The 107,058-nt window shown below is 65.9% G+C and carries 124 protein-coding genes and 2 tRNA genes (1 of these 126 running past the window's edge); 73 read left to right on the forward strand and 53 right to left on the reverse strand.

The window, feature by feature from the left end; all coding sequences use genetic code 11:
• Positions 1-96 precede the first annotated feature (96 nt).
• From ACSQ3D_RS02320 to ACSQ3D_RS02405, 18 genes are all read right to left on the reverse strand, one after another.
• Positions 97-441, reverse strand: a complete 345-nt coding sequence (locus ACSQ3D_RS02320) for an HNH endonuclease (protein ID WP_436125797.1) — start codon at positions 439-441, stop codon at positions 97-99.
• Positions 442-550: 109 nt separating this feature from the next.
• Positions 551-841, reverse strand: a complete 291-nt coding sequence (locus ACSQ3D_RS02325; protein ID WP_436125798.1) for a hypothetical protein — start codon at positions 839-841, stop codon at positions 551-553.
• A gap of 418 nt (positions 842-1,259) precedes the next feature.
• Positions 1,260-1,637, reverse strand: coding sequence for a hypothetical protein (locus ACSQ3D_RS02330; protein WP_436125799.1), 378 nt, complete (start codon positions 1,635-1,637; stop codon positions 1,260-1,262).
• A gap of 138 nt (positions 1,638-1,775) precedes the next feature.
• Positions 1,776-2,273, reverse strand: coding sequence for a hypothetical protein (locus ACSQ3D_RS02335; protein ID WP_436125800.1), 498 nt, complete (start codon positions 2,271-2,273; stop codon positions 1,776-1,778).
• Positions 2,270-2,533, reverse strand: a complete 264-nt coding sequence (locus tag ACSQ3D_RS02340; protein ID WP_436125801.1) for a hypothetical protein — start codon at positions 2,531-2,533, stop codon at positions 2,270-2,272. Before ACSQ3D_RS02340 ends, ACSQ3D_RS02335 begins: the two co-directional genes overlap by 4 nt.
• Positions 2,527-2,868 (reverse strand): endonuclease, encoded by a 342-nt coding sequence (locus tag ACSQ3D_RS02345; protein WP_436125802.1) that lies wholly within the window; start codon positions 2,866-2,868, stop codon positions 2,527-2,529. Before ACSQ3D_RS02345 ends, ACSQ3D_RS02340 begins: the two co-directional genes overlap by 7 nt.
• A complete protein-coding gene (locus ACSQ3D_RS02350) occupies positions 2,865-3,278 on the reverse strand; it encodes a recombination protein NinB (protein WP_436125803.1) in 414 nt (137 codons plus the stop codon). Before ACSQ3D_RS02350 ends, ACSQ3D_RS02345 begins: the two co-directional genes overlap by 4 nt.
• Entirely contained in the window at positions 3,271-3,528 is a 258-nt protein-coding gene (locus tag ACSQ3D_RS02355) for a DUF3310 domain-containing protein (protein WP_436125804.1), read from the reverse strand. Before ACSQ3D_RS02355 ends, ACSQ3D_RS02350 begins: the two co-directional genes overlap by 8 nt.
• Positions 3,525-3,752 carry a hypothetical protein gene (locus ACSQ3D_RS02360; RefSeq protein WP_436125805.1) on the reverse strand — a complete coding sequence of 76 codons (228 nt, stop codon included), beginning with the start codon at positions 3,750-3,752 and terminating at the stop codon, positions 3,525-3,527. The genes ACSQ3D_RS02355 and ACSQ3D_RS02360 overlap by 4 nt, the downstream gene beginning before the upstream one ends.
• Positions 3,749-4,024 carry a hypothetical protein gene (locus ACSQ3D_RS02365; protein ID WP_436125806.1) on the reverse strand — a complete coding sequence of 92 codons (276 nt, stop codon included), beginning with the start codon at positions 4,022-4,024 and terminating at the stop codon, positions 3,749-3,751. Before ACSQ3D_RS02365 ends, ACSQ3D_RS02360 begins: the two co-directional genes overlap by 4 nt.
• A 204-nt stretch (positions 4,025-4,228) precedes the next feature.
• A complete protein-coding gene (locus ACSQ3D_RS02370; RefSeq protein WP_436125807.1) occupies positions 4,229-4,372 on the reverse strand; it encodes a hypothetical protein in 144 nt (47 codons plus the stop codon).
• Entirely contained in the window at positions 4,369-5,202 is an 834-nt protein-coding gene (locus ACSQ3D_RS02375; protein WP_436125808.1) for an ATP-binding protein, read from the reverse strand. Before ACSQ3D_RS02375 ends, ACSQ3D_RS02370 begins: the two co-directional genes overlap by 4 nt.
• A complete protein-coding gene (locus tag ACSQ3D_RS02380; protein WP_436126169.1) occupies positions 5,186-5,929 on the reverse strand; it encodes a helix-turn-helix domain-containing protein in 744 nt (247 codons plus the stop codon). Before ACSQ3D_RS02380 ends, ACSQ3D_RS02375 begins: the two co-directional genes overlap by 17 nt.
• An 11-nt stretch (positions 5,930-5,940) precedes the next feature.
• Positions 5,941-6,222: a hypothetical protein gene (locus ACSQ3D_RS02385; RefSeq protein ID WP_436125809.1), complete on the reverse strand. Its 282-nt coding sequence runs from the start codon at positions 6,220-6,222 to the stop codon at positions 5,941-5,943.
• Complete coding sequence (locus ACSQ3D_RS02390) at positions 6,222-6,476, reverse strand: hypothetical protein (RefSeq protein ID WP_436125810.1); 255 nt, start codon at positions 6,474-6,476, stop codon at positions 6,222-6,224. The genes ACSQ3D_RS02385 and ACSQ3D_RS02390 overlap by 1 nt, the downstream gene beginning before the upstream one ends.
• A 26-nt stretch (positions 6,477-6,502) precedes the next feature.
• Positions 6,503-6,709, reverse strand: coding sequence for a hypothetical protein (locus ACSQ3D_RS02395; RefSeq protein ID WP_436125811.1), 207 nt, complete (start codon positions 6,707-6,709; stop codon positions 6,503-6,505).
• A gap of 45 nt (positions 6,710-6,754) precedes the next feature.
• Positions 6,755-6,985: a hypothetical protein gene (locus tag ACSQ3D_RS02400; protein WP_436125812.1), complete on the reverse strand. Its 231-nt coding sequence runs from the start codon at positions 6,983-6,985 to the stop codon at positions 6,755-6,757.
• Between the two features lie 45 nt (positions 6,986-7,030).
• Positions 7,031-7,273, reverse strand: a complete 243-nt coding sequence (locus ACSQ3D_RS02405) for a hypothetical protein (protein ID WP_436125813.1) — start codon at positions 7,271-7,273, stop codon at positions 7,031-7,033.
• Positions 7,274-7,344: 71 nt separating this feature from the next.
• On the opposite strand from ACSQ3D_RS02405, the gene ACSQ3D_RS02410 reads away from it, so the two are divergent.
• The 35 genes from ACSQ3D_RS02410 (at position 7,345) to ACSQ3D_RS02580 (ending at position 24,985) form a co-directional block, all read left to right on the forward strand.
• Positions 7,345-8,046, forward strand: coding sequence for a S24 family peptidase (locus ACSQ3D_RS02410; protein ID WP_436125814.1), 702 nt, complete (start codon positions 7,345-7,347; stop codon positions 8,044-8,046).
• A 31-nt stretch (positions 8,047-8,077) separates the two neighbouring features.
• Entirely contained in the window at positions 8,078-8,680 is a 603-nt protein-coding gene (locus tag ACSQ3D_RS02415; RefSeq protein ID WP_436125815.1) for a hypothetical protein, read from the forward strand.
• A 45-nt stretch (positions 8,681-8,725) separates the two neighbouring features.
• The gene (locus tag ACSQ3D_RS02420; protein ID WP_436125816.1) at positions 8,726-9,298 is read left to right on the forward strand and encodes a hypothetical protein; all 573 of its coding nucleotides are present in this window, start codon (positions 8,726-8,728) and stop codon (positions 9,296-9,298) included.
• A gap of 61 nt (positions 9,299-9,359) precedes the next feature.
• Positions 9,360-9,827: a hypothetical protein gene (locus ACSQ3D_RS02425; protein WP_436125817.1), complete on the forward strand. Its 468-nt coding sequence runs from the start codon at positions 9,360-9,362 to the stop codon at positions 9,825-9,827.
• Positions 9,824-10,024: a hypothetical protein gene (locus tag ACSQ3D_RS02430; RefSeq protein ID WP_436125818.1), complete on the forward strand. Its 201-nt coding sequence runs from the start codon at positions 9,824-9,826 to the stop codon at positions 10,022-10,024. The genes ACSQ3D_RS02425 and ACSQ3D_RS02430 overlap by 4 nt, the downstream gene beginning before the upstream one ends.
• Positions 10,025-10,116: 92 nt before the next feature.
• Positions 10,117-10,341, forward strand: a complete 225-nt coding sequence (locus ACSQ3D_RS02435) for a hypothetical protein (RefSeq protein WP_436125819.1) — start codon at positions 10,117-10,119, stop codon at positions 10,339-10,341.
• A 13-nt stretch (positions 10,342-10,354) separates the two neighbouring features.
• Positions 10,355-10,921 (forward strand): hypothetical protein, encoded by a 567-nt coding sequence (locus ACSQ3D_RS02440; RefSeq protein WP_436125820.1) that lies wholly within the window; start codon positions 10,355-10,357, stop codon positions 10,919-10,921.
• A 3-nt stretch (positions 10,922-10,924) separates the two neighbouring features.
• Entirely contained in the window at positions 10,925-11,143 is a 219-nt protein-coding gene (locus ACSQ3D_RS02445) for a hypothetical protein (protein WP_436125821.1), read from the forward strand.
• A gap of 77 nt (positions 11,144-11,220) precedes the next feature.
• Positions 11,221-11,514 (forward strand): hypothetical protein, encoded by a 294-nt coding sequence (locus ACSQ3D_RS02450; RefSeq protein ID WP_436125822.1) that lies wholly within the window; start codon positions 11,221-11,223, stop codon positions 11,512-11,514.
• 15 nt (positions 11,515-11,529) lie between these two features.
• Entirely contained in the window at positions 11,530-11,766 is a 237-nt protein-coding gene (locus ACSQ3D_RS02455; RefSeq protein ID WP_436125823.1) for a hypothetical protein, read from the forward strand.
• A 471-nt stretch (positions 11,767-12,237) separates the two neighbouring features.
• Positions 12,238-12,456, forward strand: a complete 219-nt coding sequence (locus ACSQ3D_RS02460; protein ID WP_436125824.1) for a hypothetical protein — start codon at positions 12,238-12,240, stop codon at positions 12,454-12,456.
• The gene (locus ACSQ3D_RS02465; RefSeq protein WP_436125825.1) at positions 12,453-12,650 is read left to right on the forward strand and encodes a hypothetical protein; all 198 of its coding nucleotides are present in this window, start codon (positions 12,453-12,455) and stop codon (positions 12,648-12,650) included. Before ACSQ3D_RS02460 ends, ACSQ3D_RS02465 begins: the two co-directional genes overlap by 4 nt.
• A gap of 76 nt (positions 12,651-12,726) precedes the next feature.
• Complete coding sequence (locus ACSQ3D_RS02470) at positions 12,727-13,005, forward strand: hypothetical protein (protein WP_436125826.1); 279 nt, start codon at positions 12,727-12,729, stop codon at positions 13,003-13,005.
• A 501-nt stretch (positions 13,006-13,506) separates the two neighbouring features.
• Positions 13,507-13,692 (forward strand): hypothetical protein, encoded by a 186-nt coding sequence (locus ACSQ3D_RS02475; protein ID WP_436125827.1) that lies wholly within the window; start codon positions 13,507-13,509, stop codon positions 13,690-13,692.
• Between the two features lie 217 nt (positions 13,693-13,909).
• On the forward strand, positions 13,910-14,296 hold the full coding sequence (locus ACSQ3D_RS02480; RefSeq protein ID WP_436125828.1) for a hypothetical protein: 387 nt from the start codon (positions 13,910-13,912) through the stop codon (positions 14,294-14,296).
• An 8-nt stretch (positions 14,297-14,304) separates the two neighbouring features.
• Complete coding sequence (locus ACSQ3D_RS02485; protein WP_436125829.1) at positions 14,305-14,484, forward strand: hypothetical protein; 180 nt, start codon at positions 14,305-14,307, stop codon at positions 14,482-14,484.
• On the forward strand, positions 14,481-14,684 hold the full coding sequence (locus ACSQ3D_RS02490; protein WP_436125830.1) for a hypothetical protein: 204 nt from the start codon (positions 14,481-14,483) through the stop codon (positions 14,682-14,684). Before ACSQ3D_RS02485 ends, ACSQ3D_RS02490 begins: the two co-directional genes overlap by 4 nt.
• Positions 14,681-15,073 carry a hypothetical protein gene (locus tag ACSQ3D_RS02495; protein ID WP_436125831.1) on the forward strand — a complete coding sequence of 131 codons (393 nt, stop codon included), beginning with the start codon at positions 14,681-14,683 and terminating at the stop codon, positions 15,071-15,073. The genes ACSQ3D_RS02490 and ACSQ3D_RS02495 overlap by 4 nt, the downstream gene beginning before the upstream one ends.
• On the forward strand, positions 15,070-15,219 hold the full coding sequence (locus ACSQ3D_RS02500) for a hypothetical protein (RefSeq protein WP_436125832.1): 150 nt from the start codon (positions 15,070-15,072) through the stop codon (positions 15,217-15,219). The genes ACSQ3D_RS02495 and ACSQ3D_RS02500 overlap by 4 nt, the downstream gene beginning before the upstream one ends.
• Positions 15,216-15,338: a hypothetical protein gene (locus ACSQ3D_RS02505; protein ID WP_436125833.1), complete on the forward strand. Its 123-nt coding sequence runs from the start codon at positions 15,216-15,218 to the stop codon at positions 15,336-15,338. Before ACSQ3D_RS02500 ends, ACSQ3D_RS02505 begins: the two co-directional genes overlap by 4 nt.
• A 10-nt stretch (positions 15,339-15,348) precedes the next feature.
• Positions 15,349-16,416 carry a hypothetical protein gene (locus ACSQ3D_RS02510; protein WP_436125834.1) on the forward strand — a complete coding sequence of 356 codons (1,068 nt, stop codon included), beginning with the start codon at positions 15,349-15,351 and terminating at the stop codon, positions 16,414-16,416.
• A gap of 9 nt (positions 16,417-16,425) precedes the next feature.
• Positions 16,426-17,202 carry an ERF family protein gene (locus tag ACSQ3D_RS02515; protein ID WP_436125835.1) on the forward strand — a complete coding sequence of 259 codons (777 nt, stop codon included), beginning with the start codon at positions 16,426-16,428 and terminating at the stop codon, positions 17,200-17,202.
• Positions 17,199-17,846 carry a lambda exonuclease family protein gene (locus ACSQ3D_RS02520; RefSeq protein WP_436125836.1) on the forward strand — a complete coding sequence of 216 codons (648 nt, stop codon included), beginning with the start codon at positions 17,199-17,201 and terminating at the stop codon, positions 17,844-17,846. Before ACSQ3D_RS02515 ends, ACSQ3D_RS02520 begins: the two co-directional genes overlap by 4 nt.
• 8 nt (positions 17,847-17,854) lie before the next feature.
• On the forward strand, positions 17,855-18,331 hold the full coding sequence (locus tag ACSQ3D_RS02525) for a single-stranded DNA-binding protein (protein WP_436125837.1): 477 nt from the start codon (positions 17,855-17,857) through the stop codon (positions 18,329-18,331).
• Positions 18,332-18,380: 49 nt separating this feature from the next.
• Positions 18,381-19,280 (forward strand): DUF551 domain-containing protein, encoded by a 900-nt coding sequence (locus ACSQ3D_RS02530; protein WP_436125838.1) that lies wholly within the window; start codon positions 18,381-18,383, stop codon positions 19,278-19,280.
• Positions 19,277-19,768: a DUF1643 domain-containing protein gene (locus ACSQ3D_RS02535; protein WP_436125839.1), complete on the forward strand. Its 492-nt coding sequence runs from the start codon at positions 19,277-19,279 to the stop codon at positions 19,766-19,768. Before ACSQ3D_RS02530 ends, ACSQ3D_RS02535 begins: the two co-directional genes overlap by 4 nt.
• Positions 19,765-20,481 (forward strand): DUF4406 domain-containing protein, encoded by a 717-nt coding sequence (locus ACSQ3D_RS02540; protein WP_436125840.1) that lies wholly within the window; start codon positions 19,765-19,767, stop codon positions 20,479-20,481. Before ACSQ3D_RS02535 ends, ACSQ3D_RS02540 begins: the two co-directional genes overlap by 4 nt.
• Positions 20,482-20,694: 213 nt before the next feature.
• Entirely contained in the window at positions 20,695-21,018 is a 324-nt protein-coding gene (locus ACSQ3D_RS02545; protein ID WP_436125841.1) for a hypothetical protein, read from the forward strand.
• Positions 21,012-21,290: a hypothetical protein gene (locus ACSQ3D_RS02550; RefSeq protein ID WP_436125842.1), complete on the forward strand. Its 279-nt coding sequence runs from the start codon at positions 21,012-21,014 to the stop codon at positions 21,288-21,290. Before ACSQ3D_RS02545 ends, ACSQ3D_RS02550 begins: the two co-directional genes overlap by 7 nt.
• Positions 21,277-21,867: a hypothetical protein gene (locus ACSQ3D_RS02555; protein ID WP_436125843.1), complete on the forward strand. Its 591-nt coding sequence runs from the start codon at positions 21,277-21,279 to the stop codon at positions 21,865-21,867. The genes ACSQ3D_RS02550 and ACSQ3D_RS02555 overlap by 14 nt, the downstream gene beginning before the upstream one ends.
• A complete protein-coding gene (locus ACSQ3D_RS02560; protein WP_436125844.1) occupies positions 21,864-22,016 on the forward strand; it encodes a hypothetical protein in 153 nt (50 codons plus the stop codon). The genes ACSQ3D_RS02555 and ACSQ3D_RS02560 overlap by 4 nt, the downstream gene beginning before the upstream one ends.
• 2 nt (positions 22,017-22,018) lie before the next feature.
• Positions 22,019-22,528, forward strand: a complete 510-nt coding sequence (locus ACSQ3D_RS02565; protein ID WP_436125845.1) for an HNH endonuclease — start codon at positions 22,019-22,021, stop codon at positions 22,526-22,528.
• 36 nt (positions 22,529-22,564) lie between these two features.
• Entirely contained in the window at positions 22,565-23,632 is a 1,068-nt protein-coding gene (locus tag ACSQ3D_RS02570; RefSeq protein ID WP_436125846.1) for a DNA cytosine methyltransferase, read from the forward strand.
• A 43-nt stretch (positions 23,633-23,675) separates the two neighbouring features.
• The gene (locus tag ACSQ3D_RS02575) at positions 23,676-23,888 is read left to right on the forward strand and encodes a DUF4224 domain-containing protein (RefSeq protein ID WP_436125847.1); all 213 of its coding nucleotides are present in this window, start codon (positions 23,676-23,678) and stop codon (positions 23,886-23,888) included.
• Complete coding sequence (locus tag ACSQ3D_RS02580) at positions 23,888-24,985, forward strand: tyrosine-type recombinase/integrase (protein WP_436125848.1); 1,098 nt, start codon at positions 23,888-23,890, stop codon at positions 24,983-24,985. Before ACSQ3D_RS02575 ends, ACSQ3D_RS02580 begins: the two co-directional genes overlap by 1 nt.
• A 71-nt stretch (positions 24,986-25,056) precedes the next feature.
• On the opposite strand, the gene ACSQ3D_RS02585 is transcribed toward ACSQ3D_RS02580, so the two are convergent.
• A tRNA-Ile gene (locus ACSQ3D_RS02585) sits at positions 25,057-25,133 on the reverse strand.
• Positions 25,134-25,187: 54 nt separating this feature from the next.
• Positions 25,188-26,192 (reverse strand): heat-inducible transcriptional repressor HrcA, encoded by a 1,005-nt coding sequence (gene hrcA / locus ACSQ3D_RS02590; RefSeq protein ID WP_056415655.1) that lies wholly within the window; start codon positions 26,190-26,192, stop codon positions 25,188-25,190.
• A 28-nt stretch (positions 26,193-26,220) separates the two neighbouring features.
• Between hrcA and ACSQ3D_RS02595 the strand changes: the two genes are divergently transcribed.
• The 3 genes from ACSQ3D_RS02595 to rapZ are packed head-to-tail and all read left to right on the forward strand — an operon-like array spanning position 26,221 to position 29,659.
• Positions 26,221-27,117, forward strand: a complete 897-nt coding sequence (locus ACSQ3D_RS02595) for an NAD kinase (RefSeq protein WP_056415653.1) — start codon at positions 26,221-26,223, stop codon at positions 27,115-27,117.
• A gap of 2 nt (positions 27,118-27,119) precedes the next feature.
• Positions 27,120-28,796, forward strand: coding sequence for a DNA repair protein RecN (recN, locus tag ACSQ3D_RS02600; protein WP_436125849.1), 1,677 nt, complete (start codon positions 27,120-27,122; stop codon positions 28,794-28,796).
• On the forward strand, positions 28,796-29,659 hold the full coding sequence (gene rapZ, locus ACSQ3D_RS02605; protein ID WP_056415649.1) for an RNase adapter RapZ: 864 nt from the start codon (positions 28,796-28,798) through the stop codon (positions 29,657-29,659). Before recN ends, rapZ begins: the two co-directional genes overlap by 1 nt.
• A gap of 38 nt (positions 29,660-29,697) precedes the next feature.
• Here rapZ and mutY read toward each other — a convergent pair whose 3' ends face one another.
• The 3 genes from mutY to mutM form a co-directional block, all read right to left on the reverse strand.
• The gene (mutY, locus tag ACSQ3D_RS02610) at positions 29,698-30,768 is read right to left on the reverse strand and encodes an A/G-specific adenine glycosylase (RefSeq protein WP_436125850.1); all 1,071 of its coding nucleotides are present in this window, start codon (positions 30,766-30,768) and stop codon (positions 29,698-29,700) included.
• A complete protein-coding gene (locus ACSQ3D_RS02615) occupies positions 30,765-32,726 on the reverse strand; it encodes a dynamin family protein (RefSeq protein WP_436125851.1) in 1,962 nt (653 codons plus the stop codon). The genes mutY and ACSQ3D_RS02615 overlap by 4 nt, the downstream gene beginning before the upstream one ends.
• A gap of 108 nt (positions 32,727-32,834) precedes the next feature.
• Positions 32,835-33,650: a bifunctional DNA-formamidopyrimidine glycosylase/DNA-(apurinic or apyrimidinic site) lyase gene (gene mutM, locus ACSQ3D_RS02620; RefSeq protein ID WP_436125852.1), complete on the reverse strand. Its 816-nt coding sequence runs from the start codon at positions 33,648-33,650 to the stop codon at positions 32,835-32,837.
• A gap of 29 nt (positions 33,651-33,679) precedes the next feature.
• On the opposite strand from mutM, the gene ACSQ3D_RS02625 reads away from it, so the two are divergent.
• From ACSQ3D_RS02625 to pth, 7 genes are all read left to right on the forward strand, one after another.
• Entirely contained in the window at positions 33,680-35,458 is a 1,779-nt protein-coding gene (locus tag ACSQ3D_RS02625; RefSeq protein ID WP_436125853.1) for a tetratricopeptide repeat protein, read from the forward strand.
• Positions 35,459-35,592: 134 nt separating this feature from the next.
• A complete protein-coding gene (locus ACSQ3D_RS02630; RefSeq protein WP_436126170.1) occupies positions 35,593-36,000 on the forward strand; it encodes a lipoprotein insertase outer membrane protein LolB in 408 nt (135 codons plus the stop codon).
• Positions 36,001-36,045: 45 nt separating this feature from the next.
• Positions 36,046-36,906 (forward strand): 4-(cytidine 5'-diphospho)-2-C-methyl-D-erythritol kinase, encoded by an 861-nt coding sequence (ispE, locus tag ACSQ3D_RS02635; RefSeq protein ID WP_436125854.1) that lies wholly within the window; start codon positions 36,046-36,048, stop codon positions 36,904-36,906.
• Between the two features lie 30 nt (positions 36,907-36,936).
• Positions 36,937-37,013 (forward strand) — tRNA-Gln (locus ACSQ3D_RS02640).
• Positions 37,014-37,060: 47 nt separating this feature from the next.
• Complete coding sequence (locus ACSQ3D_RS02645) at positions 37,061-38,035, forward strand: ribose-phosphate pyrophosphokinase (protein ID WP_056161385.1); 975 nt, start codon at positions 37,061-37,063, stop codon at positions 38,033-38,035.
• 167 nt (positions 38,036-38,202) lie between these two features.
• A complete protein-coding gene (locus tag ACSQ3D_RS02650) occupies positions 38,203-38,835 on the forward strand; it encodes a 50S ribosomal protein L25/general stress protein Ctc (RefSeq protein ID WP_056161382.1) in 633 nt (210 codons plus the stop codon).
• Between the two features lie 388 nt (positions 38,836-39,223).
• Positions 39,224-39,829 (forward strand): aminoacyl-tRNA hydrolase, encoded by a 606-nt coding sequence (gene pth / locus ACSQ3D_RS02655; RefSeq protein ID WP_396503570.1) that lies wholly within the window; start codon positions 39,224-39,226, stop codon positions 39,827-39,829.
• A gap of 281 nt (positions 39,830-40,110) precedes the next feature.
• Here the strand turns inward: pth and ACSQ3D_RS02660 are convergent, their stop codons facing one another.
• Positions 40,111-40,368 carry a YfhL family 4Fe-4S dicluster ferredoxin gene (locus ACSQ3D_RS02660; protein WP_056415631.1) on the reverse strand — a complete coding sequence of 86 codons (258 nt, stop codon included), beginning with the start codon at positions 40,366-40,368 and terminating at the stop codon, positions 40,111-40,113.
• A gap of 220 nt (positions 40,369-40,588) precedes the next feature.
• On the opposite strand from ACSQ3D_RS02660, the gene ACSQ3D_RS02665 reads away from it, so the two are divergent.
• The 10 genes from ACSQ3D_RS02665 (at position 40,589) to ACSQ3D_RS02710 (ending at position 51,667) form a co-directional block, all read left to right on the forward strand.
• The gene (locus tag ACSQ3D_RS02665) at positions 40,589-41,551 is read left to right on the forward strand and encodes an ABC transporter permease (protein ID WP_436125855.1); all 963 of its coding nucleotides are present in this window, start codon (positions 40,589-40,591) and stop codon (positions 41,549-41,551) included.
• A gap of 6 nt (positions 41,552-41,557) precedes the next feature.
• Positions 41,558-42,433, forward strand: a complete 876-nt coding sequence (locus tag ACSQ3D_RS02670) for an ABC transporter permease (protein WP_436125856.1) — start codon at positions 41,558-41,560, stop codon at positions 42,431-42,433.
• Positions 42,434-42,621: 188 nt separating this feature from the next.
• Positions 42,622-43,659, forward strand: coding sequence for an ABC transporter ATP-binding protein (locus ACSQ3D_RS02675; RefSeq protein WP_396503567.1), 1,038 nt, complete (start codon positions 42,622-42,624; stop codon positions 43,657-43,659).
• Entirely contained in the window at positions 43,656-44,555 is a 900-nt protein-coding gene (locus ACSQ3D_RS02680) for an ATP-binding cassette domain-containing protein (protein WP_436125857.1), read from the forward strand. Before ACSQ3D_RS02675 ends, ACSQ3D_RS02680 begins: the two co-directional genes overlap by 4 nt.
• 108 nt (positions 44,556-44,663) lie before the next feature.
• Complete coding sequence (locus tag ACSQ3D_RS02685; RefSeq protein WP_436125858.1) at positions 44,664-46,154, forward strand: ABC transporter substrate-binding protein; 1,491 nt, start codon at positions 44,664-44,666, stop codon at positions 46,152-46,154.
• A gap of 260 nt (positions 46,155-46,414) precedes the next feature.
• Positions 46,415-47,827 carry an amidase gene (locus ACSQ3D_RS02690; RefSeq protein ID WP_436125859.1) on the forward strand — a complete coding sequence of 471 codons (1,413 nt, stop codon included), beginning with the start codon at positions 46,415-46,417 and terminating at the stop codon, positions 47,825-47,827.
• A 144-nt stretch (positions 47,828-47,971) separates the two neighbouring features.
• Positions 47,972-48,580 carry a hypothetical protein gene (locus ACSQ3D_RS02695; protein WP_056161365.1) on the forward strand — a complete coding sequence of 203 codons (609 nt, stop codon included), beginning with the start codon at positions 47,972-47,974 and terminating at the stop codon, positions 48,578-48,580.
• 28 nt (positions 48,581-48,608) lie between these two features.
• Entirely contained in the window at positions 48,609-49,955 is a 1,347-nt protein-coding gene (locus tag ACSQ3D_RS02700) for a tetratricopeptide repeat protein (RefSeq protein ID WP_436125860.1), read from the forward strand.
• A 139-nt stretch (positions 49,956-50,094) separates the two neighbouring features.
• Positions 50,095-51,210 carry a hypothetical protein gene (locus tag ACSQ3D_RS02705; RefSeq protein WP_436125861.1) on the forward strand — a complete coding sequence of 372 codons (1,116 nt, stop codon included), beginning with the start codon at positions 50,095-50,097 and terminating at the stop codon, positions 51,208-51,210.
• A 19-nt stretch (positions 51,211-51,229) separates the two neighbouring features.
• Positions 51,230-51,667: a hypothetical protein gene (locus tag ACSQ3D_RS02710; protein WP_436125862.1), complete on the forward strand. Its 438-nt coding sequence runs from the start codon at positions 51,230-51,232 to the stop codon at positions 51,665-51,667.
• 75 nt (positions 51,668-51,742) lie between these two features.
• Here the strand turns inward: ACSQ3D_RS02710 and ACSQ3D_RS02715 are convergent, their stop codons facing one another.
• Positions 51,743-52,414, reverse strand: coding sequence for a histidine phosphatase family protein (locus tag ACSQ3D_RS02715; RefSeq protein ID WP_056415599.1), 672 nt, complete (start codon positions 52,412-52,414; stop codon positions 51,743-51,745).
• 122 nt (positions 52,415-52,536) lie between these two features.
• Positions 52,537-52,770: a hypothetical protein gene (locus tag ACSQ3D_RS02720; protein WP_436125863.1), complete on the reverse strand. Its 234-nt coding sequence runs from the start codon at positions 52,768-52,770 to the stop codon at positions 52,537-52,539.
• 330 nt (positions 52,771-53,100) lie between these two features.
• Here ACSQ3D_RS02720 and ACSQ3D_RS02725 point away from each other — a divergent pair, with 330 nt between their 5' ends.
• From ACSQ3D_RS02725 to ACSQ3D_RS02740, 4 genes are read left to right on the forward strand one after another with little or no spacing between them, the layout of a single operon-like run.
• Positions 53,101-53,772 (forward strand): biliverdin-producing heme oxygenase, encoded by a 672-nt coding sequence (locus tag ACSQ3D_RS02725; protein ID WP_396503561.1) that lies wholly within the window; start codon positions 53,101-53,103, stop codon positions 53,770-53,772.
• Positions 53,769-56,018: an ATP-binding protein gene (locus ACSQ3D_RS02730; RefSeq protein ID WP_436125864.1), complete on the forward strand. Its 2,250-nt coding sequence runs from the start codon at positions 53,769-53,771 to the stop codon at positions 56,016-56,018. The genes ACSQ3D_RS02725 and ACSQ3D_RS02730 overlap by 4 nt, the downstream gene beginning before the upstream one ends.
• Positions 56,019-56,041: 23 nt before the next feature.
• Positions 56,042-56,434 (forward strand): response regulator, encoded by a 393-nt coding sequence (locus ACSQ3D_RS02735; RefSeq protein WP_056161351.1) that lies wholly within the window; start codon positions 56,042-56,044, stop codon positions 56,432-56,434.
• Between the two features lie 42 nt (positions 56,435-56,476).
• Positions 56,477-57,187, forward strand: a complete 711-nt coding sequence (locus tag ACSQ3D_RS02740; protein ID WP_436125865.1) for a hypothetical protein — start codon at positions 56,477-56,479, stop codon at positions 57,185-57,187.
• A gap of 45 nt (positions 57,188-57,232) precedes the next feature.
• Here ACSQ3D_RS02740 and ACSQ3D_RS02745 read toward each other — a convergent pair whose 3' ends face one another.
• The 6 genes from ACSQ3D_RS02745 to ACSQ3D_RS02770 all read right to left on the reverse strand — a co-directional run bounded on the left by ACSQ3D_RS02745 (position 57,233) and on the right by ACSQ3D_RS02770 (position 62,800).
• Complete coding sequence (locus ACSQ3D_RS02745; protein ID WP_436125866.1) at positions 57,233-58,132, reverse strand: DUF429 domain-containing protein; 900 nt, start codon at positions 58,130-58,132, stop codon at positions 57,233-57,235.
• A 4-nt stretch (positions 58,133-58,136) separates the two neighbouring features.
• The gene (locus tag ACSQ3D_RS02750) at positions 58,137-59,018 is read right to left on the reverse strand and encodes an EamA family transporter (RefSeq protein WP_436125867.1); all 882 of its coding nucleotides are present in this window, start codon (positions 59,016-59,018) and stop codon (positions 58,137-58,139) included.
• A gap of 247 nt (positions 59,019-59,265) precedes the next feature.
• Positions 59,266-59,688, reverse strand: a complete 423-nt coding sequence (locus ACSQ3D_RS02755; RefSeq protein ID WP_056161345.1) for a BLUF domain-containing protein — start codon at positions 59,686-59,688, stop codon at positions 59,266-59,268.
• Between the two features lie 3 nt (positions 59,689-59,691).
• Positions 59,692-60,417, reverse strand: a complete 726-nt coding sequence (gene folE / locus ACSQ3D_RS02760) for a GTP cyclohydrolase I (RefSeq protein WP_056415581.1) — start codon at positions 60,415-60,417, stop codon at positions 59,692-59,694.
• A 258-nt stretch (positions 60,418-60,675) separates the two neighbouring features.
• Positions 60,676-61,917 (reverse strand): cardiolipin synthase ClsB, encoded by a 1,242-nt coding sequence (gene clsB / locus ACSQ3D_RS02765; protein WP_436125868.1) that lies wholly within the window; start codon positions 61,915-61,917, stop codon positions 60,676-60,678.
• Positions 61,918-62,062: 145 nt separating this feature from the next.
• Positions 62,063-62,800 (reverse strand): endonuclease/exonuclease/phosphatase family protein, encoded by a 738-nt coding sequence (locus ACSQ3D_RS02770; protein ID WP_396503556.1) that lies wholly within the window; start codon positions 62,798-62,800, stop codon positions 62,063-62,065.
• Between the two features lie 115 nt (positions 62,801-62,915).
• On the opposite strand from ACSQ3D_RS02770, the gene ACSQ3D_RS02775 reads away from it, so the two are divergent.
• On the forward strand, positions 62,916-64,667 hold the full coding sequence (locus ACSQ3D_RS02775) for a response regulator (protein WP_056415579.1): 1,752 nt from the start codon (positions 62,916-62,918) through the stop codon (positions 64,665-64,667).
• A gap of 42 nt (positions 64,668-64,709) precedes the next feature.
• On the opposite strand, the gene nudB is transcribed toward ACSQ3D_RS02775, so the two are convergent.
• From nudB to serA, 19 genes are all read right to left on the reverse strand, one after another.
• Positions 64,710-65,189 (reverse strand): dihydroneopterin triphosphate diphosphatase, encoded by a 480-nt coding sequence (gene nudB / locus ACSQ3D_RS02780; protein WP_436125869.1) that lies wholly within the window; start codon positions 65,187-65,189, stop codon positions 64,710-64,712.
• Positions 65,189-67,876, reverse strand: coding sequence for a chemotaxis protein CheW (locus ACSQ3D_RS02785; RefSeq protein WP_436125870.1), 2,688 nt, complete (start codon positions 67,874-67,876; stop codon positions 65,189-65,191). Before ACSQ3D_RS02785 ends, nudB begins: the two co-directional genes overlap by 1 nt.
• Positions 67,877-68,035: 159 nt before the next feature.
• On the reverse strand, positions 68,036-68,845 hold the full coding sequence (locus ACSQ3D_RS02790; RefSeq protein WP_056416328.1) for a curli production assembly/transport component CsgG: 810 nt from the start codon (positions 68,843-68,845) through the stop codon (positions 68,036-68,038).
• A gap of 149 nt (positions 68,846-68,994) precedes the next feature.
• Positions 68,995-70,797, reverse strand: coding sequence for an aspartate--tRNA ligase (gene aspS / locus ACSQ3D_RS02795; protein WP_056415573.1), 1,803 nt, complete (start codon positions 70,795-70,797; stop codon positions 68,995-68,997).
• A gap of 41 nt (positions 70,798-70,838) precedes the next feature.
• Positions 70,839-71,462, reverse strand: a complete 624-nt coding sequence (locus ACSQ3D_RS02800) for a DUF502 domain-containing protein (RefSeq protein WP_056415570.1) — start codon at positions 71,460-71,462, stop codon at positions 70,839-70,841.
• A 12-nt stretch (positions 71,463-71,474) separates the two neighbouring features.
• A complete protein-coding gene (locus tag ACSQ3D_RS02805) occupies positions 71,475-71,825 on the reverse strand; it encodes an FmdB family zinc ribbon protein (protein WP_436125871.1) in 351 nt (116 codons plus the stop codon).
• A gap of 125 nt (positions 71,826-71,950) precedes the next feature.
• Entirely contained in the window at positions 71,951-73,396 is a 1,446-nt protein-coding gene (locus tag ACSQ3D_RS02810; RefSeq protein ID WP_436125872.1) for a sodium:solute symporter family protein, read from the reverse strand.
• An 83-nt stretch (positions 73,397-73,479) separates the two neighbouring features.
• A complete protein-coding gene (gene ubiB / locus ACSQ3D_RS02815) occupies positions 73,480-75,063 on the reverse strand; it encodes a ubiquinone biosynthesis regulatory protein kinase UbiB (RefSeq protein WP_436125873.1) in 1,584 nt (527 codons plus the stop codon).
• Positions 75,060-75,683 (reverse strand): ubiquinone biosynthesis accessory factor UbiJ, encoded by a 624-nt coding sequence (locus ACSQ3D_RS02820; protein WP_436125874.1) that lies wholly within the window; start codon positions 75,681-75,683, stop codon positions 75,060-75,062. Before ACSQ3D_RS02820 ends, ubiB begins: the two co-directional genes overlap by 4 nt.
• A gap of 55 nt (positions 75,684-75,738) precedes the next feature.
• Positions 75,739-76,785 (reverse strand): Tim44 domain-containing protein, encoded by a 1,047-nt coding sequence (locus ACSQ3D_RS02825; protein WP_056415555.1) that lies wholly within the window; start codon positions 76,783-76,785, stop codon positions 75,739-75,741.
• A gap of 36 nt (positions 76,786-76,821) precedes the next feature.
• Entirely contained in the window at positions 76,822-77,553 is a 732-nt protein-coding gene (ubiE, locus tag ACSQ3D_RS02830) for a bifunctional demethylmenaquinone methyltransferase/2-methoxy-6-polyprenyl-1,4-benzoquinol methylase UbiE (RefSeq protein WP_396503550.1), read from the reverse strand.
• Positions 77,554-77,734: 181 nt separating this feature from the next.
• Positions 77,735-78,157, reverse strand: coding sequence for a gamma-butyrobetaine hydroxylase-like domain-containing protein (locus ACSQ3D_RS02835; RefSeq protein WP_056415549.1), 423 nt, complete (start codon positions 78,155-78,157; stop codon positions 77,735-77,737).
• A gap of 88 nt (positions 78,158-78,245) precedes the next feature.
• A complete protein-coding gene (locus ACSQ3D_RS02840; protein WP_436125875.1) occupies positions 78,246-78,677 on the reverse strand; it encodes an HIT family protein in 432 nt (143 codons plus the stop codon).
• 166 nt (positions 78,678-78,843) lie between these two features.
• Entirely contained in the window at positions 78,844-82,782 is a 3,939-nt protein-coding gene (locus ACSQ3D_RS02845) for a DUF3683 domain-containing protein (protein WP_396503548.1), read from the reverse strand.
• Positions 82,783-82,858: 76 nt separating this feature from the next.
• Complete coding sequence (pgaD, locus tag ACSQ3D_RS02850) at positions 82,859-83,371, reverse strand: poly-beta-1,6-N-acetyl-D-glucosamine biosynthesis protein PgaD (protein ID WP_396503547.1); 513 nt, start codon at positions 83,369-83,371, stop codon at positions 82,859-82,861.
• On the reverse strand, positions 83,368-84,705 hold the full coding sequence (gene pgaC, locus ACSQ3D_RS02855; RefSeq protein ID WP_056161309.1) for a poly-beta-1,6-N-acetyl-D-glucosamine synthase: 1,338 nt from the start codon (positions 84,703-84,705) through the stop codon (positions 83,368-83,370). Before pgaC ends, pgaD begins: the two co-directional genes overlap by 4 nt.
• The gene (pgaB, locus tag ACSQ3D_RS02860) at positions 84,702-86,735 is read right to left on the reverse strand and encodes a poly-beta-1,6-N-acetyl-D-glucosamine N-deacetylase PgaB (RefSeq protein ID WP_436125876.1); all 2,034 of its coding nucleotides are present in this window, start codon (positions 86,733-86,735) and stop codon (positions 84,702-84,704) included. Before pgaB ends, pgaC begins: the two co-directional genes overlap by 4 nt.
• Positions 86,736-86,737: 2 nt before the next feature.
• Positions 86,738-89,203, reverse strand: coding sequence for a poly-beta-1,6 N-acetyl-D-glucosamine export porin PgaA (gene pgaA, locus ACSQ3D_RS02865; RefSeq protein ID WP_436125877.1), 2,466 nt, complete (start codon positions 89,201-89,203; stop codon positions 86,738-86,740).
• A gap of 430 nt (positions 89,204-89,633) precedes the next feature.
• Positions 89,634-90,863, reverse strand: coding sequence for a phosphoglycerate dehydrogenase (gene serA, locus ACSQ3D_RS02870; protein ID WP_056415535.1), 1,230 nt, complete (start codon positions 90,861-90,863; stop codon positions 89,634-89,636).
• Between the two features lie 300 nt (positions 90,864-91,163).
• On the opposite strand from serA, the gene ugpB reads away from it, so the two are divergent.
• The 6 genes from ugpB to ACSQ3D_RS02900 all read left to right on the forward strand — a co-directional run bounded on the left by ugpB (position 91,164) and on the right by ACSQ3D_RS02900 (position 99,226).
• Positions 91,164-92,483, forward strand: a complete 1,320-nt coding sequence (gene ugpB / locus ACSQ3D_RS02875) for a sn-glycerol-3-phosphate ABC transporter substrate-binding protein UgpB (RefSeq protein WP_056415532.1) — start codon at positions 91,164-91,166, stop codon at positions 92,481-92,483.
• Positions 92,484-92,691: 208 nt separating this feature from the next.
• Complete coding sequence (gene ugpA / locus ACSQ3D_RS02880) at positions 92,692-93,573, forward strand: sn-glycerol-3-phosphate ABC transporter permease UgpA (protein ID WP_056415529.1); 882 nt, start codon at positions 92,692-92,694, stop codon at positions 93,571-93,573.
• Position 93,574: 1 nt separating this feature from the next.
• Positions 93,575-94,426 carry a sn-glycerol-3-phosphate ABC transporter permease UgpE gene (ugpE, locus tag ACSQ3D_RS02885; RefSeq protein WP_436125878.1) on the forward strand — a complete coding sequence of 284 codons (852 nt, stop codon included), beginning with the start codon at positions 93,575-93,577 and terminating at the stop codon, positions 94,424-94,426.
• 61 nt (positions 94,427-94,487) lie between these two features.
• Complete coding sequence (locus ACSQ3D_RS02890; RefSeq protein ID WP_056415526.1) at positions 94,488-95,495, forward strand: sn-glycerol-3-phosphate import ATP-binding protein UgpC; 1,008 nt, start codon at positions 94,488-94,490, stop codon at positions 95,493-95,495.
• Positions 95,496-95,677: 182 nt separating this feature from the next.
• A complete protein-coding gene (ugpQ, locus tag ACSQ3D_RS02895) occupies positions 95,678-96,418 on the forward strand; it encodes a glycerophosphodiester phosphodiesterase (protein WP_056415524.1) in 741 nt (246 codons plus the stop codon).
• 312 nt (positions 96,419-96,730) lie between these two features.
• Positions 96,731-99,226: a DUF3772 domain-containing protein gene (locus ACSQ3D_RS02900; protein WP_436126171.1), complete on the forward strand. Its 2,496-nt coding sequence runs from the start codon at positions 96,731-96,733 to the stop codon at positions 99,224-99,226.
• A 340-nt stretch (positions 99,227-99,566) separates the two neighbouring features.
• On the opposite strand, the gene ACSQ3D_RS02905 is transcribed toward ACSQ3D_RS02900, so the two are convergent.
• Positions 99,567-100,535 carry a Bug family tripartite tricarboxylate transporter substrate binding protein gene (locus ACSQ3D_RS02905; RefSeq protein WP_056161293.1) on the reverse strand — a complete coding sequence of 323 codons (969 nt, stop codon included), beginning with the start codon at positions 100,533-100,535 and terminating at the stop codon, positions 99,567-99,569.
• A 158-nt stretch (positions 100,536-100,693) separates the two neighbouring features.
• Here ACSQ3D_RS02905 and ACSQ3D_RS02910 point away from each other — a divergent pair, with 158 nt between their 5' ends.
• A complete protein-coding gene (locus ACSQ3D_RS02910) occupies positions 100,694-101,332 on the forward strand; it encodes a LysE family translocator (protein ID WP_436125879.1) in 639 nt (212 codons plus the stop codon).
• 22 nt (positions 101,333-101,354) lie between these two features.
• On the opposite strand, the gene ACSQ3D_RS02915 is transcribed toward ACSQ3D_RS02910, so the two are convergent.
• Complete coding sequence (locus tag ACSQ3D_RS02915; RefSeq protein ID WP_436125880.1) at positions 101,355-101,630, reverse strand: hypothetical protein; 276 nt, start codon at positions 101,628-101,630, stop codon at positions 101,355-101,357.
• Positions 101,631-101,702: 72 nt separating this feature from the next.
• Here ACSQ3D_RS02915 and hemA point away from each other — a divergent pair, with 72 nt between their 5' ends.
• The 6 genes from hemA to ACSQ3D_RS02945 form a co-directional block, all read left to right on the forward strand.
• Positions 101,703-103,028 carry a glutamyl-tRNA reductase gene (hemA, locus tag ACSQ3D_RS02920; RefSeq protein ID WP_056415512.1) on the forward strand — a complete coding sequence of 442 codons (1,326 nt, stop codon included), beginning with the start codon at positions 101,703-101,705 and terminating at the stop codon, positions 103,026-103,028.
• Between the two features lie 117 nt (positions 103,029-103,145).
• The gene (prfA, locus tag ACSQ3D_RS02925; protein WP_396503539.1) at positions 103,146-104,231 is read left to right on the forward strand and encodes a peptide chain release factor 1; all 1,086 of its coding nucleotides are present in this window, start codon (positions 103,146-103,148) and stop codon (positions 104,229-104,231) included.
• A gap of 185 nt (positions 104,232-104,416) precedes the next feature.
• Complete coding sequence (gene prmC, locus ACSQ3D_RS02930; RefSeq protein ID WP_436125881.1) at positions 104,417-105,244, forward strand: peptide chain release factor N(5)-glutamine methyltransferase; 828 nt, start codon at positions 104,417-104,419, stop codon at positions 105,242-105,244.
• Positions 105,245-105,554: 310 nt separating this feature from the next.
• Positions 105,555-106,265: a DUF3053 family protein gene (locus ACSQ3D_RS02935; RefSeq protein WP_436125882.1), complete on the forward strand. Its 711-nt coding sequence runs from the start codon at positions 105,555-105,557 to the stop codon at positions 106,263-106,265.
• Between the two features lie 74 nt (positions 106,266-106,339).
• Complete coding sequence (gene grxD, locus ACSQ3D_RS02940) at positions 106,340-106,663, forward strand: Grx4 family monothiol glutaredoxin (RefSeq protein ID WP_056415501.1); 324 nt, start codon at positions 106,340-106,342, stop codon at positions 106,661-106,663.
• A gap of 273 nt (positions 106,664-106,936) precedes the next feature.
• A protein-coding gene (locus ACSQ3D_RS02945) for an AAA family ATPase (RefSeq protein WP_056415496.1) crosses the window boundary here: on the forward strand, positions 106,937-107,058 show its beginning. The gene runs 886 nt beyond the window's last position; the window shows 122 of its 1,008 coding nt (coding positions 1-122); it begins with the start codon at positions 106,937-106,939; the stop codon falls past the right edge of the window.

A 107,058-nucleotide genomic window follows, 5' to 3' on the forward strand; every position in this document is an offset into this window, starting at 1 on the left:
TATACTCTGCGTCAGCCATGATGACCTCTTGTACAGGTTGTTTGGTTAGAGCCCGCATCGGATTGCCGTCCGTTGTGGGCTCGCCTATTTTAGGCGTCACCAGGGCTTAGAGCCACCTCTTTCTTTCGCTTCCATCCTCGTCTTCTCAGCATGGCACCCTTGCTTTACCCCATGCTCATCCATCCAGGCGCATAGCAACTGCAGGTTGCTCAGGTCATCAGTTCCACCCTGCTCCAATGGCTTGATGTGATCGACCTCATGGTCAGCCCTGATCAGGCCGCAGCATGCGCATTTGCCATGGTCGCGTACTTGCACCTGGCGGCGTATAGCCATCCACCCGCTACCCCTGGTGCGCGGTGTACTACCCGCCTTGGCCTGCAGCGTGGGCAGGCGGTTGGTGGCGATGGATGCGAGCCTGTTGGGCAAGCGGTTGAGTGCCATGGTCAGCAGCGAGTGCCGCCGCCGTTGATGTCGCTCGACCCGCCACCAATGATGTAGCCGTCGCCCTCGATGCCAAGGCCGTAGCCTTCAATGCGTGCGTTGCTCATGGTCAGGCCTCGCCTTCCGCCTTCATTGGCATGACCTCTGCGAGCAGTTCCTTCATCAGGTCGATGTCACCACCCACTACTTCCAACTTGCTCGGCTGCCCTTGCTCACCGAGCAAACCGCCAAACATGCGGGAGAAGACGTTGTTCTCGCGCACCACGATCACCTTGCGCCCCTTGGAATCGCGCCACTCTTCCATCCCGTTCCAGGCGGACTGGAAGGCCAGCCCGATCTTCCCGATTTGGATCATGGTTGTTGGTGCGTACACCAGGGTGAATGGCTTGGTCGGGGACATGTCGTGTTCCTTGTGTTCTCGTCACCATCGGGCTACAGGGCTTGATCTGGCCCTGCTGGCTGCTGCCTACGCTTCCCAGCCCCGAGCTTCCGGAGGATTCCCTGCTGCCCCGAGTAAGCCCAGCGCTGGTTGCCAGTGGTCGGGAGGGTGCGATAGGTTGCTCAGCGCAGGACGATCCAGTGCGGTTATGACTGTGTCTGGCGGGCCTGGCTGAGCGAACGGGGTTGCGCCAAGTGGCTGGCGCGGAATGGGTTTCGGTACGTTCTGGCTTTATGGCGTTTTATGCCGAGCCAATGCAAAAAGCCGCTGGGCGAACCATGCGGCTTGTGTCTCACAGGAATAGTGCAGAGGCACCTATCCCGTCCGAGGGGAACTATAGATAAATCGAGCACCCGTCACAAGCACTACCGGTACTGCACTACATCACGCCAGCATTGAGCAGGCGCCGCGTGATCTGGTTCTTGGCTTCCATCAGGATGACGGTGCGCTCCATGGGGTCCTTGGGCAGCCGCGGGCTCAGCCAGACGTTGTGCCCGGTGCAGCAGTTGCGCGCATGGATGTGGATGGCGCTGCGGTGGGGGTCCTTCATCTCGCTCACCTGGAAGTCGATGGCCTTCATGGTCTTGTCGCGGATCTCGTCCTCCATCACCTGGTCGGTCGTGTCCCAGCCCTTGGCGCTCTTGGCATTGCGGAACATGGGGTCAGCGCCGCACGTGGGGACGGGCGAGTAGCTGCGGGCCCAGCTATGCCACTCCGACAGCAGTGAGTCCAGGATCTCGTTTTGGTCGTTGCGCATGGTTTCCCCTTCCTTCGATTGCGAGCTCTGTAGTTGTGAAGCGGTGCAGGTTGGCGCACTGGTAGCGCCGGTACGTGGTGCCGTCAGTCCTCTGTCGGGTGTTCAGGACCTCGGTGTAGGTCTTGCAGGTGGGGCACCTCACATCTGCCCCAGTGCGGCGAATGGGCTGCTGTAGTCGCGCCATGTGCGGCCGGCCATTGCGTCCGCCGCCGCGGTCTGGCCGCACCCGTAGACCTTGGCCGCCTGGCGTGTCGTCAGTCCAGATGCGCGCATCTCCTGCACTTTCTCCAAAGTCAGAACGGTTTCGCGCGCCCGGCGGGCGATGGCCAGCTTCTGCTTGCGGGCGATGCTGCTGCCATAGCGTGTCGTCTTGGCGGTGCGGGTCTGCAGCTGCTGCCGCGTCAACGCGACCGCGTGGTCGGGTGCCACGCAGCGCGGGTTGTCGCACTTCGCGCACGCCAGGCAGCCGTCTTTCATCTTGCCGGCCTGCTCCAGGATCCAGCGGCGCACCGGCACCAGCCGCCGGGTAATGCTGATGCGCATCAGCGGGGCCTTGCCATCCAGGGCGCCGCGCCACTCCCAGCAGTCGCCCACTTCATCGCAATTGGCCTTGATGGCTTCGAGGGTTGGTATCACGCTTTCTCCATCAGTCGTTGAATGGTCACGTTCAGGGCGTCGATCTCTTCCATCTTGTGGATTGCCCAGGCGCGGCGCTGGCCGTGCAGGCCCATAAGCGCGCCACGGTGGCAGCTCTCGCACAGGGCGATGCACGTGTACTGCCGGTGCTGCTTGTAGTGGTGGGCCTCGCTGGGGCCGGGCTGGTCGCAGACGCTGCAGGGCAGCTCCTTGACGCGGCCCAGGTGCTCACGCTCGCGGGTGTTGAGCTTGTTCAGCATCCCGTCACCTCCACCATCACGTAGCCGCCGGTCTGGCCGCCGCGGGAAATGCTCAGGCTCCAATGCTGGTCATCCACCTTGAGCACGTCAGCCAGGCCATCCAGCCCAGCCTTCATGCGAGCAAGTGCGTTGTCCAGGTCGTACGCGCGCTTGGTGGGCGGGTAAAACGTTAGCGACAGGTGGGGCTTGCAGGGCGGCAGCGCCGCGGCGCCTTGGGCCCTGGCATGCCACGCGCAGGTTTCGCGATACGCCTTCTTGGCCTTCGCCAGCTTTGCCCAGTGCAGGCGGGCGTTCGGCGACAGCTCCTTGGGCGGCCATGGGAGTTGAATGATCATGCGGCCACCTTCTTCCAACCCTTGTAGACCGGCTCGACGCCAGACTGAGCAGCCATGGCGATCAGGAATTCCAGCCAGTCGCTGAAAACCTTCTTGCCCATGGTGCTGGTGCGCTGGGGCAGCATGATCACCTTGCCGTCGAATGCGGCCATACGGGTTTCGCCGTTCCAGCAGCCCGTCAGAACGTCTTTCCAGTCGTCATTGGTGACGTACTGCATGACTCCGTTGATGCACAGCTGTTTTTGCCTGGCGAAGCCTTCGAGGTACGGCCATTGCGCGGCGTTTTGCTCGAGCGTGCGCGTCGGTTCCGAAACAGTTACGCAGAACCCGTCCGGGGCGTTCAGCACAGCCTCACCTGCCAGCCGGCGAGCGGTGGAGTGCACCAGTTTGAAGACTCGCTTTTCAGCCATGGCGCTTGCCCTCCATCTCCGCCAGCTTCTGCTGGTAGTGCTGGGCCTTGCCCGCGTCGTCCGTGCCATCCTTGCGGCCAGCACGCATGCCGTACTTGATGACGTTGCCCTTGAGATACCCGCGGAATTCCTCGGGCGTCAGCACGGCCTCCATCACGTCCCACGGCTGCAGGGGCATGTCCTTGTAGTGCGATCCGCCGACCTGGCGGTCATCGGCGCCCACGATGATTTCTGGGAACTGCTGGTTCATGCGCCCCCCTTCTGGCCTCGGGCGCGGATGGCGTCGGCGCATTGCCACCCGTTGATCCCGCCGTAAGGCTCTGCCTCCTGCGTGTCCTGCACGAGTTTTGCGCATTCGGCACGCTCCTTTGCAGCCACCATCTCAGCGAAGCGAACGACCTCGACCGCTTCGCCCGGGTTCGTGCGCTGCAGCCCGGCCGCGCGAGCCATTGCCAGAATTTCATCTCGCGTCATGCGGCCACCTCATCACGGCTGGGCACCGGCAGCCAGGACAGGGTTTCGTCCTGTGCGTCGCCGCCGGGGTCGCGGATGGGGCGCAACTTGTAGTCGAGGCATCCGGCAATCTCACCTTTGCCCACAATGTTGCCCAAGTCGGTTCTTACTGCGGAATGCACCCGCACGCGCCATGCCTGCTTGAAGAACAGATGCGGCTCCAATACATCAACAAAGACGCCGACGTTTTCGCCGCACACGATCACCGCCATATCTCCAGGTTTGCAGTTCATACCCCTACCCCTTCTTGTTGAGCCACACCACCCGTGCAGCTTGGATTTCCGGCGCTGCCGGTTTGTGCTTCCCACATGCGTGATGTGGTGGAAATGAGGTCCACGGCGTGCGCAGTGAGGCGCACTGTCCGAAGCCGTGCTTGGACATGGGGAGCAGCCTCCCAGCTTTGTCGCGGAGCAGCCAGTGAATGCAGGTTTCGCATGTCATGCATGCAGCCCTCCCGTCAGATCGCCCAGCACCCACAAGCACCAGGTCACGGTCGAGGCAGGGACGTCGCCGCCCAATGCGGCCAGGTCGAGGATGTGGCTGGCCTCCAGCTCCTCGTGGTTCATGTGGTCGCGGTTCATTCCGCGATCTCCTTGCGTGCGATCGGCCGGTAGCTCTCCCAGGGGAAAGGCACCCAGCGCGCGCACTCGGTCATGCGGTCGTAGATGCGATCGCCGACGTACTGCCGGAAGCCATCCTTGTTTTGGTTGGTCAGTAGGATGGTCGGCATCATGTCGCGGTAGCGGCGGTCCAGAACGTCGAACAGGTGGTTCTGCTCGCTCTCGGTGCCGTACTGCATGCCGATCTCATCGATGACCAGCAGGGGCACGCGGCCGAACTCCGCCAGCAGGTCAACTTCGCTGGCCTCGGAGTCCTTGCGCCAGGTCGATCGGATGTGCTGGATCACCTCCATGCAGGTGAAATACCGGCCGACGTAGGCGGGCATGATGGCCTGCAGAATGCCAGCGGCCAAATGGCTCTTGCCAGTGCCAGGCAGGCCCGAGAACACCAGCCACGAACCCTTCTTGTAGTGGTGCTCGAAGTTGGATGCGAACTCGGTGGCGATTCCAAATGCACGTTGCTGCTCGGGGGTGGTCGACTTGAACGTGTCCAGCGTGCGATCGATGAACCGCTGCGGGATTGCCGCTTGCTCCAGGCGCACAGCCTTGGCTTGGGCCTCCATGCGGGCGGCAACCTTGGCCTTCTCCGCAGCCTCTTGGTCCTCGCGGTCCTTCTTGCAGCCCGGGCACGAAGTCCAAATGTCGCGGCTACTCAGGCGGGTGCCGGTAGCCATGTATTCGCCGTGGCGGGAGCAGGAAAACTGCACTCGACCGATCGCGGACATGGACCGACCCATTACGCGGTTGAAGTCCAGGCTGCGCACGTCGAGCGCTTCACGCAAAGCTTCCATCTTGGTTCACTCCGGTTGTGTAGTCGAGTTGGTCGAAACCGCTGTGGCGGCTGGGCTTGCCTTGGGCCGCGCCGCGTGCGATCGGAGCGCGCTGGCTGAACTTCACGGCGTTGCGCAGCCAAGTGCGGAACCCCGCTTGCCAGTCCCTGAAGACGGTGCCGCGTGCGGTGTGGTGGTCCACGAAGGTCGCCAGCTCCGCCTGCAGGTTGATGCCCGTGCTGGCCGCGATGTCGATTGCTGTCTGGTCTGGCGTGAAATCGGTTGGCACCACGGTTCCACGGCTCGGCTTGGCCGGCGCGGCAGCGGCGGAACGATTCATTGATGGTTCATTGATGGTTCTATGACGGTTATTTGCGGGTGCAACGGGCTGCACCCTTTCTTGCTCTGGGTTGCACCCTTTCGTGTCGCCAGTTGCACCCTTTACGCCGTCACTTGCACCCTTTTGAATGGGTGCAATATCTGCACCCTTTATCCAATCGAGGGAAATCCGGTATTCGCTGGTCATGGACCGACCGCCGTTGCCAGCGCTCACGAGGATCAGCCAGCCGGATTCCTCCATGCGGCGCAGCTGGTACTGGATGGTTCGCTCTGACTGGCGCGTCTTCTCGGCCAGGGCCCTGATGCCAGGAAACACGCGGGTGCCGTCATCGCTGGCGTGATCGGCCAGCGCCAGCGCGGTCAGCATCTCGCCGCCGCCGTTGGGGTAGCGGTCAAAGACGGCGGTCATCACGCGGACGCTCATACAGCCTCCCACACCCGCGCGCCACCGCGAATCAGGTCAACGCCGCCACGCTGCACGACGCGGACTTTGCCGGCCCTGAGCAATTCCGGGAGACGTCGGTCTACTTGCACCACGGTCAATCCGGTAGTGCACTGCATTTCGTGAGGGGTAGCCTGGCCGCGCTTCTTCAGGTCGGCCAGGATGCGGTCGCAGTGGTTGCCGGCGAATTTGATGGCTTGCTCGGCAGCCAGGACGGACGAGAGGGGGTCGCTTGCGCGAACGAGGTGTTGGACTTGCATCACTTCGTCCCCGCCTTGCTGATGCGCTTGCGCTTGTCCACGCTGGCCTGGGACTGCACGCGGTTCTCGATGGTGATAGCGCCTTGAGTCCGGGGGGCCAGAGTTACTGTTGCGTTACCCCGTGCATCCAGGGCGCGCAGCGAACCCTGTGCCGGCGCGCGGCTGGTGTTGGTGCGGCGGGGCTCTGCGCTGGGCATGTCGATGCCGCGCGGGCGCACCGACAGGAAGGCGTTGAGTGGAAGGCTGTGATCCATGGTCGTTCCTCGCGGTATCCGCAGAGTTACTTTTGGTTGGCTGAGGGGAAACGGAAAAGCCGCGCCAGGGGGTTCAGGCGCGCGCGGCGCTGCAGCTGGCGGGAGTGCTCAACCAGCATGCGCAGGCACTCGTCATCAAACGAGATGCCGCGCCGCGTTGCTTCGCTTTCGATAGCGGAGAGGTCTTGTTCAGAAAGGCCGGAAAGGTCGATAGGTGTTGTCTGCTTGCTCATGGGGGACTCCGGCGTTCAGGGTTGGGTAATGCATGGCCCAACGACTCAAGCCGCCAGAAGTCCACCGAAAGCGTTTCTGTCAACACGCGCTGGCGACAAAGAATTGCGCTCATGACGTTTCATCTGAGCCAACTCCCGCAGGGCCTCGCGGTACACCGCAGCGGGCTCGCCTCCACCGTAGTAATCCACCAGGAACTCCAGATCGGACAGTTCCTCTTCGTTCGCGCGCAGCATGGCGATGGGTTTGCGCAAGAGGGTTCGGTTGCGAAGCGTCATGGTGGAAAACTCCCGGGGTTTGTTTTGGTTGGGTTGGTGGGTGGCTTAGGCGGTGGCCTTGGCTTTTGCTTTGCGTACTGGCTTCACAAGCTCGGGCCAGATGCCCGCCCAGGTCTTCTGGCACAGCATCTGCCGCGTGACTCTTCCTGCCGTGGCCGTCTCAATGCGACGAGCCTCCGCGGGATTCATGTCGCGGCGGCCCGTAAGGCACTGGTACAGGTACTGCTCATGCACACCGACCTTGGCGGCGATCTCGCGGCGGACTTCTGGAGTGATTTGGCTGGTCATAGGTCGCCATTCTGTCGAATCGCTAGTGCATTGTCAAGCGTTATGACAGAAGCGCAATGCTAGAACGCCGTATGAGTACGACAGACCCCTTCGTCTTGGCGCTCCAGCGCCTCTGTGACAAAGTCGGCGGGCACGATGCCCTGGCCGCGCGCATCGGTGCAAATGGCCAATCGATCTACCAGATCGTTTCCGAGCGGAAGCTGCCAAGCGGCAACCCAAAGAGCGTTGGTCCCAACCTGCGCGCCAGGCTCACGCAGGTATTTCCCGATTGGTTGAATGAGGCTTTGGAAAATGACGCGTCGGCTATACCCTCAGCGCATCAGTTACAAAATGAAAAGACGGACGTCGTCATCCGACAGTTCGAGACAGGGGGTTCGATGGGGAGAGGGATTGTTTTGGCCGAGCAACCGGGGGTAATCAAGGAGTGGCGCGTCTCGGATCGCTGGGCGCACGAGAACGTGCACCGGATCACAGCCACCAAGAACTTGGCCATCGTCACAGGCTTCGGGCCCTCAATGCAGCCGCTGTTCAATCCTGGCGACCCGCTGCTGGTCGACACGGGGATCAACCGCGCCGACGTGGACGGGATCTACTTCTTCCGCGTGGGCGAAGAGGGGTTCGTGAAGCAGCTGCAGCGCATCCCGACAGCAGCTGGCCTAGTGCTGCGGGCAAAGAGCTACAACACGTTGTATGACCCGTTCGACATCGTGTCGGGGATGGATTTCGAGGTGTTCGCGCGCGTCGTGAAGGTGTGGCGCGGCGAAGAGTTCTAACAGGCGCCACGCGCCGTATAAGGGGGATGAAATGAGGTCGATTGCAGTTTTGTTGCTGTGCGCTCTGGCCACCGGCGGGGTGCACGCGAATTTGAAGTCAGCCACCAAGGTGGGGATCTTCGGAAACTGGACAGTTCTGCGGGACACGGACAAGATGACTGACAAGGTCACCTGCACCGGGATCTACCAACAGGATTACTCGAGGCAGCTGTCGGAGGATGGCCTCTACATTTCCGTCAAGGGCGGTCTTTCTTCCATCACGCTGCGTTTTGACGAGCTCCCGGCACGCCCCATGCGTCTGGCAGGGAAGATTGAGAAGGACGTTCGTGCGGTGATGTTGGAAGGAGCGGATTTTGATCTGGCGGTTTCCTCGACCAGGCTGCGAGGCCAAGTATTGACGTTGGTGTCCGGTGTGCAGGATTTTGAGCTTGATCTATCCGGCATCCGTGAAGCAGTGGCCCACATCAAGGCAGGATGCCCGCCTGCGGCGCCTAGCGCGATGTCGGCGCCAGCGCCAGCGACTGCAGAACCTCCGCAGCCGCCAGCATGCAGCCCGGATCTGCTCGAGCGCATGAAGGCTGCGAGGGTGACGCCAGCCCAAATTCAGAAGATTTGTTCATCCACCAACTCCTGAGCGCGGAGCCTATTCAGAGGTGAGAAGATTTCGAACGGGGAAAACATGAAAGACCTGCTAATTGCTGCGGCGCTCGCGCTGCCCCTGATCGTTCACGCCCAAGACTGGAAGCAAGAGCCCGACACGGTGCTTGGCATAGCCCTAGGCCAGCCGCTCGACAATGACGCGATCAAGTCGTGCGGCGGCGTGCAGGCCCAGGACGAGCAGCCTGCAATCTCCGTCTGCGCCCTCGACAAGCCGCGCTTTGGCGATGGGCCCATCCTCCTAAGCGGCATACCGATCGCTGCATTCAAGACCGGCGCAGTCATGCGCGAGGGCGGTGTCGTCTCGCAGATCGAGTTGGCCGGCAGTAACGACCGCTTCGACGAGGCGAAGCAGATCCTCGCCGAGCGCTACGGAAAGCCCACAAAGGTCGGCAAGTCCACAGTGCAGAACCGCGCGGGCGCGAGCTTCCAATCTGAGCAGCTGACCTGGCGCGGCAAGAAGGTGCTACTGGTGCTCGACCAGCGCGCAGGCAACGTGACTGACTTCGTGGCCACGTTCACACACCTGGATACCGCAGCCAAGACGGGCGCGGCCACCGATGGCAAGGTGAAGCGCGAAGCCTCCAGGCTCTAACCGCATGAGCGGTCGGAAAATCAATGACGCGGAGCACTGACTATCCGCAAAGGAGAGAGGGATGAAGGTTTGGATGATTGCGGGCGCGGCCGCATTGGCGCTGGTCGCGTGCGGTTCGCACAATGAGGCCAAAGAGGCCATCAAGAAGCTGCTGAACGATCCTGAGAGCGCCCAGTTCAGTGATATGCAGGACGGCAAGGGCAAGGGAGACGTCTGCGGCATGGTGAATGCCAAGAACCGCATGGGCGGCTACGTCGGCAAGACGCCATTCCTGTTTGAGAAGCGCACCGAGATGGCCGTCATCGTGAAGCCCCCAGAGGACTCTGATTTCCGCTCGCTGTGGCTGGGCATCAAGCTCAACAACTTCTCGGAAGACCTGACCAAAGTCCTGATGCAGTGTCGTGCGGTGGACCAATGGGATGCCGTTTGCGGCACACCCCTGCCGCAGCGGACACACCCCTTCTGCCCAGTGGTGCAAGGAGACGCAGGGGCGATCTATTCAAAACTGCGCGACGCATACGACAAATGACCGACGCCACCCAGATCGAGGCCCTGATGCTGGTCCTGCAGACCATCGTGGACGGCCACCCGCGGCCGGCGCTGGTGCTGGCCCAGGTGGATGGGCTGATCGCCGAGATGCAGGTCAACGCAGAGAATAGCCTGCAGCTGCAGGCAGCCGACCCGCTGCGCGAGGCAGTGGAGCAGGTCAGGGCGAACCTGTTTTGAGCATAGAGGTGCGCAATCCTGGGTGAATGCGTAGGTCTATGAATGGCCGTAGGAAACGAAGAACAAGGGCCTGTACGGCCAAGGGGTGAGGGATGACAGACGACCAGATTTATCGCCTGGACCAGCTGGAGCGCTCGGCGTCAGAAGCGAGTGCCACGTTGCATGCCATCGAGGCGCAAATGCAGCGCTGGGAAGACAACCAAAAGTGGCAGATCAACGACCTGCGCGACTCGGTGAAAACAGGGCTCGCCCCTTTGAATACGGCGAGCGCGCTGGTCATCGGCCTGCTCGTGTATATCGCGTACAGGTTGAGTTGATAGGACTACGGAAATGGCAACTATCAAACCCGCAATCGGCGCGCCGCCTTCGGTGAAGCCTTCAGGTCACAAGACATCCGTCGAAGCGGCTGAAATGCTGCGCCAAATGGAGCGTACGCCAGGCGTGAATTCGCCTGACATTCAGGAAGCGATCAGAAATTTGCGTCGCACGCTCGGTCAGATAGAAGAGCGAAACACTTCGGGTGGCAGCGCAGGCAACCAGCCCCCGCGCGACCCTCCGGTTGCGCCGCCCGCCCCGCCAGAAGACAATGGCGGCATGGAACAACGTCTCAAGGATCTGGAAACCTTCGCCTTTGATGCGAACGGTCGCCTTGCGCGCATTGAGACGAAACTCGACCATGTTGACAAAGAAGTCAGCCAGATCAAGTGGTGGATCGTGGCCCAGATCGCCGCCCTGTTCCTCGCAGTGGTTGGCACTGGGATTGCCGTTCAGCAGATGACGGTGGCCACCTTCCAAGGCGCAGCCCAAGTGTCTAAGGACTCTGCCCCAGCCGCTCCGGCGCAACAGCAGCCAATCATCATCAACGTCCCGGCAGCTGCGCCGGCGGCAAAGCCTTGACTCATGCCGCTGCAGTCCACGCAAGCTCAGCTCAGGGCGATGTCTGACCCGGCACTGATTGAACATATGGCCGGATGGCGCGAGAATTCTGCCGAGTGGCTACTGGCAAAGCAAGAGTTTGACCGGCGTGCGGCTAGAGGCTCCGAAATCCGCGGGTGGGTCGCCATCGGCTTGTCCATCCTGGCTATTCTCATTTCGGTTTTCGCCTTGGTGAAGAAATAGCCGCAAAGCGATTCCCCCCTCGCCCCACTCAGCCGTTACCCCTGGCGGCCCCGACATACTGTAGATTCATACAGGTCATGTCGCTCCAGATTTCCAGCCCCACCCCGGCCACCATCCTGCTGCTGTACTGCAAGGGAGCCCGCCGGCCGTTCGCGGGGAAAGCGCACGAGTGCACCGGAGATCTGACCGTGGTGCGCCTGGAGGGCCGCTTCGGCACCGTCCCCGCTCTGCACTTGGCCAGCTTCACCCCCCAGCGCCTGTTTGAGCCGCGCATCGTGGACATGGTGTCCGGCGCGCTGGAGGTGCACGGCCTGGAGAAGACCCCCGAAGGCGACTGGGTAGCCCAGGCCTGGCGCTTGAAGTTCGAATAGACAAGGAATGCCCCGATGACCCAACCAGCTGATCACCCCACCCTACTCCGCACACCGACCTGGTACGGCGGCCCGCCAGACGAGAAAAAGCTCCCGCTGCCGGCGGCCGAGTACGACGTCGAGCATTTCCAGCTGCAGCGCGAGGGCCGGACTGATGACCCGCGCACTATCGTGACCGTTCGGGCCACAGGCGACATCGTCTATCAGGGGATCGGGCCCGCCGAAGTCCTGGTGTCGCGCGCGCCGTTCTGACAGGAAGCCGTCCGACACCGCAGCCGCGCACCCGACCGTACTATCCCCATGCCGCTATCCCTTTGGCGGCGATCCCTCCCTTCTTGCCACGCGCAAGTTCAAGCCCACCCACTGAGGTGGGCTTTTTTTCGCCTGCGCATTCGCTACTGACCAACGAGTCACAAATAATCTAGCGCTACACTAGCGTAACGCTTGACGATCTATGTCTTTTCGCTAGAATTGACCCCAAGCCGCAACCAAAGCGGCCCAGGGTGAAGCGGATCGGCGCACACCGGCAGGTTCCTTAAAAACTGAGAGACGGGTTGGCGCGAGTCAACCAACAGCAGGGGCGCCCGATGACTTACCGGACCACGCCGCTGCTAGCCGGGGCCTGTGACAGGGGGAGATATCGGCGACCGCACCAAGGGGTGTTGGAGAAATCAAGAGGGCTTTCCACCGAGAGCCCTGCTGATTTCAACCAAGGGGCAAGACATGCACAACACATTCACCCCAGTACGCGTTTGCAACTGGAAAGAGCGCGTGCAGGGCGGCTACAAGCTGCATAGCGGCTGGGCGCTGCAGGACAGTGCTGGCCGGCTGGTTTCCTTCACCCCAGGCAAGCCCTGGCTACCGCGCGGCGGAAAGGCTGCGGCGGAGATGGTTGCGGCCGCAGGACTAGCCGACTACGCGACAGTCGATGCTCAAACATGAGCGCGCCCCGCAGCGGGGATGTCATCACGTACATCAAGCCCGACGGCACAACCGCGCAAGCCACGGCAATGCGAGTGGAAGGCAACTTGTGCTGGACCGACTACCACGACGGGAACGATGTCGCGCCATTCATTTGGCGGTTTGCTGAAGGGCTCAACACGCTGCACGACTGGCCTGGAAAGCACCAGAAGTAGCCCAGCCCTTCCCACGAGGGGCTAGCCCAAGTACCTGTGACAGAGGTACTTGGTCTATTTAACCAAGGAGAGAAGCATGGGAATTTCGATGGATGCAATGTTGCTGTACGGCGTTGGCTTCGACGAACTGTCGGAGCTTGAAGACTTGGGTGAGCTGCTGGACAACGGCGAGATGGACTACGCATCGCCGTACTACGACAGCCCGCGTGATGAATGGGTGGTCGGCGTCGCTCTGCCATCCGAGATCCCGGGAGAGGCGGAGATGTTGGAGTTCATCCGCCAGGCAAAGGCCGAATTCGAGAGCATGACTGGCGGCTTGCCTGGGCGGCTCATCGTGTCACCAAACATCACCTAGCGCCCCACCCCATTCAGTGAGTGGGATGAGGCTTTAACCAACAAGGAGAAATACATGAGAGGTTCACGTTCAGCGCTTTTGGCTGATGCGGCGATGGCGATGGTTAGTGCGGGAAACACAGCGGAGGTGTGGAGCGATTCATTTTCACCACCTGCAGATAAAGCTTCTAGCGCAGCAAACCGCCGCGCTCCCGGTGCACACAAGGCCGCACATCGTGCCGCAATGAAGCTGCGCCGCGTCAAGAAGCACAAGGCGCGCTGCAGTTAACCCCTACCCACCCCATTCAGCGAGTGGGATGAGGGGGCTTGTATGGACGGCGGCGTGGATGGACACGCTAGGTACAAGTGGATCGATTGGGCGAGCAAACATAACCGGTGTGGCAACCGGAAGCCGCAACCGCTTGACGACAGAAGCCCGAACGGGGACGCGCCCCAGCCAGTGTCGAGTCTGGCCCGTCCATACAAGCCCCCTCGGATCAATGAACCATGAAGGAGATGAGAGATGTTCGGAATGCTTGAATCGCTGGCGAAAGCCGCAACCGCTGTGATCACCGTGCCTGTCGCCGTGGTCGCCGATGTCGTGACGATGGGCGGCGTGCTCACCGACAAAGACAAGCCTTACACGGCAGAGGCAGTCGAAGACTTTGTGGACAACATCAAGGACGCTGCGGCACCTAGTCGCAAGTAGCCGCCAAACCACCTGGGCGGGATGCCCAGGACTTTCATGGAAACACCATCTACCTCGAAAGGGTCAGAGGCGGTCTAGGCCGGGTAGCCCCGGTGGTGTTTCCATGATGGTGAATGCATTACCGCGCCGGTAGAAGTCCGGGGCCATCCCCCCACACAACCACCAAGCCGCACTGAGCGGCTTTTCTTTTTTGGAGAGCCACATGGCATTGACGTTCGTGAACATCGATGGCGAGGTGCTGCCCGACCCGGTGGCGCTCAAGAAATACACCAAGGCGCCGCCCAAACCTAAGGCGGAAGAGAAGAGCTATCACAAGGGCTGGCGTGTCATCGGCATCCCGCCCGGGGCGCTTGAAGAAGCTCGCGACGACCACCGCCGCGTCGTTGAGATGGCTGCGAAGTCCGGCGGGCGCGAGATCAAGCCGTTCGATGAAGCCAACTGGCTGCAGAACCACCGCGGCAAGCCGGTGCGCGCAAAGCCCTACGAGATCAAGAGCAGCGCCGAAGAGTGCGCCGCACTGGCTGAAAAGGGCGGGTGGCTTCGTGTGCGCGTCGAAGAGATGAAGCGCGAAGTCAGCAAGAACCCCAGTTCGGCATTTGCATAGGAGTCCCCATGGACAACGTCAACGAGACGATGCAGGACTACCTGCGCCCGCATCTTCCCTGGACCGCGGCCGAGCGCGAGGCTCTGGCCCAGGTGGAGGCCCGCAACCGCGCCGAAGACCAGCGCCGACTGCAGCGCGCGGTGCAGGACCAGCAGCAGCACTACCAGAATATAGGAGTGTTGCCATGAACACCGCCTACGCATGGATGCTCGCGCCGTGGGTTGCCTTTGGCATCGCGGCGCTGGCCGGGGCCGAGTCCGACGCCGAACCGACCGAGCTGCAGCAGGCCGCGCACTCCCGCGACTTCGCTGCACGCGCTGTCTGCCAATGGCAGGCCTTTGAGTGGGATGGCGATGTGCTGGTGTGCCACCGGGAGCGGCGGCCATGACCACATACCTGATCGCACACGTCGGGCACACCGGCAAGTCGGACGAACACATCTGCTGGTGGAAGCCAAACAGCTGTGGATACACGATCTGCGTGGACAAGGCGGGCCGGTATTCTGAGGCAGAGGCGCGCACCATCTGCACCACATCCGAATGCATCGCAGTCCCGCTGGACGATGCCGTCAAGCTCGCCCGCTCCACGCCCTACTACCGCCAGCCCAATGGCACGCTGGCAAAGCTCTACGACGGCGGCCCACACCGGCCCGTCGAGAACAGCAGCAAGGCATGGTCGTCCATCAAGCTGGCTGCGCTGGTGATTGGCAAGTACGCGAAGCCGACGCCCATGGCGCCGTCCAAGGCGCGGGCCATCTATCTGGATTCGCTGCCATGAACCTCGCAGACCTGACCGACCGCGAGAAGGACCTGCTTGAACTGCTGCAGGAAACGGGCGAAGAGCTGCAGCGCTACCGCTGCGGCGACAACCGCGCGCTTCGCACTGTCCGCGAGATGCGGGGCCAAACCGAGGACGACAAATGACCGAACACGACGACATCGACCTGAGTCCGGGCGAAAGCCTGCTGTTCTGGTGCACCACCTGCATCGCCATCTTTGCAGTCGGCGGCTTCTGCGCCGGGCTGCTGTACCCATTCACCTGAGAACAACACCATGAGCGAAACCACCGACATCGTCCTGCTGCCACCAAAGGAAACAGCGCTGCAGGTCTACACCGCGCCCCAGGGCCTGGATCCATACCTTGCCAAGATCAAGGAAGAACTGGACGCCTTCGTGCCCGATGTGTCCACCAAAAAGGGGCGCGACGCCATCGCCTCGATTGCCTACAAGGTGGCGAAAGGCAAGACGGCGCTGGACAACATCGGCAAGGAACTGGTGGCCGAGCTTAAGGATGTGCCCAAGAAGGTCGACGCCGAACGCAAGCGCATGCGCGACTTGCTGGACCAATGGAAGGACGAAGTGCGGGCGCCGCTCACCGCCTGGGAAGAGGCCGAGGAAGCGCGCAAGGCAGAGCATCAGGCCTGCATCACCCGCATCCAATTCTTTGGCCAGGGCTTCGATGGCGTGGACGCCGCAACGCTCAAGCAGCGTGTTGAGGTGCTGGAGGCCATTGCCATCGGTGAGCACCTCGAAGAGTACGAGGCCGAAGCCCACCGGGCCAAAGCGAAGGCCCTGGACGCCCTGACGGCCGCCGTGACTGCCCGCGAGAAGTACGAAGCCGAACAGGCCGAGCTCGCCAAGCTGCGCGCGGAAGCCGCCGCCCGCGAACAGAAGGAACGCGAAGAGCGCATTGCCCGCGAGGCTGCGGAGCGCGCCCAGCGTGAAGCCGAAGCAAAGGCCCAGGCCGAACGCGAAGCCTCGATCAAGCGCGAGGCCGAGGCCGCCGCAGCTGCAGAGCGCCGCGAGTTGGAACTAAAGCTGGCGGCGGAGCGCGCAGAGCGCGAGAAGGCCGAAGCCATGCGCCGCGAAGAGCAGGCCAAGGCAGATGCGGAGCGCCGGGCCGCCGCAGCGGTTGAAGCCGAGCAGCGCCGCGTAGCCGCCGCCGCGGAGGCCGAGGCCCAGGAAGCCAAGCGCCGCGAGCGCGACAAGGCGCACAAGACCGCCATCAACCGCGCAGCCATGGAGGCATTCATGGCTGGCGGCCTGACCGAGGAATGCGCCAAGACCGCTGTGACCCTCATTGCCAAAAAGGCCATCCCGGCCGTGTCTATCACCTACTGAAGGAAGACCATGAACGCACCCACTACCGCCGAAGCCGACGTGCTCGAAATGGCGCCCATCGAGCGCCCGGCCCAGCCCCTGGCGATGCAACAAACCGGAGCACTCGCCGCCAATTCCCCGGTGGCAATGATGCTGGCCGCGCGCGCCCAGGGCGTCAGCCTGGAAGAGTTCGGGAAGATGATGGACCTGCAGGTTCGCTGGGAAGATCGCGAAGCGGAGAAGCTCTACAACGCCGCGTTCGCCGCATTCAAGGCTGAGGCAGTGCGCATCGTCAAGGGCCGCAAGGTCAGCGATGGACCACTGAAGGGCCGCGACTATGCAGAGCTCCACGACGTAGTGGACGGCGTGACCGAGGCCCTATCAAAGCACGGCCTCAGCACCTCCTGGAAGGTGACGCGCGACGAAAAGGATTGGCTCGAAGTCACCTGCACCTTGAAGCATGTCGGCGGCCATAGCGAAGTCGTGAGCATGGGCGGCCCGCCAGACGCGGGCGGCGCCAAGAACCAACTGCAGGCCCGCGCCAGCACCATCACCTATCTGGAACGCTACACGCTCAAAGCCATCTGCGGCGTAGCCGAAGGCGGCGATGACACAGACGGCAACCCACCAGCAGCCGTCGTTCCCCTGGACCTGCTGGCCGCAGCGCGTGAAGCCGCGATGGGCGGTTGGGCTGCGCTCAGCAAGCACATCAAGAGCCTGTCACCAGCCGACCGCGCAGCGCTGGAACCAGAAAGCTACGCGCTCAAGAAGGCCGCGAAGGCCGCAGACGAAAAGGGTAAGCAATGATCCACCACAACCACGAACAAGGCAGCGAAGCCTGGCTGGCCGCGCGCAAGGGCTGCATCACAGGCTCGCGCTTCAAGGACTGCCGCGACAAACTCAAGAGCGGCGGCCCCTCCAAGGTATGCATCGCCTACGCCCAAGACACGGCACGCGAGCGCGTGGGCGGCAGCGCTCCAGCCAAGTTCCAGAACGCCGCCATGCGCACAGGCACAGAGCAGGAGCCGCTGGCCCGCCTGGCCTACGAGCGCCGGACCGGCAACCTCGTGGAAGAGGTTGGGTTCTTCACCACGGAAGACGGCCTTTTCGGCCTCAGTCCAGACGGCCTCATTGACGACGACGGTGTGCTGGAGATCAAGACCATGGTGAGCAGCGACACGCTGTTTACCGCAGTGGCTGATGGCGACTTGTCGGCCTACATGGACCAGTGTCTTGGCTACCTGTGGCTGCTGGGCCGCCAGTGGGTGGACCTTGTCCTGTGGGTCCCCGATCTGGACCTGATGGTCATCCACCGCATCAACCGAAACGAGGACGCCATCGAGGCGCTGGAGTCGGACCTGATGGCCTTCGCGCGCACCGTGAAGCAGTACGAAACCACTCTGCGCGACGCCATCGCCGCGAACAACGAACAGGCCCTGCAGGCCGCTTGAAAGACAACATGACCATTCTGACCGGACTCTTCACCCTTGGCCGCGACGCGGAACTGCGCACCACCCAGAACGGCGATCAGGTCGCAACCCTGTCCCTTGGCTACAACTACGGCCGCAAGGACCAGAGCGGCAAGCAGCCAACACAGTGGATCAAGGTATCGCTCTGGGGCAAGCTTGCCGAGGCCCTGCATCCCTATCTGCTCAAGGGCAAGCAGGTAGACGCCGTGCTTGAAGACGTTCACATCCGCACCTACGACAAGCAGGACGGCACCCAGGGCTACAACCTGGAAGGCCGCGCTCTGAAGATCGAGCTCGCACGCGGTCAACGCCAGGAAAGCACTGCTACGCCGCCCCCTGCCCCGCGGCCAGCGCCAGCACCGCGACCCGCTCCTGCTACATCGGCCGGCAGTGGCTTTGACGACATGGACGACGACATCCCGTTCCGCGACCCACTGAGCTATCGCGGCGCCCATCTGGTGCTGTAGCCACCCCTCCACCCCAGCCCGCCTAGCGGGCTTTCTTTTTGGAGCAGACATGGAACATAAAACCGACACGGACGCCGGGCGCGCGGCGTTTGAGGCGTATCTCAAGGACTGCGACCTCCACGCCATCGTCCCCGATGTGGGCGGCGCTTTTTTCGCAGCCTTCCAAGCTGGCCGCGCATCTCTCGCAGCAAGTGCTGGAAGCCAGGGCATCAACGGCCAGCTCTACACGGCACTGAACAACCTGTTCTCCCATCTGGGCATGGAAGGCTGTATCACCTCAGACCATGCGTTTGTGTGGGACGCGATGACCGCGCTCAAGCGCATCGACGGTGGCGTGCATCTGGACAACTTGGCCGTGCCAGTTGACCCTGACGCTCACCGCGACGACATGCTGGCGGCGGTGCAATTGCTTGAGGCCGGAGAGTGGGCAGAGCACTTCGCGAAGACACCCATCGGCATGCGCCTGGAAGACCAGATCACCAAATTGCACAACGAGGTCGCAGCAAGTGCGGGGAGTGAGCCTGTCGCGTGGACAACGGGCCTGAGGTGGCTCGGTACTCCGCGCCAGCAATCAGAAACGGTGGTGAAGTTGACGCGGGAGGCGCAACCAGAATACGGCTTCACAGTCCCCCTCTTCACCCACCCCTCTCCCCCAGAGGGAATGGTGGGAGGGTGGATCAGCGTGGATGAGCGATTGCCTGAACTCTACAAGCGAGTCCTGGTGATCACAACGGACTGCGATGACGAACCGTATGCCACCCCGGCCCACTACAACGGACCCGGCAAATTCCTGGCGACTGGCGGCCATCGCTTGGCTGTTGCCACCCATTGGCAAGAGATTGAAGCGCCCCCAGCGGGGTGGAAACTGCCGCCCGCAAAGCCTCGCGTCAGCCATCGCAGAAAGCCCGCCCCTCCCATCGCCGCTGGTGGCGGAAAGGAGGCAACATGAGCGCCGTTCTGAGCCCCTGCGGTCTGTACCGATACCGCTTGGAGCGCACTGTTGCCATGGAGGGTCCGGTGTATGCGTTCTTCGGCATCAACCCCAGCACGGCGGACGCCAATCTTGACGACGCCACCGTGCGCAAGTGGATCGGCTTTTGCAAGCGGTGGGGCGCCGCGCGCTTCGTCGTGGGCAACGTGTGGCCCTTGCGCTCTACCGATGTTCGGGCGCTGGCATCCGCGCCGCGCTGGATTGGAATCGGGGCAACAAACCAGCACCACATCCTGGCGATGACCGCCGAGGCAGACATTCTCGTGCCGTGCTGGGGCGACCGCGCCAAGGTCCCGCGCGCCATGCACAACGAGCTGGACGAACTGCTGTCGCTGCTGCGTGGCACCGGCAAGCCACTTCGCCACTTCGGGCTCACGAAAGGCGGCGATCCAAAGCACCCGCTGATGCTGGGCTACGACACACAACTGCAGGAATTTGCACCATGACCCCAACCACTCCCATCGCGGCAGTGCCCGCCCAAACCGATGTACTGACCGGCGATGAGTTGCGCAAAATCGCTCGCTCTGCACGTACCAGCGCCAGTGATCCCGCGAGCCCAGAAGAACTCGTGCTGGCAGGATGGCGCGCCGCCCTCGCAGCGCAAGGGGCAGCAGAGCGGGCGGTGCCTGCCGCGGCGGTCGAACGCATCGTGCACCTGCGCGCCAGCCGCGAGAAACGCATCTACGTTGCTGGCCCGATGACCGGCCTGCCCGATTTCAACTTCCCGGCGTTCAATGCTGCCGCCGCCGCACTGCGTGCCGATGGGTGGCACGTCGAGAACCCCGCGGAGCACGGCCATGTCGAGGGCGCTGGCTGGGCTGACTATCTGCGCTACGACCTGAGCCGCGTGGCGACATGCGGCGCGGTGTACCTACTGCCGGGCTGGTCGAAGTCGAAGGGCGCGCAGCTGGAGGTGCACGTTGCTGGTGTGCTGGGCCTGCAGCTCATCCTGGCTGATGGCGCAGAGCCTGTCCAGGCGGACAGCGGGGTGCAGGAGGATGCTGGGCTGCTGCGGTATGCACTGGCAGACGGCGGCAACCAGCGTATGAACTGGCAGGACGTCTACGACGGCTGGAATGGCGAAGGCTATTTTCGAGACGCGCTCATGGTCGCCATGACCGAGGACGCAGCCCTGGCCGCGAAGGGGCAGAAGCCATGAGCGTCAAAGGCAAGACGAGGTGGTTTCCTCGAAAAACTCACCCCGTGCGGAACGGAACTTACGAATGCCGAGTTCGTTTGGCCGGAGGGGTGGTCGCACTGTGGGACTTGGAGTGGGACAGCGTTGGCTTTCTTGTGCCGTTCCCCATGATTGTTTTCCACTGGCGCGGCATGACGCGAGCCGCACACAAAGCGCAAATGAAAGGGTCCACCCATGGCAACTGACACCACCCCAGCACCCACGGATGCGGAGCTGATGGCCGTCATCAAAGAGGCGTCGCGCGGTGGAGCGATACGGCGAGAGGGATCGACTTCGCTGCGCATCGCCCGTGCCGTCCTTGCCAAGTGGGGCGCCCAGCCTGCAGCAAGCCCGGCGCCAGTAGTGGCGCGAGAGCCGCTGACCGTGGACGACTTGGCTCAGGAAATCCGTCGCGTAGATGGCGCTCACTCGCTCGGGGCTGGCGCGTTGGCGGAAGCGCTCATCCTGTGGTTACAAGCCCGCGGCATCACATCGAAGGAAGGAGACACCAAATGCTGACACCTGAGCGCATTACCGAACTGCACGCGAAGTGGAAGCGCGAGCCAAATTCTGGGTGGAAGGACTTTGCACGGGCTGTCGAGGCCGAGGTGCGCAAGGAGGATGAGGCGCTGATCCGGCAGATGCTGGAGGCGCTGGACGATGGGACAGAGCACAACGAGCAGTGCAAGACCAACTTTTGGCGGGTGCCTTGCGACTGCGGCAAGCGTGCGGCCATCGCCGCCGCCAGCGCCCACCTGGGCGAGAAGGAGAAACCAAATGCTGACAAGTGAACGTATCCGCGAGCTGTGGGAGAACTACAGCCCGACACAGGGGATTGAGAGCTTTGCACGCGCAGTCGAGGCCGCTACGCTCGCCAGAGTCACCTCTCTGGTGCAGCAGGCCGAGCGCTATCGCATGTTACGTCGGGGCCAACATTGGAGCGTGGTTGATGGCATCGGCAACACGCTGCGCGCGGAAGATCTTGATGCAGCCATAGATGCCGTGTTGGCCAGAAACGCCATTGAGCGCCCTATGGTCGACAAAGAATTGCTTGAGCTTGCTGCTAAGGCGGCGGGACAAGAGCGCAGCGCGGCTGGAGACCTGTGGAGCAATGCGCAAGGTCAATTGTGGAACCCGCTGCTAGATGATCGCGATGCTTGGCGTCTGGCCATGAGGCTGCATTTGGACATTGAACAAAGCAACCCACTGGACAACACGCGGTATGTGTCCGTTTCGCGCTGTGGCATTGAGATGGTTCACGGTCCGGTGCGCGTTACGGAAGAGTTTGAGGATGAATCAGGTCGCAATGACGCCACACGTCGAGCCATCGTCCGAGCTGCCGCTGAAATCGGAAGGGCCATGCCATGACCCGCCGAGCAATCCGCCAAGAGCGCCGCGCCCAGGAGGAAGCGAAGTGGCAGGGCTTTGAATCAGACTGGCGCGACCAGCGCGACACCGAAGACGACGAACTACCCGAGCGGGATGACGAGCCCGTGCCATCAAACACGCTGCAATAGCTATGAAAAACAGTGAATCACTTACCTCTGCGCGCCTGCGTGAGATTGTGTCCTACGATAAAAGTACAGGCATATTTATCAGCCGGATTGATATTGCAGGCAACGTTTTTACAGGCAAGCCGCGGGGCACGATCTTGCATCGTGGCTACATTGGTATCCGCGTAGATGGGCGTCGCTACCTAGCGCACAGACTTGCTTGGCTCTATGTGCATGGTGTTTTTCCGGATGGCTATATAGACCACATAAACGGAAATACGTCAGACAACAGGATTGAAAATCTACGAGCAGTGACGCAATCAGAAAACATGCACAACACGAAACTCCGTCGCGATAACACAAGTGGTTTTCGAGGAGTTTCAATGAACAAGCAAACCAAACATTGGGTGGCGCAACTACGCTTGCAAGGCAAGGTAATTTGCCTTGGCACGTTTGCAACGCCAGCAGACGCCTCGGCCGCATACGAAAAAGCTCGACCGAAAGCATTGCTGAGGCGAGACATCCCCACAACATAAGAAACCACTGAGCCCTACGGGGCTCTTTTTTATGCCATGACCGCTTACTACAACGAGATCGATCCGTATGCGGCCCAGTGGCTGCGCAACCTCATCAACGCCGGGCACATCGCACCTGGCATCGTGGACGAAAGGAGTATTGAAGATGTCTACCCCAGCGACTTGCGCGGCTTCACCCAGTGCCATTTCTTCGCAGGCATTGGCGTGTGGTCCCATGCCCTCCGGTCTGCCGGATGGAGCGACGACCGACCTGTTTGGACTGGTTCCTGTCCGTGCCAACCTTTCAGCGCGGCAGGCAAGGGAGCTGGGTTTGATGACGAGCGGCACCTGTGGCCAGCCTTCCACCACCTCATCAAAGAGTGCCGCCCTGCAATCGTCTTTGGAGAGCAGGTTGCGAGCTCTGACGCAGGGCCTTGGCTCGACCTTGTACAGGATGACCTGGAAGCCATGGGCCACGCCTTCGGGGCGATCCCGTTTCCGTCTGCGGGCGTCGGTGCTCCGCACATCCGAGACAGGCTCTACTGGGTGGCCGACGCCAACGGCAGCACTGGCCGACAAGGGAGTGCGCACCTTCGAGGGCGGTTTGCTGGAGGCGATGCGCAACCATGGGCCGGACTTGGCGGCAGCGGCCTGCCTGGCGGGCTGGCCCACCAGCACGGCGGCGGACTCGGAGCGATGCCCATCGCCGAACTTCACCACGCCGAACATCACCCTGAACCATGCGGCGGTGCTGGCCGGCTGGCCGACGCCTCTGGTGGGGAGCACTTCGCCAGCGGCGCATGGGCAGATCAGCGGGCAATGGCGGGAGGCGATGGAGCCCTGCAAGCCGCACCCCGAGCACCCGGCCCGACTAACGGCCTCTGGGCAGATGCTGACTGGCTCTTCTGCCGGGATGGAAAGTGGAGGCCAGTTGAACCCGGCTCATTCCCGCTGGTTGATGGGGCTCCCGGTGGATTGGGACGAGTGCGCGCCGATCAAGAACGCCTCGCCGCGCTCGTCCCGCGCAAAGACCAAGGCAGTCGAGTCGGCAGGCTCCGCGCCTACGGCAACGCCATCAACGCCAAGGCCGCGCAAGCCTTCATCGAATGCGTGATGCACGCCTAACCACACAGCCCCGCCAGCCGGGGCATTTCTTTTTGGAGGTCAGATGAGCGACATGTTTCTTGATGGCGCGGAGTTGCAGCGCCTCACCGCCAGACGCTTCAAGTCCAAGCAGATCGAATGGCTGCGCAAGGAAGGAATACCATTTCGCGTGAGCGCCACTGGACACCCTGTAGTCACCCGGGGCGCCATCGAGGGCAAGAAGGAAGAGCCCGCGCAGCCCCAGCGCTGGACGCCGCGCGTCGTAGGAGCACACTGATGGGCCGCAAGCCGAGTCGCTGGACAAACCTGCCGCCGGGCATGCGTGCGCGCGAGCGCGGTGTCAAGGTGCACTACTACCTGGACACCGGCGGCAAGCCCCGCAAGGAGCTGCCGCTGGGCTCGGACTACGTGCTGGCGGTGGCCAAGTGGGCCGAGCTTACCAGCAAGAAGACGCCCGCCGGCGGGGTGCTGACCGTGCCCTACGTCGTTGAGCGGTACTTCGCAGAGGTCGTCCCGGCCAAAGCCAGCGACAGCCAAAAAAGCGACAACCAGGAGAAGGGCTGGGTGCTCAAGTTCTTCGGCGACCCGCCCGCCCCGCTCGAAGGCGTGGAGCCCCAGCATATCCGGCAGTTCATGCGCTGGCGCGCAGCTGAGGCCCGGGCCGCTGCGGTCGCCAAGCATGCGGTCCGCAAGGATGGGAGGCCGCCGGCTGAGATCCCGGCCACGTTCGGCCAGGTGCGGGCCAACCGCGCGAAGGCTCTCGTGTCGCACATGTGGAACTGGGCCCGTGAGGAGGGCATCACCCGGCTGCCCAATCCCTGCGCGGGGGTGAAGCGCTTCACGGAGACCGGGCGAGACTCGGCCCCGGATGCCGCCATGGTGCAGAAATTGATGGACGTGGCGGACCTGCCGCTGCAGTTCGCGATGCGCCTGGCGGATCTGATCGGCCAGCGGCCCGCCGACGTGCGCAAGATCAGGGAATCGGATATCCGGGATGGACTCTTGCACGTCCGGCAGGGGAAGACCCAGGCCAAGCTGCGCATCGAGCTGGTGGGCGGCCTGGCAGAACTCATCGACGAGATCCGAGCGCACAAGAAAAAGCTGAGCACCATCGCGGGCGAACTGCTGGTGAACGAGGCCGGGCAGCCGCTCAGGGCCGACGCGCTGCGCTACCGGTTCGACCAGGCGCGCGCCAAGGCAGGCATCCCAAAGGCCGACTTCCAGTTTCGCGATTTCCGGGCCAAGGTGGCCACCGACACCGACGAAGCGTCCGGCACCCGGGCCGCGCAGGCACTGCTGGGCCACACCACGGAGGCCATGACGGCCGACTACATCCGCCACAAAGTGGGCCGAAAGGTCAAGCCGTCGCGGTAGTTTTGCGGAACAAGGTGAGAAATTGCGGAAGTTTTACTATGCTATTGATAGCAAACTATCCGCATTCCTACTGGTAGGGCGTGTTGGACTTGAACCAACGACCAAAGGATTATGAGTCCTCTGCTCTAACCAACTGAGCTAACGCCCCAAGCCATGCTCCTGCGCTGCATACACAACGGGGCAAGCGCCGTATTGTAGGGGCTTACTTGCGGTGGCTGAGTGCGTTAGATACCAGCTTGGAGGTGATGTCCACGATCTGGATCATCCGGTCGTACGGCATGCGCGTGGGGCCGATCACGCCGAGCGTGCCGACCACCTTGCCGTCCACTTCGTAGGGGGAGCTGACCACCGACAGCTCTTCGAACGGCACCACATGGCTCTCGCCGCCGATGTAGATCCGCACGCCCTCGGCTTGGCTCGAGATGTCCAGCAGGCGCAGGATCTGGGTCTTTTGCTCGAAGAGATCGAAGGCCCGCCGCAGGTTGCCCATGTCGCTGGAAAAATCACTCACGGCCAGCAGGTTGCGCTCGCCGGATATCACGACCTCGTCCTGCGCCGCCGACATGGCTTCGGAACCCACGTTCACCGCGGCCTGCATGAGCGATGCGATCTCGCCCCGCAGCGCATCCACCTCCGACTTCAGGCGCTCGCGCACCTGCTCCATGGCAAGGCCGGCGTAGTGCGCATTCAGGAAGTTCGATGTCTCTATCAGCTGCGATGCGGAGTAGTCGACCTCGGTAAAGATCACGCGGTTTTGCACGTCCCCTTCCGGCGACACGATGATCACCAGAAAACGCCGTTCTGAGAGCTTCAAAAACTCGATGTGCCGAAAAACAGAGGTGCGCCTGGGCGCCATGACCACGCCGACAAACTGCGACAGGTTGGACAGCAGCTGTGCCGCGTTGGCGATGACTTTCTGCGGCTGCTCCGGCGCCAGCTGCGCGGGCATGAACGAGTCACGCTGCACGGTGAGCATGGTGTCCACGAACAGCCGATAGCCTCGCGCAGTGGGAATGCGCCCCGCCGAGGTGTGCGGGCTGGCAATCAGCCCCAGCTCCTCCAGGTCGGCCATCACGTTGCGGATGGTGGCGGGCGACAGGTCCAGCCCTGACGCGCGCGACAAAGTTCTTGAGCCCACAGGCTGCCCGTCGGCGATGTAGCGCTCGACCAGGGCTTTAAGCAACAACTTGGCACGGTCATCGAGCATGGAAGGATTTTAATGATGTAATTTCGTGATGACGTCCAATTTCCGCCATGTCGCCCTTATCGGCAAGTACCAGGCTTCATCAGCGGGCTCTGCGGGCGACACCTCGCGCCAGGCGCTCGAAGGTATCGCGCATTTTCTGGAGCAGCAGGGGTGCGAAGTGGCCCTGGAGGCCGAGACCGCCAGCAACATGGGCCTGGCCCACTACCCAGCGCTGACTGTAGACGAGATAGGCACCCGGTGCGACCTGGGCCTGGTCGTGGGCGGTGACGGCACCATGCTGGGCATCGGCCGGCGGCTGGCGCGCTTCGGCACACCGCTGATCGGCATCAACCAGGGGCGCCTGGGGTTCATCACCGACATTCCTTTCGATGCCTACCAGGCCACGCTGGCCCCCATGCTGCGGGGCGAGTACGAGGAGGACCTGAGGCCATTGATGCACGCCAGGGTGGTGCGCGATGAACGGGTGGTGTTCGAGGCCTTGGCGATGAACGACGTGGTCGTCAACCGGGGGGCCACATCGGGCATGGTGGAGCTGCGTGTGGAGGTGGGTGGCCGCTTCGTGGCCAACCAGCGGGCCGACGGTCTCATCATTGCATCCCCCACGGGCTCGACGGCGTATTCCCTGTCTGCCGGCGGACCGATGCTCCACCCGTCCATTCCGGGCTGGGTGCTCGTGCCCATTGCGCCCCATACCTTGTCCAACCGGCCCATCGTGCTGTCGGATGCCACCGAGGTGGCCGTCGAGGTGGTCAGCGGCCGGGACGTCAGCGCCAACTTCGACATGCAGTCGCTGGCATCGCTGCTGCACGGCGACCGCATCTTGGTCAAACGCTCGGAGCACTGCGTGCGGTTTCTGCATCCGTTGGGCTGGAACTATTTCGCCACCCTGCGCAAGAAGCTGCGCTGGAACGAAGGGGGCTCCTGACCATGGCGCTGCGACGCATCACCCTGCGTGACTTTGTCATCGTGGAGTCGCTGGAGCTGGAGCTCAGCCCCGGGTTCACGGTGCTGACCGGTGAGACCGGTGCAGGCAAGTCCATACTGATCGACGCGCTGCAACTGGTGCTGGGCTCACGCGCAGATGCCAGCACGGTGCGAGAGGGCGCCACCAAGGCGGACCTTTGCGCCGAGTTCGACAACCCCGCCCACATCGCGCCCTGGCTGGAAGATGCCGGTTTCGAGACCGATGGGCCGTTGCTCTTGCGCCGCACCATCGATGTCCAGGGCAAGAGCCGCGCCTGGATCAACGGCACGCCCGCCACGGCGGCGCAGTTGCGCGCCCTCGGAGACTTGCTGCTGGACATCCACGGCCAACACGCCTGGCAGAGCCTGACCCGGCCCGACTCCGTGCGCGGCTTGCTGGATGCGTTTGCAGGCCTCAGCAGCGCCGACACGTCAGCGCGCTGGACACGGTGGCGCGCCGACCAGAAGACCTTGGAGCAGGCCCGCCAGTCCCAAGCCAATTTGCAGCAGGAGCGCGAACGCCTGCAGTGGCAGATCGGCGAGGTGGACAAGCTCGCGCCCGCCGATGGCGAATGGGAAGAACTCGACGCCCAGCACAAGCGTCTGTCGCATGCCCAGGCGCTGCTGGACGGTGCCGAAGGCGCACTGCATGCATTGCAGGACGACGATGCAGGCGCACTCGCCGGCATCGGCCGCGCGCACGCCCTGCTGCACGGGCAGGAACACATCGAGCCCGAGTTCGCAAGCCTTGCCGACATCCTGGCCTCGAGCCTCGCCCAGGCGAGCGACGTGGCCCATTCGCTGCAGCTGTATCTGCGGCACGCTGAAATCGACCCGCAGCGTCTGGCAGAGCTCGACGCCCGCATTTCGCAGTGGATGACGCTCGCACGCCGGTACAAGCGCACGCCCACCGAGCTGCCCGCCCTGCTCAGGGGTTGGAAGGGCGAAATGCAGCAGCTGGATGCGGCAACCGATCTGGAACGCCTGGAAGCAGTCGAGGCCGCCAGCGCCAAGGCCTACCAGGCGGCGGCCCGCGCCCTGTCGCTGGGGCGGGCCAAGGCGGCTCCCAAGCTGTCCCTGGCCATTACCCAGGCCATGCAGGGACTGGGCATGGAAGGCGGCAAGTTCGAAGTCTCCGTGAGCAAATCGGCAGAGCCGTCGTCCCACGGCATCGACGATGTGGTGTTTCTGGTGGCGGGGCACCCCGGCATGACGCCCAAGCCCATCGGCAAGGTGGCCTCGGGCGGGGAGCTGTCGCGGATCTCGCTGGCGATCTCCGTGACGACCAGTGAACTCGGGTTGGCACCCACGCTGATTTTTGATGAGGTGGATTCGGGTGTGGGCGGGGCCGTGGCCGAAACCGTGGGCCGGCTCATGCAGCAACTGGGCAGCGATCGCCAGGTGCTGGCCGTCACCCACCTGCCGCAGGTGGCTGCCTGCGCCCACCACCACCTCAAGGTCGCCAAGCGCAAGAGCCCGGCCGGGACGACCAGTTCGGTGGTCGCCGTGCAAGGCACCACCCGGGTCGCAGAGATTGCGCGCATGCTCGGGGGCGAAAAATCCACCGATGCATCCCTGAATCACGCCCGCGAGATGCTGGACCTGGCAAGCGCCGCAGCGCCCCAGGAAAGGGCCCCCTGATGGCGCTGGAAATCGTCCTGATCACCGGCATGTCCGGCTCCGGCAAGTCCGTGGCCCTGCACGCGCTGGAAGACGCCGGGTATTACTGCGTCGACAACCTGCCCCCGGAGCTGCTCCCCGCCTTCGTCGCGCTGGAGCACCGCCACCACGGCAACCGCCTGGCCATCGCCATGGATGTGCGCAGCGCCACGTCGTTGCACCAGGTCCCGCAGGAGCTCAACCGGCTGCGCAGCGAGGGCGTGTCGGTGCAATCCATCTTTCTGGACGCCACCATCGACACGCTGGTGCGGCGCTTTTCGGAGACGCGGCGCCGCCACCCGCTGTCGCATGCCGACTTGCAGCAGGGCCGCAAGGCGCTGGTGCAGATCATCGAAGAGGAGCGCGAGCTTCTGGCCGCGTTGCGCGACCAGTCGCATGTCATCGACACCAGCACCATCCGGTCGTCGCAGCTGCAAAGCTACGTCAAGGGGTTGATGACCACGACACACGGCCAGCTGACCCTGGTCTTTCAGTCCTTTGCATTCAAGCGCGGCATACCGATGGATGCGGACTATGTGTTTGACGTGCGGATGCTGCCCAACCCGCACTACGAACCTGCGCTGCGCGACCTGACGGGCCTGGATGAGCCTGTCGCGCGCTTCTTGCGCCAGCAGACGGAGGTCTCGCTGATGCAGGCGCACATCGAGCAGTTCCTGGCCCATTGGCTGGAGTTCCTGGACCGCAACCACCGCAGCTATGTGACGGTGGCCATCGGCTGCACCGGGGGCCAGCACCGCTCCGTGTACCTGGTGGAACGGCTCGCGGAGATGTTCAGCGACCGATGGACTGCCCTGCGCAGGCACCGTGAGCTGGATGGCCGCTGAAACGCAGCGCCGCGGGCCTCCTCACACCAGCCCTGACCTCACCACAACGACGCTTGGGTCGTGTCCAGCAGTTTGCGAATGGGCGCGGGCAGACCGATGGAACTCCATTGGCCGGCGCCCAGCCATTCGCCGTCTTCCGTCGGCTGGGCTGCGGCCACGCCAGTGACCAGCACGGGATGCAGGTGCAGGTCGCGGTGCGTCAGCACATGGACAAACGGCTGCAGTTCCTGCACCGACAGGCCGGAGGCCGACGGCAGGGTCTCCATACACCGGTGCAACGACGCGCTGTCTTCAAAAATGGGGACGCAATGCATGCCCGCCCATATGCCCGTGCCAGGGCGCCGTTGCAGCCATACCTGCCCTTGCGGGTTCCTGAGCACCAGCAATTGCCAGGACTCCGAGCGGCGCGAGAGCTTGCGCGTCTTGACCGGATAGCGCTCCGGGTCACCCTTCTTGAACGCGACACAGCTGTGGTTCAGCGGGCACAGCTCACAGCGCGGCGCCCGGGGCACGCATACCGTGGCCCCCAGGTCCATCAACCCCTGCGTGTAGCGGGGCATGGCGTTTTCAAGATCGTGCACCGGGAGCAGCGCCTGCGCATGCTCCCACAGCACCTTCTCATTGCGGGCCGACGCCAGATCCGCGTCGAACCCCAACAGCCGGGTCAGCACCCTGCGCACGTTGGCATCCAGGATCGGAACCCGCTGCGAAAAGCAGAAGGCAGCGATGGCGCCAGCCGTGGATCGGCCGATGCCAGGCAAGGTGGCCAGCACTTCCGCCGAGCGGGGAAACGCCCCGCCATGCTCCGACACCACCTGCTGCGCACAGCGGTGCAGGTTGCGGGCGCGGGTGTAGTAGCCCAGGCCGCTCCACAGGCCCATGACTTCGTCCTGGGGCGCAGCAGCCAATGCCGCCACATCAGGAAAGCGGGCCAGGAAACGCGCGTAGTAGTCCAGCACCGTGCTGACCTGCGTCTGCTGCAGCATGATCTCCGACAGCCACACCCGGTAGGGGTCGCGGGTCTGCTGCCAGGGTAGATGATTGCGGCCACTGGCCATCTGCCAGGCCACCACACGCTCGGCGACGCTGCCGCCCATTGCCTCACTCATGCCGATAGGAGTTGCTTGTCGGCATCCAGGGTTTCAACGGCAGGAGGCGCGACCAGCTTGGAGGTCAACTCGTGGAGCTTTTGCTCCAGTTGGCCCAGCTCTTCTTCGCCGGCTTCGATCTCGGAAATGCGCTCGACCAGTCCGCTGGCAGCCTGCTGGATGCGGTCGACCGCCTCCATGCGGCGGGCGAAGCTGCGGCGGCGCTCGCGCAGTTGGGCATCCAGCTGCGCGGTGGCCGACTTGCTCCACAGTTCCAGGTCATTGGCTGCGGACTCGTAGACCGTGCGCAAACGCATGGCCAGCGCACGCACCAATCGCTCTGCAAATTCGGGCTGCGCCAGCTTCAATGCATTGCCCATGCCCAGGTACTGCAGGTGGCTCTGCTCGATCTGGTGAAGATCGTGCGTGAAGTGCTCCAGCTGCGGCGGCGGCGGCACCTGCAGCGAGAATCCGAACTCGGCGTTCAATTGCCGGAAGGTTCCGCCCAGCATGGCCTGGATCTCGGTGCCGGACGCCTGCGCCTTGTCCATGGTGCTGCGCAGCTTGTCAAAGGTCTGGACGTAGATCTTCTTGACGCCCAGCTTGAGCCCTTTTTGCTGCAGCGTCTGTGCCAACTCGGACAACTCGCCCTTGAGCGACTTCGCACCCAGTTGCTGGAACACGTCGCGCAGCAGCTTGAGGTGCACGGCCCGCACGGCCTGGATCTTGGAGGTGCTCAGGTCGAATTCGCGCTGCTCCTGCTCGATACGCTGGCGCATCGACTCGATCACCGACGCGTTCTTGCCGCGCAGGCTGCGCAGCTCGGCCATCTGGTCATCCAGGTCGCGGCGGCGGATGTTGATGACCCGCGACGTCTCGGTGCGCAGATTGGCCACGCCATGGGCCACGGCCGACCGCAAGATGGATTGCCGCTGGCCCATGATGCCCTTGGCCAGCGCCTCCTCCAGCACGGGAAGGCCGCTGGTTTCCAGCAACACGTCGTCGGCCGTGATCTTGGCCACCAGGCCCTTCTGTGCGGAGACTGGCACCACCCTTTCCAGCGGCACACCCAGCATCTCGGCAGACGTCTGGCACTGGCGTTCTATCTGGGCTTGCACCTGCTCGGCGGAATTGAGCGTGTCCCACAAGGTGTCAATCTTGTTGAGGACCACCAGGCGGGCATCCATGCTGTCGGCAGAGATGGCCAGGTGCTCGCGCCAGATCGACAGATCGGACCGCGTCACGCCGGTGTCCGCACTCAGGATGAACACCACCGCATGGGCCTGGGGAATCAAGTTGACGGTCAGCTCTGGCTCGGTGCCCACGGCATTCAAACCTGGCGTATCGAGAATGACCAGGCCCTGCTTGAGCAGCGGATGCGGAATATTGATGATGGCGTGCCGCCACATGGGCACTTCCACCATGCCGTGCGAGTCCGGCACGGGGTTCTCGTCGACCAGGTCGTCGTGCCAGAAACCCAGCGCCCGGGCGTTGTCCAGGCTGACCTTGCGCACTTCGGCCACTTTTTCCAGGGCCTTCGCAATCTGGTCGGCATTGCCGACATCGAGCCGGATCTCGTGCCAACGTTCAGGCTTCATGCGCCATTCCGCCAAACTCTGCATCTGCAGGCGGGTTTCGATGGGCAGCAACCGCAGGCTGGGGACCACGCTCGCGTCGTAGCCAAGCTCGGTGGGGCACATGGTGGTGCGCCCGGCGCTGGCCGGCATGATGCGGCGACCGTAGTCAGCAAAGAAGATGGCGTTGATCAGCTCCGACTTGCCACGCGAGAACTCCGCGACAAAAGCCACCATGACCTTGTCGCTGCGAACCTGTTCTTCCAGCCTGTGCAGGCGCTCGCGCACTGCCGAGTCCATGAGGTCATGCGAAGACATCCAGTCGCCCAGCCGCTTGAGCTGCTGGGCGAATTCACGTCTCCAGACGCCATGCTGGTCGAACTGTTCGTTGAATGAGGGTCCCACTGTGCTCCCGGAGATATCTAGGTATGGCCTGCGAGGCAGGCATGCACAAAATATAGCATTGACCGCCCACAGACTGTGCTGAAAAGCAAAGTTCGCTCCACACCGCCGTCAAGTGCGTTGGCATTGCGCGCAGAAGTAAGTGCTTCGCTGACCCTGGCGCAGCAGCCGGATGGGGGTGGTGCAAACATGGCAGGGCGCACCTTCGCGCCCGTAGACATTGGCCTGCGTCTGGAAGTGTCCGGCCATGCCGTCGGCACTGGAGAAATCGCGCAGCGTGCTGCCCCCCATTTCCACCGCCCGGGCCAGCACGGCCACGATGGCCTCGTGCAACTTGCGCACCCGGGCCGGGCCGATGCGTGACGCCACCGTGGTCGGGCGGATACCCGCCAGAAAAAGCACCTCGGAAGCATAGATATTGCCCACCCCCACCACCAGCTTGCCGCCCAGCAGCAACTGCTTGATGGGCGTGCGGCTCTTTTTCAGCCCGGCTTGAAACGTGGCCAGAGAAAAGGAATCCGACAACGGTTCCATGCCCAGCGCATCGAGCAGCTTGACCGCGACCGGATCCTGCTCGCCCTGGGTATAGACCACCGCGCCGAAGCGCCGCGGATCATGCAGCCGTAGCGTCCCGTGGCTGGTGGCCATGTCGAAATGGTCGTGCACGTCTGGCGGAGGAAGGCCATGGCCAAAGCGCAAGCTGCCGGACATGCCCAGGTGCAGCAGCAGCAGGCCCTGGCTGGTATCTGCCAATAGATATTTGCCCCGCCGGCGCAGACCCAGCACCTGCTGCCCCACCAGATCCCCGGGGTCACACCCGAGCGGCCATCGCAGCGGCTTGCCCATCGCAACGCCTTCGATGTTCGCCCCGGCAATGGCCGCCGCAAAACTGCGGCGCGTGACTTCCACTTCGGGCAACTCAGGCATAGAACGCGACCTACATCGGGTTAACGGGCATGGATTATTATGACCCGATGGTGTTATTTCACAGATTTCGGACCACCGCCCTGGCAACAGCGATCGCGGTTGCGGCTTGTTCAGCGTATGCGCAATCGCCGGGTGCCAACACCCCGCCTGCGCCTGCCGAGGAGCCCGTGGTCTCCAACCCCGCGCTCGACGCGGAACTGTTCTACGAAATCCTGTTGGGCGAGGTGAGCGCCCGCACCGGAGACCCGGGTGCCGGGTACGCCTTCATGCTCGAAGCGGCCCGCCGCAGTGCCGACGGCCAGCTGTACCAGCGCGCAGCCGACATCGCGCTGCAATCCCGCTCGGGCGAATACGCATTGGCAGCCGCGCAGGCCTGGAAAGAAGCCCTGCCCCAGTCGCGCGAGGCCAACCGCTACGTGCTCCAGATCCTGGTCGCCCTGAACCGCATTGGCGAAACCCCGGACCTCCTGCGCCTGGAGCTGGCTCTGTCGCCACCCCGCAGCAAGGCGGCCATGCTGTCGGCCCTGCCCCAGGTGTATGGGCGCGCCAGCGACAAGGCGCTGGCCGCCAAGGTCGTCGAAGCGGCGCTCGTCAACGAACTCACGAATCCTGCCACCGGTCCGGTGGCATGGGTTTCATTGGGCCGCCTGCGGCTGGCCGCAGGCGACAAGGCCGGCGCCCTGGAAGCCGCCCGCAAGGCCCAGGCCCTGGACGTGGGCAGCGAGAGCTCGGCGCAACTGGCGCTGGAGCTGATGGACGATGGCAGCCCCGAAGCAGAACCCTTGGTCGTGCAGGCCCTGTCCAAGCAGCCTGTTCCCGAGCTGCGCATGGCCTATGCGCGGGTACTGCTGGGCCAGCAACGCTATGGAGACGCGGCCCGGCAGCTAGAAGCCGCCACCAAGGAAAAGCCCGACCTGGTGGAAGCCTGGCTGGTGCTGGCTACGCTCCACCTGCAGGACAACCGCCTTCCCGCGGCCGAGAACGACCTCAAGCGCTACATGGACCTGCTGTCCTCGCTGGACGATGCTGAGGTGCGCCAGCGCGGCATGACGCAGGCGTACCTGCTGTACGCGCAGATCGCCGAAAAGAAGCAGGACTTCGCCGGGGCCGAGGCATGGCTCAAGCGCATCGACAACGTGGAAGAGGTCTTCAGCGCCCAGATGCGCCGCGCGTCGCTGCTGGCGCGCCAGGGCAAGATCGAGCAGGCCCGCGCCTTGCTGCGCAACCTGCCGGGCACTTCGGCCGACGACAAGCGCATGAAGCTGGCTGCAGAAGTGCAACTGCTGCGCGACCAGCGGCTGTACCAGGAGGCCTACAAGGTCCAGACCGAACTCGTGGCCTTGGCGCCGCAAGACACCGAACTCGTGTACGACCAGGCCATGCTGGCCGAGAAGGCCGGCCAGGTGGACACCATGGAGCGGCTGCTGCGCCAGGTCATCGCCCAGAAGCCGGACCACCACCACGCCTACAACGCGCTGGGCTACTCGCTGGCCGAGCGTGGCCAGCGCCTGCCCGAAGCCAAGCAGCTCATCCTGAAAGCGCTGGAGTTCGCACCCAACGACCCGTTCATTACCGACAGCCTGGGCTGGGTGGAGTTTCGCCTGGGCAACAAGGCCGAAGCCCGCAGGCTGCTGGAAGCCGCCTACAAGGGGCGCCCCGATGTCGAGATCGGCGCGCATCTGGGTGAAGTGCTCTGGAGCCTGGGCGACAAGGACGCCGCCCTGAAGGTCTGGACGGAGAGCAAGCGCGTGAGCCCCGACAACGAAACACTGAAGGAAACCCTGGCGCGCCTGGGAGTGAAGCTTTGATGCGCGGCTGGTACGGCGCCACGCTGCCGTCGGCGGCTGCTGCAACGCCAAGCCACGGTGTGATCACAGGCTGGCGTCTGCTGCTGGCCATCTGCGCCATGTGGCTGGCCGGATGTGCACAACCCTTGCCCAAAGTGACGACCGATGAGAACACCTGGAGCGGCCGCCTGGCATTGCAGGTCGAGGGCCAGGACTCGCAGTCGTTTTCTGCCATGTTCGAGCTGCGGGGCAATGCCCAAGTGGGCGGGCTGGTGCTGCTCAGCCCGCTGGGCAATCGGCTTGCGCAGCTGGACTGGAAGGACGGCCACGCCCAGTTGGTGAGCTCGCAGGAAGCCCGCACCTCCGACTCCCTCGACATGCTGCTGCAGGAAGTGACCGGCACGCGCATTCCGGTGACGGCATTGTTCAGCTGGCTGCAGGGCAACCAGGCCACTGCACCCGGTTGGCGCGCCGATCTGTCGGGGGTTGCCGATGGCCGCCTGGTCGCGCACCGGGACGACCCCCAGCCCCAGGCCACACTCCGCGTTGCACTGACCCGTTGATCTGCGCGGGGCGCACGCCCCTTGCCCGCCCCCGTCTTTTTGTTCATGCAAGCCCTCTACGACGTGCCGGCTCCGGCCAAGCTCAATCTTTTTCTGCACATCACGGGCCGGCGTGACGACGGCTATCACCTGCTGCAGTCGGTGTTCATGCTGGTGGACTGGTGCGACACCCTGCACTTCGAACGCTGCGGCACCGGCCCGGAGATCACGCGCGAAGATCTGGGACCCGCCTTACCCGACGTGGACCTGACGATCCGTGCAGCCCGCGCCCTGCAGGCGGCCACGGGCTGCACACAGGGCGCGCACATTGCCGTGGGCAAGAGCATCCCCGCGCAGGCAGGCATGGGCGGCGGCTCCTCCGACGCTGCCACGACTCTGCTGGCCCTCAATCGGCTGTGGGGCCTGCACCTGCCGCGCACTGCGCTGGAAAAGATCGGCATCGCGCTCGGCGCAGACATTCCATTTTTTTTACGCGGCCGTAACGCTTTTGTGGAGGGAATTGGTGAGACAATCACGCCGCTTGAGAAAGTGCACCAGCTGCCACCCGCAAGCTTCGCGATCGTGAAGCCTGCAGCAGGCCTGGAGACAAAATTAATTTTTTCGTCGCCAAGTTTGAAACGTGATTCAGATAGTGCTACAATCTTAGGCTTTGCTGCAGCACACTTTGACTTCGGTCGAAATGACTTGCAGCCCGTTGCTCAGGCTCTTTGCCCGCAAGTTACCGAAGCCCTCGAATGGCTCAGGTCACGCGGATTGCAAGGCAGGATGACAGGCTCAGGCAGTGCGGTGTTTGCGCAAATGTCTCATGCAGTTGATCTGGATGGAGCCCCCCAGGGCTGGCAGGTCAAGGCATGTGAAAATCTGATGATTCACCCTCTTGCGGGTTGGGCATCAGACGAGAATTAAGGTTGGTTGCCTTCGGCAATTGACCTGTGTAGGGGAGTCGCCAAGCTGGTTAAGGCACCGGATTTTGATTCCGGCATGCGAAGGTTCGAATCCTTCTTCCCCTGCCAAATATCTTCTCGCATACGGGCATTATTTTCAGACTGCTGGGACTCTCATGCAAGCCAACCACCCCGACTTCATGGTTTTCACCGGCAATGCCAATCCTGGCATGGCAGCTGAAATCGCCCAGCACCTGGGTACCACCCTGGGCGCTGCCGATGTGGGTCGTTTCTCCGACGGTGAAGTCACCGTTGAAATCAAGCAGAACGTGCGTGCACGCGATGTTTTCGTGGTGCAGTCCACTTGCGCGCCCACCAACGAAAACCTCATGGAACTGCTGATCATGGTGGATGCGCTCAAGCGCGCATCGGCTGAACGCATCAGCGCCGTGATCCCCTACTTCGGTTATGCACGGCAAGACCGCCGCCCCCGCTCCTCCCGCGTGCCGATCACGGCCAAGGTGGTGGCCAACATGCTGCAGACCGTGGGCGTGGCCCGCGTGCTGACCATGGACCTGCATGCCGACCAGATCCAGGGCTTCTTCGACATTCCGGTCGACAACATCTATGCCTCCCCCGTTCTGCTGGGCGACCTGCGCCAGAAGAACTACGAGGACCTGATCGTCGTGTCCCCCGACGTGGGCGGCGTGGTGCGTGCCCGTGCGCTGGCCAAGCAGCTCAACTGCGACCTGGCCATCATCGACAAGCGACGCCCCAAGGCCAACGTGTCCGAAGTCATGCACGTGATCGGCGAAATCGAAGGCCGCAACTGCGTGATCATGGACGACATGATCGACACCGCCGGCACGCTGGTGAAGGCGGCCGAGGTGCTCAAGGAGCGCGGCGCCAAGAAGGTGTACGCCTACTGCACGCACCCCATTTTTTCGGGCCCTGCCATTGAACGCATCGCCAAGGGCTCGGCCCTCGATGAAGTGGTAGTGACCAACACCATCCCCCTGAGCGACAACGCCAAGGGATGCACCAAGATTCGCCAACTCTCCGTGGCCCCGCTGATCGCCGAGACGATCCAGCGCATTGCCAAGGGCGAGTCGGTGATGAGCCTGTTCTCGGACCAAGAGAACCTGTTCTGATCCAGCTCCTTCGGGAGCACGGCAGCAGCGGTTCTGCACGCAAGCCTCCCTTGGGAGGCTTGTTGCTTGTTTGTTCGGGAACAACTTGCAGGCTTGCGGCATGTGGCCTCAAGCCTTTTTAAAACAGAGGATGACTGGTCGCGGTCGCCTCTTATCAGGAGCTAAATATGAACTTCGTCGCTTTTGAGCGCGCCAAGCAGGGCACGGGTGCGAGCCGCCGTCTCCGCATTTCGGGCAAGACCCCCGGTATCGTGTACGGTGGTGCCACGGAACCCCAACTGATCGAGATCGACCACAACGCACTGTGGCACGCCCTCAAGAAGGAAGCATTCCACTCCAGCGTGCTGGACATGGAAGTGGCCGGCAAGACCGCCAAGGTCCTGCTGCGCGACGTGCAATACCACCCCTACAAGCAACTCGTGCTGCACATCGACTTCCAGCGCGTGGACGAAAAGACCAAGCTGCACATGAAGGTGCCACTGCACTTCAGCGGCGCTGAAGAGTCCAACGCCGTCAAGGTCGACAAGTGCATGGTCAACCCGATCGTGAACGAACTCGACGTGACCTGCATGCCTTCGGACCTGCCAGAGTTCATCGCTGTGGACCTGTCCAAGCTGGAAAAGGGCTCGTCCCTGACCCTGAAGGACATCAAGCTGCCCAAGGGCGTGACCGCCAAGATCCGCGGCAACCAGACCAACCCCGTGCTGGTGTCGGTGACGCCTCCTGTCGTGGTGGTCGAGACCCCCGCAGAAGCCGCTCCTGCAGCCGACGCCAAGGGCAAGGGCAAGGGCAAGAAGTAATTCTTCGCCCTGCGGTCGACGAAGACCACCGGTCCGGTGGTTTTCTGACAACCCGCACGCACGGCACTACACGGCCCGCCTGTCTCGGCAGGCCACCCAGCCGCACGACGGCCCACGCAAGTGGGCCGTTTTGCTTGGTGCCACAAGCCAACAGAACGCACTGCGCATGGCTTGCACGCGGATGCCGATGCACCACGCCGACGTCGACGTTGACGTCAACGCCCACGCAGCGCGCCGCCATTGACGAACTCCACCGCGACAGCAATAAGCGCCGCCACCGCCGCCCGCCATGTACCGGGCCGGGGGGCATGGACGCACACGGCACCGTGCAGCGACGGGTCTGCCAGACTACCCTGCGCCGCACTTCAACACCCGGATAATCGAGCAGATGATCAAGCTGTTTGTAGGCCTTGGAAACCCGGGCCCCGACTACGAAGCCACCCGCCACAACGCGGGCTTCTGGTGGATTGACGCCCTGGCGCGCGACCTCAAGGCCACCCTGGTGCCCGAGCGCAGCTACCACGGCCTGATGGCGCGCACCACAGTGCACGGCCAGAACGTCTGGCTGCTGCAGCCCCAGACCTTCATGAACCTGTCGGGCAAGTCCGTCGCATCGCTCGCTCGGTTCTTCAAGATCCTGCCCGAAGAGATCCTGGTCGTGCACGACGAGCTCGACATCCCGCCCGGTCAGGTCAAGCTCAAGCGCGGCGGCAGCCACGCAGGCCACAACGGCCTGCGCGACATCCACGGCCAGCTGGGCTCGCCCGACTACTGGCGCCTGCGCATCGGCATAGGGCATCCGGGCGTGAAAAGCGAAGTGGCCAACTGGGTGCTCAAGAAACCCGCACCCGACCAGCGCGTGCTGATCGAAGACAGCATCGTCCACTCGCTCAAGGCCTACCCGGCCATGCTGGCCGGCGAGATGGACAAGGCCACCTTGCTCATCCACACCACCAAGCCGCCCCGGCCCAAGCCCCCGCGGCCTGCCGATTGAGCGCGGTGCCCGTGGCGGCCATGGGTCGGCGCGATACGCCGGCGTGACGCACCACATTGGATACGCTGCGTGCACCCATCACGCACCAGATGCGCCACCGCAGAAAGCGGCGAGAAGCTGCTGCGGATGCACCGACGCGCCAGGAGACCGGATCGCTGAGCACCGGCTCGCCAGAGCGCTACTCTTTTCATAGCTGCCTGCGCTTGCTGGACAAGCGGTAGCAGCCAAAAAGATCCAAAAATCAGGGCAGCATCAAGACCACATCAGCGCCCTCAGCACCATCAGGACGACGCAGAGGCCTGCAGCCGCTGGAACTTCTGCCACAAGGTCTCGCGGGTCTCGACATGCTGGGGGCTCACCGGGATGCAGGCCACGGGGCAGACCTGCACGCACTGCGGTTCGTCAAAATGCCCCACGCATTCCGTGCACTTGTGGGGGTCGATCTCGTAGATCTCCTGCCCCAGGTAAATCGCTTGGTTGGGGCATTCGGGCTCGCACACATCGCAATTGATGCACTCGTCGGTGATCATCAGCGCCATACTGCCTCCTGCGCGCCGACGGACCCGACGCGGGGGATGACGATGGCATACAACGGCAGTGCGGTTTTCATAGCCCGTATTATCCCGTGCCGGTGGCATGTGCCTTGCATGCCACACCGCAACCCAACACCGCCGACGGGGATGTTTTTACCGTTATGCTGTGTATACACATTAATTTTGACGCGCCTGCGTAGCCACCCCTCCATCACGCTTGCCTCCCATGGGTCTGTTTTTTCTCAAGCGGTTCATCACGCTCCTGGCCACGCTGATCGGCGCCTCCATCGTCGTCTTCCTGGTGCTGGAGATCCTGCCGGGCAACGCGGCGCAGATGCTCATGGGGCCCGATGCCTCGCCCGATGCCGTGGCCGCGCTGGCCACCAAGCTCGGCCTCGACCAGCCGGCCACGCAGCGCTACTGGGAGTGGATCAGCGGCCTGGTGGTGGGCGACATGGGCAACAGCTACGCCTACAGCACGCCGGTGCTCGAGCTGGTGCTCGAACGCCTGGCCCTGACGGTGCCGCTGGCGCTGATGGCCATGGTGATCACCACCGTGCTGGCCCTCATTGCAGGCGTGTATGCGGCCTCGCGCCACAACAAGGTGGGCGACGTGGGCGTGATGGGCCTGGCGCAGATCGGTATCGCCATCCCCAACTTCTGGTTTGCCATCCTTTTGATCCTGCTGTTCTCGGTCAAGCTGCAGTGGTTCTCGGCCGGGGGCTTTCCGGGCTGGACGGACGACGCCGGCGGCGGCCCGCTCGAGGCCCTGAAGGCGCTGCTGCTGCCCGCCATCGCGCTGGCCGTGGTGCAGGCGGCCATCCTGGCGCGCATCACGCGCTCGGCCGTGCTCGAGGTGCTGCGCGAGGACTTCGTGCGCACCGCGCGCGCCAAGGGGCTGTCGCAGCGTGCCGCGCTCTGGGGCCACGTGCTGCGCAACGCCATGATCCCGGTGATCACCGTGATGGGGCTGCAGTTCGCCAACCTGCTGGCGGGCACCATCGTGGTGGAGAACGTGTTCTACCTGCCGGGCCTGGGCCGGCTGATCTTCCAGTCCATCTCCAACCGTGACCTCATCGTGGTGCGCAACTGCGTGATGCTGCTCGCCGCCATGGTGGTCATCGTCAACTTCGTCGTGGACATCCTGTACGCCGTGATCGACCCGCGCGTGAAGGCCTCCGACATCTGATCCCCCATGAGCGCCGTCATCTCCCCCTCCCCTTCCGCCACTGCAGCTCCCGGCTGGCTGCACCGCGCGCTGCGCCACCGCAGCTTCGTCATCGGCGCAGTGCTGTCGCTGCTGCTCCTACTGGCCGCAGCGCTGTCGCTGGTCTGGACGCCCTGGTCTCCCTACGAGATGGACCTGGCCTCCAAGCTCCAGCCCCCCAACGGCAAGCACTGGCTGGGCACGGATGCGTTCGGTCGCGACGTCGCATCGCTGCTGCTGGTGGGGGCGCGCAATTCCATCCTGGTGGGCGTGATCGCCGTGGGCATTGGCCTCACCATCGGCACGGCGCTGGGCCTGCTGGCCGCGGCCAAGCGGGGCTGGGTCGAAGAACTCATCATGCGGCTGGCCGACTTCACCTTCGCGTTTCCTGCCATTCTCTCGGCCATCATGATGACGGCGGTGTTCGGCGCCGGCATCGTCAACTCCATCATCGCCATCGGCATCTTCAACATCCCGACGTTTGCGCGCGTCACCCGCGCATCGGCCAATGCAGTGTGGTCGCGCGAATACATCATGGCCTCGCGCGCCTGCGGCAAGGGCGCCTGGCGCATCACCATCGAGCACGTGCTGCCCAACATTCTGTCGGTGCTGATCGTGCAGGCCACCATCCAGTTCGCCATCGCCATCCTGGCCGAGGCCGCCCTGTCGTACCTGGGCCTGGGCACGCAGCCGCCCCAGCCCTCGTGGGGCCGCATGCTCAGCGAGGCCCAGACGCTGATGTTCCAGGCGCCCCTGCTCGCCGTGTGGCCTGGTGTCGCGATTGCCATGGCGGTGCTGGGCCTGAACCTGCTGGGCGACGGCCTGCGCGACCTGCTGGATCCACGCCTGGCGAGGAAGAGATGACACCCCCTGAGTTGCTTCGCGCCTTCCCCTTCTCTCGCATTGCTACGCAATGCGGGAGGGGGACGCCCCCAGTGCGGCGGGGCGGCCCTTGCACGGGGGCACTGGTCTCGCGCATGCCTTTGCATCGGCCGCGTCCGGCACGATAGACAGCTGAAAAAAAACTCTGCGAACGATGAAGACCTGTTGCCATGCCCTTGCTTGAAGTCTCCAACCTCCGCATCCGCCTGCAGACCCACCGCGGTCCGGCCGATGCCGTGCGCGGCGTGAGCTTTTCGCTGGCGCGCGGCGAAACCCTGGGCCTGATCGGTGAATCGGGCTGCGGCAAGTCCATCACTGCCATGTCGCTCATGGGCCTGCTGCCCGACAGCGCGCAGGTCACGGGCAGCATCCGCTTCGACGGCGAAGAGCTCGTGGGCCGCACCGATGCGCAGATGTGCAAGATGCGCGGCAACCGCATCGGCATGGTGTTCCAGGAGCCCATGACGGCCCTGAACCCGGTGCACACCATCGGCCGCCAGGTGGCCGAGCCGCTGCGCCTGCACCGCGGCATGGGTGCGGCCGATGCCCGCAAGGAAGCCATTTCGCTGCTGGACCGCGTGGGCATCCCGAACGCCGCGCAGCGCTTCGATGCCTATCCGCACCAGTTCTCGGGCGGGCAGCGCCAGCGCATCACCATCGCCATGGCCCTGGCCTGCGGACCCGATCTGCTGATCGCCGACGAGCCCACCACCGCGCTCGATGTGACCATCCAGCAGCAGATCCTGGACCTCATCAGCGACCTGGTGGCCGAGCGCAACATGGCACTGATCCTCATCTCGCACGACCTGGGCGTGATCTCGCAGAACGTGGACCGCATGATGGTGATGTACGGCGGCAGCGTCGTCGAGAGCGGCTCCACGGCGTCCGTCTTCTCCGCGATGACCCATCCCTACACCCGCGGCCTGTTCGCTGCACGGCCCCACCTGGGCGCGGTGCATGCACCGGGCCAGCGCCCGCGGCTGTCCACCATTCCGGGCACGGTGCCCGAGCTGGTGGACCTGCCCGCCGGCTGCCCGTTTGCCGGCCGCTGCAGCTACACCATCGACGCCTGCCACCACGAGCAGCCGGCCCCCACACTGGTGTCCACCGATGCCGACGGCGACCATGTGGTGCGCTGCATCCGCCGCGAGGCCATTGCCGCGGCACTGAGCGCCGAGGCCGTCAAGGTCGTGGAGGTGGCCGCATGAACCACGCCATCGCTTCCTCCCCGCAAGGCACCTCCGCAGCGCTGCCCGACGGCGCACTGCTGCAGGTCCAGGACCTCGTGCGTGAATACACGCTGCCGCGCGAACATCTGTTTCGCCCACCGGGCACGGTGAAGGCGCTCAACGGCGTGAGCTTTTCGGTCGCCCCCGGGCGCAGCCTGGGCATCGTGGGCGAATCGGGCTCGGGCAAATCCACGCTCGCGCGCCTGGTGATGGCGCTGGACGCCCCGACCTCGGGCACGGTGCACCTGCTGGGCCGCAACCTGCACCAGCTGCCCACGGCCGAATTGCGCGAGGCCCGGCGCGACTTCCAGATGGTGTTCCAGGACCCGTACGGATCGCTGGACCCGCGCCAGACGGTCGAGCGCATCGTGACCGAGCCGCTGCAGGCGCAGGGCCAGACCAGCCGCGCCGAGCAGCGCGAGCAGGCCGCCCAGGTGCTGTCGCAGGTGGGCCTGCGCACCAACGACCTGGGCAAATACCCGCACGAGTTTTCGGGCGGCCAGCGCCAGCGCATCGCCATCGCCCGCGCCCTCATCACCCGCCCGCGCCTCATCGTGGCGGACGAGCCCGTGAGCGCGCTCGATGTGTCTGTGCAGGCCCAGGTGCTCAACCTCATGCAGGACCTGCAGCACGAGTTCGGCATCACCTACATGCTGATCAGCCACGACCTCGCGGTGGTCAACCACCTGTGCGACGAAGTGGTGGTGCTGTACCAGGGCCGCATCGTCGAGCGCGGCTCGCCGGCCGAACTGTTCCACAACGCGCAGCACCCCTACACGCAGTCGCTGGTGGGTGCCGTGCCGCAGGTGCAGCCCGGCCGCGCCCGCGCGCGGCGCGCGGCGGCAGCCGCACAAGCCACCGCGAAAACCGCATAACCACATGCACACGTGATGGTGTAAAAAGCTTTTGTGGGCCCTGGTAACCATTTGCACAGGGCCCGTCCTCTGGTTTTTTGTCAGGTCTTTTGTCTGGAGTATCCGAACATGCTGAACCGCCGTACCGTCCTTGCCACCGGCGCCATCGCCGCAGTGCCCCTGTCCACCCCGCTCGGCGCGCTGGCGCAGAGCCGCAAAGATGCGGTCACGCTGGCCATGACGCTGGAGCCGCCGGGCCTGGACCCGACCGCCGGCGCGGCATCTGCCATCGGCGAGATCGTCCAGTACAACATCTTCGAGACGCTCACCAAGATCAATGCCGACGGCAGCGTCTCCCCCCTGCTGGCCGAGAGCTGGGAAGTCTCGCCCGACCTCAAGACCTACACCTTCAAGCTGCGCCGCGGCGTGAAGTTCCAGAACGGCGAGCCCTTCACCGCCGCCGCCGTGAAGTTCTCGTACGACCGCGCGGGCGGCGAGAAGAGCACCAACAAGGACAAGCGCACCTTCGCCAACCTCACCACGCAGGTGGTGGACGACTTCACCGTCGTGGTGCTGAACAAGGACATCGACCCCGACCTGCTCTTCGTGCTGGGCCAGGCCACCTCCATCATCGTGGAGCCCAAGAGCGCCGACGGCAACGCCAACAAGCCCGTGGGCACCGGCCCCTACCAGCTCAACGCCTGGAACAAGGGCTCGTCCATCGTGCTGACGGCGTGGGAAGGCTTTCGCGACGCCAAGGCGCTCAAGATCAAGCGCGCCACCTTCCGCTTCATCTCCGACCCGGCCGCCCAGGTGGCCGCCCTGCTTGCGGGCGATGTGGATGCGTTCCCGCGCGTCACGCCCCGCAGCGTGCCGCAGTTCAAGTCCAACCCCCGCTTCCAGGTGGTGGTGAGTGGCTCGCGCGCCAAGACCATCCTGGCCATCAACAACGGCAAGAAACCGCTCGATGACGTGCGCGTGCGCCGCGCCATCGCCGCGGCCATCGACCGCAAGGCCGTGATCGAAGGCGCCGCCGACGGCTACGGCGCGCCCATCGGCAGCCACTACGTGCCCGGCGCTTTCGGCTATGTGGACACCACGGGCGTGAACCCGTACGACGTGGAAAAAGCCAAGAAACTGCTGGCCGAAGCGGGCGTGAAGACGCCGCTGGAGCTGACCGTCACGCTGCCGCCCACGCCGTACGCGCGCCAGGGCGGCGAAGTGATTGCCGCCCAGCTGGCCAAGATCGGCATCGTCGCCAAGCTGCAGAACGTGGAATGGGCGCAGTGGCTCAGCGGCACCTACGGCAGCAAGAACTACGACCTGACGATCATCAGCCACGTCGAGCCGTTCGACCTGGGCAACTTCGCCAAGCCCGACTACTACTGGGCCTACAACTCGCCCAAGTTCAACGACCTGTTCAACCAGATCAAGAACGCCGCCCGCCCCGCCGACCGCTCGCGCCTGCTGGGCGAGGCGCAGCGCCTGCTGGCGCAGGACTCGGTGCACGCGTTCCTGTACTCCAACCAGTGGATCACGGTGGCCAACAAGAACCTCAAGGGCCTGTGGAAAGACATGCCGGTGTTCGTGAACGACATCTCGTCGCTGTCCTGGTCTTGAGATTAAACACCCCCTGAGTCGCTTCGCGCCTTCCCCCTCTCTCGACTCGCTGCGCGAGTCGGGAGGGGGACGCCCCCGGTGCGGCGGGGCGGCCCTTGCACGGGGGCACTGGCTATGGCCGCGCCAGTTTTGTGGGCTGGGGGCGGCGCGCTGCGCAATGGACCACTAAAACGAGCGGTAGTGAATTGCTCCCAAAACAATAGCTGCTAGCGCTTTACCAGCAAGCGGTAGCAGCCTTTTTTACTTGTAGAACTCCCGACATGACTGCCTTGCACGACCTGCCCGCCCACGAACTCCTGGCCGCCTACCGCCAGCGCACACTCTCTCCGGTGGAGGTCACGCAGGCCGTGCTGGCGCACATCGAGCGCTGGGAGCCCCACATCCAGGCCACCTACCTGCTGCGGCCCGAAGCAGCCCTGGCGCAGGCCCGTGCGTCGGAAGCCCGCTGGCACAAGGGCGAGCCCCAGGGCCTGTTGGATGGCGTGCCCAGCACCATCAAGGAAAACATCGCCACGCAGGGCGACCCGACGCCCCTGGGCACCGCAGCCGTGGAACTGGTGGCCGCGTCGGCCGACGCACCACCGGCGGCACGCATGCGCGAATCCGGTGCCGTCATCGTCGCCAAGACCACCATGCCCGACTACGGCATGCTGTCTTCGGGCCTGTCGACCTTCCACCCGCTGTCGCGCAACCCCTGGGACACCACCAAGGGCCCCGGCGGCTCCAGCGCGGGTGGCGGGGCGGCGGCGGCGGCCGGCTACGGCCCGCTGCACATCGGCACCGACATCGGCGGCTCGCTGCGGCTGCCGGCCAGCTGGTGCGGCATCTTCAGCCTCAAGCCCAGCCTGGGCCGCATCCCCATCGACCCACCGTACACCGGCCGCGCCGCCGGCCCGATGACCCGCACCGTGGCCGACGCCGCGCTGATGATGCAGGTGCTCAGCCAGCCCGACGCGCGCGACAGCATGAGCCTGCCCGCGCAGGACATCGCCTGGGGCCAGTTCGACCAGCGGGCCGAGCGCACGCGCGGCCTGCAAGGCTTGAAGATCGGCCTGCTGCTGGACGCCGGATGCGGCCTGCCCGTGGAGCCTGAAGTCAAGGCCGCCATCGAGCGCGCGGCGCGCCTGATGGAGGCCGCGGGCGCCACCATCGTGCCCCTGCAGCCCTTCATGACCCAGGCCATGCTCGACGGCATGGACCACTTCTGGCGCATGCGCTCGCACATCGACCTGCAGGCCCTGCCCGCAGAGCGCCGCGACAAGGTGCTGCCGTACATCCGCACCTGGGCCGACAGCGCGGCCGGCATGAGCGGCACCGAAGTCTTCAACGCCAGCCACCAGTTCCACCTGACGCGCGTGGCCACCGTCAAAGCCTGCAGCGCGTTCGACTACGTGATCTCGCCCGTGGCGCCCATGCCCGCCTTCCAGGCCGAACTGCCCTCGCCCACCAACGACCCGCTGCGCCCGCTGGAGCACATCGGCTTCACCGTGCCGTTCAACATGTCCGAGCAGCCCGCGGCGTCGGTCAACTGCGGCTACACGTCCACCGGTCTGCCCATCGGGCTGCAGATCGCCGGTGCGCGCTTCGACGACCTGGGCGTGCTGCAGGTGGCGCACGCGTTCGAGCAGATCCGCGACCCTCAACGCCCCTGGCCGCTACCGCCAGCAGCGTAGACTGGGACTGAGAACAGGTTCTTACCCTGTGCCTCGCGCGCCGCAGTTGTTGGTACGCTCGGGGGCACAGGCGCCGGCCGTCCGGCGTGTTCTTTTTCTGCGGCCAGCGCACACCGGGGCCCCAACGCACTACGTCACCACAGCATGGACATCCTCATCATGGCGATCCTCATCGCCACCGGCACCTTCATGCTCAACGCCAAAGAGCAGCGCAAGCGCATCGTGCTGCTGGGCAGCCACCTGGCCAACTACCAGATCGAAAAGCTCATGGAGGCGCTGACCGACGGCTACCTGCGCGCACTGGGCGAAGGCACCGACGAACGCCGCGGCCAGATCTGGAGCCTGCTGAGCACCACCGAGCTGCAGCTGAGCGAGCAGTTCAACCGCTTCGCCGCCGACTTCGCCAAGATGAGCGAAGAAAGCACGCGGGTCAGCCGCCTGTCCATGGCCTTTCCGTTCGTCGAAAAAGTGCTGCCCGCCCTGACTTTCGACATGCGCAAGGCCCTGGCCATCCACGCGCGCGGTATTGCCCACGTGGTGCAGAACACCGGCCACCTGTCGCCCAAGGACCGGGCCTACATGATGACGGCCGAGCTCTTCCTCATGCAGCACACCTGCCACTGGTTCTGCAAGTCCAAGACCATCGCCACCGCCCGCATGCTGGCCCGCCACCAGACCCCGCACGAACAACTCGTCGCCTCCGTGTCGGCCGAGACGCGCAACGCCTACCTGGCCCTGATCAAGGGCGGCTGACCGCGGCGGCCGCCACCATGCTCTCACCATGCAGCCACAGCCACACACGCCCCTGACCGACAGCCTGGGCAACCCCGCCACGCTGCACGATGCGGCCAGCCTGGCGGCGCTCAATGACTTCGTGGAAGGCTTCATCGCCTGCGAAGCACGCGCGGTGAACGTGCTCGGCGCGGCGCAAGACACCAGCGCCATCGTGCAGGCCTGCTGCGCGGCGCTGCACATGTTTGCCGAGTCGGCGGACGCATCGCACAACGCACGCCCCTTCATCGACCAGGCCCTCGCCAGCGCGCCACAGGCCAGCGAGCGCGAACAGCGCTTCGTGGCCGCCGTGGCAGCGTGGGTGGACGGCGACCTTCCCCGCGCCATCGCCCTGCACGAAGAACAGGCCCGCCTGCACCCGCGCGACCTGGCTTCGCTCAAGCTCGGCCAGTACCACTTGTTCAACCGCGGCGACTCGCCCGGCATGCTGCGCATGGCCCTGCAGGCCGTGCCCGCCGCCGCCGACGTGCCCTACCTGCACGGCATGCTGGCCTTCGGCTGGGAGCAGTGCCACCTGCTGACCGAGGCCGAGGCCGCCGCACGCCACGCCGTCACCCTGTGCCGCAAGGAGCCCTGGGCCCACCACGCGCTGGCCCACGTGATGCTCACCCAGGGGCGCATCGCCGAAGGCACGGACTTCCTGGCCGGCGTGAGCGACACCTGGACGGGCCTGAACTCCTTCATGGTCACCCACAACTGGTGGCACCAGGCCCTCTTCCTGCTGGAGCAGGACCGCCATGCCGACGTGCTGGCGCTGTACGACCAGCAGGTCTGGGGCGTGGTCAAGGAATACACGCAGGACCAGATCAACGCCGTGTCGCTGCTGGCGCGGCTGGAGCTGGCGGGCGTCGATGTCGGTCCCCGCTGGAGCGATGTGGCCGACCACCTGGCCCTGCGCCTGTCCGACCACGTGCTGCCGTTTCTCGACCTGCAGTACCTCTACGGCCTGGCCCGCGCAGGCCGCACCGCACCCGCGCTCACCCTGCTGCGCAACATCGAGGCCCACGCCGCCACCCGCACCGAGGCGCACGAGCGCACCGTGTGGCAACAGGTCTGCGTGCCCGCCGCACAAGGCCTGCTCGCGCACGCCCAGGGCGACTGGGCCTCCGCGGCCCGGCAACTGGGCCTGGCCTTGCCCCGCCTGATTGAGATCGGCGGCAGCCACGCACAGCGCGACCTGTTCCACCAGATCTGGCTGGATGCGCTGCAGCGCAACGGGCAGTGGGCGGCGGTGCAGAACCTGCTGCAGCCCTTGTCGAATGCGCAGCCGGAGTCGGCGAGGCTGGCGCGGCAGGTGGGGGTGGTGAATGGGGTGTTGGGGTTGCCGGTGGGCTGAGGTGTGCGAGTCAGGCTCAGTGATCACGTCGCATTCGATCCAACACTGTTGGGCAGCACTTATCGTAAGTCTGTCGCTATCAGGTTGCTCTCGTGACGCGCCGCGAGAACAATCACAGACTGAAGCCGCCCACCCTCCAGTGCTTGCAGCAGCATCCGCGCCATCTGTTTCACCTGCGCAAGCTGGCTGGCAGCAACTGTATGTCGTTTACTGCAACGGTACGGTAGACCTTTTGGACCTTGCGCAGCAAGCGAAGGTCGAGAGTTTTCAACTGGCTTCACGCAGCGGTACGCCGCCAGCCGTCGCCAAACTGCGCTCACCTGGAGTGCGTCCTGACAGCTGCCTTGCGCGACCTGGTGTGCCAGACGGCGTGGACGCGCCTCCCGCGGGTGTTGCATATATCGTGGCGTCCAACCACGTGGATCGCAGCAATACCGATGGAAGCAAGCCCTACAGCCTGCTGACCTTTGCCGTGCCTGGCTGGACGCTGCAAGGCAAACAGGAGCTGGGGTCGTTCGACGTGCTCAACGGCACACCGCCACGCATCGCCCGCGGCGCCGGCGGGCGTATGGAGGTTTTGCCGGACGGACAAGATACAGCCGCTGCCACGCTGGCAGAGGCTGCGCAGTTCCCAGGCGGCCAGTCACTTGAATTTGTCAACCCGTTAGCTTGGTCGGCCAACAAGGTGCTGATTCAATATGCGGCCCCCCGCACCGGAGGTTCGGCGTTTGCGCTTGTTGACCGCGCGCGGAAAAGCATCGTTCGCATCGATGGGGTGCCCGGCGGCGACCCAGAACCTTCTCTCACATTGGCACCGGGCGGTCGGTATGTACTGCATACGGTTCGCCATATGATCCCCGCCGATGGTGGTCAAAAGCTGGTGGCCACTGGCGAACTCCGTCTGTACGGAGAGGACGGAAAGCTGGTGAACACCCGGACGGAAACCCGTGTGGCCGGTGCTTGGCATGCGATTACCATCGCGCCGCATGGGCTTGCCGTGTTCACCAACAGGCAGGGCGGGTACCATTTTGTTCGGCTGGGATTGACCTTTGACCCGAAGCCGGTGCTGGACCGGCTCACTGACGACATTGACGGATCGCGCCCGGGAATCATCTACACGGCCTGCTTGCACTGCAGTTCTCTTCAAGGACTCTCAATTGTCAACGACTGGAAATATTCCGGACCTTTCTTCATATCGCCTCAATGGCGAGCCAGTTCCACAGGATCTAGAAATTTTGATGGATCACGTGGGTGACCTCACACGCTTGACTGGCATGGAGATCAATTGGCAAAAGGACTGGGCCCCTTGGTCTGACACCAGCTACTTGAATGCCGAAGATCTTGCGGATCCGGATATCGTGGCCAATGTGCGCGCAATTGCAGAGGTCTGTGAACGAATCGCGTTCGTTGCGGAAAATCAGGAGGGAGAGTATTTTGGCTATTGGCGTGGGTTGGATCAGCGCTCGATTGCTGACTCGCCTGTGGTCTATCTGGACAACGAGGGCAGCTTTCATGTGTGCAGCGGCTCAAACTTGGCTGAGGCCATCGCGGGGACGTTCTACGACGTTGAAGAATTTCTGGAGATCAAGGTCTGGCTGAACTCAATAGGCATTGCTATGCAAGCGGAGTCGGAGGACGCGCTGGCAACGCCTGACTGCGAACAGACCCCGAGCGAGGTGCATCAGGGGCTATACGACCGGTATACCGCCTAACGCCACGTTTGTGCCAGGCCCGCGCTCGAGCTGCCAAGCACCAGCCACGCGAACCTCGCAAGCGACACAAGCCCCTCAGCGCACCACCAGCTTCTTCTGGTCATACACCGGCTGCGCCGGCAAGTCCGCCAGGTGCCGCACGTCCGCCCAGTCCAGCACCTCCACCACATCGCCGTCCACCCGCACGCGGTTGAGGCCCGCGTTGGGGATGTCGCTCTGGCGGGGGCCGTCGAGGCCCGTGCCGCGGGCGGTGCGCCAGATCATGTCGAGCACGCCGCCGTGGGTCACGACCATGACTTTGCGGCCCTGGTACTGCTGTGCGATGCGGCGCACGGCGTCCATCACGCGGGTGTGGAACTGGCGGGTGGTCTCGCCGCCGGGCATGCCGTAGTCGGCCTCGAAGCGCAGCCACTGGTTCCACGCATCGGCATGGTCGAGCTTGACGTCGTCCACCCGCTTGCCGTCCACGATGCCGAAGTTCTGCTCGCGCAGGCTGCTGTCGGTGAGGGTGTCGATGCGCAGTTGCGGGAACAGCACCTGCAGGGCGGGGGAGGCGGTCTCCTGCGTGCGGATGAGGTCACTGCAGACCAGGTGGTCCACCGCCAGCTTCTCGGCGGCCAGGCGGTCGGCCAGGCGGCGGGCCTGTTCGTGGCCGGTGGCGTTCAGGGGGATGTCCACGTGGCCCTGAAAGCGCAGCTCGCGGTTCCAGTCGGTTTCGCCGTGGCGGATCAGGATCAGTTCGGTCATGGCTGCATTATCGAATGCATGCACAGCAATGCCAAGAAGTTGCAGCCTACCGCTTATGCGGCGTGCGTTGTTAGCTATGCTTTTTATAACAAAGCACGGCGGGTGCGGCCACGCCCTCGGCCTCAGCGCATGGGAATGACCAGCACCTTGCGCCGGGGCTGGCAGCCGGGGCCTTCATGGGCGGCGCTGTCACGCTCCCAGCCCTGCCCGGGGGACGTCTGCGCGCACACCCGCGCGCCATCGACCAGGCTGCGCCAGTAGTACCAGGGCGCCGGCGCGGCATGCCCCGGCGCGGCGAGCAGGCTGCCGAGGGCGGTGGCGATGGCCAGTGCGGGCCAATGGCGGAGAGCGGGCATGGTGAAAGCGGGGTTCGGTGGTATGGCCAGCATGGTATGCCCCGCGGCGCGGCGCGATCGCCCGAAAAGCAGCGCGAATGCCGCATTGCCACGCGTGACCGGCACCTCACATCGCCACCCGGCCGCCCCCGCAGCCACGCCGTGACTGCCGGGGCCGGCCTCCCAGGCAGAAGGCGCTGCGCCGCGGGTGCGCCGAATCAGCACCATGGTTGCGCCCGCGACACACCTACGGGCCAAAGTGCCAAGGGCCGGACCGGGCGAATCATTAGAATCACGGCCAGCGCAGTGCCCCGAGCTTATGCAATCCGCTTCCTAACTGGTCCCCCGTTCGTGCCCTCCAGCCACCCAGTCTCTGAACTGCCGCCCACTGCGTGCGCGGACCCCTTGCAGGCACTGCGCAGTGCCACTGCCGCACAGCACGCCCGGCTCGATGCCCACCTCGCCATTGGCCGACCCGATGCATCGCTGGAAGACTACAAGGCGCATGCCCGTGCACTGGCCGCGTGGCTACAGGCGCTGTGGCCTCATCTGCAGATGCTTCAAGCGACGATACCGGGCTTTGTTTTCATGCCAGCCCCCCGATTGGCTGCCCTGGAATCCGATCTGCAAGACATCCCGCCACTGACCACCACTGCCACCGGCACGCCCGGAAGCTGGCCGCTGCCCAGCGCTGCCGCGGGGCAGCTTGCGGCGCAGGCCCTGGCCCGCCACCCGGCACAGCCGCACGCGGTGCGGTGGGGGTTCGCCTATGTGGTGGAGGGCTCCCAGCTGGGTGGACAGGTGCTGTACCGGCAGCTGTCGCCACGGTTGGCGCCGCACCCCCTGCGTTATCTGCATGGCGACGGTGCCGCCACCGGGGCGCGCTGGAAGCTGTTCATCTCGCTGCTGCGCCAGCACGTGACACCATCACCCGCCGCCCTGGAGGCTGCGTGCCTTGGGGCCACCGCAGCCTTTGCCGGGCTGCAAAGCCATTTTCCGGCCCCTGAAGGACTGCCGCAATGAATCCAGAAGCATCCGCCGGCGGCGGCGCCGACGCGGCACGCCCGACGCTGGAAAACTGCGACCGCGAGCCCATCCACATCCCGGGCTCGATCCAGTCCCACGGCGCCCTGATCGCCGTCGACAAGGCGGGCACGGTGCGCCATGCCAGCACCAACGTGGCAGCCATGCTGGGCTGCGCCATAGCCCCGGGACAGGCACTGCGCGACACGCCGCTGATCGCCCGCCACGCGCTGTTGCGCGACCTGCTCGACGAGGGCCTGGCCACGCTGGCGGGCACGGGCGAGCTTCCGATGCCTTCCGAGCTGGAGGCCGAAGGCCGCAGCTTCGACGTGGTGCTGCACCAGTCGCAGGAGCTGCTGGTGCTGGAGTTCGAGGCACGCCAGGAGTCCGCCGATGCACTGGCTGGCTTTGCGATGCAGGCCCACCGCGCCATGGAGAAGCTGCGCCGCCCGCGCCCTGCCATCAACGACCTGCTGCAGCTGGCAACGCAGGAGATCAAGACCCTGACAGGGTTCGACCGCGTCATGGCCTACCGCTTTCGCCAGGACAGCAGCGGCGATGTGGTGGCCGAGTCGCGTGCGGATTTTCTGGATGCCTATCTGGGCCGGCGCTACCCGGCCAGCGACATCCCGGCGCAGGCCCGGGCGCTGTACGTGGCCAACACCTTGCGCCTCATTGCCGATGTGCGGGCCACGCCGGTGCCGCTGGTGCCGGTCGGCGGCGCGCCGCTGGACCTGAGCGCCAGCATCCTGCGCAGCGTGTCGCCCATCCACATCGAGTACCTGACCAATATGGGCGTGGGTGCGTCGATGAGCATCTCCATCGTCATCAACAACCGGCTGTGGGGGCTTCTGGCCTGCCACCACATGGGCCCGCGCCAGGTGCCCTACAGCGTGCGCATGGCCTGCGACGTGATGGCACAGGTGCTGGGCGCCAATATACAGGCCGCCCTGGCGCGCAAGGAGGCCGCGCGCCAGCAGAAGGTGACCGAGCTGCGCATGCGGGTGATGGAGCAGGTGCTGCACTCCGATGACGAGTTCACAGCCCTGTGCTCGCACGCCGGCGTGCTCGCCTGCTCGATGAGCGCCGACGCCATCATCGTGTCGGAACACAGCAAGCTGTGCACCGAAGGCGGCGTGACCGACGCCGCTGCCAAGGTCCTTCTGCAGTGGCTCGATGCCACGCAAGGCGGCAGCGGCATCTACAACACACATGCACTGCCCCTGGACGCACCCGAGATCGGCCTGCAGCTGGCCCCGTGGTGCGGCGCCCTGGCCCTGCCGCTGGACCGTACCCGGGGCAGCTGGCTGGTGTTTCTGCGCAAGGAGCAGATCGAGACCATCAACTGGGGCGGCAAGCCTGAAAAGGAAGTGCGTGCCGGCCCGCTGGGCCCGCGCCTCACTCCCCGCGGCTCGTTCGACCTGTGGAAGGAAATCGTGCGCTCCAAGTCCGAGCCCTGGACGGCGGACGAACTCGACACCGCCCGCCAGCTGCTGGCCGAGCTGGTGCGCGCCCAGACCACCCGCCATGCCGAGCTGAACGACGCGCGCGCGCACCTGATGGCGGTGCTGGGCCACGACCTGCGCGACCCGCTGCACTCCATCAGCATGGCCGCGCGGGTGCTGGAGAAGAACAACGCCGCGGACGGCAACACCGGCCGGATCGGCCAGCGCATCCAGTCGTCCAGCAACCGCATGCAGCGCCTGGTGAGCCAGGTGATGGACATGTCCCGCCTGCAAAGCAGGCTGGGCCTGAACCTGCAGCTCAAAACCGTCGACGTGGTGCAACTGCTCGCCGATCTGGTGGACGAGGCGCGCACCGCCCACCCCGGCACGCAGATCGAGATCCACCTGCCCGAGCGCCTGGACGCACAGGCCGACCCCGACCGCATTGCGCAGGTGGTCTCCAACCTCATCAGCAACGCCCGCCACCACGGGGATGCGGGCCAGCCCATCCATGTGCACGCACGGGGCGCGCAAAGCGGCGTGGTCATCGAGGTGCGCAATGTGGCGCCGCCCATCGACCCGGCGGTGGCCGCCAACCTGTTCACTCCCTTCAAGTCCTCGTCCGTGGGCAACGAGCGCAACCGCTCCGGCCTGGGCCTGGGCCTGTACATCGCCCACCAGATCGCGCAAGGCCATGGGGGTACCATTGTGTATACGCACCAGCCGCCGCACGTGGTGTTCACGGTGCACCTGCCGCAGACGGACGCTGCCGGCGCAGCCCCGGTCAGCGCCACCTCCTGATATTCCACCCGCTCCAGACAGCCATGCCGCTCGATATCCTCCTCGTTGACGACAACCTCGATGCCACGGAGCTGCTGCAAGAGCTGCTCACGATGGAAGGCCATGCGATCCGCACGGCAGCCACGGCCGCACAGGCACTGGCCCTGGCGCGCGAGAAGCCGGCGCAGATTTTCCTGGTGGACCAGAACCTCCCGGACATGCAGGGCTCCGAACTGCTCCCGTTGCTGCGGGCCACGGTGGCTGACCACGGTGCAGGCCGGTGTTTTGCGATCGCCATCACCGGCATGGCATCGGGCGTCAGCGTGGGTACGGAGACAGGGCAGTTCGACTTCATCCTGGGCAAGCCACTCGATTTCGACGCCTTCGACAACGTGCTCGCCCAGTGCGCCGCAGCGCTGCAGCCGCCCGCCGCCTGATCCTCACTGACAGTTCCGACACACCCCATACCCCCACCCGCTTTGGCCACCAAAAAACGTCTCCCTTCCGCACCGGGCCCGTCTTCCGACGCGCTGACCGATGCCGGCCTGCAGCACGCCATCCTGATGCGCGCCATCCCGGTGCTGCGCCACGACGTGGCCGGCCCGCTGTCGGTGATGCGCATGGGCACCATGCTGCTCAAGCGCCGCCTGGCCAAGGGCGACATGACGCCCGAGCAGGCGGTGGAGCGCGTGGAGCAGATCGAGGAACAGCTGGGCGAGATCGCCCACCACATCCGCCGCCTGCGGCTGTGGGACCTGCAGATCAACGACCGCCACACGGTGCGCGCCCTGATGGACGAAGCCATCGAGCTGGCCCGCCCCGCGCTGATGGTCAGCGGTACCGAGATGGAGCCGCTGCCTGCGGACCTGCCGGGCTGGGACGACGTCACCCAGGTGCCCCACACCCTGCTGTACGTGGTGCTGGGCGCCATCTACCACCTGGCGGAACAATCGAGCCCGGTGCCCGCCCAGATCACCGTGGCGCCTGCCGGCCCCTTCAGCGTGCGTGTGCAGGCCCGGGGCGCATCCACCGCCACGCGGCTGATGGACGCGGATACCGCGGCGCGTTCGGCCGGCCTGGCACAGCCCCCGGCTCTGGACCTGGCCGCGCTGCTGCAACTGGCGCAACCTCTGGGCGTGCAGGTGCAGGCCAGCGGGTCTGAAGTGACCGTCACGCTGCCGGGCGGCTGAGGCGCACGGCCTCGCCCCTCGGCCCTGCCGATGTGGCGCCGCGACTCAGCCTGCCGCGGGCACGGCAGGCGGCGTCACGATCCAACCCTCCAGCGCATCCAGCCCCGCAGGCAGGCCGTAGAGCGCATCGCCCTCGGCATGGCGCTGCTGGGCCCACGCGGCCTGCACCAGGCACAGCACGGCGTCCAGGCTGTCGCCGCTGGCATCATCCACCAGGGCATCGCGCTGCGCGTGGCTGAGCTTCAGGCGCAGGCCCAGCCGGGTCTGGCCGATCTCCAGCGCGTTCACCAGGTCCTTGCGGGCGATGAGCCGGTCGGGCGTTTGCTTGGTGCGGTCGTCGCTCTTGTAGCTGCGCCGCTGCAGCACCTCGCGCGCGAGCAGGCCGGGGTAGGCCTCCAGCGCCACGCGTGACGGGTCGCCCGCGTGCAGGCCGGGCAGGTGCACACCGGCATCGATCAGCAGCGGCACGCCCGCGTGCAGCATGTAGGCCACGGGCGGGTTCACCCATTTCATCGACGGGCTGGAGCCTGCAGGCCCATCGGTGGCGCGGTGCGCAAACTTGCCGCCCACGGGGCGCGCATCGCAGAACGCCGCGAACTGCGTGCGGATCTGCTCGCGGTCCAGGCTGCGGTAGTGCTGCATGCAGGCAAGCCAGTCGGTGGGCCAGCCTAAGGTCTCCACCAGCTCGCGCGGCAGGCCGAAAGGCAGGTCGAAGCCGCCGACCCAACCGCCCGGCGATGCGTCCTGAGAGCCGTTCTGAGACCCGGTGCCCGGCTGCGCAAGCCATTGGCCGAACGCCGACAGTGTGTCGAAGCGCTCCAGCGCTTGCAGCTGCACCCGCGCTCCCTGGCGCTGCCCGAGGGCCAGCACGATGGGCTTGCGGCGGCTGGGGCTGCTGGAAAAATCGCAGCCCAGCAGCATCGGAGCGGTGACGTCTGGCGCCATGGGCCTACCCCAGCGCCAGGGCCGTCACCCCGGCTGCAATGCACAGCGCGCCGCAAATGCGCGCCGCCCGGTCGCCCTCACCCAGCAGATGCCCGCCGATGAGGGCGGCGAACAGCATGGACACTTCGCGCGCCGGCGCCACGTGGGACATGGGCGCCTCGCGCATGGCGTACAGCACCAGCACATAGGCCACGGGGCTCACCACCGCCACCAGCAGCGCAAAGCGCCACTGCGCAAGCCACAGCGTGCGGGCGGTGCGCACATCGCGCAGCACCACCGGCGCGAGCAAACCCACGCGCACGAAGTTGCCCATGTAGTCGACGAGGATGGGGGACATCAGCAGTATCTTGACCGCATAGCCGTCCACCACCGTGTAGCTGGCGATGAAGGCCCCGGTGAGCAGCCCGTAGGCAATGCCCTTGTGCACGCGTTCGCGCGCCGCGGGGTCGTGCGCCGCGCGCAGCAGGCCCGGGCCGCCCGCGATGAGGAACACGCCCCCCACCACGCCCAGGATGCCCACGGCACCCAGCGCGGAGATGCGCTCGCCCAGCACCGTGATGGCCACCAGCGAGGACAGCAGCGGCCCCGAGCCACGCGCGAGCGGGTAGACCACCGTGAGGTCGGCCACGCGGTAGCCCCGCAGCAGGATCACGTAGTACGCCACGTGCAGCAGCCCGCTGGCCACCACGAAGCCCCACTCCACCGCGCCCCACAGCGGCACCACTTCGCGCCCCAGCCACCAGCCCAGCGGCGCCCAGAAGACCATCATGATCGCCGAGGTGAAGAACGCAAACCGCGCATCGCCCCCCGCCTTCTTGGCGGCGATGTTCCAGCACGCATGGATGAGGCCGGCGAGGATGATGAGGGCGAAGGCGGTGAGGGTCACGGGTCAGAGGGAGCGAGGGACATGAATGCAAAAAGCCGCAGCACCGTCTGGAACTGCGGCCGTGTGGCGCGCGAACAGTCAGTCAGGAGAAGTGCCATGCCACCCGCACGGCGCATGCAACTGGCGCTGTCCCAGCCAGCAGCCACCGTGCAAGGGCCGCCCCGCCGCACTGGTGGCGTCCCCCTGCCCGCATTGCGCAGCAATGCGAGAGCGGGGGGAAGGCGCGCAGCGACTCAGGGGTGTGTTCCTAAGCTCTGCCGATGATCGAAGCGGTCGCCATCAGCTCTTCGAGCAGCGCGAACGACACCTTGCCCGACACCGCATACGGGTCGAGTTCGGGCTTTTCGGAGTACTTGAGCAGGATCGAATGGTTGATCTTGGACAGGTTCACCTGCCCCATGGTCCAGCCGCCGAAGCGGCGCTCGGCGATCTCTTCGTAGTGCAGCAGCTCCACGTTCTTGTGGCGCGCGTCCTTCTGGATGTGGCCGTACAGGTCGCTCACCGCGGAGCGCCCGCCTTCGATGGCCTGCAGGAACACACCGCCGCCGTAGCACAGCACGCCGGTGATTCCGCAGCCCGGGTTGTGCTGGCGCGATTGCGTGAGGATGGCTTCGATGGCTGCGGGAGAGGTGTCCACAGCGCGGCTGGCGTAGAGCAGGCGTACGAGCATGGGTCAGTTCTTTCCGGGGATGAGGGAGAGGAATTCGCGGCGCAGCGCCGGGTCCTTGAGGAACACGCCACGCATCACCGAGTTGATCATCTTGCTGTCCATCTCGCGCACGCCGCGCCAGGACATGCAGAAGTGGCTGGCCTCCATCACGATGGCCAGGCCGTCGGGCTGCGTCTTTTCCATGATCAGGTCGGCCAGCTGCACCACGGCTTCTTCCTGGATCTGGGGGCGGCCCATGACCCAGTCGACCAGGCGCGCGTATTTGGACAGGCCGATCACGTTGGTGTGCTCGTTGGGCATCACGCCGATCCAGATCTTGCCGATGACCGGGCAGAAGTGGTGGCTGCACGCGCTGCGCACGGTGATGGGGCCGACGATCATCAGCTCGTTCAGGTGCTCGGCGTTGGGAAACTCGGTGATGGGCGGCTGCGCCACGTAGCGGCCCTTGAACACCTCGTTCAGGTACATCTTGGCCACGCGCCGCGCGGTGTTGTTGGTGTTGTGGTCGCCGTCGGTGTTGATCACCAGGCTGTCGAGCACGCCCTGCATCTTGGTCTCGACCTCGTCGAGCAGCTTCTCCAGCTCGCCGGGCTCGATGAACTCGGAGATGTTGTCGTTGGCATGAAAGCGCTTGCGGGCCGCCGCGAGGCGCTCCCGGATCTTGACGGAAACAGGCGTGCCTTCATCCGGCGGGGTGGGCGTCATATCGGCGGCAGTGGGGCTGGACATGGCCAGAATCGTAACAGCGAATGACACGCCGCTCATTTCAAGGGTTTTTGGCCTCTACCGCTTGATAGGCAAGCGCTAGCAGCTATTAATTTTATAGCAATCCAAATGAACAGGTCCTGACCGCCTACTGCGCGTCGCCTTCCCCGCACGCTCTGCAACCGGCGCGCCCCCACACCAGTGCCACCGTGGAACCGGCTTCGCCGGGCCACCGGTGGCGTCCCCCTGGGGGGAAGCGGCGCAGCCGCTCAGGGGGGCTTGCTAGTAACTTTTTCCGGTGATCCACAGCGCCAGGCGCATCAGGCCGAACGCGATGCGGTCGAGCACCCGCTGGCGCAGCGGGCGGCCCGCGTAGCGCGCGGGGTCCATGCGGCGGCCGGCGTGCTGCATGGCGTCCACCAGCCGCTGGCGCAGGTCGGCGGCAAAGGCGGCGTCTTCCACCACCACGTTGGCCTCGCGCGCCAGCAGCAGGCTCAAAGGGTCCAGGTTGGACGAGCCCACCGTGGCCCAGGGCCGCTCGCCCATGGCATCGACCACCGCCACCTTGGCGTGCAGAAAGCTCGGCGCGTATTCATGGATCTCCACGCCCGCATCCAGCAGCGCGCCGTACACCGGCCGCGCCGCGTGGTACTGCATGAAGTACTCATAGCGCCCCTGCAGCAGCAGCCGCACGCGCACGCCGCGGCGCGCCGCCATCACCAGCGCGCGGCGCAGCTTGCCGCCGGGCATGAAGTAGGCGTTGGCGATGATGACCTCGTGCCGTGCCGACCCGATGGCGCGGCGGTAGGCCTTTTCGATGCGGCTGCGGTTGCGCACGTTGTCGCGCAGCACCAGCGCGGCGCGCATGGGGGGCGTGGCGTCGTCCGCCGCCTCGGCCGCGTGCCGGGCGGCACTGGCGGCGCGCAGGGCCTGCAGCGCCTCGGGCAGGCGGCGCTCGCGCGCGTCGCGCACAGCCTGCATGCGCCACCACAGCTGGTCCATGGTCTCGCTGGCGCTGGTCACCAGGCTGCCGGTGGCCTGCACCGCAAAGTCGAAGCGCGGCGCGTCCAGGCGGCCGTAGTTCGGGTCGTGAAAATCATCCAGCACGTTGATGCCGCCGCAAAACAGCGTGCAGCCGTCCACCACGCACAGCTTTCGGTGCAGCCGGCGCCAGCGGTGCGGCAGCAGCAGGCCCAGGGGCCCGAGCGGCGAGTACACGCGGTACTGCACGCCAGCGTTCGCCAGGCGCTCGGCCCACTCGGGCGGCAGGGCGCCGGTGCCCACGCCGTCCACCACCAGCTGGGTGCGCACGCCGCGTGCTGCAGCCCGCATCAGCGCCTGGGCCACATCGGCGCCCGCGCCGGTGAAGTCGAAGATGTAGGTCTCGAACTGGATGTCCGACAGCGCGGCATCCATGGCCTGGACCAGCGCGGGGAAAAGCTCCTCGGCCCCCTGCAGCAGGCGCACCCGGTGGTCGTCAGAAAACTCAGTTCTTTTGTCCGGAAACATCAGCTTCTTGCTCATCGCACCCCTCTACCGTGCAACGGATCGCCAGCCATCGTGGAACGTGACGCGACCCACGCCAGTGCCACCGTGGAGCTGGGTTCGCCAGGCCACGGGTGGCGCCCCCCTGCGGGGGAAGGCGCGAAGCGACTCCGGGGGGCGGCTTTCACAGCCTGAATTCAGCGATGAGCGGAAGGTGGTCGGACATGCGCCACCAGATGCGGCCCCGCGGCACGTGCAGCGACAGCGGGGTGAGCCCGCGCACGTACACGTGGTCCAGCTGGGCCAGCGGCAGCCGCGCGGGGTAGGTGAAGGCGCGCGGCGCGTCGAACTCGTACAGCGAAAACCCCGCCAGCATGCGCTTGATCTGCAGGCCCCAGTCGTTGAAATCCCCCGCCACGACCACCGGCGCACCGGAGGGCACCTCGCGCTCGATGAAGCGCTGCAGCCGCTCGATCTGGCGGACGCGGCTGCCGGGAATGAGCCCCAGGTGCACGACGATCACATGGATGCGGCGCCCGTGGGCGTCCACCTCCACATGCAGCAGGCCGCGCTGCTCGAAGCGGTGGTCGGAGATGTCCTCGTGCTGGTGCCCTATCACCGGCCAGCGCGACAGCAGCGCATTGCCGTGTTCGCCGTGCTTGGTGATGGCGTTGGTGCGGTACACCGCCTCATAACCTTCGGGCGCCAGGTACTCGGCCTGGGGCAGATCGGGCCAGCGCTGGAAGTACGTCGCCTCGCGCCGGTGGAGCTTGCGCACCTCCTGCAGGCACACGATGTCGGCATCGAGCTGCTCCACCGCCAGGCCCAGGTTGTGGATCTCCAGCCGGCGCGCCGGCCCCAGGCCCTGCACGCCCTTGTGGATGTTGTAGGTGGCCACCCGCAGAATGTCGTCGTGTTCCATGGCCCGATTGTGTCGCATGCCGCCCACGCCGCGGGTTTGTCCGACACTGCGCGGCGCCGCCACGCTTTACACTTGGTTGCATACAACTTCCCGCCACGGCGGCCCGGTACATACCTTGGCGACCGACAACGACCCCTCCGCCACCACACCGGTCCTGGCGCTGATTGTCGACAGCAATGCCACATCGCGCAGCATCCTGGTGGGACAACTGCGCGAGTACGGTGTCAGCCGCATCGTGCAGTGCAGCCGCGTGCAGGACGCGCGCAGCCGGCTGGAGCACACGGTGTTCGACTACGTGCTGTGCGACCAGTACTTCGGTGAGGCCGGCTACTCCGGCCAGACCCTGCTGGACGACCTGCGGCGCGCCCAGCTGCTGCCCTTTTCCACGGTGTTCTTCATGGTCACGGCCGAGGCGTCCTACGCCGCCGTGGCAGAGGCTGCGGAGTCGGCGCTCGACGGCTACCTGCTCAAGCCCTTCACCCCGAGCGCCCTCTTCGAGCGCCTGAGCCTGGCGCGCCTGCGCAAGGTGCATCTGAAGCCCATCTTCGACGCCATCGAGGCCGAGGATTTCGAAAGCGCCGCGCGCCTGTGCGTGGAGCGCTTCGAGGCGCGCAAGCCCTACTGGCTGTACGCGGCGCGCATCGGCTCCGAGCTGCTGCTGCGGCTGTCCCGCCACGACGAGGCGCGCACGCTGTTCGAGGCCGTGATCGCCGCCCGCGCCCTGCCCTGGGCCAAGCTTGGCGTGGCACGGGCGCAGATCGAGTCCGGCCAGGCGGCCCGGGCCGTGACCACCCTGCAGGAGCTGATCGGCGAGGATGCGTCCTTCGCCGACGCCTACGACGTGCTGGGGCGTGCGCAGGTGGAGCTGGGCAACTTCTCGCAGGCCATCGAGACCTACCGCACGGCCAGCGGCCTCACGCCCGACTCGGTGGTGCGGCTGCAGAAGCTGGGAATGATGTCGTACTACATGGGCGACCGCGAGACCGCGACCAAGGTGCTGGCGCGGGCGGCCATCCTGGGCATCGACTCCAAGCTGTTCGACTTCCAGTCGCTGGTGCTGCTCACCTTCGCGTACTTCGCGGAGAACGACCGCAAGGGCATCGAGCGCTGCATGGCCGACTTTGGCCGCATCCTGGAGCGCCACCCTGCCAGCGCGCGCATCCAGCGCTTTGCCAGCGTGGCGCGCGCACTGCAGCTCATCCAGCAGCGCCAGTTCTCGCAGGCGGTGGAGTCCGTGCGCAGCATGGCGAGCGAGATCACCTCCAGCACCTTTGACTTTGAAGCCGCCTGCAACCTGGGCAGCCTGCTGGCCGTGCTGGCGGTCACGTCCATCGACCTGTCCGAGAGCGAAGGCTGGGTGCGGGCGCTGGGCATGCGCTACGCCAACACGCGCGGCCTGACCGAACTGCTGGCCAATGCCTGCAACGTGCACGCTCCCTACAGCGAGGTCGTGCGCGACTGCCTGCAGCAGGTGAACAAGACCGCCGAGGCCGCCATGGCCCAGAGCCTGGCCGGCGACCCCGCCGGGGCCGTGGCGCAACTGATGCAGCACGCGGGGCAGACCCTGAACTCCAAGCTGCTGGACATGTCCCAGCAGGTGCTGCTGCGCCACCGCGCCCGCATGGCCGAGCCCGATCCGCTGCAGGACGCCATCGACGCGCTAAGGCTGCGGGTAGGCACCGCACCGTCGCGCGCCACGCTGGGGCAGGACAACGACCGGCGCCCCGGCGGCGTGGTGCTGCGCACCCGCAGCAATGCGGACGAGCCCTCGCGCATCCCCCCGGCGCCGCGCGACAGCCTGACCTTGACCGCGGCACCTGAAGACCTGGTGGACCCGTCGGACCCCTTGCGCCTGCGGCCACCATGACGCACCCCGTGCAGGGCATGCACGCCCTGTACGGCGGCCACGCTACACAAAGCGCGGCAGCAGCAGGCAGGCTTCGGCGTTGGAGGCTGAAAAGCAGCGGTCTGCCGCATCGCACCACGGCAGCCATGCAGAGGCCACATGCTCGCGCGGGCTCAGCACCACCGGCGTGTGCTCGGGCACGCACAGCCCGAAGACGCGTTCGCGGTTGAACACCACGCCGGGGGCGTAGCGGTGGCGCCACTGCGGCCAGATCTCGTACACGTTCTCCAGACACCAGTCGGTGAGCACACAGCCGGGGGCGTTCACGTCGATGCCGGTTTCCTCGCCCACCTCGCGCGCCGCGGTCAGCGCCCAGGGTTCGTCCGGGCGGTCCTTGCTGCCTGTGACGGACTGCCAGTGCTCCATGCCGTCCGCACGCTCGATGAGCAGCACGTCGAGTGCGGGCGTGTGGATCACCACCAGCACCGATTCGGGGATCTTGAACGGCCGCTGCGCTGCGGCCCCTTCGGCATTCGCAGCCATCACGCCGCGGCCAGCAGGGCGTCCACGTCCTGCGCGGGCTCGTCGCCCAGGGCGCCCAGCGCGCACTGCTCCAGCCACTGCGCGGAGATGCGGCACAGCATGCCCTGCCCCGCGCTGCCGTCCGCCGTGGGCACCGGCACCACCGCATCGATGAGCGAAATGCGCTGGGAGCCCGCCCCCGCCATGCCCACCGGCCGGATGTCGCGCCGGTCCAGGTCGAGCATGGCGCCCAGGGCATCGACCCGCAGGATGAACTCGCGCGCGCCGCCGGCTTCGAGCGGCACCCGCACCAGCACCATCTGGCGGTGGGGGTCGGTGGTGCGCGGTGCCGCCACGCCCTGCGGCCCGGCCGCCACCACGCTGCGCAGGTCCACCACCGAGTACACACGGTCGCCGATCTGCGCCAGGCCCTGAAACGGCGCACGCGCACCGCCTGCATTGAGCACCGTGGCATCGGGCGCCGCAGTGACCACGTGCGCGGCATCCACGCCCAGCCAGTGCGAACCGACCAGAAAGGTCGCCATCTGCGCGCGGTGTTCGGCCCCGATGCGCGCCGCCACCGCGGGCGTGGCGAGCAACGGTGCGGCCGGGGCGCCCGAACGGCGCTCGCAGAGATGGCGCAGCACCAGGCAGCTGAGCCCGTGGTCGTAGCCGTCGCTGACACGAAACTCCCGGTAGCCCTGCCCGCGCGCCAAGCCCACGCCATACAGGTGGCCCGTCAGCGCCGCGGTGCGCCCGCCCTGGCGGCCGGCGGCCACGGCATCGGGTGCCATGACGGCCTGCCCATCGCCACTGGTGCGCAGCACACGGCCTGCCGCGTCGACAAAAGCCAGCGCATCGCGCTCGCCGGCCCCCACGCCGCAGTCATCCAGGATGGATTGCAGCTGGTGGGCAGCGTCCCACACGACGGCGATGCCACCCAGCACCGGCGTGCTGGCGCCGGGGGCGGCATCCGCACCACCCGCCGTACCACCTGCCGCGCCAGCGCGCACTGCGGCCGCGTAGACGAATGTCGGGCCCTCGCTGTAGAAGCGGCTGTCTTCGTAGCGGCTCACGGTGTAGCCCTGGCTGCCGCGCAGCCGCAGGCACTGGCGCACCCAGTCTTCGTCCAGCACCGTACCCACCCAGTGCGCCTGGCCCGGCTGGGACACCGCCATCACACGCCCATCGGCCGCGAACAGCACCAGGCACGCATACACGGTGTACAAGCCGTTGATCTCCGCCAGCACCGCCGTGGCCTTGTCGCAGCCCACGGCGCCGGCCTCCAGTGTGCGCGCGAACTGCGGCGTCAGCGCCCACCAGCGGCAGTCGTTGGCACGCTCGTACAGGTTGCGGTCCAGGATCTGCATGGCCAGGGACGCACGGCTTTGGGCGTCGCGCAGCAGCGACTGCATCACCACGCCGTACAAATCCTGCAGCGCGCCGGAGAAGGCCTGGGCCGTCTTGCGGGCCGTGGTGCCGATCTCGGACAGCAGGGTCTTGGCGAACACAAGCTCGCGCGGCGCCACGTCGGCCGCGCCACTGCCGGTACCCAGCTGGTTGAGCTCCAGCAGGCCGTTCCAGACCGAGCGCTCCAGCGCCGACTGGATGGAGGCCGAGCGCCGGGGAATCTCGCGCAGCTCTTGCGACAGCAGCTCGGCCTGGCCCGAGAGCTCGGCCGCCAACGAGCCCGCGAACGAGCCCGCCAGCGCGCTGCGATCGTCCTGCGTGGACTCTTCGAAGGCCACATCCAGCGGCAGGAGCGCCACACCGCGCCAGCCCGGGCCGCGGTAGCCCTGAAAGCCCTGCGTGTCGCACACCGCCATCAGGTAGCGCCGGCTGGCATGGCGCAGCACCTGCACCCCCGCACCGGCCGCCTGGGGCAGCGGCCAGCCCACGGGCAACTGCAGCGCATCGCCCGAGACCAGCACCCGGCCCTGCGCGTCCAGCAGCGCCAGCACCACGTCGCTGCCCTGCGCACCGCCGGGCTGCACCGAGCCGAAGATGGCGAGCATTTCGTCCGCCAGCTTGAACGCCAGGCACATCACCCCCACCGGACGTCCGCCCGACAGCACGCGCTGCGCGTACACCAGCGTGGGCTCGGTGCTGCCGCAAAAGCCGTGCACCGCGTAGTGCTCCACATACGGCACATCGCCGCGCACCACGGACGACAGGAAGGCCTGGTCGTCCTCGCGCTGCAGCTCACCGCCTGCTGCGGGCACCGCGTGCAGGCTGGCGCACAGCTGCAGGGTGGTGTCGAACAGGAAGATGTTGCCGTAGACCGTGTACTTGCTGGCGTACTCGCGCAGCCGTGACTCGATGCCGGCACGCAACCCGGGCGCCGGGTCGGCCAGGTAGTCGGCCACACCGCCATCGGTGGCGAAGAAGCCGATGTCCGCCGTGCGCTCGAACAGGTTGCGCACCAGCACGTCGATGCAGACCTGGGCCCGGGCCACGAGGTCGTCGGTGCGGTTCTTGAAGGCCTCGCTGGCCAGGCCGCGCATCAGGTCGGCGGAGAGCGCGGCGAAGTCGCGGCGCGCCTGGGCCAGGTCGCCCCCGGACGATGCCCTGGACGACAGCAGCGACAACGACGACAGCAAGGACAACTGGTCCCAGGCGCTTTCGACGAGCCGCAGCTCCTGGCGCTGGTGCTGCGCTGCGGGCATGTACCGCAGCCATTGTTCGGGGGCGTTCAGCAATTGGGACACGGAGACATTCCTTTGCACAACGGGCCTGGCAGTGCCTGGAAAATCATTGTGCTGCCTGGCCGCCAAAGCGCCAACCAACATGTGTCACCGCCGCAGGCACCTGCGGCCTGCGCACGACAGGGCGCCGGCACAAGGCGATCGATGCAGCGGCACGGACGCTTACGGCTTGCGCGTGGCCACGGGCGGCGGCAGCTCCTTGGCCTGCAGCAGCTGCACCTGGGTGACGAGCTTGTTGTGCGAGTCGAAGAAGGCGGCGGCAATCACCTTGCCTTCGTTCGTGTTGCTCCAGCCCGCGCCGCCTGCACCGCCCATTCGGCCCCACAGCAGGCCGGCCGCGCCCAGGTCGGTGGTGCGTGCGGCGCCGGTGGCCGCGGCCACCTGCTCGGTGGTTTCGTTGTCGGTCAGCAGCAGGGCTGTCTGCGCTTCCTTGAACTTGACCTGCTCGGCCAGGCCCGCCAGCCCCGCGATGTCGCGCAGCACCGGAATCATCGCGATGACGCCGGCAATGCTGCGGCCCGCGTCCTGCTCGCTGAAGGTGAGGCTGGGGGTCAGCGTGTATTGCGCCTCGTAGCCCTTGCCCTTGGCCACGGTGGAGTTCTGGCGCAGCACGCCAGCGTCCTTGAGCTCCTGCTCCTTGATGGTGCCGCGCAGGCCGGCCGCGCGGTCCACCACCCGAAAGCAGCCGCTTTGCTGGGCGATGAGCCGGATCAGCGGCACCGGCGACGCCGGCAGGTTGTAGCTGCTGGACACGGTGTAGCCGTTCGGGTTCTCGGCCAGGGCGAGCGTGGCCACGGGCGCCGGGCAGGTGGTGAGCGCCTTGTCGGCCCCCTGCGCACCCGCAGGCCCCGCCGAGCCGGACACCACCGAGCCGCCCTCGCCCAGCTCGGTCTTCTTTTCGCCGCAGCCTGCCAGCAGCAGTGCCACGAGCACCATGCCCAGGGCCAGGGGGGTTTTCAGGGAAGCACGCATGAACAAGCCTCGGTTCGGTTCAAAAGAAAAGCAGGTGCGACAAGGGCAGCACCATGAAAAAAGCGGTACCGGCCCTGGGGCCGCTACCGCTTTTTGTCTCAGGCATGCCCGGTCATGGCAATGACAGGGGTGAAGCCGTTCTGCCGGGCTCAGGCCGCCTTGACGGCGTCCACATTGCGCAGGCGGATGTGCAGCTCGCGCAGCTGCTTTTCATCCACGGGCGAAGGGGCCTGCGTCAGCAGGTCCTGCGCGCGCTGGGTCTTGGGGAAGGCGATCACGTCGCGGATCGACTCGGCACCGGTCATCAGCGTGATCAGACGGTCCAGGCCGAAGGCCAGGCCACCGTGCGGAGGGGCACCGTACTGCAGCGCGTCGAGCAGGTAGCCGAACTTGGCCTGTGCGTCTTCGGGCGTGATCTTGAGGGCGTCGAACACCTTCTTTTGCACATCGGCGCGGTGGATACGCACCGAGCCGCCACCGAGCTCCCAGCCGTTGAGCACCATGTCGTAGGCCTTGGCGATGCACTTGCCAGGGTCCGTGTCCATCAGGTCTTCGTGGCCGTCCTTCGGCGACGTGAAGGGGTGGTGCACGGCGGCCCAGCGGTCGTTCTCTTCGTCGTGCTCGAACATCGGGAAGTCCACCACCCACAGCGGTGCCCAGCGGCTTTCAAACAGGCCGTTCTTCTTGCCGAAGTCGCTGTGGCCGACCTTCAGGCGCAGCGCGCCGATGGCGTCGTTGACGATCTTTTCCTTGTCGGCACCGAAGAACAGCAGGTCGCCGTCCTGTGCGCCGGTGCGCTTCAAGATCTCGGCGATGGCTGCGTCGTGCAGGTTCTTGACGATGGGGGACTGCAGGCCTTCGCGGCCGTTGGCCACTTCGTTGACCTTGATCCAGGCCAGGCCCTTGGCGCCGTAGATCTTCACGAACTCGGTGTAGGCATCGATCTCGCCGCGCGAGATCTGCGAGCCGCCGGGCACGCGCAGGGCCACCACGCGGCCACCCTTGGTGGTGGCGGGGGCGGAGAACACCTTGAAGTCCACGTCCTTCATCACTTCGGTCAGCTCGGTGAATTCGAGCTTCACGCGCAGGTCGGGCTTGTCGGAGCCGAAGCGGAACGCCGCTTCCTGGTACGTCATGATGGGGAACTCGCCCAGGTCCACGCCCAGCTGCTGCTGGAACACCTCGGTGATCATGCGCTGGAAGATGGCGCGGATCTCTTCCTCGCCCAGGAACGAGGTCTCGCAGTCGATCTGGGTGAACTCGGGCTGGCGGTCGGCACGCAGGTCTTCGTCGCGGAAGCACTTGGTGATCTGGTAGTAGCGGTCGTAGCCGGCCACCATCAGCATCTGCTTGTACAACTGGGGTGACTGCGGCAGCGCGAAGAACTGGCCGTCGTGCACGCGGCTGGGCACCAGGTAGTCGCGCGCGCCTTCGGGCGTGCTCTTGCCCAGCATGGGCGTCTCGATGTCGATGAAGCCTTCCTTGTCCAGGAAGTTGCGCACCTGGATGGAGGTCTTGTAGCGCAGCATCATGTTGCGCTGCATGTGCGGGCGGCGCAGGTCCATCACGCGGTGCGTGAGGCGCGTGGTCTCCGACAGGTTCTCGTCGTCCATCTGGAAGGGCGGCGTGACCGAGGGGTTGAGCACGTTCAGCTCATGGCACAGCACTTCGATCTGGCCGCTCTTGAGCTTGTCGTTGGTGGTGCCGTCGGGACGGGGGCGCACCAGGCCCACCACCTGCACGCAGAATTCGTTGCGCACGCCTTCGGCGGTCTTGAACATCTCGGCACGGTCCGGGTCGCACACCACCTGCACGTAGCCTTCGCGGTCGCGCAGGTCGATGAAGATCACGCCGCCATGGTCGCGGCGACGGTTCACCCAGCCCGACAGGGTGACGGTTTGGCCCATCAGGGCTTCGGTCACAAGACCGCAATAGTGGGAACGCATGGCCATGGCAGAAACTTCCGGCGCCCGGGGGGCGCATTAAAAGGGATTCATTTACCCGGAGAAATGAGCGTGGGGTCCGCCGGAGCGACCACACCCATCGAAACAATGTATTTGAGGGCTGAGTCCACGCTCATGTCGAGCTCGACGCAGTCGCTCTTGCGCAGCATCACGAAATAGCCGCCCGTGGGGTTGGGCGTGGTGGGCACGTACACGCTCACGAACTCGTCACGCAGGTAGGCCGCGACCTCGCCGTTGGGCGCACCGGTGACGAAGGCCACGGTCCAGACGCCCTCGCGCGGCCACTGCACCAGCACCGCCTTGCGAAACGCGTTGCCGCTTTCGGAGAACAGCGTGTCCGAGACCTGCTTGACGCTGGAGTAGATGGAGCGCACCACGGGGATGCGGTGCACCACCGCGTCGCCCCACTGCACGAGCTTGCGGCCCGCGAAGTTGCTGGCCACCGCACCCACCACCAGCAGGATCAGCAGCGTGAGCACCACCCCGAAGCCGGGCACATGAAAGCCCAGCACCTTGTCCGGGTGCCACGCGACAGGCAGGATCTGCAGGGTCTGGTCGAGCGTGCTCACGATCCAGTGGAGCACCCACGCCGTGATGACCCCTGGCACGATCACCAGAAGGCCGGTCAGCAGCCATTTGCGCATAGCAGACATGTGGGCGCTCGATCAGCTCGTGGAAGAGGTGGAGGAGCCGCCGGTGCTGGCAGGCGTGGGGCTGGCAGCCGTCGATTCTTTCTTGGGGGCGTCGCCAGAGCTGGCGGGTGCTGCCGAATCGGACTTGGACTCCGTCTTACCGTCGGCGCCTGGCGCAGCACTGGCTCCGCCGCCACTGTGGCCACCCCGGAAATCCGTCACATACCAGCCCGAGCCCTTGAGCTGAAAGCCTGCGGCCGTCACCTGCTTGGAGAACGCCTCGGCACCGCAGGCGGGGCAGACGGTCAGGGGGGTGTCGGAGATTTTTTGCAGCACATCCTTGGCATGGCCGCAGGAGCCGCATTTGTAGGCGTAAATAGGCATGTCAGCGTGTGGAGGGAAAGTGCAAAACCCTCAATTATAGGCGGCGGCATACCCCTACCCCGCAGAGGCCGTGTGCAGGGCGCCTGCGGCATGCGCGCGCCCCGACGCACAGGGTCCGGCGCGCTTTAGTCTGCGCCGACCAGCGGGTGGTGCGGCGAGTGGCTGTTGCGGATGCCCTGCGGGGCGAGCGAGCCCACCAGCATGCCCGCCAGCGCCGCCAGCAGCCCGGCCAGTTGTGCCGGGAAAACGGCACCCACAGGCGTGGCCAGGAACAGCAGCCAGGTGCCCAGGCCCAGCACGATGGCCGCGATGGCGCCCTGCGTGGTGGCGCGCTTCCAGTACAGGCCGAACACCAGGGGCACGAAGGCACCGACCAGCGGCACCTGATAGGCGCCCGACACCAGTTCATAGATGGAAGTGCCCTGCATGTAGATGGCATAGGCCAGCACGCAGGCGCTGAAGACCAGCGTGGTGATGCGCATGGTGCGCAGGCGCTCCGCATCGGTGCTGTGGGGCTTGAACTGGCGCCAGATGTTTTCGGTGAAAGTCACGCTGGGTGCCAGCAAGGTGGCCGACGCGGTGGACTTGAGCGCCGACAGCAGCGCGCCGAAGAACAGCACCTGCATGATGAACGGCATCTTGGCCATCACCAGCGTGGGCAGCACCTTCTGGGGGTCTTCCTTGAGCAGCGCCGCAGTCTCGCCGGGCATGATGATCAGCGCGCTGGCCACGAGGAACATGGGCACGAAGGCGAACAGGATGTAGCAGATGCCGCCGATCACCGGGCCGCGCGTGGCGGCCTTGATATTGTTGGCCGACATCACGCGCTGGAACACGTCCTGCTGCGGGATGGAGCCGAACATCATGGTGATGCCCGCGGCGATGAAGAACACCACGTCGTGGAACTTGGGCTCTGGCAGGAAGCGGAACAGCTCGCGGTTGGACGCGAACTCGATCACCTTGTCGGCCCCGCCGGCCATGTTGCCAGCGAACACCGCGATCACGGCCAGGCCCACCACCAGGATGATCATCTGGATGAAGTCGGTGACCGCCACCGACCACATGCCGCCGAACAGCGTGTACGCCAGGATGGACACCACGCCGATGGCCATGCCCACGGGAATGCTGATCGCGTCGCCCGACAGCAGGTTGAACACCAGCCCCAGCGCCGTGACCTGCGCCGACACCCATCCCAGGTAGCTCAGCATGATGATGAGCGAGCACACGACTTCGACCGTGCGGCCATAGCGCTCGCGGTAGTAGTCGCTGATGGTCAAGAGCGTCATGCGGTAGAGCTTGCCCGCAAAGAACAGGCCCACCAGGATCAGGCAGAAGCCCGCGCCGAACGGGTCTTCCACCACGTTGCCAAGGCCCCCTTCGATGAACTTGGCCGGAATGCCCAGCACCGTCTCCGACCCGAACCACGTCGCGAACGTCGTGGTGATGATCATGTACAGCGGCAGATGCCGCCCTGCAATGGCAAAGTCTGCGGCGTTGTTCACGCGCCGGGCTGCGAGCAGGCCGATGCCGATGGTGATCAGCAGGTAAACGATAACCAGGGTCAGCAGCACGGCATGCTCCTCAATGTCGCGAAGTGGAAGGTCATAAAACCGGAAAAAAAGGGGGAAACCGGGAAAGCCGAGAAACGTGGGGACTAGAACACCCGGAACCGGTACAGCACTTGCAACTGTTGTACCAGCATGAAGAACAGGAAGCCCGTGATGAACCCCACGCCCACGTAGATGATGGCGTGCAGCAGCTTGTTGGTGCGCTTTTGCTCGGCCAGCAGCTCCATCAGCTCGCGCCGGTGGTCCTGCGGCTTGTGGCGCAGGTAGTCGTACACCAGCCGCGGCAGCTCCGGCAGCAGCTTGGCGTAGTGCGGCGCCTCGGCGCGCAGTTCGCGCCACAGGCGCTGCGGGCCCATCTGCTCGAGCATCCACTTCTCCAGGAAGGGCTTGGCGGTGCTCCACAGATCGAGGTTGGGGTCCAGCTCGCGGCCCAGGCCTTCGATGTTGAGCAGCGTCTTTTGCAGCAGCACCAGCTGCGGCTGGATTTCGACATGAAAGCGGCGCGACGTCTGGAACAGGCGCATCAGCACCATGCCCAGCGAGATTTCCTTGAGCGGCCGGTCGAAGTACGGCTCGCACACCGCGCGGATGGCCGACTCCAGGTCGTTGACCCGCGTCTCGGGCGGCACCCAGCCGCTTTCGATGTGCAGCTCGGCCACGCGCTTGTAGTCGCGGCGAAAGAACGCCACGAAGTTCTGCGCCAGGTATTCCTTGTCCGACTCGGTCAGCGTGCCGACGATGCCGAAATCGAGCGAGATGTAGCGGCCGAAGGTGGCAGGGTCCAGGCTGACCTGGATGTTGCCCGGGTGCATGTCGGCGTGAAAGAACCCGTCGCGGAACACCTGGGTGAAGAAGATCGTGACGCCGTCGCGGGCCAGCTTGGGGATGTCCACGCCCGCATCGCGCAGACGGCCGATCTGGCTGATGGGCACACCGTTCATGCGCTGCATCACCATGACCTCGGCGTGGCAGAAGTCCCAGAAGATCTCGGGGATCAGCACCAGGTCCAGGCCCTGCATGTTGCGGCGCAGTTGCGCGGCGTTGGCCGCCTCGCGCACCAGGTCCAGCTCGTCGTGCAGGTAGTTGTCGAACTCGGCCACCACCTCGCGGGGTTTCAGGCGCTTGCCGTCGGCCGACAGGCCCTCCACCCAGCCAGCCATCATGCGCATGAGGCCCAGGTCTTTTTCGATCACGGGCAGCATGCCCGGGCGCAGCACCTTGACGGCCACCTCGCGCTCGATGCCGTGGCGGTCGCGCAGCGTGGCGAAGTGCACCTGCGCAATCGATGCGCTGGCCACGGGCACGCGGTCGAACGATGTGAAAACCTCGCCGATGGGGCGGCGGTAGGCGCGCTCGATGGTGGCCACCGCGATATCCGGATCGAAGGGCGGAACGCGGTCCTGCAGCCGGGCCAGTTCGTCGGCCACATCGGGCGGCAGCAGGTCGCGCCGGGTGGACAGTACCTGGCCGAACTTCACGAAGATGGGGCCCAGCTGCTCCAGCGCCTCGCGCAGGCGCTGGCCGCGCGGCGCGTCCAGATTGCGCCCTACCGAGAGCACACGCGACACCGCGCGCAGCCAGGGTTTTTGAAAACTGTCGAGCAACAGGCCGTCCAGGCCGTACCGGAACACCACCCACAGGATGGCGCCCCCCCTCACGAACTGCTTCATGCGCCGGACCGGTCTGGGCCGCTGGCGGGCACGTCGTGCGCGGGCGGCACGGGCGGCACAGGCACCGGAACCACGGCCGCGTCAGCCGCAGAGGGCGCCATGCGCGACCCTACGAACTGCCGCAGCGCGTGGGCTGCCCTGCGCGCCACCTGGGCCACGGTGTGGGCCGGGGCATCGCCGATGACGCGGGCGAGGTCTTCCTCGACATCCCAGCGCACGTGGTCGACCAGCCAGTTGATCTCGGCGGCGAGCTGCACGTCGCCTTCGATGCGGATGGTGGGCTTGTCGCCGCGCAGCGCCGTCTGGGCCAGCGCGAAGGGCGAGGTCTCGGTCACTTCGAGCCGCAGGTCGGGCACCGCGGTCTCGGGCGCCAGGTTGAACAGGCCTGCAGGCGTGATCACGAGGGCCATGGAGTAGGCACGCCACTGGACGCGGGCGACGCGGCCCTTTTGGCGCACCAGGCGGTCCGTGGCCTCCTTTTCCTGCATGAGCACGTGGTTGAGGAACAGCACCACACGCTGCTGAACCTCATGCACCAGCCACTGCGGGGGCTGCGGGCCCGCGGCGACGCGCTCGAAAAGGCCGTTCAGAAAAGGAAAAGGGGACTGTGGTGTTGCCATAGTCCCCGATTATTCCCTGAACTGGGCGAGCCCCCAAGAGGGGCGATGCCCTTAATTACTGCAGGGCCTGCACACCGGCCACCAGCCAGCCGCTGCTGCCGGCCTTGGGCTTGGTCATGTTCCACACTTCGCGGAACGGGCTCGGGCCGGCCGACGGCTCTTCGCGGATCATGCCGGAGAACTCGACGCTGGCCATGTAGCCGTCGCCCAGGTCTTCGATGCCCAGCAACTGGGCTTCGATCATGACCACATCGGTGTGGTTGGGCTGCACGCCGCGGTGCGCTTCGCGTTCGGTGAGCTGGGTACGGATCTCATCGAGCATGCTGTCGGTCATCATCGAGCGCAGCGTGTTGATGTCCGAGCGGTCCCAGGCGGCCTGCAGCGTGACGAAGTTGCGCTTGGCGGCGGACAGGAAGCCGTCGGTGTCGAAGTCGGCCGGCACGCCCCAATTCTGCGAGCCGGACAGGCCCGAACCGATGACGACGCCCGTACCCGCACCACCTTGCTGCGCGGCGCGCGAGGCGTCGAACGCCATGCTGCTGCGCTCCCAGGGGCGGGCAGACGCGTCGTTGCCCACGTTGTTCGGGCTGTACTGCGGTGGCACCTGAGCGGCCGCAGGGGTGGAAGCCCCGGCACCCGCACCGGCGCCCTGGAAGGCAAACGGCGCGCCGCCAGCGGCTGCACCGCCGTTGGCAGCACCGCCACCATTGCGCGAGCGCATCACCATCTTGAAGATCGCGAACGCGGCCACGGCCAGCAAGGCGATCATCAGGAAGTTGGCAAACCCTGCGCCCATGCCCAGGGAATGCGCCAGCCAGGCCAGGCCCAGGCCGGCGGCAAGGCCACCGAGCATGGCGCCCCAGGGCTTCTTGGCTGCCGCTGCGGCAGGCGCGGCACCCGCTGCAGCCGGCTTGGCAGCCGCTGCGTTGGTCGCGTTTTGCGCCGGTGCGCCAGGCGTCGCGGGCGGCGTTGCCGACTCGCGCTGCGTCACATTGCTGGACTGCTTGCCCACCGACTTGCCACCACCCATACGCCGGGCGTCAGCGTCCGCGTGCGCAAACGCCAGCATCGCCACCAACACCACAGACCACAGTTTCATCATGAATTCTCCGTCTCCGTTAATCGCCGAGTGAAGCACTCAGCACTTGATTCCAACATGCAAGGCGACGATGCCCCCTGTCATGTTGTGATAGTCCACATGCCCAAAGCCATTTTTTTGCATGAGGCTTTTGAGTTCTTCCTGGCCCGGATGCATGCGGATCGATTCAGCCAGATACCGGTAGCTCGCGTCGTCGCCGGCCACCAGCTTGCCCAGTTGGGGCAGCACCTTGAACGAATACCAGTCGTACGCCTTCTCCAGCGGCTTGGCCACCTTGGAGAACTCGAGCACCAGCAGCTTGCCGCCGGGCTTGAGCACGCGGCACATCTCGGCAATCGCCTGGTCCTTGTGCGTCATGTTGCGCAGGCCGAAGGCCACGCTCACCACGTCGAAGTGCGCGTCGGGGAACGGCAGCTTTTCTGCGTCGCACACCATCGTGGGCAGCACCACGCCCGCATCGATGAGGCGGTCGCGCCCCACGCGCAGCATGGCTTCGTTGATGTCGGTGTGCACCACGCGGCCGGTGGCGCCCACCTTCTTCGAGAAAGCCAGCGCCAGGTCGCCCGTGCCGCCCGCGATGTCCAGCACCTGGCTGCCTTCGCGCAGGTTGGCCACCATCACGGTGTAGGCCTTCCAGGCGCGGTGCAGGCCGGCCGACATGAGGTCGTTCATCACATCGTATTTGGAGGCGACCGAGTCGAACACGCCGCGCACACGGCGCGCCTTTTCCTGCTCGTCGACCGACTGAAAACCAAAATGTGTGGTGCTCATAAGATTCATGCTAGGCGCGCAAGCGCCAGAGGTACAGCGACAACCCCGCACTGAAATGGGGCTTGTGTCGCAATTAGGACAACGCCATCGAAGAGAAAACAGCCGCTACCGCTCGTCCATGTTGCGCCAGAAGCTCTCTTTTCAATAGCACATCGGTCGACAAGGGCTTGTGGCCTGCCCGTCAGTGGCTGCCGCAGGCATGGCCGCCTGCACCACCCTTGGGCGCCATCGGCGCGTCGCGGTCCACGCCGGCAGCGGCCAGCCGCTCGGTGTACTGCGTCCACAGCGCGTCCTGCTTCTGGCCCAGCTCGTAGAGGTAGTCCCAGGTGAAGATGCCGCTGTCGTGGCCGTCCGAGAACGTGGGCTTGACCGCGTAGTTGCCCACGGGCTCCAGGTTGACCAGCGCCACGCCGCGCTTGCCGGTCTGCAGCACTTCCTGCCCGGGCCCGTGGCCCTGCACTTCGGCCGAGGGCGAGTACACGCGCATCAGCTCGAACGGGATGCGGAACGTGGCGCCGTCGGAGAACCCGACCTCCAGCACCCGCGAAGCTTCGTGCACCGTGATCGCCTGCGGCGTGGGCGCGCCCGCTTTCAAACCTGACATGGATATCCCCTGTGAGAAAACTGTGGTGGTGTGGATTGTGGTGTGCTGCAGCGGTGCACGCTGCAGGCAGAGTCAACCACGGGCCGCGTCAAGGCAGCGCCAGCGGGCCCAGCGACTGGCGCATCGTGTCTTCGACCTGCGGCAGGCGCTCCCGCACACCGCCTTCCTGCTGCGCCGGGCTTGGCCGCTGCGCCGCGGCCCACACGGGCGACGGAAAGTGGCTGTCCCAGTCGAAACGGGCGATCACGTGCCAATGCAGGTGGGGCACCATGTTGCCCAGCGCCGCGATGTTGACCTTGGTGGGCGCCAGATGCTGGCGCAGCGCCTGCTCGACCCGCGTCACCGCCTCCATGCAGTGGCCGCGCTCGGCGGCCGACAGGTCCGAGAACTCGGCCACGTGCGCGTTCCACACCACGCGGTAGAACGCCGGGAAGCCGGCTTCGTCGGCACGGATCACGCGCAGGTGCGCACCGCGCCAGACCAGCGCGCCGCCGTCTTCGATACACAAAGGGCAACTCATTCTGAGAGGACTCGTGTGGTGCTTGTCTTGCCGCCTGCCGCGTGAAACCGGCGTGCCGAAGGCCAGTGCACCCGTGGAACTGGCTTTGCCAGGCCACCGGGTGCGTCCCCCTCCCGCGCAGCGAGAGAGGGGGAAGGCGCGAAGCGACTCAGGGGGTGCTTCATTCCTAGACCAGTACCCGCTCGATGCCGCCGCCGTTGGCGCGCTGCACGTACTCGGGCATCCAGTTGTCGCCCAGGATCTCGCGGGCCATCTCGACCACGATGTAGTCGGCCTCGAGCAAACCGTTGCTCAGGTCGTCCTGGTAGCGGTTCAGGCCCTGCAGGCAGCTGGGGCAGCTGGTGAGGATCTTCACGTTGTCCTGGGCGGCCACGGCGCCCGGCCCCGCGCCGGTGGCCTTCATGACCTCGCGCAGCTTGGCTTCGCCCTTCCTGATTTCTTCTTCCTTGCGGAAACGCACCTGGGTCGACACGTCAGGCCGGGTCACGCCCAGCGTGCCCGATTCGCCGCAGCAGCGCTCGCTCTTCAAGACCTGCTCGCCCACCAGCGCCTTCACGGTCTTCATCGAGTCGCCGAGCTTCATCGGGTTGTGGCAGGGCTCGTGGTACAGGTAGGCGCCCTTGCCCTGCAGCGTGATGCCCTTCTCCAGCAAATACTCATGGATGTCGATGATGCGGCTGCCTGGGAAGATCTTGCCGAACTCGTAGCCCTGCAGCTGGTCGTAGCAGGTGCCGCAGCTGACCACCACGGTCTTGATGTCGAGGTAGTTGAGCGTGTTGGCCACACGGTGGAAGAGCACACGGTTGTCCGTGATCATCTTCTCGGCCTTGTCGAACTGGCCACTGCCACGCTGCGGGTAGCCGCAGCACAGGTAACCCGGCGGCAGCACCGTCTGCACGCCCGCGTGCCACAGCATGGCCTGCGTGGCCAGGCCGACCTGCGAGAACAGGCGCTCGGAGCCGCAGCCGGGGAAGTAGAACACCGCCTCCGTCTCGGCCGTGGTGGTGGCCGGGTTGCGGATGATGGGCACGTAGTCCTTGTTCTCGATGTCGAGCAGCGCCCGCGCCGTCTTCTTGGGCAGGCCGCCGGGCAGCTTCTTGTTGATGAAGTGGACCACCTGCTCCTTGACCGGCGCGGTGCCCACGGTGGCGGGCGGCTTGGCGGTCTGCTTGCGGCCCACCTTGCGCAGCAGATCCACGGCCATGCGCTGGGCCTTGAAGCCCACGTCCACCATGGCCGAGCGCATGAACTTGATGGTGTCCGGGTTGGTGGCGTTGAGCATGGTCATCGCCAGCGCATTGCCCGGGCGGAAGCTCTTCTTGCCCATCTTGCGCAGCAGGTTGCGCATGTTCATGGTGACGTCGCCGAAGTCGATCTTCACCGGGCACGGGCTCTCGCACTTGTGGCACACCGTGCAGTGGTCGGCCACGTCCTCGAATTCCTGCCAGTGCTTGATGGACACGCCGCGGCGCGTCTGCTCCTCGTACAGGAAGGCCTCGACCAGCAGCGAGGTGGCCAGGATCTTGTTGCGCGGGCTGTACAGCAGGTTGGCGCGCGGTACGTGGGTGGCGCACACGGGCTTGCACTTGCCGCAGCGCAGGCAGTCCTTGACCGAATCGGCGATCGCGCCGATGTCGCTCTGCTGCATGATCAGCGACTCGTGGCCCATGAGGCCGAAGCTCGGCGTGTAGGCGTTGGTCAGGTCGGCGTGGCGCACGGGGTTTGAAGCCGCATAGCCTCCTACCGCTTGTCCAGCAAGCGCTGGAAGCTCCTGATTTCGTAGCAACTTGCCCTTGTTGAACCGGCCTTCCGGGTCCACCCGCTGTTTGTACTGCGCGAACGGAAGCAGCTCTTCGTCGGTCAGGAATTCGAGCTTGGTGATGCCGATGCCGTGCTCGCCCGAGATCACGCCGTCCAGGCTGCGCGCCAGCACCATGATGCGCTCCACCGCCTCGTGGGCGGTCTGCAGCATCTCGTAGTCGTCGCTGTTGACCGGCAGGTTGGTGTGCACGTTGCCGTCGCCCGCATGCATGTGCAGGGCCACCCAGACGCGGCCCTTGAGCACGCGCTGGTGGATGGCGGTGACTTCCTGAAGGATGGGCTTGAAGGCCGCGCCGGTGAAGATGCCCGAGAGCGGCGCACGCAGCTGGGTCTTCCAGCTCGCGCGCAGCGTGTGGTCCTGCAGTTGCGGGAACAGCGCTTCGACGTCGTGCAGCCAGCCTTGCCACAGCGCACGCACCTCCTGCACCAGGGCGATGGCCTGGGCCACGCGCTCCTGCAGCAGCTCGGGCGATGGCACTTCGTCGTCCGCGTCGTGTTTGCCCAGCGGCAGGTTGCCGCGCTCGAAGAACTCGGTCAGCGCGTCGCACAGCTTGATCTTGTTGCGCAGGCTCAACTCGATGTTGATGCGCTCGATGCCGTCGGTGTACTCGGCCATGCGCGGCAGCGGAATCACCACGTCTTCGTTGATCTTGAAGGCGTTGGTGTGGCGGCTGATGGCGGCCGTCTTCTTGCGGTCGGCCCAGAACTTCTTGCGCGCGTCGGCGCTGATGGCGATGAAGCCTTCGCCGCTGCGCGAGTTGGCGATGCGCACCACCTCGCTGGTCACGCGCGCCACCTCGTCGGCGTTGTCGCCCGCGATGTCGCCGATCAGCACCATCTTGGGCAGGCCGCCGTTGCCCTTCTTGCTCTTGGTGGCGTAGCCCACGGCCTTCAGGTAGCGGTCGTCCAGGTGTTCCAGGCCGGCGAGCAGCACGCCACTGCGCTTTTGCTCGGCGAACATGTAGTCCTTGATCTCGACGATGCTGGGCACCGCATCCTTGGCGTTGCCGAAGAACTCCATGCACACGGTGCGCGTGTGCTCGGGCATGCGGTGCACCACCCAGCGCGCGCTGGTGATGAGGCCGTCGCAGCCCTCTTTCTGGATGCCGGGCAGGCCCGACAGGAACTTGTCCGTCACGTCCTTGCCCAGGCCCTCCTTGCGGAAGGTCTTGCCCGGGATGGCCAGGCGCTCGGTGCGCACGGGCGTCTTGCCGTCGGCCTCGAAGTACTGCAGCTCGAAGGTGGCCGTCTCCGCGTCATGGATCTTGCCCATGTTGTGGTCCAGGCGGGTCACTTCGAGCCACTGGGCGTCGGGCGTGACCATGCGCCAGCTGGCCAGGTTGTCGAGCGCCGTGCCCCACAGCACGGCCTTCTTGCCGCCCGCGTTCATGGCGATGTTGCCGCCGATGCAGCTGGCCTCGGCGCTGGTGGGGTCCACCGCGAACACGAAGCCCGCGCGCTCGGCCGCGTCGGCCACGCGCTGGGTGACCACGCCGGCCTCGGTCCACACGGTGCCGACTTCGCTGTCCATGCCCGGCAGGCGGCGCATCTCCACCTCGGTCATGGCTTCGAGCTTTTCGGTGTTGATGACCACGCTCTTCCACGTGAGCGGAATCGCGCCGCCGGTGTAGCCGGTGCCGCCCCCGCGCGGGATGATTGTCAGGCCCAGTTCGATGCAGCCCTTGACGAGGCCCGCCATCTCGACCTCGGTGTCGGGCGTGAGCACCACGAACGGGTATTCGACGCGCCAGTCGGTGGCGTCGGTCACGTGGCTCACGCGCGATAGGCCGTCGAACTTGATGTTGTCCTTGGCCGTGAGGCGGCCCAGGGTCTTCTGGATCTGGCGGCGCAGCTGCGCGGCCTGCTCGAAGGTGGCGTTGAATTCGGCCACCGCACGGCGCGCGGCCACCACCAGCTCGCCCACCAGGCGGTCGCGCCCGGCATCGTCGGCGGGGGTGCGGCGCTTGTCGACCTCGCCCAGGCGGTGCTGCAGCGCGTCCACCAGCAGCTTGCGGCGGGCCGGGTTGTCCAGCAGGTCGTCCTGCAGGTAAGGGTTGCGCTGCACCACCCAGATATCGCCCAGCACCTCGTACAGCATGCGGGCCGACCGGCCGGTGCGGCGCTCCTTGCGTAGCTGGTCCAGCAGGTCCCAGGACGGAGACCCCAGCAGCCGGATCACGATCTCCCTGTCGGAGAACGAGGTGTAGTTATAGGGAATCTCGCGTAGGCGCGCAGGTTCCGCGGCCTGGGTGTGCAGGGCGGCGACCGCAGTAAAGGCGTTCATGAAGTAGACCTGGGGAAGCGCTATGCGCTGGACCGTGGGAGCCCGCGATTTTATGCCACCCCGCTGCCCGCCGCATTCACGCCGTCTGGCGCCATGGAATCCGGTTGGCTTCCACCGCCGTCGCACCCATGGTCTGCTCGGTGGCAGACGACGTCCACGCGCCGGGAACGCACCGCGGCATGACGTCGGCAATGCCGCCGTGCTCGTCGTTGTGCACCACGATCACCTGGTTCGAGCGCATGGCCTGCAGAAGCTCCGGCGTCAGATGGAAGCTGGCGGACAGCTGGCTGTCGTCGAGCGCCGGGATCACGCTGCGCCGCTCCACCTTGCGGCGGATCTGGTTGTACAGCGCCCAGCCGGCCAGCACCGCAGCGTTGAAGGCCGCGATGACGCCGTACCACAGCAAGGTGTCCACCGTGGAGCGCAGCGCATCGAACCGCGCTGTCAGATCGAGCGACGGCACCTGCACCATGGCCGCGACGCCCCGGTAGAACAGGAACAGGAAGCCGGCCCAGGCCACCAGGGTCACGGCCGCGTCGACCAGGCGGGGCAGCCGGCCCTGGCGGGTGTGGATGAGCGGGCCGTTCATGGCGGTGCAGGCCGGGCGATGCCGCGGTCGGGGCTGACCCAGCGGGCCCGCGCGCGCTGGGTCTTGAGCATGACCTTGGGAAAGCTCACGAGGGTGGTGAACAGGCTCAGCAGCCAGAAGACCACGGGGTACCAGATCATCCAGTACAGCGTGCTGCGCATGCCCGATTCGTAGCGCCGGTCGATGGACACGCTCACCGTGAACTGCAGCAGGCAGGTCACCGTCAGCACCAGCCCGGTGAACGACGGCGGCATGAGCCGCGGCACGAACAGGTTGCCCGGCAGGTGGACGAACTTGCCCAGCAGGTACAGCACCACGGTGACCGCGAACATGAAGGCCCAGCCCGTGGACATGCAGAATTCCAGCATCAACAGCCACATGCGGCGGTTGCGCCAGTTCCACATGCCGCGCAGGTTCTTGAGGAACACCTCGGCACCGCCCTGCGCCCAGCGCAGGCGCTGTTTCCAGAGGCCGCGCAGCGTCTCGGGCATCAGGATCCAGCACAGCGCACGCGGCTCGAAGAAGATGGACCAGTGGCGCTTTTGCAGCTTCCAGCTGATGTCGATGTCCTCGGTGATCATGTCCGGGCTCCAGTAGCCCACGTCGTCCAGCGCCCGCCGGCGGAACGCCGCCACCACGCCCGAGACGGTGAACACCTGGCCGTACACGCGCTGCGTGCGCTTGATGAGCCCGATGATGGAAGAAAACTCGCCCACCTGGATGCGCCCCACCAGGGTGGAACGGGTGCGGATGCGCGGGTTGCCGGTCACCGCGCCCACGCGCGGGTTGTCGATGAGCGGCGCCACCAGGTAGGCGACCGCGTCGCGGTCGAGCAGCGCATCGCCGTCGATGCACACCAGGTACTCGCTGCGCGCGGCGGCGGCGCCCATCTGCAGGCCGATGGCCTTGCCCTGGTTCTGCGCCAGGTGGATCACCCGCAGGCGCGGGTGCTGCGCGGCCAGCGCATCGAGCACCTCGCCCGTGTTGTCGCGCGAACCGTCGTTGATGGCGATGACCTCGATGTTCGGGTAGCGCTGCGCCAGGGCCGCGCCCAGGGTCTCGGCGGCGTTGTCGCCTTCGTTGTAGCAGGGCACCAGGATGGACACCAGCGGCTCGCCCTTGAGCGCGGGCGCGGGCACGTCCGGCCCCCAGGCCCAGTGGCGCTCCCAGTGCATCCAGTAGTACAGGCCGCCCGCGATCCAGATGCCCGACATGAACAGCGGGTAGAGGAACACGAAGTCCAGCACCGCGTCGCTGGACAGCAGCATCTGCAGCGCCAGCGGACCGCAGACGATGAGCGACAGCGCCAGCAGCGCAAGCACGCGGCTCCTCATGGCTGCAACGCCCCGCTGTTGGACAGGGCCGGCCGCACCTGCTCGACGCTCGGCACGCCCGTGATGAAGTTGTCGGGGTAGTAGCCGAAGCTGCGCGCGCCGCGCATCTGCAGCCGCCGCATCCAGCCCGCCAGCCGCTGGCCGGGCACGGGCTGGCTGTTGCGCCAGTCCAACGCCTGCAGCTCGAAGACCGTGCGGTCCATCGCTCCGGGCCGCCGGCGGATGGAATCCACCACCGTGTCCAGCCAGGCATCCGCATCGGCGTCGGGGACGTTCTCCATGAACGGCATGGCCATGGGCGCGGTCCAGTCGTACGAGGCGAGGAAGTCGTCCAGGTTCTGCGCGAACCAGGCTTCGCTCTCCGGCTTGAGCATGGGCATGGCGAAGATGTTGCGCGCGGTCTTGACCTGCGGGCCGCGGATGGCGCGCACACGCCCTGCCAGCTCCAGCGTGAAGTCCGTCAGCGCGCGAGTCTTGAACTGCGTCCAGCGCCGCAACGTGGCGGGGTCGGCGCGCAGCTCGGCGATGGTGCCGGGCAGGCCCGCCGCGCGGTAGGCCGCCAGCGCGGGTGCGCTCGCGTCCTCGAAGTCGGACAGCAACGCATCGTCGTGGAACAGCACGCCGTCGAACCAGGCCGAACGGGCCAGGTCTTCATACAGGTCGGCGATGCGCGAGCGCACCGTGGGATCGAACGGCGACATGCGGCGGTACTGGCCCGTGTCCGGCGTGGCCTCGCCCTTGTCGTTGACCCGCTGCACCCGGGGCAGCGCAGCGTCCAGGTCGAAGGCCAGCACCGGCATCCAGGCGTACACCGCCACGCGGGTGCGGGTGCGCAGCTGCCACGCCACGCGGTTGAACAGGTCGGCGCGCACGGGCAGCCAGCGGTTGGGAAAGTACACCGAGTGCACGGTGCCGTCGCCCTGCGCATCGGAAAACGCCTGCAGGAACACCGTGTTCACGCCCAGGTCCTGCACGCGCTGCACCAGGTGGTCGAAGTTGCGTGCCTGCTGCGCGGGGTCGGCGTCGTAGAGGTAGTCCAGGTCGACGTGGGCCACGCGCAGCACCCGGTGCTCCTGCGTGGCGATGACCGCGGAGGCGAACTGATCGACCGACGGGTCCCCGGTGACCAGCACGCGCGGCGTGTTGAACAGGCTTGCGGTGCTGCCGATGCCCTCGTCCAGCGTCATCGCCATCTGGTAGCCGTGGCGCTTGACGACGGCCAGTGCGCTGCCGTTGGCGGCGCCATACGGCCATACCCAGACCCGCGGGGCCTTGCCGGTCACACCGCGGATCTTGGTGGTGATGGCCGCCACGTCTGCCTCGAGGCGCCGCAGGAAGGCCTCGTCGTTCTCATACGACGCGGTGGCCGGGTCGTACCGGCGCGTGGCGGCGGCGGGCTGCGTGTTGCCCTGGGGGTTGGCCACGATGCCGTGGTGCAGGTGGTCGGTGTGCGCACCGACTTCCACCAGGCCCGATGCCGCCATCTCGCCCACCTGGGCCCAGGTGGCAAAGCGCTCGCGGGGCGTCTGCAGGCCGCCGAAGTCCACCGGCTGGTCGGCCGGCGCGTCCAGCCACTCCCCCACGGGCGCCAGCACCGCAGGCCAGCCGGTGGCCTTGAGCAGGGGGAACACGCGGTCATAGAAGCTGCGGTATCCGTCGTCGAAGGTCAGCAGCACGGCTTTGGCCGGCAGGGGCTTGCCGCCGTCGCGTGCGGCCAGGATCTGGTCCACCGACACCGGCTGGTAGCCGTTTTGCCGCAGCCACGCAAAGTGCGCGACGAGGCGGTCGGTGCGCACGGCCAGGTAGCGCGCATCGGCCTCGCCGTCCTGCACGTCGTGGTAGGCCACGGTCACGAAGCTGTTGACGGGCCAGGGGCGCTCCGCCTCGGGCAGGGTCCGGGCCTTGGGGGGCACGAACGGCTGCGCGTCTGCGGCGAAGGCCGGCAGCGCCACCATGCATGCGGCCATGGATGCGAGCACGCCCAGCATGCGGGCCCTGCGACGGATGAGCGAGAAGACTGTCGGAAACATTCTCAGAACCTGTAGAGAAGATCGAACGCGGTGCGCAGGATGCGCTCGTCCACGCCGTCATAAGGGCGACGGGTGATGGAAAAGGAAAGCCCCATTTCCAGGGTGTCGTTCACGCGCAGGCGCTGCCCGTAGCCCAGCGTGGCGACCTCGCCCACGCCGTAGCCGCGCTGGGCGTACGCCCCCACGCCGAGCTGCAGGCGCTGGCGCCATTCCAGCTGGTAGTGGCGGTACAGCACGTGCGCCACGTCGAGCGTGGGCAGCAGGAAGACATCGGACTCGGGCGCGAAGTAGGGGCCGCCGGGCCGGCTGTTGCGCGAGTGCGAGAGCTCCATCACCAGGTCTGCGTACACGCCGTAGCGGGTGTAGATGCGCTCGCGGCCGGCCACGCCGACGGACAGGCGGCGGTTGCCGTCCGAGTAGTCCAGCCCACCCACGCTCACGTTCCAGTCGCGCCGCTCGTTGGCGCGCCAGCGCAGTGCGGCGGTCACGCTGTCGGCGGTGATGTCGCTGCGCAGCGCGCGCAGCGGCGTGTCGCGCGACAGGCGCTCCGCGGCGCCGCTGATCTGCCACTGGTCGCTGAGATCGTGGCGCCCCTCCAGCCGCAGGCCGGTGCGCTGCCCGTAGCCGAAGTTGTGGGTGGAGATTTCGCCCTCCACGGTGTTGTCGCGCACCCGCCATTCGCCGCCGGCGCGGTAGCTGCGGTGCACGCCGCGGCCTTCGCGGAAGTCGCCGCTGCCAAAGCCGAAGCCGGCGAACAGGCGCCAGTCGTCCTGCACCGGCGCGCTGTAGAGCACGGTGTCGGTGCCGTAGTCGCCGTTGCCGGTGGAGGGATTGGGGCTGGACGACAGGCCGCGGTAGCCCGACACCCGCAGCTCGGGCATGCGAAACACCCGGCGTGTCCGGTCCAGGCGCTGCACCTGGAGGTTTTCGGGATAGCGTTCGAGCACGTCATCGGCCAGCGCGTCCGCCTGCTTCCACTCCTGCAGGTCCATCGCGGTAAAGCCCTGCTGCAGCTCCAGCGACAGCGCGCGCGGCTCCATGGCTTCGACCAGTTTCAGCTCTTGCTCCGCCCGGCGCGGCCAGGCGCGGCCCCGGTAGACGCCCGCCAGCGCGATGCGCGCACCGAGGTGACCCGGCGCCTGCTGCACCATGCGTTCGAGGCGCAGCTGCGCCTCGGGCGTGTCGTCGGAAAAGCTGTGCGCCTGCGCTGCCTCCATGGCCGCAGAGGCCCAGACGGCGCGGCCTGCGGGGGTGGCGGCAAACGCCTTTTGCGTGCCGTCCGCCAGGGACACGGCGGCGTCCATGGCCTCGGACTCGACCAGCGAATAGAACAGGCCCGAGGCATCGCCGGAGCTGACCGACGGATCCGCCTGGCTGCGCTCGAGCAACTCGGCATACAGCAGGCGCGCGGCCTGCGCCTGCCGCAGGTACAGATAGGCGCCGGCCACCCAGCGCAGGGCGTAGTCCGGCACCGGCACGCCATCGCGCCGCAGGGCCTCGTACTCGGCGACCGCCGTGTCCATGCGGCTGCGCACGGTCAGCGCCCCGATGCGGTCGATGCGCATGCGCTGCAGGTCGCGCACGGCCTGCGGGTCGGCGCTCCACCGGGCAAACACCTGCTCGTAGAACGCCAGGGCCTTGTCGGCCACTGCGAAGCGCTCACTCTCGCTGCGCACGGGTGCGAACGACAGGCGCACCATTTCCGCGCCGATGTCGGCCTGCAGCCTGCGCTGCTGCGCCGCGCCCATGAGCGCGGGCTGTGCGTCCACCAGGGCCTGCGCCTGCACCGGCAGGCCGGCGGACTGCAGTGCGTCGGCATAGGCCATCTGCACTTCGGCATCGTCGGGTGCCAGCGAGCGCGCGCGGCTCGCCTCGGCCAGCGCCGCATGAAAGCGCCGCGCCGCCGTGTGCACATAGGCCAGGGCCAGGCGGCGGCGCGCCACCATCGGGGTCTCGGCCACCAGCGCTTCGGCCTGGGTGCGCGCATCCGCATCGCGCCCCGCATCCGCCAGGACGTGGATCTCCCCCATGCGCAGCTCCGCGTCATCCGGGCTGCGCGCCAAGGCGCGGGCATACAGCGCCAGCGCGTCGTCCCACTGCCGCAAGTTGCGGTGGGCGCGCGCCACCGACGCCAGGGTACTGACCGGCAGCGTGAGCGACGCGCCATGGCGGCGGTACACATCCACCACTTCCTGGTCCAGCCGGGCCCAGCCGGCGATATCGATCCAGTCGGCCACCAGGCGCGCAGCATCGGCACGGTCCAGCCGCTCTTGCCGCAGGTAGTCGAGCACCGGGGTGGTGTCTCCGGTCCTGGCGCGCCGGACCAAGGCGTCGTAGGACTCGGCCACCGGTACGGGCGTGGCCGTGTCCGCATACGCCAACGCGCAGGCCATCGCACCAGCGGCCACGGCGGCGTGGAACGCGGGGCGAACGGGCAGGGACAGGGGAGGAAACGGGTTCCCGAACATACAGACGAAAAGTGGAGACAGCGGGTAGAAAACACGGTGCCGGCAGCGGTGAGCGCCAGCGTGGCCGCCATTGTTGCCAGCGACAGACCTACCGCGCGGCTCGCTTTGCAAACAATGTTCAACAACCTTTGCTGTAAAGAGTTGTATCAAACTGTGAATTTTAGACGAACACCGGGATTTCGGGTGTTTCCTTGGAAAAAGAGGGCTCATTGCCCTCTAGTACGGTCAGGATTGCCGGCTGGATGTGTAACAAATTCAATCGAGCCTGTTTTTCAGAACTTTGTGCGGCGCGCCGTCTTTTCGCACAGTGGGCCCATGGAGGGTCAAGACGACAACCCACAAAAAAGCCGCGCACCGGAAGGCTCGGTGCGCGGCTTGGGCCGATAGCGGCAATGACCCCGAATGGGCCGGCGAACGGCCCTGAGGTTCGTTAGAACAGCACCCGGCTCCTGAGGGTGCCGGTGACCTGTGCGAGCTTGTCCAGCGCCAGGTCCGACGACGCGGCATCGATGTCGATCACCACGTAGCCGATCTTTTCGTTGGTCTGCAGGTACTGGGCGGAGATGTTGATCTCGTTGTCCGAGAAGATGCGGTTGATCTCGGACAGCACGCCCGGCACATTGCGGTGGATGTGCAGCAGACGGTGCTTGCCCGGGTGGGCGGGCAGCGCCACCTCGGGGAAGTTGACGGACGAGGTGCTGGTGCCGTTGTCGCTGTACTTCACCAGCTTTTCGGCCACTTCGAGGCCGATGTTGGCCTGGGCTTCCATGGTGGAGCCGCCGACGTGCGGGGTGAGGATCACGTTGTCCAGGCCACGCAGGGGCGACTGGAACTCGTCCTTGTTGGTGCGCGGCTCGACCGGGAACACGTCGATGGCCGCGCCCAGCAGCTTCTTGGCCTTGAGCGCGTCGGCCAGGGCGTCGATATCCACCACCGTGCCGCGGGCCGCGTTGATGAGGATGGCGCCGGGCTTGAGGGCCGCGATCTCGGCCGGGCCGATCATGCCTTCGGTCGATGGCAGCTCGGGCACGTGCAGGCTCACGATGTCGCTTTGGCCCAGCAGGTCGTGCAGGTGGTGCACCTGGCGGGCATTGCCCAGGGGCAACTTGTTGACCACGTCGAAGAACGCCACGTGCATGCCCAGTGCCTCGGCCAGCACCGACAGCTGCGTGCCGATGGAGCCGTAGCCCACGATGCCCAGCGTCTTGCCACGGATCTCGTAGGCGTTCTCGGCCGACTTGAGCCAGCCGCCGCGGTGCGCCACGGCGTTCTTCTCGGGAATGCCGCGCAGCAGCAAGATGGCTTCGGCCAGCACCAGCTCGGCCACGGAGCGGGTGTTGGAGTACGGCGCATTGAACACCGCGATGCCGCGCTCACGCGCCGCATTGAGGTTGACCTGGTTGGTGCCGATGCAAAAGCAACCCACGGCTACCAGCTTTTGCGCATGCGAGAAAACCTCTTCGGTCAGCTGCGTGCGCGAGCGGATGCCCAGGAAGTGCACGTCGGCGATCTTGCGCTTGAGTTCCTCATCGGGCAGCGCGCCGGACACGGTTTCGATCTGGGTGTAGCCCGCAGCCCGGATCACGTCCACGGCGGAAGCGTGGATGCCCTCGAGCAGCAGAAATTTGATCTTGTTCTTGTCCAGCGAATTGGTAGCCATGGCGATAAGAAGAAAGGGTGTGGAGAAAAGAAACCCGGCGCGTTTGCGGCGCGAACGAACCGGTGCGGGAGCCGCCGGAACGTGACCCGCAGCATGGTGCATCGCACAAAACCTTGCAAGCCTCGGCAAATGCGTCGCACATTGTCACAAAAGAGTCACAATCGCATCCCTTACGGGCATCCCCAAGGGGTTTCCCGGTTGTTGCACGGACTGCGGTCATGCGACAACGACATATCAATGACACATGGGCTGCATAGCATTCGACCCTTGTGTTTTTCGTCATTTTCAGAGGACATATTCATGCAAACGAAGCATCTGGCGGTCTGCGCTGCCATCGCCATGTCGGCGTGCCTGCCTGCACAAGCCCAGGCTCAGGCACCGGTCGAGATCCAGTGGTGGCACTCGATGAGCGCAGCGCTCGGCGACTGGGTCAACGACCTGGCCAAGCAGTACAACGCCAGCCAGACCAAGTTCAAGGTCGTGCCCACCTACAAGGGCACGTATGACGAATCGATGACGGGTGCCATCGCCGCGTTCCGCGCAGGCAACGCCCCCCACATCCTGCAGGTCTATGAAGTGGGTACCGCCACCATGATGGCCAGCAAGGGCGCCATCATGCCCGCCGCCAAGGTGCTCAACGACGGCGGCTTCAAGTTCGACCCCACGCAGTACGTGTCGGCCGTGGCCGGCTACTACACCGCGCCCAACGGCCAGATGCTGAGCTACCCGCTCAACAGCTCCACCACCATCTTCTACTACAACAAGGACGCCTTCAAGAAGGCCGGCCTGGACCCTGAAAAGGCCCCCAAGACCTGGCCCGAAGTGTTCGCTGCCGCGACCAAGCTCAAGGCCAGCGGCCACAGCTGCCCGCTGACCACCAGCTGGATCAGCTGGACGCAGCTGGAAAGCTTCTCGCTGTGGCACAACACGCTGTTCGCCTCCAAGAACAACGGTTTCGACGGCAACGACGCCAAGCTGGAAATCAACACCCCGCTGCACGTGCGCCACTTCGAGAACCTGGCCAAGGCCTCCAAGGACGGCAGCTTCGTCTACAAGGGCCGCGGCAACGCGCCGGACGCGTCCTTCCCATCGGGCGAGTGCGCCATGATCACCGGCTCGTCGGGCCTGTACGCCCGCGTGGCCAAGGAAGCCAAGTTCGCCTACGGCATCTCGGCACTGCCCTACTACGCCGATGTGAAGGGTGCGCCCCAGAACACCGCCATCGGTGGCGCCAGCCTGTGGATCATGTCCGGCAAGAAGGCCGAGGAGTACAAGGGCGTCGCCGACTTCCTGAACTTCCTGAACGACACCAAGGTGCAGGCCGCCAGCCACCAGCGCACGGGCTACCTCCCCGTGACGACCGCTGCATACAAGCTGACCGAGGCATCGGGCTTCTATGAAAAGAACCCCGGCACCGACGTGGCCGTGACGCAGATGATCCGCAAGGCCACCGACAAGTCGCGCGGCATCCGCCTGGGCAATTTCTCGCAGATCCGCACCATCATCGACGAGGAAACCGAACAGATCTGGTCGGGCAAGAAGTCGCCCAAGGAAGCGCTGGACACGGCCGTGACCCGCGGCAACGAGCAACTGGCCCGCTTCGCACGCGCCAACAAGTAAGCGTTCATCGAGCGCATGCTGATGCCCTCCGGCCGCTGTGGCCGGGGCGGCATCGAAAGCCCGCCACCCCTGCCAACCCAAGCGGTTTGCCGGGCGGCGGGTTGTCTTTTTTGCCGGCAGGGCTTCCCGCGGCAAGAATCTGCCCGGTAACAGGGCAGCCCCCCAAGAGCGGCGGTGGAGCGCGGGGGGAATTTTTAAGAGTCTGGACATGGAAAAACGCGTTCTTTTTCGCTCCGCATGGCTGCCCTGGGTGCTCATAGCACCCCAGCTGGCCATCATCAGCGTCTTCTTCTTCTGGCCAGCCGGCCAGGCCCTGGTGCAATCGTTCCAGATGCAGGACAGCTTCGGCATGTCCACGGAATGGGTGGGCTTCGACAACTTCAAGAACCTGTTCGAAGACCCGGGCTACCTCGCATCGTTCAAGACCACGGCATTCTTCTCGATCCTGGTGGCGGTGGTGGGCATCGGCCTGTCGCTGATGCTGGCGATCTTTGCCGACCGCATCATCAAGGGCGCGCTCGTCTACAAGACGGCGCTGCTGCTGCCCTACGCCGTGGCACCCGCCGTGGCCGGCGTGCTGTGGATGTTCATGTTCTCGCCCTCGCTGGGCGTGGTGGCGTACATGCTGCGCCAGTCGGGGTTCAACTGGAACCACATGCTCAACTCCGACCATGCGATGACGCTGATCGTGATCGCCGCGGTGTGGAAGCAGATCTCCTACAACTTCCTGTTCTTCCTCGCGGGCCTGCAGTCCATCCCCAAGTCGCTGATCGAAGCGGCTTCGATCGACGGTGCCGGCCCCTGGCGCCGGTTCTGGAGCATCCAGTTCCCGCTGCTGTCACCCACCACGTTCTTCCTGCTGGTGATCAACGTGGTGTATGCCTTCTTCGACACCTTCGCCATCGTGGATTCGACCACGCAGGGCGGCCCGGGGCGCGACACCGCGATCCTGGTCTACAAGGTGTACCACGACGGATTCAAGTCCATGGACATGGGCGGATCGGCCGCGCAGTCGGTGGTGCTGATGGTCATCGTCGTCGTGCTGACAGTCATCCAATTCCGCTACGTCGAGAAGAAAGTCCAATACTGATATGGTTGAACGCAGCCCTTACCTCACCGCGTTCTCGCACCTCATCATGGTGCTGGGCGTGATCATCGTCGGCTTCCCGCTGTACCTGGCCTTCGTGGCCTCCACCCACACCGCGCAGGACATCGTGCAGGTGCCCATGCCCATGGTGCCCGGCGGCAACTTCTGGCAGACCTACCACGACGCCCTGTTCGGCGGCGGCGCTGGCGCGGGCTCCACCGCGCCCGTGGCACGCATGATGTGGGTGAGCTTCGTCACCGCCATGGTCATCACCGTGGGCAAGATCGCGATCTCGCTGCTGTCGGCGTTCGCGATCGTGTACTTCCGCTTCCCGTTCAAGGGCATCTGCTTCTGGCTGATCTTCATCACGCTGATGCTGCCGGTGGAAGTGCGCATCGGCCCCACCTACCAGGTGGTGTCGGATCTGGGCATGCTCAACAGCTATGCGGGCCTCACGGTGCCGCTGATCGCGTCGGCCACGGCCACGTTCCTGTTCCGGCAGTTCTTCCTCACGGTGCCCGACGAGCTGGTCGAGGCCGCCCGCGTGGACGGCGCAGGCCCCATGCGCTTCTTCAAGGACATCCTGGTGCCGCTGTCGCGCACGTCGATCGCTGCGCTGTTCGTGATCCAGTTCATCTACGGCTGGAACCAGTACCTGTGGCCGCTGCTCGTGACCACGTCCGAAGACATGTACCCCGTGGTGATCGGCATCAAGCGGATGCTGGCCGGCGGCGACGCGGGCAATGAATGGAACATCGTGATGGCCACCGCCCTCCTGGCCATGCTGCCACCGGCCTTCGTGGTCGTGGTGATGCAGCGCTGGTTCGTCAAGGGCCTCGTGGACACCGAAAAGTAAAGACAAAACAGCCCCTACCGCTTCATACATCTGCGCTAGCAGCTACCAATTCAATAGCAAAATGGCATCCATATCCCTTCGCAACATCGTCAAGCGCTACGGCACCGGCCCCAAGGCCAACCAGGTCATCCACGGCGTGAACGCCGAGGTCAAGGACGGTGAATTCATCGTGATCGTCGGCCCCTCGGGCTGCGGCAAGTCCACCCTGCTGCGCATGGTCGCGGGCCTGGAAGAAATCTCCGGCGGCGAGCTGCGCATCGGCGACCGCGTCGTGAACGACCTGGAACCCGCCCAGCGCGACATCGCGATGGTGTTCCAGAACTACGCGCTGTACCCGCACATGACGAACTTCGAGAACATGGCCTATGGCCTGAAGATCGCCAAGGTGCCCAAGGAAGAGATCAAGGCGCGCGTGGACAAGGCCGCCAAGATTTTGGAGCTGGGCCACCTGCTCGAGCGCAAGCCGCGCGAGCTGTCGGGCGGCCAGCGCCAGCGCGTGGCCATGGGCCGCGCCATCGTGCGCCAGCCCCAGGTGTTCCTGTTCGACGAGCCGCTGTCCAACCTGGACGCCAAGCTGCGCGCACAGACGCGCCTGGAAATCCAGAAGCTGCACCGCGAGCTGGGCATCACCAGCCTGTTCGTGACCCACGACCAGGTCGAGGCCATGACGCTGGCCGAGCGCATGATCGTGATGAACGCAGGCAACATGGAGCAGTTCGGCACGCCCGAAGAGGTCTACCACACGCCCGCCTCCACCTTCGTGGCCAGCTTCATCGGCTCGCCGCCGATGAACCTGCTCAAGAACGCCCCGAGCGCCGCGCCCGGCACCATCCTGGGCATCCGCCCCGAGCACCTGGACGTGCGCAGCGACGGCTGGGAGGTCAAGGTCGAAACCGTGGAACTGCTGGGCGCCGAACGCCTGATCTACGGCCGCATCAACGGCGAGCAGATCATCGTGCGGGTGGAAGAAGGCACGCACTCGCCCGCCCCAGACTCGGTGATCCACGTGCAGCCCCGCGCCGACCGCCTGCACGCGTTCGACGCCACCACCGGAAAACGCATTCCGTGATGCGCCCCTGAGCGGCTGCGCGGCCTGCCTTGTGGCCGCGCAGACGTTCAGCCGCCCTCTCCTTTTTGCGGCCCATGGGGTTGCCGCAAGGGAAGCGCCCCAAGTCCCGGCGCCCGCGCAAGGCTCCGCACCAGCGCGCCGCGCACCGCCAATCGCCACGTCCACCACCCGCCCCTACGACGATGACCACCCCCTGGCCCTACCCCCGCTGGATCGCCCACCGCGGCGCCGGCAAGCTGGCACCCGAGAACACGCTGGCGGCCTTCCGCCTGGGCGCGCAGCACGGCTACCGCATGTTCGAGTGCGATGCCAAGCTCAGCGCCGACGGCGTGCCGTTCCTCATGCACGACGCCACGCTGGAGCGCACCACCAATGGCCACGGCACCGGTGGCGACCTGCCGTGGAGTGCACTGGCCCAGCTCGATGCCGGCGGCTGGCATTCACGCGCACACGCGGGCGAGCCGCTGCCCACGCTGGAGAACCTGGCCCGGTACTGCATCGCCAACGGTTACTTCCTCAACATCGAGATCAAGCCCACGCCCGGGCTCGAAGAAAAGACCGGGCAGGTGGTCGGCGAGCTGTCGGCGCGCCTCTGGCAGGGCCAGGCCGTGCAGCCGCTGTTCTCGTCCTTCAAGCCCGAGGCTCTGGCTGGCGCCCGCGCCACCGCGCCGCACATCCCGCGCGCGCTGCTGCTCGACACGCTGTGGGACGGCTGCTTCGACGTGGCCCGTGACCTGGGCTGCGTGGCCATCGTGTGCAACCACGCGCTCTGGGACCGCGCCCTCGTGGCCCAGGTAAAGGGCTCTGGCCTGCGCACGCTGAGCTACACCGTCAACGACGACTGGGCCGCGCAGCGCCTGATCGACCTGGGCACCGACGGCATCATCACCGACCGGGTGGACCTGTTCAGCCCGGCGGGCTGATCGCTTTTCACCTTCGGCGCCACGGTGTGGCCGGGCCCGCTGCGGCCCTTGCCCACGGGCAGCTTTGGCGGCGGCCTACAGTTTGTTAACCCCGCTGCACCGCCTGCCGCCGACAATCGGCGGATGCCACTGCTTTTCCTGCGCCGTGCCGCTGCGGCCACCCTTCGCCCGCGCGCTGCCGCTGCCACCACCCCACAACCCACCGCGACGATGACGACGACGGCCGCCGAGCCGACGCGGCCGCACGGCGCGTCACCCGCCCACCACCGCCGGGCCGCTGTCTGGCGCTGGTGCCTCCCCCGCCTGATCGCCATGCTGTGCCTGGCGGGCGCGATGGGCACTGCCACCACCACCGCCAACGCGCAGGGACAGACCAAAGCCGCCCCCGCGGCCGCCACCACCGCCAGCAAACCGGCCGCTGCAGAGGTACCGCTGCCCACGGTGGACGAACTGCGCCGGCAGCTCGACGCCATACCGCAAAAGCTGGGCGAAGAGGACGACGGGCGCAAGCTGCTGTCCGACGTCAACGCCATCGGCAAGGCGGCAGAGCAACTGACCACCCGCCGCACCGAAGAGCTGGCCGACATCGACTCGCGCCTGTCGGGCCTGGGCCCCGCGCCCGAGAAAGGCGCCACGCCCGACGCCCCGGACGTGGCCGAGCAACGCGCCAGCCTGGGCAAGCAGCGCGCGGTGGTGGACGGTGATCTCAAGCTCGCGCGCCTCATCAGCGTGGATGCCGAGCAGCGCGGCACCGAGCTGCTGCGCCAGCGGCGCGAGCAGTTCCAGGCCGCCCTGACCACGCGCACCGATTCACCGCTGGGCAGCACCTTCTGGCGCGCGCTGCGCAACGCCGCGCCCGGCGACCTGGCCCGGCTGCAGCTGCTGGGCAACGACCTGCGCGACGCGACCGCCGTGGCCCTGGCCCCGGACCACCGCTCGGTCTTCTGGCTGAGCCTCATCGGCGCCGTGCTGCTGGCCGTGGCCGGCACCTGGCTGGCCGAGCGCGTGCTGGTGCGCCTGGCGCCCGCGCGGCTGCCGGCGGGGCGGCTGCGCCGCTCGCTGCTGGCATCGACCTCGGTGCTGGTCTATGTGCTCATCATCGGCATGGCGGCGCAGCTGGCCTGGACGGGGCTGGAGGTGGACGGCAACTTCAACGACCGCCTGCGGGCGCTGGCACAGGCCACCGTGCGGCAGGCGGTGTTCGCGGCCTTCATCGTCGGGCTGGGGCACGCGCTGCTGGCGCGCAAGCGCAGCTCTTGGCGCCTGCCGGGCCTGTCGGACGAGCTGGCGCGGCGGCTGAGCCCCTACCCCTGGTCGGTGGCCATCGTGGCATCGGCCAGCGGCGTGGTGAACGAGGTCAACGGCATCGTGGGCGCCAGCCTGGCGGCCGAGGTCTCCGTGCACGCGGCCACGGCGCTGCTGCTCTCGGCCATCGTGGCCCTGGCACTGCGCCACCTGCGCGCCAGCCCCGGCGGGCCTGTGGCGGCCGATGCAGCGCAGCAGGACGGCGGCCCCGCGGCAGACGGCGCCCAGAGCGCAACCCCTGCCGATGCACCCCCGCGCCCGATCTGGGTCGGCCTGCTGGTGGCGGCGGCGGGCGTGGCCACGCTGGCCACGGTGCTGCTGGTGGTGTTCGGCTACGTCGCGCTGGCCGGCACGCTCACGCGGCAGATGCTGTGGACGGGCGTGGTGTTCGCCACCACCTACCTCCTGTTCCAGCTGGCGGACGACGTGTGCGAGGCCGTGCTGTCGTCCAAGGGCGGCTTCGGCGAGCGGCTGCACAAGGGCCTGGGGCTCGATGCCAAGCTGCTCGACCAGGCCTCCGTGCTGGTGTCGGGCGTGCTGCGCGTGGCGCTGTTCTTCTACATGGTGATCGCGCTGATGGCGCCGTTCGGCACCGGGCTGGACGAGGTCTTTCGCCGGGGCAGCACCGTGGACCACAGCCTCAAGGTGGGCGACATCACGCTGGCGCCGCAGGCGCTGCTGACCGCGCTGGCCGTGGTGGTGGCGGGGCTCGTGATGATCCGCGTGCTCAAGCGGTGGCTGAGCGACCGCTACTTTCCCAACACCTCGCTCGAGCCGGGCATGCGCAGCTCCATCGTCACGCTGCTGGGCTACGTGGGCGGCGTGCTGGTGATCGCTGTGGCGCTGGCGGGCCTGGGCATCAGCGTGGAGCGCATCGCGTGGGTGGCCAGCGCGCTGTCGGTGGGCATCGGCTTCGGCCTGCAGGCCATCGTGCAGAACTTCATCTCAGGCCTGATCCTGCTGGCCGAGCGGCCGGTGAAGGTGGGCGACTGGGTGGTGCTGGGCGAGACCGAAGGCGACGTGCGCCGCGTGAACGTGCGCGCCACCGAGATCCAGCTGGGCGACCGCTCCACCGTCATCGTGCCCAACTCGGAGTTCATCACCAAGACCGTGCGCAACATGACGCTGGCCGGCGCGCCGGGCCGGGTGCTGCTGCGCCTGCCCGCCCCGCTGGACACGGACGCCGCGCGCATGCGCGACCTGATCCTCAAAGCCTTTGAAGAGCACGAGGGCGTGCTGGACAACCCCGAGCCCATCGTGCAGCTCGAAGGCATCCTGAACGGCACGCTGACCTTTCTGGCCATCGGCTATGTGAGCAACCCGCGCAACGCGGGCGGCGTGCGCAGCGATCTGCTGTTCACCATCCTCGCCGCGCTGCGCGACGCAGGGCTGGCGCTGTCGCCACCGGCCACGACGGCGGTGGCGCCGTATGCGCCGGTGGCGGCACAGGGCCCGTTGTCGACGGTCAGCGTGCCGCAGCCGCAGCAGGGTGCGCCGGGGTAGTTGCTACATTATTCATAGCTATTTGCGCTTGCTGGATGCGCGGTAGACGGCTTTTTTCATCAACATCACACGCTGGCGGGGCTGGGTTTGCTGAGGCCTGGCGCTGCGCTTCGACAGGCTCAGCGTGAACGGGTGGTGGGTGATGGGATGGTTGAGAGGTTGGGTTGGGTGGTAGCCGCGCACAGCCTCCAGACCTGACTGCCAATACGCCAGCCCACCAACCTTCTCACCCACCGTTCGGGCTGAGCTTGTCGAAGCCTTGCGCGGCGCTTCGACAGGCTCAGCGTGGACGGATGGGGATGGGGATGCGCATGCGGACGCACGACCCCACGGCCTCTGCCTAATCCAGCTTCGCCCCGGACTTCTTCACCGCATCCGCCCAGCGCGGCATTTCACTCGCCAGGAACTTCGCAAAGTCCTCCGAGCCCAGAAATGCCGGGTCGGCGCCCTGGCTCACCATGCGGTTCTTCACGTCCGGCGACTGCATCACCTGGCCGAACGCGTCGCTGAGCTTGGCCACCACGTCCTTGGGCGTACCGGCCGGGGCGAGAAAGCCGTAGAAGCCCACCACCTCGAAGCCCTTGATGCCGCTTTCGATCACGGTGGGCACCTCGGGCAGCGCGGGGTTGCGCTCGCGGCTGGTCACGGCCAGGGCGCGCACCTTGCCCTGCTTGTGGTACGAGGCGGCCTGCGGAATGCTCTCGGCCATGAACTGCACCTGGCCGCCGATCAGGTCTGTGAACGCCGGTGCGCTGCCGCGGTAGGGGATGTGCACCATGAACAGCCCCGTGGCGGTCTTGAACATCTCTGGCACCAGGTGGCTGATGCCGCCATTGCCCGCCGAGCCGAAGTTGACCTGCCCCGGGCGCGACTTGGCGTACGCCATGAACTCCTGCAGGTTCTTGGCGGGCACGTTGGTGTTGACCAGCAGCGCCAGCGGCTGCATGGCGGTGCGCGCGATGGGCGTGAAGTCCTTGAGCGTGGCGTATGGCAGGCGGCTGTACAGCGCCGGGTTGATCACCATCACGCCGGTGTTGGCCAGCATGAGCGTGTGGCCGTCGGGCGGGGCCTTCATCACGTCCTGCGCGCCCACCGTGCCGCCCGCGCCAGCCTTGTAGTCGACCAGCACCGGCTGGCCCAGCACGGCCTGCAGCTTGTCGGTGAGCAACCGCGCGTGCTGGTCGAGCGGCCCCCCGGCCGGAAAGCCCACCACGATGCGGATCGGCTTGGACGGGAAGCCCTGGGCCAGGGCGGCTGCGGACGACAAAAAGGCCAGGGCGGCGACAGCCAGGCAGGTGCGCAGGCGCATGCGAAGATCTCCTTATTGGGATTGCTGAACAGAAAGCTTGCAGCTTAGGCTGGCTTTCAGGGGCTGGCACGGGGTGTTACCCGCAAGCGACCCGTTGCAAGGGCTGCCCGCTCGTCGCCAAAAACCGCTCTGTCCGCAGCCACTGAAACACCCTCACCATGACCTTCGCCCACTGGCTCCTGTTTTGCGGCGTCTCGCTGCTGATGTGCTTTACGCCCGGCCCGGCCGTGCTGCTGGCGGTATCGAACTCGGTCGACGTCGGGCCACGGCGGACGGTGTTCAGCTCACTGGGCAGCGTGATCGGGATCTTCGCCGTGTCGGGGCTGGCGATGATCGGCATGGGGACCATTCTCAGCCTGTCGGCGGATGCGTTCCTGGTCATGAAAGTGGTCGGTGCGATGTACCTGATCTGGCTGGGCATCAAGCGCTGGCGCAGCAAGGACCCGCTGATCGGCAACGATGCGGGCCTGGCGCCTGTGGAGCGGCGAGAGCGCAAGAACTGGCAACTGCTGGCACAAGGCCTGGGCGTGTCGCTGACCAACCCCAAGGCCATCCTGTTCTTTTCGGCCCTGTTTCCGCAGTTCATCGTGCCCGGCGAGCCGCTGTGGATGCAGTACCTGCTGTTGACCACGACTTTCGCCATCTGGGCGCTGGTGTCGCACGCGTTCTACGTGGCGCTGATCGCGCTGGTGAAGGGCCACGTCGTGGCGCACGCCAAGCTGTTCAACCGCTTCGTGGGCGCAACCTTCATCGCACTGGGCCTGGGACTGCTGCAAACACGGCACAGGCTGGGCTGACCGAGCCCCCAAGCGAGCGCCCTTAGCGCCAGCCGCGCAGCAGCACCCACTGCGTGGTCGCGCAACCCACCACCAGCGCGGCATAGGTCAGCATTTTTCCGTCGCGGCCCCACACCAGCAGGCCGCCGCCCAGCACCAGGAGGCCGACCCCGAAAACAACAGCGAACTGGCGCCATCCGGCCATGGCCGCCGTCCCCTTGGCACCGAACAGGCGGCCGCACAGCACCAGCAGCAGGGCCACGGCAGCGGCCGGGGCCATGAAGTTGAGCGTGTGGTTGAAGATGTCGAGGGGACCCATGGAATTGACCCAAATCAAGGCTTTGGCAAGCAAGGCTGCTTACACCAGCCAACAATTTTATAATTGGCGGCTATGGCAGTCTGGGCCCTCGGGATCAACCACACCACCGCGCCCCTCGACCTGCGCGGCAGGTTCGCGTTCGCGCTCGATCAGATCGAACCCACGCTGCAGGGCCTGCGCCAGTCCCTGGGCGGCACGAGCCGCCATCCGGGGGTGGAGACCGCCATCATCTCCACCTGCAACCGCACCGAAATTTATTGCGCCGCCCCCACCTCCACGCCCGGCCCGGCGCTGGACCACACGCTGGGCTGGCTGGCGCAAAGCGGCGGCGTGAGCCCCGCACTGCTGCGATCGCACTCCTACACGCTGGAAGACAGCCTGGTCGCGCGCCACGCCTTCCGCGTGGCCAGCGGGCTCGACTCGATGGTGCTGGGCGAGGCGCAGATCCTGGGCCAGATGAAGGACGCCGTGCGCGCCGCCGAAACCGCCGGCGCGTTGGGCACCACGCTCAACCAGCTGTTCCAGCGCAGCTTTGCCGTCGCGAAGGAGGTGCGCACCAGCACCGAGATCGGCGCGCACAGCATCAGCATGGCGGCCGCGTCGGTGCGGCTGGCCAGCCAGCTGTTCGAAGACCTCTCCAAGATCCGCGTGCTGTTCGTGGGCGCGGGCGAGATGATCGAGCTGTGCGCCACGCACTTCGCGGCCAAGAACCCCAAGCAGATCGCCATTGCCAATCGCACTCTGGAGCGCGGCGAGAAGCTCGCCACCCGCTTCGGCGGCGAGGTGATGCGCCTGGCCGACCTGCCCGAGCGCCTGCACGAGTTCGACGCCGTCATCAGCTGCACCGCCAGCAGCCTGCCCATCATCGGCCTGGGCGCCGTGGAGCGCGCCCTCAAGAAGCGCCGCCACCGCCCCATGTTCATGGTCGACCTGGCCGTGCCGCGCGACATCGAGCCCGAGGTCAAGGCCCTGGGCGACGTGTACCTGTACACCGTGGACGACCTGGCCAGCGTGGTGCAGACGGCGCAGGCCAACCGCCAGGCCGCCGTGGCGCAGGCCGAAGCGATCATCGACGCGGGCGTGCAGAGCTTCATGCACTGGATGGAGCTGCGCAGCCCCGTGGGCGAGGCCGGTGGCGTGGTGCCGCTGATCCAGCAGCTCAACGCCCAGACCGACGAATGGCGCGCGCTGGAGATCGCACGCGCCAAGAAGCTGCTGGCCAAGGGCGAGGACGTGGACGCCGTGCTGGAGGCGCTGTCGCGCGGCCTCACGCAAAAGATGCTGCACGGCACCCTGGCCGAGCTGCGGGCGGGTGACGCCGAGGTGCGCGCCCAGACGGCCCAGACCGTCTCGCGCCTGTTCCTGCGCTCGCAAGCCAAGCCGCCCCACGGGTTGTAGCGGCGCTCGCCCGCTGCACAGCCCGCCCCGATTGCAAGCCCAATCGGCCCTCAGTGCTTGATAGACAAGCGCCAGCAGCTACAAAATCAGTAGCAAACCCATTTTTACCTTCCTCGCATGAAACCCTTTCTCCGAAGCCAGCTGGAGCGCTACGCGCAGCGCCTGGGCGAACTCGACTTCCTGCTCTCGCGCGAGGACATCATGAGCGACATGGCGCAGTACCGCACCATCTCGCGCGAGCATGCCGAAGTCACGCAGATTGCCGGCCGCTACGCCCGCTACCAGCAGCGCGAGGCCGACCTGGCCGGCGCACGCGAGATGCTGGCCGACCCCGACATGGCCGAGATGGCGCAGGAAGAAATCACCGGCGCCGAAGCCGAGCTGCTGCAGCTCGCAGACGAACTGCAGCGCCTGCTGTTGCCCAAGGACCCTGACGATGCGCGCAACGCCTTCGTCGAAATCCGCGCGGGCACGGGCGGCGACGAGTCGGCCCTGTTCGCGGGCGACCTCACGCGCATGTACACCCGCTACGCCGCCAACGTGGGCTGGAAGGTGGAGGTGGTGAGCGAGAACGCGGCCGAGCTGGGCGGCTACAAGGAGATCGTGCTGCGCATCGAGGGGGACCACGTATACGGCGCGCTCAAGTTCGAATCCGGCGGCCACCGCGTGCAGCGCGTGCCCGCCACCGAAACGCAGGGCCGCATCCACACCAGCGCCTGCACCGTGGCCGTGATGCCCGAGCCGGACGAGCACGAGGCCATCAAGCTCAACCCGGCCGACCTGCGCATCGACACCTTCCGCGCATCGGGCGCGGGCGGCCAGCACATCAACAAGACGGATTCGGCCGTGCGCGTTGTGCACTTGCCCACCGGCATCGTGGCCGAGTGCCAGGACGGCCGCAGCCAGCACGCCAACAAGGCCAAGGCGCTGCAGGTGCTGCAGGCGCGGATTCAAGAAAAGGACCGCAGCGAGCGCGCCGCCAAGGAGGCCGCGCTGCGCAAGGGCCTGATCGGCAGCGGCGACCGCAGCGACCGCATCCGCACGTACAACTTTCCGCAGGGGCGGCTGACGGACCACCGCATCAACCTCACGCTGTACAAGCTGCTGTACGTGATGGAAGGCGACCTGGCCGACGTGCTGCAAGCCCTGGCCCATGCGCGCGAAGCCGAGCAACTGGAAGAGCTGGAGCTGAGTGCTGTCTGATCGACACGCATCCAGACACTCTGCCTGGATGGGATTCCACGCTCTGCATCCTTCTTCATCCATCCGTTCCGCTGAGCTTGTCCAAGCGCGGCGCGAGGCTTCGACAGGCTCAGCCCGAACGGCCAGTTTGCGTTGAAAAGTCCAGCCCGAATAGCTTTCCGTCGCCAGCATCGATCAACACCATCGTGAACAAACCCACCCTGGCCCAGGCCCTGGCCCAAGCCCACACCCTGGGCCTGGCCCGCATCGACGCCCAACTGCTGCTGCTGCACGCGCTGGGCCGCCCCGATGCCGGCCGCGCCTGGCTGCTGGCGCACGACACCGATGGGCTCGATGACGCCGTGCAGGCGCAATTCATCGCCCTGTGCCAGCGCCGCGTGGCGGGCGAGCCAGTGGCCTACCTGACGGGCCGCAAGGAGTTCTACGGCCTGGCGCTGCAGGTGGACGCCCGGGTGCTGGACCCGCGCCCCGACACCGAAACGCTGGTGGACTGGGCCCTGGAGCTGATCGCCCCCCTGCCCGCCCCGCGTCTGGCGGACCTGGGCACCGGCAGCGGCGCCATCGCCCTGGCCCTGCAAAGCCAGCGCCCCACCGCCCAGGTGCTGGCGGTGGACGCCAGCAGCGACGCCCTGGCCGTGGCGCAGGCCAACGCCACCCGGCTGGGCCTGCCCGTGCACTTCCGGCAGGGCAACTGGATGGCCGGCCTGGACAGCGTGGTGTTCGACGCCATCGTCTCCAACCCGCCCTACATCGCAGCAGAGGACCCGCACCTGGCTGCCCTGACCCACGAGCCTTTGCAGGCCCTGGCCAGCGGCGCGGACGGGCTGGAGGACATCCGCACCATCGTCGCCCAGGCGCCAGCGCATCTGGTGGCAGGGGGGTGGCTGCTGCTGGAGCATGGGTATGACCAGGCCGAGGCGGTGCGCGCGCTGCTGACTGACCAAGGCTTTGGCCAAGTGCAAAGCCGCAACGACCTCGCGGGGATTGCCCGCTGCACGGGCGGTTGCCGCTGAGCGTGCAGCGCGACGTCGGAACGGTGCGACGCCCGCTGCGCTTACATACGGTCATCAGTTGGCAACAACTGTTACCGGGATCGCGGCGGATTGGGCAACGGCGCACAGAATAATCGCGTGCCGTTGCGCAGCGCCTGACTCCTGGGAGGGAGAGCAGGCCGCAGGCCAAGGCCTTCGCTGACCGCCGCCCCATACGCCTGCGGATGGCGTTGCTCGATCTCGAAAATATCTGAAACCACTCACCCTATCGGCCACTGGTGCTGCGGCCTGAACGCGTCTGCACCGGATCACCGCCTAGCCATTGCCCGCCATGTCACACACCGTCTTTTCTCGCCGTCAAACCCTCACACGCCTGGGGGCCCTGGCCCTGGGCAGTGGCCTGCTGCTGACCGGCTGCAGTGCCGAGCCGAAAGAGCGCAAGGCATTCATTGCCTTCCTGCAAACCGAAGTGCTGGGAAAATCGCGCCGCTCCATGCCACTGCTCAACGACAAGCTGCGCAAGGAACTGGGTGGCTACGCGGCGCACTACGAGATCATCACCAACTTCAATCAGGCGACGAACGACAAGGTCATGCTGAAAAGCATGCGCGAACTCCAGTTTGTTCGCACGCTGTCAGGGTACCGCGACAAGCGCGAGTCGGTAAAGCAGGCCCTGGTGGAAATTCCCCTGGCCCAGGCGAATCTCGAGGCCGAATTGAAAAAGGCAAACGAAGCGAAAGCCGCCCTGAAGCAGCCGGAAGATCTCAAAAAAGTCTACGACCCAGTGTACGACCGGCTGGTGAGCGCTCAGGCACGCATCACCCTGGAGATGCTGCCACCCATGCAACGCATGATGAACATCGTCCTGGATCTGCTCGCGCTGGTGGAAAACAACCCCCAGCAACTGTCCATCTCCGGCATGCAGATCGAGGCGAAGAGTCAGGCCATGCTGGACAAAGTCAACGCCCTGTCCAAAAAGGCCGAGGCAGAGACGGCCACCATCGAGCGACTGGAAAAAGAACTCAAACAGCTATTCGGCTGACCCCACGGCCCTGACGGACACAGAGAAAAGAGATAATCTGTAGCCTTCCGCGCCTGACCTATCTTGGACATCCCATGAGCGACACCCAACAACGCATCGACGCCCTCGTCAAATCCAGCGACATCCTGCTCTTCATGAAGGGCAACGCCAGCTTCCCCATGTGCGGCTTCTCCGGTCGGGCCATCCAGATCCTCAAAGCCAGCGGCGTGGACACCAAGAGCCTCGTCACGGTGAACGTGCTGGAAGACGAGGAAATCCGCCAGGGCATCAAGGAATACAGCAACTGGCCCACCATCCCGCAGCTGTACGTCAAGGGCGAGTTCATCGGCGGCTCGGACATCATGATGGAGATGTACGAGTCGGGCGAACTCAAGCAGGTGCTGGGCACCGAGGGCTGACGCCCCGGCGAAGCCACCGCGCCGCACCGGGCACCCGGGCCGTAATGGCCGCAATGGCCGCAATGGTCCCCAATCGCATGCCTTCACGCATGCCGGCACAGGCCGCCTTCGGGCGGCCTTTTGCTTTGTGCCCATCAGCTTCGGGTCAGACCGGTTTTGCGCGGCTACAACAGCGCTGGTAACAAGCGCACCGATCAGGGGCTTATCCGGTGCTCCGGCGGGCATGTTGTGTGCTTGAATGATTGCGTGACCCACATCACGAAGGAGCATGCAATGACCAGCCATAGCCTTGTTCCCCAGCCACCCGCCCTGCGCTTGCCGGTGGCCCAGATGCGCAATGTGTTCCACCCCGGCGACGTCGAGCGCAAGCTTGCACGGCTGCAGGAGTCCGGTAA

The organism is Acidovorax sp. LjRoot117, assembly GCF_964252695.1.
In the GTDB taxonomy this organism is placed as follows: domain Bacteria; phylum Pseudomonadota; class Gammaproteobacteria; order Burkholderiales; family Burkholderiaceae_C; genus Acidovorax.

What these genes read in the sequence shown, in the direction of transcription:
- ACSQ3D_RS02710 (WP_436125862.1), top strand. Translation starts at nt 51,230, where the DNA reads ATGGAGATCAATTGGCAAAAGGACTGGGCCCCTTGGTCTGACACCAGC.
- ACSQ3D_RS02685 (WP_436125858.1), top strand. Translation starts at nt 44,664, where the DNA reads ATGCTGAACCGCCGTACCGTCCTTGCCACCGGCGCCATCGCCGCAGTG.
- ugpE (WP_436125878.1), top strand. Translation starts at nt 93,575, where the DNA reads ATGGTTGAACGCAGCCCTTACCTCACCGCGTTCTCGCACCTCATCATG.
- hemA (WP_056415512.1), top strand. Translation starts at nt 101,703, where the DNA reads ATGGCAGTCTGGGCCCTCGGGATCAACCACACCACCGCGCCCCTCGAC.
- folE (WP_056415581.1), bottom strand. Translation starts at nt 60,417, where the DNA reads ATGTCCAGCCCCACTGCCGCCGATATGACGCCCACCCCGCCGGATGAA.
- ACSQ3D_RS02565 (WP_436125845.1), top strand. Translation starts at nt 22,019, where the DNA reads ATGAAAAACAGTGAATCACTTACCTCTGCGCGCCTGCGTGAGATTGTG.
- ACSQ3D_RS02735 (WP_056161351.1), top strand. Translation starts at nt 56,042, where the DNA reads ATGCCGCTCGATATCCTCCTCGTTGACGACAACCTCGATGCCACGGAG.
- ACSQ3D_RS02420 (WP_436125816.1), top strand. Translation starts at nt 8,726, where the DNA reads ATGAAAGACCTGCTAATTGCTGCGGCGCTCGCGCTGCCCCTGATCGTT.
- hrcA (WP_056415655.1), bottom strand. Translation starts at nt 26,192, where the DNA reads ATGCTCGATGACCGTGCCAAGTTGTTGCTTAAAGCCCTGGTCGAGCGC.
- ACSQ3D_RS02825 (WP_056415555.1), bottom strand. Translation starts at nt 76,785, where the DNA reads ATGATGAAACTGTGGTCTGTGGTGTTGGTGGCGATGCTGGCGTTTGCG.
- pgaB (WP_436125876.1), bottom strand. Translation starts at nt 86,735, where the DNA reads ATGTTTCCGACAGTCTTCTCGCTCATCCGTCGCAGGGCCCGCATGCTG.
- ACSQ3D_RS02395 (WP_436125811.1), bottom strand. Translation starts at nt 6,709, where the DNA reads ATGAGCAAGCAGACAACACCTATCGACCTTTCCGGCCTTTCTGAACAA.
- ACSQ3D_RS02340 (WP_436125801.1), bottom strand. Translation starts at nt 2,533, where the DNA reads ATGCTGAACAAGCTCAACACCCGCGAGCGTGAGCACCTGGGCCGCGTC.
- ACSQ3D_RS02330 (WP_436125799.1), bottom strand. Translation starts at nt 1,637, where the DNA reads ATGCGCAACGACCAAAACGAGATCCTGGACTCACTGCTGTCGGAGTGG.
- ACSQ3D_RS02690 (WP_436125859.1), top strand. Translation starts at nt 46,415, where the DNA reads ATGACTGCCTTGCACGACCTGCCCGCCCACGAACTCCTGGCCGCCTAC.
- ACSQ3D_RS02495 (WP_436125831.1), top strand. Translation starts at nt 14,681, where the DNA reads ATGACCACATACCTGATCGCACACGTCGGGCACACCGGCAAGTCGGAC.
- ACSQ3D_RS02465 (WP_436125825.1), top strand. Translation starts at nt 12,453, where the DNA reads ATGAGCGCGCCCCGCAGCGGGGATGTCATCACGTACATCAAGCCCGAC.
- ACSQ3D_RS02450 (WP_436125822.1), top strand. Translation starts at nt 11,221, where the DNA reads ATGTCGCTCCAGATTTCCAGCCCCACCCCGGCCACCATCCTGCTGCTG.
- recN (WP_436125849.1), top strand. Translation starts at nt 27,120, where the DNA reads ATGGCGCTGCGACGCATCACCCTGCGTGACTTTGTCATCGTGGAGTCG.
- ACSQ3D_RS02560 (WP_436125844.1), top strand. Translation starts at nt 21,864, where the DNA reads ATGACCCGCCGAGCAATCCGCCAAGAGCGCCGCGCCCAGGAGGAAGCG.
- ACSQ3D_RS02900 (WP_436126171.1), top strand. Translation starts at nt 96,731, where the DNA reads ATGCTGTGCCTGGCGGGCGCGATGGGCACTGCCACCACCACCGCCAAC.
- ubiB (WP_436125873.1), bottom strand. Translation starts at nt 75,063, where the DNA reads ATGAAGCAGTTCGTGAGGGGGGGCGCCATCCTGTGGGTGGTGTTCCGG.
- ACSQ3D_RS02525 (WP_436125837.1), top strand. Translation starts at nt 17,855, where the DNA reads ATGACCATTCTGACCGGACTCTTCACCCTTGGCCGCGACGCGGAACTG.
- ACSQ3D_RS02820 (WP_436125874.1), bottom strand. Translation starts at nt 75,683, where the DNA reads ATGGCAACACCACAGTCCCCTTTTCCTTTTCTGAACGGCCTTTTCGAG.
- ACSQ3D_RS02660 (WP_056415631.1), bottom strand. Translation starts at nt 40,368, where the DNA reads ATGGCGCTGATGATCACCGACGAGTGCATCAATTGCGATGTGTGCGAG.
- ACSQ3D_RS02490 (WP_436125830.1), top strand. Translation starts at nt 14,481, where the DNA reads ATGAACACCGCCTACGCATGGATGCTCGCGCCGTGGGTTGCCTTTGGC.
- ubiE (WP_396503550.1), bottom strand. Translation starts at nt 77,553, where the DNA reads ATGAGCACCACACATTTTGGTTTTCAGTCGGTCGACGAGCAGGAAAAG.
- ACSQ3D_RS02755 (WP_056161345.1), bottom strand. Translation starts at nt 59,688, where the DNA reads ATGCTCGTACGCCTGCTCTACGCCAGCCGCGCTGTGGACACCTCTCCC.
- ACSQ3D_RS02670 (WP_436125856.1), top strand. Translation starts at nt 41,558, where the DNA reads ATGAGCGCCGTCATCTCCCCCTCCCCTTCCGCCACTGCAGCTCCCGGC.
- grxD (WP_056415501.1), top strand. Translation starts at nt 106,340, where the DNA reads ATGAGCGACACCCAACAACGCATCGACGCCCTCGTCAAATCCAGCGAC.
- ACSQ3D_RS02910 (WP_436125879.1), top strand. Translation starts at nt 100,694, where the DNA reads ATGACCTTCGCCCACTGGCTCCTGTTTTGCGGCGTCTCGCTGCTGATG.
- ACSQ3D_RS02665 (WP_436125855.1), top strand. Translation starts at nt 40,589, where the DNA reads ATGGGTCTGTTTTTTCTCAAGCGGTTCATCACGCTCCTGGCCACGCTG.
- ACSQ3D_RS02485 (WP_436125829.1), top strand. Translation starts at nt 14,305, where the DNA reads ATGGACAACGTCAACGAGACGATGCAGGACTACCTGCGCCCGCATCTT.
- ACSQ3D_RS02800 (WP_056415570.1), bottom strand. Translation starts at nt 71,462, where the DNA reads ATGTCTGCTATGCGCAAATGGCTGCTGACCGGCCTTCTGGTGATCGTG.
- ACSQ3D_RS02360 (WP_436125805.1), bottom strand. Translation starts at nt 3,752, where the DNA reads ATGACGCGAGATGAAATTCTGGCAATGGCTCGCGCGGCCGGGCTGCAG.
- ACSQ3D_RS02320 (WP_436125797.1), bottom strand. Translation starts at nt 441, where the DNA reads ATGGCACTCAACCGCTTGCCCAACAGGCTCGCATCCATCGCCACCAAC.
- pgaC (WP_056161309.1), bottom strand. Translation starts at nt 84,705, where the DNA reads ATGAGGAGCCGCGTGCTTGCGCTGCTGGCGCTGTCGCTCATCGTCTGC.
- pth (WP_396503570.1), top strand. Translation starts at nt 39,224, where the DNA reads ATGATCAAGCTGTTTGTAGGCCTTGGAAACCCGGGCCCCGACTACGAA.
- ACSQ3D_RS02790 (WP_056416328.1), bottom strand. Translation starts at nt 68,845, where the DNA reads ATGCGTGCTTCCCTGAAAACCCCCCTGGCCCTGGGCATGGTGCTCGTG.
- ACSQ3D_RS02345 (WP_436125802.1), bottom strand. Translation starts at nt 2,868, where the DNA reads ATGATCATTCAACTCCCATGGCCGCCCAAGGAGCTGTCGCCGAACGCC.
- ACSQ3D_RS02935 (WP_436125882.1), top strand. Translation starts at nt 105,555, where the DNA reads ATGTCACACACCGTCTTTTCTCGCCGTCAAACCCTCACACGCCTGGGG.
- ACSQ3D_RS02405 (WP_436125813.1), bottom strand. Translation starts at nt 7,273, where the DNA reads ATGACCAGCCAAATCACTCCAGAAGTCCGCCGCGAGATCGCCGCCAAG.
- ACSQ3D_RS02520 (WP_436125836.1), top strand. Translation starts at nt 17,199, where the DNA reads ATGATCCACCACAACCACGAACAAGGCAGCGAAGCCTGGCTGGCCGCG.
- ACSQ3D_RS02355 (WP_436125804.1), bottom strand. Translation starts at nt 3,528, where the DNA reads ATGAACCAGCAGTTCCCAGAAATCATCGTGGGCGCCGATGACCGCCAG.
- ACSQ3D_RS02325 (WP_436125798.1), bottom strand. Translation starts at nt 841, where the DNA reads ATGTCCCCGACCAAGCCATTCACCCTGGTGTACGCACCAACAACCATG.
- ACSQ3D_RS02415 (WP_436125815.1), top strand. Translation starts at nt 8,078, where the DNA reads ATGAGGTCGATTGCAGTTTTGTTGCTGTGCGCTCTGGCCACCGGCGGG.
- prfA (WP_396503539.1), top strand. Translation starts at nt 103,146, where the DNA reads ATGAAACCCTTTCTCCGAAGCCAGCTGGAGCGCTACGCGCAGCGCCTG.
- ACSQ3D_RS02505 (WP_436125833.1), top strand. Translation starts at nt 15,216, where the DNA reads ATGACCGAACACGACGACATCGACCTGAGTCCGGGCGAAAGCCTGCTG.
- ACSQ3D_RS02595 (WP_056415653.1), top strand. Translation starts at nt 26,221, where the DNA reads ATGACGTCCAATTTCCGCCATGTCGCCCTTATCGGCAAGTACCAGGCT.
- ACSQ3D_RS02715 (WP_056415599.1), bottom strand. Translation starts at nt 52,414, where the DNA reads ATGACCGAACTGATCCTGATCCGCCACGGCGAAACCGACTGGAACCGC.
- ACSQ3D_RS02915 (WP_436125880.1), bottom strand. Translation starts at nt 101,630, where the DNA reads ATGGGTCCCCTCGACATCTTCAACCACACGCTCAACTTCATGGCCCCG.
- ACSQ3D_RS02535 (WP_436125839.1), top strand. Translation starts at nt 19,277, where the DNA reads ATGAGCGCCGTTCTGAGCCCCTGCGGTCTGTACCGATACCGCTTGGAG.
- ACSQ3D_RS02400 (WP_436125812.1), bottom strand. Translation starts at nt 6,985, where the DNA reads ATGACGCTTCGCAACCGAACCCTCTTGCGCAAACCCATCGCCATGCTG.
- rapZ (WP_056415649.1), top strand. Translation starts at nt 28,796, where the DNA reads ATGGCGCTGGAAATCGTCCTGATCACCGGCATGTCCGGCTCCGGCAAG.
- ACSQ3D_RS02575 (WP_436125847.1), top strand. Translation starts at nt 23,676, where the DNA reads ATGAGCGACATGTTTCTTGATGGCGCGGAGTTGCAGCGCCTCACCGCC.
- ACSQ3D_RS02410 (WP_436125814.1), top strand. Translation starts at nt 7,345, where the DNA reads ATGAGTACGACAGACCCCTTCGTCTTGGCGCTCCAGCGCCTCTGTGAC.
- ACSQ3D_RS02555 (WP_436125843.1), top strand. Translation starts at nt 21,277, where the DNA reads ATGCTGACAAGTGAACGTATCCGCGAGCTGTGGGAGAACTACAGCCCG.
- ACSQ3D_RS02680 (WP_436125857.1), top strand. Translation starts at nt 43,656, where the DNA reads ATGAACCACGCCATCGCTTCCTCCCCGCAAGGCACCTCCGCAGCGCTG.
- ACSQ3D_RS02440 (WP_436125820.1), top strand. Translation starts at nt 10,355, where the DNA reads ATGGCAACTATCAAACCCGCAATCGGCGCGCCGCCTTCGGTGAAGCCT.
- ugpB (WP_056415532.1), top strand. Translation starts at nt 91,164, where the DNA reads ATGCAAACGAAGCATCTGGCGGTCTGCGCTGCCATCGCCATGTCGGCG.
- ugpQ (WP_056415524.1), top strand. Translation starts at nt 95,678, where the DNA reads ATGACCACCCCCTGGCCCTACCCCCGCTGGATCGCCCACCGCGGCGCC.
- aspS (WP_056415573.1), bottom strand. Translation starts at nt 70,797, where the DNA reads ATGGCCATGCGTTCCCACTATTGCGGTCTTGTGACCGAAGCCCTGATG.
- ACSQ3D_RS02625 (WP_436125853.1), top strand. Translation starts at nt 33,680, where the DNA reads ATGGATTATTATGACCCGATGGTGTTATTTCACAGATTTCGGACCACC.
- ACSQ3D_RS02675 (WP_396503567.1), top strand. Translation starts at nt 42,622, where the DNA reads ATGCCCTTGCTTGAAGTCTCCAACCTCCGCATCCGCCTGCAGACCCAC.
- ACSQ3D_RS02455 (WP_436125823.1), top strand. Translation starts at nt 11,530, where the DNA reads ATGACCCAACCAGCTGATCACCCCACCCTACTCCGCACACCGACCTGG.
- ACSQ3D_RS02425 (WP_436125817.1), top strand. Translation starts at nt 9,360, where the DNA reads ATGAAGGTTTGGATGATTGCGGGCGCGGCCGCATTGGCGCTGGTCGCG.
- mutY (WP_436125850.1), bottom strand. Translation starts at nt 30,768, where the DNA reads ATGAGTGAGGCAATGGGCGGCAGCGTCGCCGAGCGTGTGGTGGCCTGG.
- ACSQ3D_RS02370 (WP_436125807.1), bottom strand. Translation starts at nt 4,372, where the DNA reads ATGAACCGCGACCACATGAACCACGAGGAGCTGGAGGCCAGCCACATC.
- ACSQ3D_RS02510 (WP_436125834.1), top strand. Translation starts at nt 15,349, where the DNA reads ATGAGCGAAACCACCGACATCGTCCTGCTGCCACCAAAGGAAACAGCG.
- ACSQ3D_RS02470 (WP_436125826.1), top strand. Translation starts at nt 12,727, where the DNA reads ATGGGAATTTCGATGGATGCAATGTTGCTGTACGGCGTTGGCTTCGAC.
- ACSQ3D_RS02545 (WP_436125841.1), top strand. Translation starts at nt 20,695, where the DNA reads ATGGCAACTGACACCACCCCAGCACCCACGGATGCGGAGCTGATGGCC.
- pgaA (WP_436125877.1), bottom strand. Translation starts at nt 89,203, where the DNA reads ATGTTCGGGAACCCGTTTCCTCCCCTGTCCCTGCCCGTTCGCCCCGCG.
- ACSQ3D_RS02720 (WP_436125863.1), bottom strand. Translation starts at nt 52,770, where the DNA reads ATGCCCGCTCTCCGCCATTGGCCCGCACTGGCCATCGCCACCGCCCTC.
- ACSQ3D_RS02475 (WP_436125827.1), top strand. Translation starts at nt 13,507, where the DNA reads ATGTTCGGAATGCTTGAATCGCTGGCGAAAGCCGCAACCGCTGTGATC.
- ACSQ3D_RS02770 (WP_396503556.1), bottom strand. Translation starts at nt 62,800, where the DNA reads ATGGAACACGACGACATTCTGCGGGTGGCCACCTACAACATCCACAAG.
- ACSQ3D_RS02540 (WP_436125840.1), top strand. Translation starts at nt 19,765, where the DNA reads ATGACCCCAACCACTCCCATCGCGGCAGTGCCCGCCCAAACCGATGTA.
- ACSQ3D_RS02840 (WP_436125875.1), bottom strand. Translation starts at nt 78,677, where the DNA reads ATGAGTTGCCCTTTGTGTATCGAAGACGGCGGCGCGCTGGTCTGGCGC.
- nudB (WP_436125869.1), bottom strand. Translation starts at nt 65,189, where the DNA reads ATGGCTGCGAATGCCGAAGGGGCCGCAGCGCAGCGGCCGTTCAAGATC.
- ACSQ3D_RS02500 (WP_436125832.1), top strand. Translation starts at nt 15,070, where the DNA reads ATGAACCTCGCAGACCTGACCGACCGCGAGAAGGACCTGCTTGAACTG.
- clsB (WP_436125868.1), bottom strand. Translation starts at nt 61,917, where the DNA reads ATGAGCAAGAAGCTGATGTTTCCGGACAAAAGAACTGAGTTTTCTGAC.
- ispE (WP_436125854.1), top strand. Translation starts at nt 36,046, where the DNA reads ATGCAAGCCCTCTACGACGTGCCGGCTCCGGCCAAGCTCAATCTTTTT.
- ACSQ3D_RS02890 (WP_056415526.1), top strand. Translation starts at nt 94,488, where the DNA reads ATGGCATCCATATCCCTTCGCAACATCGTCAAGCGCTACGGCACCGGC.
- mutM (WP_436125852.1), bottom strand. Translation starts at nt 33,650, where the DNA reads ATGCCTGAGTTGCCCGAAGTGGAAGTCACGCGCCGCAGTTTTGCGGCG.
- ACSQ3D_RS02460 (WP_436125824.1), top strand. Translation starts at nt 12,238, where the DNA reads ATGCACAACACATTCACCCCAGTACGCGTTTGCAACTGGAAAGAGCGC.
- ACSQ3D_RS02745 (WP_436125866.1), bottom strand. Translation starts at nt 58,132, where the DNA reads ATGGCGCCAGACGTCACCGCTCCGATGCTGCTGGGCTGCGATTTTTCC.
- ACSQ3D_RS02645 (WP_056161385.1), top strand. Translation starts at nt 37,061, where the DNA reads ATGCAAGCCAACCACCCCGACTTCATGGTTTTCACCGGCAATGCCAAT.
- ACSQ3D_RS02435 (WP_436125819.1), top strand. Translation starts at nt 10,117, where the DNA reads ATGACAGACGACCAGATTTATCGCCTGGACCAGCTGGAGCGCTCGGCG.
- pgaD (WP_396503547.1), bottom strand. Translation starts at nt 83,371, where the DNA reads ATGAACGGCCCGCTCATCCACACCCGCCAGGGCCGGCTGCCCCGCCTG.
- ACSQ3D_RS02580 (WP_436125848.1), top strand. Translation starts at nt 23,888, where the DNA reads ATGGGCCGCAAGCCGAGTCGCTGGACAAACCTGCCGCCGGGCATGCGT.
- ACSQ3D_RS02375 (WP_436125808.1), bottom strand. Translation starts at nt 5,202, where the DNA reads ATGGAAGCTTTGCGTGAAGCGCTCGACGTGCGCAGCCTGGACTTCAAC.
- ACSQ3D_RS02350 (WP_436125803.1), bottom strand. Translation starts at nt 3,278, where the DNA reads ATGGCTGAAAAGCGAGTCTTCAAACTGGTGCACTCCACCGCTCGCCGG.
- ACSQ3D_RS02365 (WP_436125806.1), bottom strand. Translation starts at nt 4,024, where the DNA reads ATGAACTGCAAACCTGGAGATATGGCGGTGATCGTGTGCGGCGAAAAC.
- ACSQ3D_RS02695 (WP_056161365.1), top strand. Translation starts at nt 47,972, where the DNA reads ATGGACATCCTCATCATGGCGATCCTCATCGCCACCGGCACCTTCATG.
- ACSQ3D_RS02845 (WP_396503548.1), bottom strand. Translation starts at nt 82,782, where the DNA reads ATGAACGCCTTTACTGCGGTCGCCGCCCTGCACACCCAGGCCGCGGAA.
- ACSQ3D_RS02530 (WP_436125838.1), top strand. Translation starts at nt 18,381, where the DNA reads ATGGAACATAAAACCGACACGGACGCCGGGCGCGCGGCGTTTGAGGCG.
- ACSQ3D_RS02380 (WP_436126169.1), bottom strand. Translation starts at nt 5,929, where the DNA reads ATGACCGCCGTCTTTGACCGCTACCCCAACGGCGGCGGCGAGATGCTG.
- ACSQ3D_RS02570 (WP_436125846.1), top strand. Translation starts at nt 22,565, where the DNA reads ATGACCGCTTACTACAACGAGATCGATCCGTATGCGGCCCAGTGGCTG.
- ACSQ3D_RS02730 (WP_436125864.1), top strand. Translation starts at nt 53,769, where the DNA reads ATGAATCCAGAAGCATCCGCCGGCGGCGGCGCCGACGCGGCACGCCCG.
- ACSQ3D_RS02700 (WP_436125860.1), top strand. Translation starts at nt 48,609, where the DNA reads ATGCAGCCACAGCCACACACGCCCCTGACCGACAGCCTGGGCAACCCC.
- ACSQ3D_RS02385 (WP_436125809.1), bottom strand. Translation starts at nt 6,222, where the DNA reads ATGCAAGTCCAACACCTCGTTCGCGCAAGCGACCCCCTCTCGTCCGTC.
- ugpA (WP_056415529.1), top strand. Translation starts at nt 92,692, where the DNA reads ATGGAAAAACGCGTTCTTTTTCGCTCCGCATGGCTGCCCTGGGTGCTC.
- ACSQ3D_RS02430 (WP_436125818.1), top strand. Translation starts at nt 9,824, where the DNA reads ATGACCGACGCCACCCAGATCGAGGCCCTGATGCTGGTCCTGCAGACC.
- ACSQ3D_RS02390 (WP_436125810.1), bottom strand. Translation starts at nt 6,476, where the DNA reads ATGGATCACAGCCTTCCACTCAACGCCTTCCTGTCGGTGCGCCCGCGC.
- ACSQ3D_RS02905 (WP_056161293.1), bottom strand. Translation starts at nt 100,535, where the DNA reads ATGCGCCTGCGCACCTGCCTGGCTGTCGCCGCCCTGGCCTTTTTGTCG.
- serA (WP_056415535.1), bottom strand. Translation starts at nt 90,863, where the DNA reads ATGGCTACCAATTCGCTGGACAAGAACAAGATCAAATTTCTGCTGCTC.
- ACSQ3D_RS02805 (WP_436125871.1), bottom strand. Translation starts at nt 71,825, where the DNA reads ATGCCTATTTACGCCTACAAATGCGGCTCCTGCGGCCATGCCAAGGAT.
- ACSQ3D_RS02550 (WP_436125842.1), top strand. Translation starts at nt 21,012, where the DNA reads ATGCTGACACCTGAGCGCATTACCGAACTGCACGCGAAGTGGAAGCGC.
- ACSQ3D_RS02650 (WP_056161382.1), top strand. Translation starts at nt 38,203, where the DNA reads ATGAACTTCGTCGCTTTTGAGCGCGCCAAGCAGGGCACGGGTGCGAGC.
- ACSQ3D_RS02445 (WP_436125821.1), top strand. Translation starts at nt 10,925, where the DNA reads ATGCCGCTGCAGTCCACGCAAGCTCAGCTCAGGGCGATGTCTGACCCG.
- ACSQ3D_RS02515 (WP_436125835.1), top strand. Translation starts at nt 16,426, where the DNA reads ATGAACGCACCCACTACCGCCGAAGCCGACGTGCTCGAAATGGCGCCC.
- ACSQ3D_RS02835 (WP_056415549.1), bottom strand. Translation starts at nt 78,157, where the DNA reads ATGTCAGGTTTGAAAGCGGGCGCGCCCACGCCGCAGGCGATCACGGTG.